The 113,688-nt window shown below is 64.4% G+C and carries 110 protein-coding genes, 1 other RNA gene and 2 pseudogenes (1 of these 113 only partly in view); 50 read left to right on the plus strand and 63 right to left on the minus strand.

The annotated features are described in order from the left end of the window. The 3 genes and pseudogenes from IVB12_RS30275 to IVB12_RS30285 form a co-directional block, all read right to left on the minus strand. A pseudogene (locus IVB12_RS30275) lies at positions 1-285 on the minus strand (IS110 family transposase); the annotation flags it as partial. A gap of 196 nt (positions 286-481) precedes the next feature. After that, entirely contained in the window at positions 482-826 is a 345-nt protein-coding gene (locus IVB12_RS30280; protein WP_247304636.1) for a hypothetical protein, read from the minus strand. Beyond that, positions 826-1,098 carry a hypothetical protein gene (locus IVB12_RS30285; RefSeq protein WP_247304638.1) on the minus strand — a complete coding sequence of 91 codons (273 nt, stop codon included), beginning with the start codon at positions 1,096-1,098 and terminating at the stop codon, positions 826-828. The genes IVB12_RS30280 and IVB12_RS30285 overlap by 1 nt, the downstream gene beginning before the upstream one ends. 1,129 nt (positions 1,099-2,227) lie before the next feature. Between IVB12_RS30285 and IVB12_RS30290 the strand changes: the two genes are divergently transcribed. Beyond that, positions 2,228-3,931 carry a recombinase family protein gene (locus IVB12_RS30290; RefSeq protein WP_247278108.1) on the plus strand — a complete coding sequence of 568 codons (1,704 nt, stop codon included), beginning with the start codon at positions 2,228-2,230 and terminating at the stop codon, positions 3,929-3,931. Here the strand turns inward: IVB12_RS30290 and IVB12_RS38495 are convergent. The 6 genes and pseudogenes from IVB12_RS38495 to IVB12_RS30320 form a co-directional block, all read right to left on the minus strand. Further along, positions 3,913-3,993: pseudogene (locus IVB12_RS38495) on the minus strand (acyl-CoA thioester hydrolase); the annotation flags it as partial. The gene IVB12_RS30290 and the pseudogene IVB12_RS38495 sit on opposite strands and share 19 nt — an antisense overlap. 69 nt (positions 3,994-4,062) lie before the next feature. Continuing rightward, positions 4,063-4,986 (minus strand): metallophosphoesterase, encoded by a 924-nt coding sequence (locus IVB12_RS30300; protein ID WP_247304641.1) that lies wholly within the window; start codon positions 4,984-4,986, stop codon positions 4,063-4,065. A gap of 149 nt (positions 4,987-5,135) precedes the next feature. Then, positions 5,136-6,167 (minus strand): Holliday junction branch migration DNA helicase RuvB, encoded by a 1,032-nt coding sequence (gene ruvB, locus IVB12_RS30305; protein ID WP_247278114.1) that lies wholly within the window; start codon positions 6,165-6,167, stop codon positions 5,136-5,138. Positions 6,168-6,316: 149 nt separating this feature from the next. Further along, positions 6,317-6,934, minus strand: coding sequence for a Holliday junction branch migration protein RuvA (ruvA, locus tag IVB12_RS30310; protein WP_028182470.1), 618 nt, complete (start codon positions 6,932-6,934; stop codon positions 6,317-6,319). Beyond that, on the minus strand, positions 6,931-7,458 hold the full coding sequence (ruvC, locus tag IVB12_RS30315; protein ID WP_247304644.1) for a crossover junction endodeoxyribonuclease RuvC: 528 nt from the start codon (positions 7,456-7,458) through the stop codon (positions 6,931-6,933). The genes ruvA and ruvC overlap by 4 nt, the downstream gene beginning before the upstream one ends. Before the next feature lie 222 nt (positions 7,459-7,680). Next, on the minus strand, positions 7,681-8,427 hold the full coding sequence (locus IVB12_RS30320) for a YebC/PmpR family DNA-binding transcriptional regulator (RefSeq protein WP_247304647.1): 747 nt from the start codon (positions 8,425-8,427) through the stop codon (positions 7,681-7,683). Between the two features lie 221 nt (positions 8,428-8,648). Here IVB12_RS30320 and IVB12_RS30325 point away from each other — a divergent pair, with 221 nt between their 5' ends. Further along, positions 8,649-10,397 (plus strand): methyl-accepting chemotaxis protein, encoded by a 1,749-nt coding sequence (locus tag IVB12_RS30325; RefSeq protein ID WP_247304650.1) that lies wholly within the window; start codon positions 8,649-8,651, stop codon positions 10,395-10,397. Between the two features lie 107 nt (positions 10,398-10,504). Continuing rightward, entirely contained in the window at positions 10,505-11,929 is a 1,425-nt protein-coding gene (locus IVB12_RS30330) for a methyl-accepting chemotaxis protein (protein WP_247304654.1), read from the plus strand. A 349-nt stretch (positions 11,930-12,278) separates the two neighbouring features. On the opposite strand, the gene IVB12_RS30335 is transcribed toward IVB12_RS30330, so the two are convergent. The 7 genes from IVB12_RS30335 to IVB12_RS30365 form a co-directional block, all read right to left on the minus strand. Next, positions 12,279-12,842: a hypothetical protein gene (locus tag IVB12_RS30335; RefSeq protein ID WP_247304657.1), complete on the minus strand. Its 564-nt coding sequence runs from the start codon at positions 12,840-12,842 to the stop codon at positions 12,279-12,281. A gap of 22 nt (positions 12,843-12,864) precedes the next feature. Then, complete coding sequence (locus tag IVB12_RS30340; protein WP_247304660.1) at positions 12,865-14,466, minus strand: hypothetical protein; 1,602 nt, start codon at positions 14,464-14,466, stop codon at positions 12,865-12,867. A 425-nt stretch (positions 14,467-14,891) separates the two neighbouring features. Further along, positions 14,892-15,716 (minus strand): TIGR00282 family metallophosphoesterase, encoded by an 825-nt coding sequence (locus tag IVB12_RS30345; RefSeq protein WP_247304663.1) that lies wholly within the window; start codon positions 15,714-15,716, stop codon positions 14,892-14,894. Next, on the minus strand, positions 15,694-16,290 hold the full coding sequence (locus tag IVB12_RS30350) for a 5-formyltetrahydrofolate cyclo-ligase (RefSeq protein ID WP_247304665.1): 597 nt from the start codon (positions 16,288-16,290) through the stop codon (positions 15,694-15,696). The genes IVB12_RS30345 and IVB12_RS30350 overlap by 23 nt, the downstream gene beginning before the upstream one ends. 224 nt (positions 16,291-16,514) lie before the next feature. Then, positions 16,515-16,675: non-coding RNA, 6S RNA (gene ssrS, locus IVB12_RS30355), on the minus strand. Between the two features lie 250 nt (positions 16,676-16,925). Further along, on the minus strand, positions 16,926-17,309 hold the full coding sequence (locus IVB12_RS30360) for a cell division protein ZapA (protein WP_247278097.1): 384 nt from the start codon (positions 17,307-17,309) through the stop codon (positions 16,926-16,928). Continuing rightward, positions 17,306-17,596 carry a DUF4164 domain-containing protein gene (locus IVB12_RS30365; RefSeq protein ID WP_008546526.1) on the minus strand — a complete coding sequence of 97 codons (291 nt, stop codon included), beginning with the start codon at positions 17,594-17,596 and terminating at the stop codon, positions 17,306-17,308. The genes IVB12_RS30360 and IVB12_RS30365 overlap by 4 nt, the downstream gene beginning before the upstream one ends. A 405-nt stretch (positions 17,597-18,001) precedes the next feature. On the opposite strand from IVB12_RS30365, the gene tkt reads away from it, so the two are divergent. From tkt to IVB12_RS30405, 8 genes are all read left to right on the plus strand, one after another. Continuing rightward, positions 18,002-19,987 carry a transketolase gene (tkt, locus tag IVB12_RS30370; RefSeq protein WP_247304668.1) on the plus strand — a complete coding sequence of 662 codons (1,986 nt, stop codon included), beginning with the start codon at positions 18,002-18,004 and terminating at the stop codon, positions 19,985-19,987. Positions 19,988-20,136: 149 nt separating this feature from the next. Next, a complete protein-coding gene (gene gap, locus IVB12_RS30375) occupies positions 20,137-21,144 on the plus strand; it encodes a type I glyceraldehyde-3-phosphate dehydrogenase (RefSeq protein ID WP_247304669.1) in 1,008 nt (335 codons plus the stop codon). A 152-nt stretch (positions 21,145-21,296) separates the two neighbouring features. After that, positions 21,297-22,493 carry a phosphoglycerate kinase gene (locus tag IVB12_RS30380; RefSeq protein ID WP_247304671.1) on the plus strand — a complete coding sequence of 399 codons (1,197 nt, stop codon included), beginning with the start codon at positions 21,297-21,299 and terminating at the stop codon, positions 22,491-22,493. 57 nt (positions 22,494-22,550) lie between these two features. Next, the gene (gene fba / locus IVB12_RS30385) at positions 22,551-23,618 is read left to right on the plus strand and encodes a class II fructose-bisphosphate aldolase (protein WP_247304673.1); all 1,068 of its coding nucleotides are present in this window, start codon (positions 22,551-22,553) and stop codon (positions 23,616-23,618) included. Between the two features lie 231 nt (positions 23,619-23,849). Beyond that, positions 23,850-24,875, plus strand: a complete 1,026-nt coding sequence (locus IVB12_RS30390; RefSeq protein ID WP_247304675.1) for a class I fructose-bisphosphate aldolase — start codon at positions 23,850-23,852, stop codon at positions 24,873-24,875. Between the two features lie 3 nt (positions 24,876-24,878). After that, on the plus strand, positions 24,879-25,553 hold the full coding sequence (locus IVB12_RS30395; RefSeq protein ID WP_247304679.1) for a thiamine phosphate synthase: 675 nt from the start codon (positions 24,879-24,881) through the stop codon (positions 25,551-25,553). Positions 25,554-25,561: 8 nt separating this feature from the next. After that, the gene (locus IVB12_RS30400; protein ID WP_247304682.1) at positions 25,562-26,644 is read left to right on the plus strand and encodes a tetratricopeptide repeat protein; all 1,083 of its coding nucleotides are present in this window, start codon (positions 25,562-25,564) and stop codon (positions 26,642-26,644) included. Positions 26,645-26,728: 84 nt separating this feature from the next. After that, on the plus strand, positions 26,729-27,520 hold the full coding sequence (locus IVB12_RS30405) for an inositol monophosphatase family protein (protein ID WP_247304685.1): 792 nt from the start codon (positions 26,729-26,731) through the stop codon (positions 27,518-27,520). A 71-nt stretch (positions 27,521-27,591) separates the two neighbouring features. On the opposite strand, the gene IVB12_RS30410 is transcribed toward IVB12_RS30405, so the two are convergent. The 3 genes from IVB12_RS30410 to IVB12_RS30420 form a co-directional block, all read right to left on the minus strand. Continuing rightward, positions 27,592-30,747 carry a multidrug efflux RND transporter permease subunit gene (locus tag IVB12_RS30410; RefSeq protein ID WP_247304688.1) on the minus strand — a complete coding sequence of 1,052 codons (3,156 nt, stop codon included), beginning with the start codon at positions 30,745-30,747 and terminating at the stop codon, positions 27,592-27,594. A gap of 6 nt (positions 30,748-30,753) precedes the next feature. Beyond that, complete coding sequence (locus IVB12_RS30415) at positions 30,754-31,947, minus strand: efflux RND transporter periplasmic adaptor subunit (protein ID WP_247304691.1); 1,194 nt, start codon at positions 31,945-31,947, stop codon at positions 30,754-30,756. 231 nt (positions 31,948-32,178) lie between these two features. Further along, complete coding sequence (locus IVB12_RS30420; protein ID WP_247304694.1) at positions 32,179-33,207, minus strand: cyclopropane-fatty-acyl-phospholipid synthase family protein; 1,029 nt, start codon at positions 33,205-33,207, stop codon at positions 32,179-32,181. A 175-nt stretch (positions 33,208-33,382) separates the two neighbouring features. Between IVB12_RS30420 and IVB12_RS30425 the strand changes: the two genes are divergently transcribed. The 4 genes from IVB12_RS30425 (at position 33,383) to IVB12_RS30440 (ending at position 36,198) form a co-directional block, all read left to right on the plus strand. Then, positions 33,383-34,399 (plus strand): flagellar motor protein MotA, encoded by a 1,017-nt coding sequence (locus IVB12_RS30425; RefSeq protein ID WP_247278086.1) that lies wholly within the window; start codon positions 33,383-33,385, stop codon positions 34,397-34,399. 23 nt (positions 34,400-34,422) lie between these two features. Further along, a complete protein-coding gene (locus tag IVB12_RS30430) occupies positions 34,423-35,451 on the plus strand; it encodes a peptidoglycan -binding protein (RefSeq protein ID WP_247304698.1) in 1,029 nt (342 codons plus the stop codon). Further along, positions 35,451-35,897: a GNAT family N-acetyltransferase gene (locus tag IVB12_RS30435; protein WP_247304701.1), complete on the plus strand. Its 447-nt coding sequence runs from the start codon at positions 35,451-35,453 to the stop codon at positions 35,895-35,897. The genes IVB12_RS30430 and IVB12_RS30435 overlap by 1 nt, the downstream gene beginning before the upstream one ends. A 79-nt stretch (positions 35,898-35,976) precedes the next feature. Further along, positions 35,977-36,198, plus strand: a complete 222-nt coding sequence (locus tag IVB12_RS30440; protein ID WP_247304704.1) for a hypothetical protein — start codon at positions 35,977-35,979, stop codon at positions 36,196-36,198. A gap of 174 nt (positions 36,199-36,372) precedes the next feature. On the opposite strand, the gene IVB12_RS30445 is transcribed toward IVB12_RS30440, so the two are convergent. Further along, on the minus strand, positions 36,373-38,211 hold the full coding sequence (locus IVB12_RS30445; protein WP_247304912.1) for an ABC transporter ATP-binding protein/permease: 1,839 nt from the start codon (positions 38,209-38,211) through the stop codon (positions 36,373-36,375). Between the two features lie 242 nt (positions 38,212-38,453). On the opposite strand from IVB12_RS30445, the gene rpmE reads away from it, so the two are divergent. Beyond that, entirely contained in the window at positions 38,454-38,681 is a 228-nt protein-coding gene (gene rpmE / locus IVB12_RS30450) for a 50S ribosomal protein L31 (RefSeq protein WP_007599895.1), read from the plus strand. A gap of 161 nt (positions 38,682-38,842) precedes the next feature. Here the strand turns inward: rpmE and IVB12_RS30455 are convergent, their stop codons facing one another. Together IVB12_RS30455 and IVB12_RS30460 are read right to left on the minus strand one after the other, a co-directional pair. After that, entirely contained in the window at positions 38,843-39,352 is a 510-nt protein-coding gene (locus IVB12_RS30455) for a DUF1465 family protein (protein WP_008569199.1), read from the minus strand. 549 nt (positions 39,353-39,901) lie between these two features. Next, positions 39,902-40,093 carry a DUF1192 domain-containing protein gene (locus IVB12_RS30460; protein ID WP_247304707.1) on the minus strand — a complete coding sequence of 64 codons (192 nt, stop codon included), beginning with the start codon at positions 40,091-40,093 and terminating at the stop codon, positions 39,902-39,904. Between the two features lie 104 nt (positions 40,094-40,197). Between IVB12_RS30460 and IVB12_RS30465 the strand changes: the two genes are divergently transcribed. Both IVB12_RS30465 and IVB12_RS30470 read left to right on the plus strand, forming a co-directional pair. Continuing rightward, the gene (locus IVB12_RS30465) at positions 40,198-41,196 is read left to right on the plus strand and encodes an NAD(P)H-quinone oxidoreductase (protein ID WP_247304710.1); all 999 of its coding nucleotides are present in this window, start codon (positions 40,198-40,200) and stop codon (positions 41,194-41,196) included. 139 nt (positions 41,197-41,335) lie between these two features. Further along, on the plus strand, positions 41,336-44,212 hold the full coding sequence (locus tag IVB12_RS30470) for an EAL domain-containing protein (RefSeq protein ID WP_247304713.1): 2,877 nt from the start codon (positions 41,336-41,338) through the stop codon (positions 44,210-44,212). Positions 44,213-44,248: 36 nt separating this feature from the next. Here IVB12_RS30470 and IVB12_RS30475 read toward each other — a convergent pair whose 3' ends face one another. Beyond that, positions 44,249-44,512 (minus strand): hypothetical protein, encoded by a 264-nt coding sequence (locus IVB12_RS30475; protein ID WP_247304715.1) that lies wholly within the window; start codon positions 44,510-44,512, stop codon positions 44,249-44,251. Between the two features lie 142 nt (positions 44,513-44,654). Here IVB12_RS30475 and IVB12_RS30480 point away from each other — a divergent pair, with 142 nt between their 5' ends. Then, entirely contained in the window at positions 44,655-46,151 is a 1,497-nt protein-coding gene (locus IVB12_RS30480; protein ID WP_247304719.1) for a diguanylate cyclase, read from the plus strand. Between the two features lie 108 nt (positions 46,152-46,259). On the opposite strand, the gene galU is transcribed toward IVB12_RS30480, so the two are convergent. Continuing rightward, on the minus strand, positions 46,260-47,135 hold the full coding sequence (galU, locus tag IVB12_RS30485; RefSeq protein WP_247304721.1) for a UTP--glucose-1-phosphate uridylyltransferase GalU: 876 nt from the start codon (positions 47,133-47,135) through the stop codon (positions 46,260-46,262). A 200-nt stretch (positions 47,136-47,335) separates the two neighbouring features. Between galU and IVB12_RS30490 the strand changes: the two genes are divergently transcribed. Both IVB12_RS30490 and IVB12_RS30495 read left to right on the plus strand, forming a co-directional pair. Beyond that, positions 47,336-48,733, plus strand: a complete 1,398-nt coding sequence (locus IVB12_RS30490) for a lytic murein transglycosylase (protein WP_247304917.1) — start codon at positions 47,336-47,338, stop codon at positions 48,731-48,733. Between the two features lie 169 nt (positions 48,734-48,902). Beyond that, positions 48,903-50,603: an SGNH family hydrolase gene (locus IVB12_RS30495; protein WP_247304723.1), complete on the plus strand. Its 1,701-nt coding sequence runs from the start codon at positions 48,903-48,905 to the stop codon at positions 50,601-50,603. Positions 50,604-50,678: 75 nt separating this feature from the next. Here IVB12_RS30495 and IVB12_RS30500 read toward each other — a convergent pair whose 3' ends face one another. Together IVB12_RS30500 and IVB12_RS30505 are read right to left on the minus strand one after the other, a co-directional pair. Next, positions 50,679-51,047, minus strand: coding sequence for a CsbD family protein (locus IVB12_RS30500; protein WP_247277787.1), 369 nt, complete (start codon positions 51,045-51,047; stop codon positions 50,679-50,681). Positions 51,048-51,111: 64 nt separating this feature from the next. Continuing rightward, positions 51,112-51,849 carry an SDR family oxidoreductase gene (locus IVB12_RS30505; RefSeq protein WP_247304726.1) on the minus strand — a complete coding sequence of 246 codons (738 nt, stop codon included), beginning with the start codon at positions 51,847-51,849 and terminating at the stop codon, positions 51,112-51,114. Positions 51,850-51,946: 97 nt separating this feature from the next. Between IVB12_RS30505 and IVB12_RS30510 the strand changes: the two genes are divergently transcribed. Next, positions 51,947-52,726: an SDR family NAD(P)-dependent oxidoreductase gene (locus IVB12_RS30510; protein ID WP_247304729.1), complete on the plus strand. Its 780-nt coding sequence runs from the start codon at positions 51,947-51,949 to the stop codon at positions 52,724-52,726. A 98-nt stretch (positions 52,727-52,824) separates the two neighbouring features. Continuing rightward, positions 52,825-53,712: a TauD/TfdA family dioxygenase gene (locus tag IVB12_RS30515; RefSeq protein ID WP_247304732.1), complete on the plus strand. Its 888-nt coding sequence runs from the start codon at positions 52,825-52,827 to the stop codon at positions 53,710-53,712. 161 nt (positions 53,713-53,873) lie between these two features. Here IVB12_RS30515 and IVB12_RS30520 read toward each other — a convergent pair whose 3' ends face one another. Continuing rightward, positions 53,874-54,518 carry a YqgE/AlgH family protein gene (locus IVB12_RS30520; protein WP_247304735.1) on the minus strand — a complete coding sequence of 215 codons (645 nt, stop codon included), beginning with the start codon at positions 54,516-54,518 and terminating at the stop codon, positions 53,874-53,876. Positions 54,519-54,659: 141 nt separating this feature from the next. Here IVB12_RS30520 and IVB12_RS30525 point away from each other — a divergent pair, with 141 nt between their 5' ends. The 3 genes from IVB12_RS30525 to IVB12_RS30535 all read left to right on the plus strand — a co-directional run bounded on the left by IVB12_RS30525 (position 54,660) and on the right by IVB12_RS30535 (position 58,133). After that, positions 54,660-55,499, plus strand: coding sequence for a protein-disulfide reductase DsbD domain-containing protein (locus IVB12_RS30525; protein ID WP_247304738.1), 840 nt, complete (start codon positions 54,660-54,662; stop codon positions 55,497-55,499). 255 nt (positions 55,500-55,754) lie between these two features. Continuing rightward, entirely contained in the window at positions 55,755-57,122 is a 1,368-nt protein-coding gene (locus IVB12_RS30530) for a flippase (protein WP_247304741.1), read from the plus strand. Positions 57,123-57,308: 186 nt separating this feature from the next. Beyond that, positions 57,309-58,133, plus strand: coding sequence for a sulfite exporter TauE/SafE family protein (locus IVB12_RS30535; protein WP_247304743.1), 825 nt, complete (start codon positions 57,309-57,311; stop codon positions 58,131-58,133). Between the two features lie 153 nt (positions 58,134-58,286). Here the strand turns inward: IVB12_RS30535 and IVB12_RS30540 are convergent, their stop codons facing one another. The 12 genes from IVB12_RS30540 to cysG all read right to left on the minus strand — a co-directional run bounded on the left by IVB12_RS30540 (position 58,287) and on the right by cysG (position 69,502). Beyond that, positions 58,287-59,075: a 3-hydroxybutyrate dehydrogenase gene (locus tag IVB12_RS30540; protein ID WP_247304747.1), complete on the minus strand. Its 789-nt coding sequence runs from the start codon at positions 59,073-59,075 to the stop codon at positions 58,287-58,289. A 1-nt stretch (position 59,076) separates the two neighbouring features. After that, complete coding sequence (locus IVB12_RS30545) at positions 59,077-60,252, minus strand: DUF3734 domain-containing protein (RefSeq protein ID WP_247304748.1); 1,176 nt, start codon at positions 60,250-60,252, stop codon at positions 59,077-59,079. A gap of 77 nt (positions 60,253-60,329) precedes the next feature. Beyond that, the gene (locus IVB12_RS30550) at positions 60,330-60,833 is read right to left on the minus strand and encodes a CAP domain-containing protein (RefSeq protein ID WP_247304750.1); all 504 of its coding nucleotides are present in this window, start codon (positions 60,831-60,833) and stop codon (positions 60,330-60,332) included. Between the two features lie 89 nt (positions 60,834-60,922). Further along, entirely contained in the window at positions 60,923-61,960 is a 1,038-nt protein-coding gene (locus IVB12_RS30555; protein WP_247304753.1) for a sulfate ABC transporter ATP-binding protein, read from the minus strand. Further along, a complete protein-coding gene (cysW, locus tag IVB12_RS30560; protein ID WP_247304756.1) occupies positions 61,950-62,861 on the minus strand; it encodes a sulfate ABC transporter permease subunit CysW in 912 nt (303 codons plus the stop codon). The genes IVB12_RS30555 and cysW overlap by 11 nt, the downstream gene beginning before the upstream one ends. 9 nt (positions 62,862-62,870) lie before the next feature. Then, a complete protein-coding gene (cysT, locus tag IVB12_RS30565) occupies positions 62,871-63,707 on the minus strand; it encodes a sulfate ABC transporter permease subunit CysT (protein ID WP_346658530.1) in 837 nt (278 codons plus the stop codon). Positions 63,708-63,746: 39 nt separating this feature from the next. Beyond that, positions 63,747-64,736 (minus strand): sulfate ABC transporter substrate-binding protein, encoded by a 990-nt coding sequence (locus IVB12_RS30570; RefSeq protein ID WP_247304759.1) that lies wholly within the window; start codon positions 64,734-64,736, stop codon positions 63,747-63,749. Between the two features lie 124 nt (positions 64,737-64,860). Next, positions 64,861-65,586 carry a phosphoadenylyl-sulfate reductase gene (locus IVB12_RS30575; protein WP_247304762.1) on the minus strand — a complete coding sequence of 242 codons (726 nt, stop codon included), beginning with the start codon at positions 65,584-65,586 and terminating at the stop codon, positions 64,861-64,863. Continuing rightward, complete coding sequence (locus tag IVB12_RS30580) at positions 65,583-66,098, minus strand: DUF934 domain-containing protein (protein WP_247304764.1); 516 nt, start codon at positions 66,096-66,098, stop codon at positions 65,583-65,585. The genes IVB12_RS30575 and IVB12_RS30580 overlap by 4 nt, the downstream gene beginning before the upstream one ends. Next, complete coding sequence (locus tag IVB12_RS30585; protein WP_247304767.1) at positions 66,085-67,740, minus strand: nitrite/sulfite reductase; 1,656 nt, start codon at positions 67,738-67,740, stop codon at positions 66,085-66,087. Before IVB12_RS30585 ends, IVB12_RS30580 begins: the two co-directional genes overlap by 14 nt. An 11-nt stretch (positions 67,741-67,751) precedes the next feature. Beyond that, positions 67,752-68,069: a DUF2849 domain-containing protein gene (locus tag IVB12_RS30590; protein WP_247304770.1), complete on the minus strand. Its 318-nt coding sequence runs from the start codon at positions 68,067-68,069 to the stop codon at positions 67,752-67,754. Continuing rightward, on the minus strand, positions 68,066-69,502 hold the full coding sequence (gene cysG, locus IVB12_RS30595; RefSeq protein WP_247304774.1) for a siroheme synthase CysG: 1,437 nt from the start codon (positions 69,500-69,502) through the stop codon (positions 68,066-68,068). The genes IVB12_RS30590 and cysG overlap by 4 nt, the downstream gene beginning before the upstream one ends. A gap of 244 nt (positions 69,503-69,746) precedes the next feature. Between cysG and cysD the strand changes: the two genes are divergently transcribed. The 4 genes from cysD to IVB12_RS30615 all read left to right on the plus strand — a co-directional run bounded on the left by cysD (position 69,747) and on the right by IVB12_RS30615 (position 75,211). Further along, positions 69,747-70,541, plus strand: coding sequence for a sulfate adenylyltransferase subunit CysD (gene cysD, locus IVB12_RS30600; protein WP_131872081.1), 795 nt, complete (start codon positions 69,747-69,749; stop codon positions 70,539-70,541). Between the two features lie 22 nt (positions 70,542-70,563). Further along, on the plus strand, positions 70,564-72,480 hold the full coding sequence (cysC, locus tag IVB12_RS30605) for an adenylyl-sulfate kinase (protein ID WP_247304777.1): 1,917 nt from the start codon (positions 70,564-70,566) through the stop codon (positions 72,478-72,480). A gap of 269 nt (positions 72,481-72,749) precedes the next feature. Continuing rightward, positions 72,750-74,915, plus strand: a complete 2,166-nt coding sequence (locus IVB12_RS30610; RefSeq protein ID WP_247304781.1) for a malate synthase G — start codon at positions 72,750-72,752, stop codon at positions 74,913-74,915. Positions 74,916-75,010: 95 nt separating this feature from the next. Then, positions 75,011-75,211, plus strand: coding sequence for a CsbD family protein (locus tag IVB12_RS30615; protein WP_247277808.1), 201 nt, complete (start codon positions 75,011-75,013; stop codon positions 75,209-75,211). A gap of 61 nt (positions 75,212-75,272) precedes the next feature. On the opposite strand, the gene IVB12_RS30620 is transcribed toward IVB12_RS30615, so the two are convergent. From IVB12_RS30620 to IVB12_RS30630, 3 genes are all read right to left on the minus strand, one after another. Further along, complete coding sequence (locus IVB12_RS30620; RefSeq protein ID WP_008546817.1) at positions 75,273-75,428, minus strand: Thivi_2564 family membrane protein; 156 nt, start codon at positions 75,426-75,428, stop codon at positions 75,273-75,275. Between the two features lie 249 nt (positions 75,429-75,677). Continuing rightward, positions 75,678-76,328: a DUF2865 domain-containing protein gene (locus tag IVB12_RS30625; RefSeq protein ID WP_247304784.1), complete on the minus strand. Its 651-nt coding sequence runs from the start codon at positions 76,326-76,328 to the stop codon at positions 75,678-75,680. Positions 76,329-76,344: 16 nt separating this feature from the next. Next, positions 76,345-77,118: a L,D-transpeptidase gene (locus tag IVB12_RS30630; protein WP_247304788.1), complete on the minus strand. Its 774-nt coding sequence runs from the start codon at positions 77,116-77,118 to the stop codon at positions 76,345-76,347. Positions 77,119-77,327: 209 nt separating this feature from the next. Between IVB12_RS30630 and IVB12_RS30635 the strand changes: the two genes are divergently transcribed. The 5 genes from IVB12_RS30635 (at position 77,328) to IVB12_RS30655 (ending at position 81,472) form a co-directional block, all read left to right on the plus strand. Continuing rightward, positions 77,328-78,440, plus strand: a complete 1,113-nt coding sequence (locus tag IVB12_RS30635; RefSeq protein ID WP_247304790.1) for an AI-2E family transporter — start codon at positions 77,328-77,330, stop codon at positions 78,438-78,440. 79 nt (positions 78,441-78,519) lie between these two features. Beyond that, the gene (locus IVB12_RS30640; RefSeq protein WP_247304793.1) at positions 78,520-78,891 is read left to right on the plus strand and encodes a DUF883 family protein; all 372 of its coding nucleotides are present in this window, start codon (positions 78,520-78,522) and stop codon (positions 78,889-78,891) included. 92 nt (positions 78,892-78,983) lie between these two features. After that, a complete protein-coding gene (locus tag IVB12_RS30645; protein ID WP_247277813.1) occupies positions 78,984-79,439 on the plus strand; it encodes a hypothetical protein in 456 nt (151 codons plus the stop codon). Between the two features lie 187 nt (positions 79,440-79,626). Then, positions 79,627-80,769, plus strand: coding sequence for an OpgC domain-containing protein (locus tag IVB12_RS30650; RefSeq protein ID WP_247304796.1), 1,143 nt, complete (start codon positions 79,627-79,629; stop codon positions 80,767-80,769). Positions 80,770-80,860: 91 nt separating this feature from the next. Continuing rightward, the gene (locus IVB12_RS30655; protein WP_247304799.1) at positions 80,861-81,472 is read left to right on the plus strand and encodes a TetR/AcrR family transcriptional regulator; all 612 of its coding nucleotides are present in this window, start codon (positions 80,861-80,863) and stop codon (positions 81,470-81,472) included. A 9-nt stretch (positions 81,473-81,481) separates the two neighbouring features. Here the strand turns inward: IVB12_RS30655 and IVB12_RS30660 are convergent, their stop codons facing one another. From IVB12_RS30660 to urtA, 15 genes are all read right to left on the minus strand, one after another. Then, entirely contained in the window at positions 81,482-83,131 is a 1,650-nt protein-coding gene (locus tag IVB12_RS30660; protein WP_247304801.1) for an HWE histidine kinase domain-containing protein, read from the minus strand. A 295-nt stretch (positions 83,132-83,426) separates the two neighbouring features. Beyond that, entirely contained in the window at positions 83,427-84,050 is a 624-nt protein-coding gene (gene ureG, locus IVB12_RS30665) for an urease accessory protein UreG (protein ID WP_247304803.1), read from the minus strand. A 45-nt stretch (positions 84,051-84,095) separates the two neighbouring features. Continuing rightward, positions 84,096-84,824: an urease accessory protein UreF gene (locus IVB12_RS30670; protein ID WP_247304921.1), complete on the minus strand. Its 729-nt coding sequence runs from the start codon at positions 84,822-84,824 to the stop codon at positions 84,096-84,098. Further along, positions 84,805-85,401, minus strand: a complete 597-nt coding sequence (locus IVB12_RS30675) for an urease accessory protein UreE (protein ID WP_247304805.1) — start codon at positions 85,399-85,401, stop codon at positions 84,805-84,807. Before IVB12_RS30675 ends, IVB12_RS30670 begins: the two co-directional genes overlap by 20 nt. Positions 85,402-85,414: 13 nt before the next feature. Next, positions 85,415-85,714: a putative quinol monooxygenase gene (locus IVB12_RS30680; protein ID WP_007599815.1), complete on the minus strand. Its 300-nt coding sequence runs from the start codon at positions 85,712-85,714 to the stop codon at positions 85,415-85,417. Positions 85,715-85,826: 112 nt separating this feature from the next. Then, the gene (ureC, locus tag IVB12_RS30685; RefSeq protein WP_247304808.1) at positions 85,827-87,542 is read right to left on the minus strand and encodes an urease subunit alpha; all 1,716 of its coding nucleotides are present in this window, start codon (positions 87,540-87,542) and stop codon (positions 85,827-85,829) included. Between the two features lie 34 nt (positions 87,543-87,576). Continuing rightward, the gene (locus IVB12_RS30690) at positions 87,577-88,116 is read right to left on the minus strand and encodes an HD domain-containing protein (RefSeq protein ID WP_247304810.1); all 540 of its coding nucleotides are present in this window, start codon (positions 88,114-88,116) and stop codon (positions 87,577-87,579) included. Positions 88,117-88,173: 57 nt separating this feature from the next. Then, complete coding sequence (locus IVB12_RS30695) at positions 88,174-88,479, minus strand: urease subunit beta (protein ID WP_247304813.1); 306 nt, start codon at positions 88,477-88,479, stop codon at positions 88,174-88,176. A gap of 9 nt (positions 88,480-88,488) precedes the next feature. Continuing rightward, positions 88,489-88,791, minus strand: a complete 303-nt coding sequence (locus tag IVB12_RS30700) for an urease subunit gamma (RefSeq protein WP_006612146.1) — start codon at positions 88,789-88,791, stop codon at positions 88,489-88,491. A 24-nt stretch (positions 88,792-88,815) separates the two neighbouring features. Further along, entirely contained in the window at positions 88,816-89,646 is an 831-nt protein-coding gene (locus IVB12_RS30705) for an urease accessory protein UreD (RefSeq protein ID WP_247304816.1), read from the minus strand. Between the two features lie 31 nt (positions 89,647-89,677). Further along, complete coding sequence (gene urtE, locus IVB12_RS30710; RefSeq protein WP_247277824.1) at positions 89,678-90,373, minus strand: urea ABC transporter ATP-binding subunit UrtE; 696 nt, start codon at positions 90,371-90,373, stop codon at positions 89,678-89,680. An 88-nt stretch (positions 90,374-90,461) separates the two neighbouring features. Further along, positions 90,462-91,223, minus strand: a complete 762-nt coding sequence (urtD, locus tag IVB12_RS30715) for an urea ABC transporter ATP-binding protein UrtD (RefSeq protein WP_247304818.1) — start codon at positions 91,221-91,223, stop codon at positions 90,462-90,464. Between the two features lie 4 nt (positions 91,224-91,227). Further along, a complete protein-coding gene (urtC, locus tag IVB12_RS30720; RefSeq protein WP_247304820.1) occupies positions 91,228-92,397 on the minus strand; it encodes an urea ABC transporter permease subunit UrtC in 1,170 nt (389 codons plus the stop codon). Beyond that, on the minus strand, positions 92,394-94,001 hold the full coding sequence (gene urtB, locus IVB12_RS30725) for an urea ABC transporter permease subunit UrtB (RefSeq protein WP_247304822.1): 1,608 nt from the start codon (positions 93,999-94,001) through the stop codon (positions 92,394-92,396). The genes urtC and urtB overlap by 4 nt, the downstream gene beginning before the upstream one ends. A 79-nt stretch (positions 94,002-94,080) precedes the next feature. Further along, entirely contained in the window at positions 94,081-95,409 is a 1,329-nt protein-coding gene (gene urtA, locus IVB12_RS30730; protein ID WP_247304824.1) for an urea ABC transporter substrate-binding protein, read from the minus strand. Between the two features lie 480 nt (positions 95,410-95,889). On the opposite strand from urtA, the gene IVB12_RS30735 reads away from it, so the two are divergent. The 3 genes from IVB12_RS30735 to IVB12_RS30745 all read left to right on the plus strand — a co-directional run bounded on the left by IVB12_RS30735 (position 95,890) and on the right by IVB12_RS30745 (position 98,250). Then, positions 95,890-97,461 carry a DEAD/DEAH box helicase gene (locus IVB12_RS30735; RefSeq protein ID WP_247304826.1) on the plus strand — a complete coding sequence of 524 codons (1,572 nt, stop codon included), beginning with the start codon at positions 95,890-95,892 and terminating at the stop codon, positions 97,459-97,461. A 23-nt stretch (positions 97,462-97,484) separates the two neighbouring features. Further along, positions 97,485-97,772, plus strand: coding sequence for a translation initiation factor IF-1 (infA, locus tag IVB12_RS30740; RefSeq protein WP_247304828.1), 288 nt, complete (start codon positions 97,485-97,487; stop codon positions 97,770-97,772). Positions 97,773-98,037: 265 nt separating this feature from the next. Further along, a complete protein-coding gene (locus IVB12_RS30745) occupies positions 98,038-98,250 on the plus strand; it encodes a cold-shock protein (RefSeq protein WP_247277830.1) in 213 nt (70 codons plus the stop codon). 113 nt (positions 98,251-98,363) lie between these two features. Here IVB12_RS30745 and IVB12_RS30750 read toward each other — a convergent pair whose 3' ends face one another. The 4 genes from IVB12_RS30750 to IVB12_RS30765 form a co-directional block, all read right to left on the minus strand. Continuing rightward, entirely contained in the window at positions 98,364-98,933 is a 570-nt protein-coding gene (locus tag IVB12_RS30750) for a TadE/TadG family type IV pilus assembly protein (protein WP_247304830.1), read from the minus strand. A 32-nt stretch (positions 98,934-98,965) separates the two neighbouring features. Continuing rightward, positions 98,966-99,544, minus strand: a complete 579-nt coding sequence (locus IVB12_RS30755) for a TadE/TadG family type IV pilus assembly protein (protein WP_247304833.1) — start codon at positions 99,542-99,544, stop codon at positions 98,966-98,968. A gap of 249 nt (positions 99,545-99,793) precedes the next feature. Continuing rightward, entirely contained in the window at positions 99,794-100,291 is a 498-nt protein-coding gene (locus tag IVB12_RS30760) for a pilus assembly protein N-terminal domain-containing protein (RefSeq protein WP_247304836.1), read from the minus strand. Between the two features lie 148 nt (positions 100,292-100,439). Beyond that, entirely contained in the window at positions 100,440-101,267 is an 828-nt protein-coding gene (locus tag IVB12_RS30765) for a sterol desaturase family protein (protein WP_247304839.1), read from the minus strand. A 265-nt stretch (positions 101,268-101,532) separates the two neighbouring features. On the opposite strand from IVB12_RS30765, the gene IVB12_RS30770 reads away from it, so the two are divergent. The 10 genes from IVB12_RS30770 (at position 101,533) to IVB12_RS30815 (ending at position 110,455) form a co-directional block, all read left to right on the plus strand. Then, positions 101,533-101,697: a Flp family type IVb pilin gene (locus tag IVB12_RS30770; RefSeq protein ID WP_247304840.1), complete on the plus strand. Its 165-nt coding sequence runs from the start codon at positions 101,533-101,535 to the stop codon at positions 101,695-101,697. Between the two features lie 77 nt (positions 101,698-101,774). Next, positions 101,775-101,912, plus strand: a complete 138-nt coding sequence (locus tag IVB12_RS30775) for a hypothetical protein (RefSeq protein ID WP_247277941.1) — start codon at positions 101,775-101,777, stop codon at positions 101,910-101,912. Between the two features lie 119 nt (positions 101,913-102,031). Continuing rightward, positions 102,032-102,556, plus strand: a complete 525-nt coding sequence (locus IVB12_RS30780) for a prepilin peptidase (RefSeq protein ID WP_247304842.1) — start codon at positions 102,032-102,034, stop codon at positions 102,554-102,556. A gap of 129 nt (positions 102,557-102,685) precedes the next feature. After that, a complete protein-coding gene (gene cpaB, locus IVB12_RS30785; RefSeq protein WP_247304844.1) occupies positions 102,686-103,483 on the plus strand; it encodes a Flp pilus assembly protein CpaB in 798 nt (265 codons plus the stop codon). Between the two features lie 11 nt (positions 103,484-103,494). Then, a complete protein-coding gene (locus IVB12_RS30790; RefSeq protein WP_247304923.1) occupies positions 103,495-104,970 on the plus strand; it encodes a type II and III secretion system protein family protein in 1,476 nt (491 codons plus the stop codon). Between the two features lie 20 nt (positions 104,971-104,990). Next, entirely contained in the window at positions 104,991-105,725 is a 735-nt protein-coding gene (locus IVB12_RS30795) for a CpaD family pilus assembly protein (RefSeq protein WP_247304846.1), read from the plus strand. Next, positions 105,722-106,990 carry an AAA family ATPase gene (locus IVB12_RS30800; RefSeq protein ID WP_247304848.1) on the plus strand — a complete coding sequence of 423 codons (1,269 nt, stop codon included), beginning with the start codon at positions 105,722-105,724 and terminating at the stop codon, positions 106,988-106,990. Before IVB12_RS30795 ends, IVB12_RS30800 begins: the two co-directional genes overlap by 4 nt. Positions 106,991-107,010: 20 nt before the next feature. Then, a complete protein-coding gene (locus IVB12_RS30805; RefSeq protein ID WP_247304850.1) occupies positions 107,011-108,480 on the plus strand; it encodes a CpaF family protein in 1,470 nt (489 codons plus the stop codon). Between the two features lie 13 nt (positions 108,481-108,493). Further along, complete coding sequence (locus IVB12_RS30810; RefSeq protein ID WP_247304852.1) at positions 108,494-109,471, plus strand: type II secretion system F family protein; 978 nt, start codon at positions 108,494-108,496, stop codon at positions 109,469-109,471. Positions 109,472-109,480: 9 nt separating this feature from the next. After that, positions 109,481-110,455 (plus strand): type II secretion system F family protein, encoded by a 975-nt coding sequence (locus IVB12_RS30815; protein WP_247277841.1) that lies wholly within the window; start codon positions 109,481-109,483, stop codon positions 110,453-110,455. 37 nt (positions 110,456-110,492) lie between these two features. Here the strand turns inward: IVB12_RS30815 and IVB12_RS30820 are convergent, their stop codons facing one another. Both IVB12_RS30820 and IVB12_RS38500 read right to left on the minus strand, forming a co-directional pair. Beyond that, positions 110,493-111,305, minus strand: coding sequence for a tetratricopeptide repeat protein (locus IVB12_RS30820; protein WP_247304854.1), 813 nt, complete (start codon positions 111,303-111,305; stop codon positions 110,493-110,495). A gap of 128 nt (positions 111,306-111,433) precedes the next feature. Further along, positions 111,434-111,637 (minus strand): hypothetical protein, encoded by a 204-nt coding sequence (locus IVB12_RS38500; protein WP_346657762.1) that lies wholly within the window; start codon positions 111,635-111,637, stop codon positions 111,434-111,436. A 196-nt stretch (positions 111,638-111,833) separates the two neighbouring features. On the opposite strand from IVB12_RS38500, the gene IVB12_RS30830 reads away from it, so the two are divergent. Beyond that, positions 111,834-113,207, plus strand: a complete 1,374-nt coding sequence (locus IVB12_RS30830) for a leucyl aminopeptidase family protein (RefSeq protein WP_247304858.1) — start codon at positions 111,834-111,836, stop codon at positions 113,205-113,207. Then, positions 113,200-113,688: the 5' portion of a C40 family peptidase gene (locus IVB12_RS30835; RefSeq protein WP_247304860.1), read on the plus strand. 357 nt of this gene lie beyond the right edge of the window; 489 of the gene's 846 nt are visible here — the first part of the coding sequence; it begins with the start codon at positions 113,200-113,202; its stop codon lies beyond the right edge, outside the window. The genes IVB12_RS30830 and IVB12_RS30835 overlap by 8 nt, the downstream gene beginning before the upstream one ends.

The following is a 113,688-nucleotide window of genomic DNA, read 5'->3' on the forward strand; positions in this document are numbered from 1 at the left end:
CTCGGCGTCACGACCGTCGTTCTTGTTGCGCTTGACATAGGGCTTCACATACGCCGGCGGCATCAGCCGCACCTCATGGCCATAGCGGCTGATGACGCGCGCCCAATGATGAGCGCTGCCGCAAGCCTCCATGCCCACCAGGCAAGGCGGCAACTGCGCGAAAAACTTCTCGACCGCGGCTCGCTTAAGCTGGCGCCTCACCACCACAGCTCCCGACGCATCAACCCCATGAATCTGAAAAACGTTCTTCGCCAGATCCAAACCAATTGTGTTAATCTTCGACATGGACGGCTCCCTTTGTCTGGTTCGACTCAATCACCAGTCTGGCACATTGATGCCGTTCGGGGGCCGTCCACCCCATCATTGCGAGGAGCCACCCGGTTCGGCCTTCGGCCGGCCGGACCTAAACTCCGCGACCAAGCAATCCAGACTGTCTCCGCGGAGGCATTCTGGATTGCTTCGCTTCGCTCGCAATGACGGCTCAACAGACATCGACACTTGTGCAATAGACCCCAGGCCTTGATCGGGGCGACGTCGATCCAGCGCCGCTCTTACCAGCTCTTGAGTGCGGATTCGGCGAGCTGCACACGTTTGACGCTTCGAGCAGCGTGAACTTGTAGGGCTCATCCTCGTAGACGTGATGATCCTTGCGCGCGATGTCACGCTCGCGCAGCAGGATCAGCGTCTCACGCGCCGACAGGTTCGCGCGCGCCGCCTCCTCGAGCAGGTTGTCGAGCTGGTCGCGGATGCCGGAGAGCTGCAATCGCACCAGCATGGCCTCGAGCCGATCGATTGGCGCTTCAGTAGCTTTTTTTGTACGCGCCATCAGAAGCTCCCTCCGATCGCTGCTTCGTATTCGGCAAGAGGACGCAACAACGAGGGCAGTGGAGAAGGCGCCGGCACTGTCGGTGTCGCGATTGCCGGTCGGCAGAAGGCGCCAGTGCGACCGGCAACCCCGTCGAGGTGGGCGGAACCGATGATCCGCAGCCGGCGACCTTCCGATTGCTTATGGACCGCAACCTCGCGCATGCCGTGGCGGATGCGCACGTCGCCGGCCGCAACCGTCACCGCCACGCGCTCGCCGATCGATCTTTTCAAGCGAGGTCTGATGCTTTGGCATCGCGGTCTCCGTTCCCGCAAAACATGGACGCTAAGCCCGACAACATTCATTAAAATAGGAAGAAACATAATTTACACCACTCCGACGCACCGGGGCGGCTATGCTAACGCCTGGACGGAGCGAGGTTCCCGTTGCGGGCTGGCTGATTCCTCGTGGAAACGGCGAACCGTATCTGCCCAACCCGATCTTAGCCGAGACGGCAGACTCGGCGTGCACCTCCCACCACAGGCCAACGGTTCGCGTATCTCGCCAGCGCTGGTGAGGCGCCACGGGGCATCATCCGACGGTGTCTCGCCAGCCGACATGGAGGAACTCCATGAGGATCCAGACGCCGGACGGACCTGGGCAGCGAGTTCAATTTTGAACTCCTTGGATATCGGAGCGGGAGCACTCTATCAGAACTATGCGTTTCTCTGACTGTGCTTTCGACGCGCGATTACGGAGCTCACGCAGACGCGAATGCTTGCTCTGGGAGGCTCGACGCAAGGGGGTGATCGAACCAGCGGAATAAGAAAGACCCAATCAGCGACGGCTCCTTGGGGGCGGACCACCGCGTTTGGGCTGTGCGCTACAATTCGCCGCCACCGGCCAAATTTTATTGATGGACAAGCCGGCGCTCCGCGGCAGCCACTACACATCTGCACGAGAAGCCGCGTGAACCGAGAACGGGTCCGCTATGCACCGGCCTCAGCAACAGACTTACGCCGCCGTCAGTATTTTTACTCCGCTTTGCTTAGCACATCTGCTCTCGACTACGCGCCTCATCGCCAGGAATGCCCTCACGCGCGCCGCGGCACTTCAAGAAATTCATTTTCATTCAACGCTGCCGAGGTCAGCATGAGCGAAGCGTTGCGTGTAATCGCTGCGGCTTGGCTGTAGCGCGGCGCAGAAATTTACGCTAGCTTCTGCTTGCGAGTTTGCAAATGCGTGCCCGCATCCGATCTCTCCGAAGACAACGAGCGACCATTCGACCGCTTGCCCCCTCCCATCGTCAGAGCTGGGATAATCCGGACAATGACGAAATCTGGTTTGAGTTGGCGCGTGCTATCGGACGTCAGCTCGCACGGGATGAACATCACGGTTCGGGGCAGCCGATAGAGGACCGGCATGACGACAGCGTCATCGAAGAAAACGGCCGTACTATACGCCCGTTATTCCAGCGACATGCAAAAGGCGACCTCGATTGACGGTCAGCTATTGCTCTGCCGGAAGGTCGCATTGCGCAACAACCTCGATGTCATCGGCGAGTTTGTGGATGCCGCAAAATCTGGTCTTACCGAAGGTGCGAGGGACGGCTATCAACGTTTGCTCAACGGGGTGCGAAACCAGGACTTTGACGTGGTCGTGGTTGAACATTTCGACCGCTTGTCGCGTGATCCCGCAACCATCCAGCGTCTCAAGCAGGTTTTCGAGTTCAATGGCGTCGAGCTGATGGATCAGAAAGGGGTCTATGCGACCGCCACTGACATCAGCATTGCAAGTCTCTACAACACGATTTACAAGCCGCAGCTCGCCGAAAAGGTTCGGCGCGGCCATGACAACGCTGTTGCCAACGGAAGAATTCCTGGCTCATACGCCTATGGTTATCGACCGAGGCCGGGCGCGCCGGGCGAACGCGTGATCGATGAGAACGAAGCAAAGATTGTGCTCCGCATCTTCACCGAATATGCAGCGGGCCGCTCGACCCGAACTATCGCCGCTGATCTCACCCGCGAAGGCGTGCCCTCACCCGGTGCAACTCGTCACAAGAACAAGGCTGGTCGTACCACCTGGAATCATCAGTGCATCACAGGCGGTCGGCATGGTCGCGGCATTATCGGCAACGATCTATATATCGGCGAGATACATTGGAACGTTCGCTCGACAATTCTCAACCCGGAGACCCAGAAGAAGCAGAAGCGCCGCAATCCAGAAGAGCGCCACATCATAGTCAAAAAGCCGGAGCTACGGATCGTTCCGCAAGTGCTCTGGAATCGAGCGCAGGAGGTTCGTAGCGCGCGCGCCGTATCTATGTTCGGACCGACTGGCAAGCCGCGGCGTCGCGCCGTGATCCCGCGCAACAATGAGCACCCGCTTGCCGGTGTGCTCCGGTGCGGCGTCTGCAATGGCCACATGCGAATCGCTCAATCCTCGCGTAACGGTGCACCGCGCGCGGCATGCGCGAGCGCGCATCAGCGGGGCACCTGCGAGCACACCCGCAGCTTCGACATGGACGTTCTGCTCGAGGATGCCTCCGACAAAATCCAATTGAAATTGCTTTCGCCGAAAGCCATTGAAGAGGCGATGTGTGCCTGGAAGGAGGAGCGCAAAAACGATCGGAACAAGGGCAGCGAACACGCTAAGCTAGAGCGTCGACGCCGCGTGTTGACTACCGAGATCGAACGCCTGTCATATGCCATCGCAAATAGCCGTCGGAAGCCGGACGAGTTGCTCAAGCGGATCGATGAGTGCGACGTGGAGCGGGAAAGCGTTGAAGAGCGCTTGCGGCTGCTGGGCGGTGGCGGCGAAAATGTCATCGGCTTCGATCACTCGAAATTCAGTGACGGATACCGTTCGGAGGTTAGAAGGCTGGTCACCGCGCTCAAGACAAATCCCAAGGCGATCGAAACTCGCGTCGCTTTCCGCAACTTGATTGAATGCATAGTAGTGCATCCGGTTCCCAAGCGGATGCCCTACGAATATACCCCCTACCTGAACAGCTCCGCGCTTTACGGCAAGAAGCTTTTCCCTGAAAACCGTAGCAAGGAGCGAGAAATCAGCACGTTTGCTTACTACGACAATGGCAAGTCAGGGAAATCCGTGTCCTCGTAATAGACGCGGACCTGCATGTGGTGGCGGCCGTCGCGGATCTCGCCGTCGAGATGAGCTGTCACGTCGCGAGCCTCTTGGCTTGTCGATAACCAGCCCGTTTTGCGCAAAAACCGCCGGCCGCGCAAGCCGAGCTAGGATACAACCGGCCGCCTCGTCGCACCCAGCGTCACCTCGACGATCTCAGGCGGCACGCCGACGCGGAGCGGCATGATGCTGCAACCGAGGCCGCCAGAGATGATGACGTCGCATTTCAGCCGGACATGGCCGTAGGCGAGCCGGATGCCATGCTGCGGCGGGACCGCCGGCGACCAGCCAAGCAGGCGCACCTGACCGCCATGGGTATGGCCGGACAGTTGCAGCGCGACGCGCGCCGGGACGCGCGGCGCGATGTTGGGCTCATGCGCGAGCAGGATGATCGGCGCGTCATCCGTGACCTTGGCGAGCGTGGCGTTGAGATCGTCGGCACCGAAGTGCACCATGCTGCGGAAGCGTCGCGCCGGTAGGAAGGCGAGCTGATCGCCGAGACCCGCAAGCCAGAACGGGCGGCCGTCCTTGGTGAGACGCACGACATCGTTCTCGTAGACGGGTATACCGGCCGCTTCCAGTGCCCGATGCGCCATGGTCGGGCCATTCCCGGCCCGTTGCACGGTCTTGTCGTCCCAATAATCGTGGTTGCCCATGACGGCGTGAACGCCGAGCGGCGCCCTGAGGCCGCCGAGCACTCTGGCCCATTCGCTCGACGGGATGATGCGGGTGACCTGATGCAGGCCGGCGACATAGTCGCCGAGCAGCACGATGAGGTCGGCATTCAGCGCGTTGGTGCGGTCGACGATGGCCTCGATCCGCTCCAGCGGCATCCAGGGATCGCAGGCATGGATGTCGGCGATGACAGCGATCTTCAGCGGAAGATCCGCCGGCCATTGCCGCGGCGCCGGATGATAGCGGGTGACGCGGAGCCGCAGCATCGGCTCGACGCCGACACCGTAGGCCGCGGTCGAGGCGCCGAGGGCGGACAGGGCGCCGATGGAACGGATGAAATGACGGCGAGTGATCATGGACGCTCGATGGTGATGCTGGTTCTCGATGCGACTCGATTGGAGCGGAATTGGGGTGCGCTCGTGCAGACCGCCTGCATCTCCGTGCAGAGACCTGCACAAGATTACCGGAAATTCACGAGCACCGGAGCACTCTGCACTTGCGTAAATCAGTCGTCGCTCTCGTCCGAGCCGAACAGGCCGAACTGGGCCGCATCGCGCGAGGGCTCGGCGAGACCGAGGTGACGGAAGGCGTGCGAGGTGAGCAGGCGGCCGCGCGGGGTGCGCTGGAGATAGCCGCACTGGATCAGATAGGGCTCGATGATGTCCTCGATGGCATCGCGCGGCTCGGACAAAGCGGCGGCCATGGTCTCGACGCCGACCGGGCCGCCGCCATAATTCTGCGCGATGGTCGTGAGGTAGCGGCGGTCCATGGCATCGAGGCCTGCGGCATCGACCTCGAGCGCGCTGAGTGCGTGGTCGGCGATCTTGCGGTCGATCTTGTCGGCATCGGCCGCCGAGGCGAAGTCGCGGACCCGGCGGAGCAGACGGCCCGCGATGCGCGGTGTGCCGCGGGCGCGGCGCGCGATCTCGTTGGCGCCATCGGCGGTCATGCCGACATTGAGCACGCGCGCGCCGCGGCTGACGATGCTTTCGAGTTCTTCAATGGTGTAGAAATTGAGCCGCACCGGAATGCCGAAGCGGTCGCGCAGCGGATTGGTCAGCAGGCCAGCCCGCGTGGTGGCGCCGACGAGGGTGAATTTCGACAGCTCGATCTTCACCGAGCGCGCCGCCGGGCCTTCGCCGATGATGAGGTCGAGCTGAAAGTCCTCCATCGCGGGATAAAGCACCTCTTCCACCGCCGGACTGAGGCGATGGATCTCGTCGATGAAGAGCACGTCGCGCTCTTCGAGGTTGGTGAGGAGGGCGGCGAGATCGCCGGCCTTGGCAATGACAGGCCCCGAGGTGGCACGAAAGCCGACGCCCAGCTCCTTCGCCACGATCTGCGCCAGCGTGGTCTTGCCGAGGCCCGGGGGACCCACGAACAGCACGTGATCCAGCGCCTCGCCGCGCTTGCGCGCCGCCTCGATGAAGATCGAGAGATTCTTGCGCGCCTGCTGCTGGCCGACGAAGTCGGACAGCGATTGCGGACGCAGCGCGGTGTCGCCGACGTCGTCGCTGCGGCGCTCGGGCGAGACCATGCGATTGGCCTTGGGATCGCTCACTCAGCGAACTCCTCGTAGGGTGGGCAAAGGCGCCCTTCGCGCCGTGCCCACCACGTCACCGGTCGCTCCAAAGGTGGTGGGCACGTTGCGCTTTGCCCACCCTACGAGACCGAGCATTGACGCGCTCACTTCGCGAGCTCCTTCAGGCCGAGGCGGATGAGCTGCGCGGTCTCGGCATTCTCGCCCGCACTACGCGAAGCCGACGCAATCGCCGCGGCGGCCTGCGGTTGGCCGTAGCCGAGATTGACCAGTGCGGAGATCGCATCCGCCACGGGGCGCGGCGCGCGCTGGTCGTCGACGGCGCCGGCGAGATGCACCACTGCCGGATCGACATTGGCAAAGGCCGGCGCCTTGTCCTTCAGTTCGGTGACGATGCGCTCGGCGACCTTGGGGCCGACGCCGGGCGTGCGCGCCACCGCCGCCTTGTCGCGGAGCGCGATGGCATTGGCGAGGTCAGCCGGCGATAAGGTGCCGAGCACGGCGAGCGCGACCTTGGCGCCGACGCCCTGCACGGTCTGGAGCAGGCGAAACCATTCACGCTCCTGGTCAGTGCGAAAGCCGAACAGTTTGATCTGGTCCTCGCGGACATAAGTCTCGATCGACAGCACGGCCGCTTCGCCCGGAGACGGCAGATGCTGCAACGTGCGTGACGAGCAATGCACCTGATAGCCAACGCCGCCGACGTCGAGGATGACGAAATCCTCACCGTAGGAATCGATCAGGCCCTTGAGCTTGCCGATCATATCCCCACGACCTTCAGCCTGAGCGCGGTGCTCTGGCGGTGATGAGCGTGGGTGATGGCGATGGCGAGCGCGTCGGCGGCATCCGCCGACGGCGGCTCGGCCTTGGGCAGCAAAATCTTGAGCATCATCGCGATCTGTTGCTTGTCGGCGTGACCGGCGCCGACCACCGTCTTCTTGACTTGGTTCGGCGCATATTCGGCGACGACGATGCCGAACATTGCGGGCGCCAGCATGGCAACGCCGCGGGCTTGGCCGAGCTTCAGTGTCGCAACGCCGTCCTTGTTGACGAAAGTCTGCTCGACCGCGGCTTCCATCGGCTGGTGATCGGACAGAACGGCCGCGAGCCCCTCATGGATCGCAAGCAGCCGGCTCGCCAACGGCAAGTCGTCCGGCGGTTCCACCGAACCACAGGCGACGTAGATCAGACGGTTGCCCTCAGCCTCGATCACGCCCCAGCCGGTGCGGCGCAGGCCGGGGTCGATGCCGATGATGCGAACGGGGCCGCGAATCGGGAGCGCAGTCATGGGCCAGTGATAGCGGCTGGCCGCCCGAAGCGAAACAGAAACAGAACGGAAGTAACAGGGGAAGTGGGATACCGCGGGGCGCACCGCCGCTCAGCACACATCCGGTGTCATACCCGCGAAGGCGGTTATCCAGTACGCCGCGGCTTATCGGTATTGTTCGAATGTTTCTGGAATACTGGGTCGCCCGGTCCAGCCGAGCGACGACAGCGGAGGGTTGAGGCCCTAGCCGCCCATCTTCGCCATCAGCGCGTCCGACACCTCGAAATTGGCGTAGACGTTCTGGACGTCGTCGTGCTCATTCAGCATGTCCATCAACTTGAGCAGCTTCTCGCCGGTCTCGTCGTCGACCGACACCGTGTTCTGCGGCTTCCAGATCAGCGCGGCCTTGCGCGGCTCGCCGAACTTGGCTTCCAGCGCCTTGGCGACGTCGCGATAGCCTTCGGTCGAGGCGTAGATCTCGTGTCCGCCCTCGCCGGAGATCACGTCGTCGGCGCCGGCCTCGATCGCCGCGTCCAGCACAGCATCGTCAGAGGCGACGCTGCGATCGTATTCGATGACGCCGGTGCGGTCGAACATGAAGGAGACCGAGCCGGTTTCGCCGAGATTGCCGCCGGACTTCGTGAAGAAGGAGCGGATGTCGGACGCGGCGCGGTTGCGATTGTCGGTCAGCGCCTCGACGATGACGGCGACGCCGCCGGGGCCGTAGCCCTCGTAGCGGATCTCGTCATAATTCTCGCCCTCGCTGCCGAGCGCCTTCTTGATGGCGCGCTCGATATTGTCCTTCGGCATGTTCTCCTGGCGTGCTGCGATCACGGCGGCGCGCAGGCGCGGGTTCATGGCGGGGTCGGGTGTACCCAGCTTGGCCGCGACGGTGATTTCCCGCGCCAGCTTGCCGAACAGCTTCGACTTCTGGGCATCCTGCCGCCCCTTGCGGTGCATGATGTTCTTGAATTGGGAATGTCCGGCCATGCGTGGTCTCTTGAAGGGTCTCGGGATCGTTCGCCGATGGGTGGGAGGCGCGGCCTTATAGGCCGCCAACCCACCGGAATCAAAGGGATCTGCTGCTCTAAGGTAGCACTGTAAAGGTAGCCGCCGTAATGGCCTCTGCCTAGGTGTCAGGCATCGTTAACCCTGACTTCATTTCAGCCTGCGAAAATAGCGTCCGACCGTCCCCCGACCAGAGAGACCCGATGGCGTTCGGACTATTTCGGAAGCGTCTGCCGGACATGGCTGCGCCTGCGGCAGCCTCGCAGGCTGCGCAACCGGTGGCTCATTCCGAGCCCGCCGGGATCGCCGATGGCGACTCGGCCCGCGAGATCCTGGAGCTGCTGGAACTCGAGCTCGGCGCGATGATCCGGCAGCTCGAGCGCGCCGCCAATTCGGTGGCCGGCGGAGCCGAGGCGACCGCCGCAACCCTTGCCGCCATTCGCGACCGCACCGACGCCCTGACCGGCCGCACCAACGCGGCGCAATCGACCGCCTCGACGTTCGCCCATGCCGCCGACAAGTTCACGCAGTCCGCACTGGGAATCGGAGCGCAGGTTCGCGAGGCAGGCAAGCTCGCCGACGAGGCCAGCGCCGCTGCGCAGGAAGCCCGCGCCAATGTCGATCGCCTGCGCGAGTCCTCCGCCGCCATCGGCAATGTCGTCAATCTGATCGCGCAGATCGCACGGCAGACGACGCTGCTCGCGCTCAACTCCACCATCGAGGCCGCGCGCGCCGGCGCGGCCGGCAAAGGCTTTGCAGTCGTCGCGACGGAAGTGAAGGCGCTCGCAGTGCAGACCCAGGGCGCGACCGAAGAGATCACCAAAAAGATCGACGCACTCCAGCGCGACGCCGCCGGCTCTGCGGATGCCGTGCACCGCATCTCGCAGGCGATCGAGGCGATCCGCCCGGTGTTCGAGACCGTCAACGGCGCCGTCGCCGAGCAGAACGCCACCACCAGCGAAGTCTCCGGCAACGCTGCCAGCGCCTCGGACTTCATCGTCTCGGTCGGCGAGAGCGCGGCCGAGATCGACGCAGCGACCAAAGCGGCCGAGACCCATGGCGAGAACGTCGCCAGCGCCGGCCGCGCCGTCACCACCTTCGCGCAAAAGCTGAAGTCGCGTTGCGCCGTGCTGCTCCGCCAGAGCGAGCACGATGACCGCCGCAAGACCGAGCGCTTGCCCTGCCATCTCAAGTTCGAAACCGCGCGCGGCGTGATGCCAGTCTACGAGATCGCGATGGACGGCGTGCTGATCGGCGGGGCGGACGCAGGCCGGCTTGCGCCGCAAGCGCTGGTCGAAGGCACCCTCGAGAACGTCGGCGCCTGCCGCCTGCGCGTGGTCGAGCAATCCAAAGCCGGCGCCCGCGCGCATTTCGTCGGCCCCCATGCCGAGCTCCGCGAGAAGATCGAGGACAGTCTGTGGTCGATCCATGAGGAGAACATGGAATTTGTCACCCGTGCCATGGAAGCCGGCAACGCCCTGACCAAGATATTCGAGCAGGCGGTCGCGCGCGGCGAGGTCAAGATCGACGACCTCTTCGACACCGACTACGTGGAAATTGCGGGCACCGATCCGCAGCAATATCGCACAAAGTATCTGGACTGGGCCGACCGCGCGCTACCGCCTTTCCAGGAGGCATTCCTGGCAAAGGATCAGCGCATGGCGTTCTGCGCCATGGTCGATCGCAACGGCTTCCTGCCGGTGCACAACAAGATCTATTCGCATCCGCAGCGGCCGGGCGACGTGGCCTGGAACACCGCCAACAGCCGTAACCGGCGGATCTTCAACGATCCGGCGGGGCTCGCCGCCGCGCGCAACCTGCGCTCGTACCTGGTCCAGAGCTATGCGCGCGACATGGGCAACGGGAACACCGTGATGATGCGGGAGATCGACGTCCCCATCCGCGTGCAGGGCCGGCACTGGGGCGGATTCAGGACGGCCTACAAATTGTAGTGCACGCTCAGGCAAGACGGCAGGCGCGAATCATCCTTTAAAGCTGAAGCTGGAATGGGAATGCTGCCGTGAGCCGGCGAACGGCTCTCCTTGAGGACTCATCGCACATGTCCGCCGTACAACTTGCAGTCATGGACACCGGCTCCAACCGGGCGCTGGCCGAACGGCTGATCGACCAGCTCGCCGACCGCATCGGCGGCCTCGGCGTGGAACTCGCCGACATCGCCGGCAATGTCCAGGAAGTCGCAAGCCGCGTCGCCAATCAATCGGAACGGTTTCACCACCTCCAGAAGACGGCCGAGACGATGGTCTCGGCAAACCACGACATCGCCAACGCATCTCAGGCGGTGCAAACGACGTCGTCCGCCGCGGCCGACGAGATCGCGCAGTCGCGCAGCACAGTCGATACCGCCGTCAGCCACATCTCCGAGCTCGTCGCCGCGGTGGAGCGGATCGAGGCGCGATTGAGCGCCGTCGGCTCGGCGCTGGCCCAGGTGGCAAAGGTCTCCGGCTCGATCGAGGCGATCGCCAAGCAGACCAATCTGCTGGCGCTGAACGCAACCATCGAAGCGGCACGCGCCGGCAATGCCGGTCGCGGCTTCGCCGTGGTCGCGAGCGAGGTGAAGAACCTCGCCGAGGCCACTCGCCAGGCCACGCATCAGATCTCCGACACCATGCGCGATCTCGACGGCCAGATCGAAGGCCTGATCGGCGAGAGCAGCGACGCTTCGCAGCGTGCCAAGACTGCCGGTGAAGGCGCCCAACAGATCTCCAGCATCATCTCGCGCGTCCAGCAGGGTTTCGCCTCAGTAGAGGCGGAGATCGGCAGCGTCACGCGAGCTGCGACCTCCAACCTCGGGCATTGCGACACCGTGATCGGCGAGCTCAACGAGCTTGCCAAGGGCGTCGATCTGTCCTCGCGCGATCTCAGGAGTGCCGACCAACGGATCGCAAAACTGCTCGACACCTCGGAAGGCCTGATCGCGCTGATCGCCGACAGCGGCGTGGCGACGTCGGACGCGCCGCTGATCCGCGTCGTCGTCGAAACCGCCAAGCGAATCTCCGCCGAGTTCGAAGCCGCGATCGATCGCGGCGATATCACGCTCGACCAGCTCATGGACGAGAAGTACCGCGAAATTCCCGGCACCGATCCGAGACAATTCCTCACCAATTACGTCGAGTTCACCGACCGCGTCCTGCCCGCGATCCAGGATCCGATTCAGAAATCCGATCCCCGCATCGTGTTCTGCGTCGCATGGGCCAAGGGCGGCTATCTGCCGACCCACAATCCGAACTATCGTCTGCCGCAGGGCAAGGACCCGGTCTGGAATAACGCCAATTGCCGCAACCGCCGCCTGTTCACCGATCGCGCGGTGAAGAAGGTCGCGGCCAACACAAAACCGTTCCTGCTGCAGACCTATCGCCGCGACATGGGCGGCGGGCAGTTCGTGCTGATGAAGGATCTGTCCTCGCCGATCCTGGTCCGCGGCAAGCACTGGGGCGCCTTCCGAATGGGTTTTCGGCAAAGTTGACGGCCGCAGCGAGGCGCCTCGCAACGGCGCTTCGGCGCCCTCAAATCAAAAACTGAAAAACAACCCCATGCACAGTAGCCGGGGCCAACGAAATCAAAGACTTACGCGGGCAGGCCCAAAGAAGCCGCGACGAAGTTGACGCGTCGGGCAAAACAGGGGCATAATGCGATTATTCCGAAACCGCGCATTTGCACTTTTGCTGCCTCGTGGGCGAGGGCCGCGTAGCCGGCTGCGCCCCCATTCATCTCGCGCGGAGAGCCCTCACACGCTCGCACATGACCCTGATGCTAGCGTTGCGTAGGGCAAGCGAGAAGATCCTGCAGTCAGACGGAAGCCGAATTGCTCTGAGTTACAAGCCAAGCGCGATCTCGGCCCATTTCAACATGCGGTCGCTATTGAGGAACGCCAGCACCGCCGGTTCCAGTGACGCGGGCGCGGCCGATCCAACCAAAGCCGTGGCGGCCACCATGTCGCAGCGCTGATTGAAGGCGAGTGAGAGCGCGTTGCGATTTCCCTCGACGCGATAGGGCCGGCTGCGGCCGCGCATCGGACCGACGATGATCTCTCGACCAGCACCGATCGGCGTTGCCTTGCCAATCAGCGCCAGGTCGCCCATTTTTTCGAGGTCGTCATCGTCGGCGACGCCGGTGGCGCAATTGCAAAACCCGAGCTTGGCGCGAACGTAGAGCTGGACCTCGCCGCCGCAATCCTCCGCTTTGCAGCGGAACGCCTTTCCTTTCCCCCAGGGATCTGCGCCGAAAGGCCAGTCGGTTTCTGACCACACCGGGCGGACCTCGCCGAGTGCCGCTGTAGCGCGCGCCGGTTCGCCGGATCGCAATGTCCAGACCGCAGCGACTGCGCAGAGCAGTGCGGCGGCTGCGCCGATCGCCACGAATTTGCTTGTCAGGCGCATGGAAGCTGCCACGGCACGTTTGCTAGTTCTGAGCCATGAACCTTCGCGCGGCCGCGAGGTCCTCCCGCGAGGAATCGCCATTGCGCGCCATGGCGACGACTTTCGCGTAGTACTGACGTGCCTTCACGGCGTCGCCCGCTTTCTCGGCGGCGTGAGCGGCGCCGATCGTCGCGCCAAAGCGGTTCGGCTCCTTGCGCATGGTGCTTTCGAACGCGGCCAATGCCTCCGTCGCCATGCCGCGTTCGAGCAGCATGGTCCCGTAAAGTTCGCGGGCCGGGGCAAGCGGTCCCGGCGTCACGATGGACTTTTCGGTCTTGTCTTCGGCGTCGGCGGCAAGGCGCATCGCCTCCAACGCGTCCGCCTGTTTTCCCTGGGCATTGAGCTGCCAGGCTGTGGCGACCTGCCGCTGAATGTCGACGATCTCGGCCCAATACGCATCCTTGTCCTGCTGCAGCTTGTCCCGCAGCTCCGCCAGCTTGGCGATGTCCGCCGTTGCTGCGTCTGCATTGCCGGAGCGCGCGGCGCCAAGGGCGCGGGCGAAATAGGTGATCGCATCGACATAGGCAAACCGGCTCGGCTCAACCTTCAGCGCGGCGGCGCCCTGCCAATCGCCGCGCTCGACCATATAGCGCGCCTGGCTGGCCGCTATCGCGTAGGGACCGGCGCGGACGGCCGGCGCATAGCCCGTGGTCGCAACCATGTCCGCAATGACGTCGCGAGCTCGGCTGTCCTGCGCAAGCTGGAGCAGGGCGTAGACCATATAGTCGTCGGCATGCAGCTGCTCGCTGGGGTCCTTGCCCTCCTTGGCAGCCTTGGCGGAACGGCTGTTGGCCTCGATGGATTCGTTCCAGTAGCCGACGCGTGTGAAGATGTGCGACGGCATATGCAAAGCGTGCGGCGCCGCCGGCGCGATCTCGGAATAGCGTTTGGCAGCGTCGAGACCTTGCTCGGCGATCGCCGGATAGTCGTAGAGGTGGATCAGGTAATGCGCGACGCCGGGATGCCGCGGTTGCCGCTTGAAGATCGGCTCCAGGATGGCCGCGCCCTTGAGCTGGTTAGCATAGGTCTTGTCGTTTGGTGACGCCGTCACATTCAGCGTAATGGCGTAGGCGATCTGCGCCTCGTCATCATCGGGATAGCGCGCGGCGACGGCTTCGGTTGCCTTGAGATAGGCCTGCGCGCGTTGACCAAACGTTGTCTTTTCGTCGCCCGAATAGAAGGCCAGCAGCGCATCGATATAGTCGCGCTCGCGTTCGCTCTTGGCGCCGAGTGCCTTGGCCTTCTGCAGCGCGGCGAGGCCCTCGGTGAGGTTTTCCTTTGGCGCGGGAAAATGCGGATTATACAGCAGGCTGAGGGCAATGCCCCAATAGGCGATCGCGCATTCCGGATCGGCCTGCAACGTCTCCTCGAAAATCTCTTTCGCAGGCCGGTACCAGAACGAGTGCTGATAGCGCATCCCGCGGTCAAAGCGGCGCTGCGCCAATTCGTTGCAGGATGTCTGGAAGTGAACCTTGCCAAACTGCTCGTCGGTCCCGTCCTCCGCGCGTGCGTCAGGCGTGGCAGAGATCGAGCCCAGAATAGTGAGGGTAAGAAGAGAGACGGTTCTCAAGGCGAGCGCGCGCATCGGCCCCTCCGTTTCTATTCAGAAAATTGAGTCGGATAGCGCCGATAAAGTCCGAGGCGCCGAAGTTCGCAGTGCTGAAATTGGCAATTGTAATTGCGTTGTTGGAAGGATTTGCCCATTCGCAAGGGGAGTCAATAGGAGCGGACAAATTTGCATTAGGGAAGCACGCCTGTCAGGCTCCGTGAACGCGCTGAGGCTTGGTCACTGCGGAGGTACGCTGCGGCTGAGCAAACTCCTCAACCGCTTCCCGGGCGATCTGCCAATCTGCAGCCCACCAGGTTCGAGTTCGTGATCAACCTCAAAGTAGCGACGTCACTTGATCTTGAAGTCCCACCGGCGGACCTAGGGCGAGGTGCGCCAACGCGCCACCATCACGAGCAGAGCAGGCTCATACGAAATGGAGCGCAAGTTTAAATGTACACGCCCTAGCTCAACCAGAACTTCGGCGTCGTCGGCTCCAGCCTGCCTCCTAGCCGCACCGGCGCGATCCGCAGCGCGAGCCCCGTTGCATCATCGGTCTCCACTGCTACGCCGCTGAGCGTCGCCGTCCCAGCGGCGGGCTCGAACCGGCCCGACGGAATCCCCGAGGTGAACCGGCGCAGCGGCTCTTCCTTCTGCATGCCGATGATCGAATCGTAATCGCCGGTCATGCCGGCATCGGTCATGTAGGCGGTGCCGCCTGACAGGATCTGATGGTCGGCGGTCGGCACATGCGTATGCGTGCCGACGACGAGGCTGGCGCGGCCGTCGCAGAAAAAGCCGATGCCCTGCTTCTCGCTGCTCGCCTCGCAATGGAAGTCGACGATGATGGCATCGGCTGCGACGCCGAGCGGGCAGGCGCCGAGCTCGCGCTCCAGCGCCGCGAACGGATCGTCGAACGGGGTCATGAAGACGCGCCCCAAAGCGTTGACGACGAGCGCATGCTTGCCGTTCTTGGCCTCGACCAGCGCGGCGCCGCGGCCCGGCGTGCCGCGCGGATAGTTCGCCGGCCGCACCAGGCGCTCGGCGCGCTCGATGAAAACCAAGGCTTCACGCTGGTCCCAGGAATGATTGCCGAGCGTTACCGCGTCGGCGCCGGCATCGAGGAATTCCTGGTAGATCGCTTCCGTGATGCCGAAGCCGCCGGCGGCATTCTCGCCGTTGACCACGACCAAGTCGAGCGACCAGTCCTTGACCATGCCAGGCAGATGATCAGCAATCGCCGTGCGTCCGGCGCGGCCAACGACGTCACCCACGAAGAGAATGCGCAACTTCAGAACTCCGGAAATCGAACACGTCCGATTCCGTTAGCACATAATCCAGCGCGACGTCGTGCGATAGTGCAGGAACCGCCTCGATCTCCTGCGCCGCAAAGGCAAGCCCGATCCCGACGATATTCTTGGCTTTCCGCAAATGCGCGAAGGTGAAATCGTAATGTCCCGCACCATAGCCGATGCGATGGCCGAGACGGTCGAAGGCGGCGAGCGGCGTCAGCATGATATCGGGGATGACTTCGCTGGCCGCCGGCGACGGCTCGGGAATGCCGAGCGGACCGAGCATGAGGCGATCGCTCGGATGAAAGAGACGGAAGATCAACGACTGGCCGCGCGCGGTGACGCAAGGCAGCGCCAGCTTCGCGCCTTGCTCGGCGAGCTTTCGCATCAGCGGCATCGGATCGATCTCGCTGCGGATCGGCGAATAGCCGGAGACGATGCTGCCGGGCAGCAGCTTGAACGGCAGTCCGCGCTCCGCGAGCTTCGCGGCGGCAATGGTGCGCTTCTTCTCGCTCAGCGCGTCACGCCTGCCGAGCGCTTTGGCGCGGAGTTCGGCTTTGGAGTTGGACATGCGCGTTTTCCCCCGAGGGCGAAGTCTTGCTCCGCCGTCATCGCCCGCCTTGTGCGCAATTGCGCACTGGAGCGGGCGATCCAGTATTCCAGAGCCGCCAGTGCTTGAACCTCAACGCCGCGGCGTACTGGATGCCCCGCCTGCGCGGGGCATGACACCGAGATTGACTGAACCGCAAGCGTGTCGGGGACGCAATTCGACAAACACGAACCAGAAGCAAACAGTGCGAAGCCGCGGACGCCGTTGAAGCACTCGATCCCGGAGTTCCCTACGAAAGTAGGTGGGCACCATATGTCCGGGCCCACGGGCCCGGCCAGGGACAGTTCCCTAAAGGATCGATAAGGCCCCGGGGATATATGGCTCCTGACGCACGTCGCAGCCTCGCTTGCGCAATGTAACAACGATATTGACGAACCGCCAGCCCGGCGCGGGTGCGGAGCTTCGGTGCAGCCACGGCGGAAGTGCGCTCCCTCCCCGCTTGCGGGGGAGGGCTGGGGAGAGGGTATCTCCACAGGCGAGACTCCCCAAGAGGTGAGAGCCCTCACCCGCGCCTCCGGCGCGACCTCTCCCGCAAGCGGGAGAGGTTGAGCCCGCCGCCACATCGAGAACGACAGCTCAGCGCGTCTATCGCGGCTCTAACCGATTGCGATGCCGTTGCCGACGGTCCGGTTCAGGACCTGGGTCGACTTCTCGATGCGTTCGGCGGCGGCGTTCAGCGCATTCACCACCGCGGTCTGCGTCATCCGGGCGCGCTCGACGGCGGCGTTGCGGAAATCCCTGAGCTCGATCAGCTCCTGCTCCATCGTGCGGATCCGATTGCCGGCGTCGACCAGCTCGTCGCACACGGTCAGCGCTGCCATCACCGTGAGGCGCGCATCGCCGATTTCGCCGAACTTTCCGCGCAGCGACTGGATGCGGGTCTCCAGGCTTTCGGCGAGCTTCAGCAGCCGCACCTCCTGGCCCTCCTCGCAAGCCATGCGGTATTGCCGGCCATTGATGGTGACATTGATGTGGCTCATCCGTCCTCTCCGGTATCGAGCACCGAACGTATCGTGACGATCGCGGAATCCAGCCGGTCGGAGATCTCGCGATTTGTGCGCTCAAGCTTGCGTGCCTTCACCAGCGCACCATCGAGCTCGTCGGCGAGCCGCGAGCGGTCGGCGCCGAGCGCCTGGATTCTCGCCGCGAGCTCGTTCTCGTCGCGATCGGCATCGCGCCGCCGCTCCACCGCGCTTTCGAGTGCGTCGAGCGCCGCCGTGAGCCTGCGGGTCGCGATCTCGATCTCGACGGCGGATGATTCCGTCATGGCAGAGCTGTTGGATACGCGATCGTTCATGCAGTCAGCGGCGGAACCTACCGGCCTTTGCCCAGTGGCCTTGTTACTGGGGCTCGCCGTCCGGCAAAAGACTCGGTTCGGCAAGCGGTTAGAAGCAGAAATTTACGTGGCAAGCTAGCCAAGCGCAACGTCGCCGCGAAACTATGCACCGATAGATCGGGAGAAGGTCGTGCTGATCCGTCAGTTCTCCTGGGCCCGATCCCGGCGGAAAACCGATTTCCACACAGGCAACTTTTGCGGCCAAACCGGCGTTTGATTGCCTTGGACTCCCGGAACCGAGGTGCTATCCCAGCCCCGACCTTCAGTGGCCGCCAGGCTCCTTCCCGCGCGGGCGTACATCGCCTCCAAGCGCTTCATTTCAGACGGATTTCAGACATGACGCAGGTCGATCACACCCGTATGGCCAACGCGATCCGCGGCCTCTCGATGGACGCCGTCGAGAAGGCCAAATCGGGCCATCCGGGCCTGCCGATGGGCGCTGCCGACATCGCAACCGTGCTGTTCACCCAGTTCCTGAAATTCGACGCCTCCGCGCCGGCCTGGCCGGATCGCGACCGCTTCGTGCTCTCGGCCGGTCACGGCTCGATGCTGCTCTATTCGCTGCTGTACCTGACCGGCAATTCAGAGATGACGCTGGACCAGATCAAGCAGTTCCGCCAGGTTGATTCGCTCACCCCAGGACACCCCGAGAATTTCCGCACCAGGGGTATCGAGACCACCACCGGCCCGCTCGGCCAGGGCATCTCCACCGCGGTCGGCATGGCGCTCGCCGAGAAGATGCTGGCAGCCGAGTTCGGCAAGAAGATCGTCGACCACCACACCTACGTGCTCGCCTCCGACGGCGACCTCATGGAGGGCGTGTCGCAGGAAGCGATCGCGATGGCCGGGCACTGGAAGCTCAACAAGCTGATCGTGCTCTACGACGACAACGGCATCTCGATCGACGGCCCGACCACGCTCTCCGATTCCGTCGACCAGGTGAAGCGCTTCAAGTCGGCGGGCTGGGCGGCCGAGAAGATCGACGGCCAGGACCAGGCCGCGATCACCGACGCGATCACGCGCGCCAGGAAATCGAACAGGCCGACGCTGATCGCCTGCCGCACCACCATTGGCTTCGGCGCGCCGCACAAGGCCGGCACGTCGAAAGTGCATGGCGAGGCGCTCGGCGCCGACGAGCTCAAGGCCGCTAAGGAAAATCTCGGCATCTCGCTCGAGCCATTCGCGGTCGCCGAGGATGTGCTGAAGGCGTGGCGTGAGGCCGGCCGTCGCGGCGCAGCAGCGCGCCAGGAATGGGAAGCACGGCTCGGTGAGCTCGGCAGCCGCAAGCGCGCCGAGTTCGAGCGCCGCCTGCGCCATGAGCGTCCGGCCTCGCTGGCAAAGGCGCTGCGGGCGCACAAGAAGGAGCTGTTGGAAAAGCCGCTGACGGCGGCGACCCGCAAATCGTCGGAGGCGGCGATCGAGGCGATCGCGGCCGCGATGCCGATGGAATTCCTGGCGGGCTCCGCCGACCTCACCGGCTCCAACAACAACAAGGCCAAGTCGGCGACCGCCTTCTCCGCCAAGACGCCGAAGGGCCGCTTCATCCATTACGGCATTCGCGAGCACGGCATGGCCGCCGCGATGAACGGCATCTTCCTGCACGGCGGCTTCGCGCCGAACGGCGCGACGTTCCTGGTGTTCACCGACTACGCACGTCCCGCGATGCGCCTTGCCGCGCTGATGGGCGCCGGCGTCGTCTATGTGATGACGCACGATTCCATCGGCCTCGGCGAAGACGGTCCGACCCATCAACCGGTCGAGCATCTCGCCGCATTGCGCGCCATTCCCAATATGCGCGTGTTCCGTCCTTGCGATTCCATCGAGGTCGCCGAGTGCTGGGAGCTCGCGCTCAACCGCGTGGACGGCCCAACCGTGCTGGCGCTGACGCGCCAGAACCTGCCGCAGCTCCGTACCAGCGCACCGAACGACAATCCCTGCGCGGCCGGCGCCTATGAGCTGGTCGCAGCTCAGGGCGACGCCAAGGTGACGCTGTTCGCCTCCGGCTCAGAGGTGGAGATCGCGGTCGCCGCCCAGAAGCAGCTCGCCGAACGCGGCATCGCGTCACGGGTGGTCTCTGTTCCTTCGCTCGAGCTGTTGTTAGCGCAACCAGAGGCGAAACGCGCCGCGATCATCGGGAACGCGCCGGTCAAGATTGCGATCGAGGCCGCCGTGCGCTGGGGCTGGGACGCCGTGATCGGCCAGGACGGCGAATTCATCGGCATGCATTCCTTCGGCGAAAGCGGACCTGCCAAGGAGCTCTACAAGCATTTCGGCATCACCGCCGAGGCCGCGGTTAACGCTGTGCTGAAGCGCGTTTCCTGAGAGTTGAGCTTGCCGCAAAAAAGGACTACCTAATCTCCCATATGATCAAGCACCGCCCGGCCGAACCGGGCGCCCGCCCCTAAAAAACCCTCGCAGGCGCACGAAAGCGCGTTGTGCGGGATGACAACGGTCATTGAAGGAGACGAAACATGGCAGTCCGCGTCGGAATTAACGGTTTTGGCCGCATCGGCCGCAACGTCCTGCGGGCTATCGCGGAGTCAGGCCGCAAGGACATCGAGGTGGTCGGTATCAACGACCTCGGCCCGGTCGAGACCAACGCCCATCTGCTTCGTTTCGATAGCGTCCATGGCCGTTTCCCCGGCACCGTCACGGTCGACGGTGACTCGATCAACCTGGGCAACGGCAAGATCAAGGTGACCGCCGAGCGCGATCCCTTGAAGCTGCCGTGGAAGGATCTCGGCGTCGATGTCGCGCTGGAGTGCACCGGCATCTTCACCTCGAAGGACAAGGCGTCTGCGCATCTGACCGCCGGCGCCAAGCGCGTGCTGGTCTCCGCGCCCGCCGACGGCGCCGATGCCACCATCGTCTACGGCGTCAACCACGACACGCTGACCAGGGATCATCTGGTCGTCTCCAACGGCTCCTGCACCACGAACTGCCTCGCGCCGGTCGCCAAGGTGCTGAACGATCTCGTGGGCATCGAGACCGGCTTCATGACCACGATCCACGCCTATACCGGCGACCAACCGACGCTGGACACGCTGCACAAGGATCTCTACCGCGGCCGCGCCGCCGCGATGTCGATGATCCCGACCTCGACCGGCGCCGCCAAGGCGATCGGCCTCGTGCTGCCCGAGCTGAAGGGCAAGCTCGACGGCGTCGCGATCCGCGTGCCGACCCCGAACGTCTCGGTCGTCGACCTCAAGATCGTCGCCAAGCGTGCCACCGACGCCAAGGAGGTCAACGCGGCGATGAAGCGCGCCTCCGAGCAGCAGCTCAAGGGCATCCTCGGCTACACCACCGCGCCGAACGTCTCGATCGACTTCAACCACGACCCGCACTCCTCGACCTTCCACGAGGACCAGACCAAGGTGCAGAACGGCACGCTGGTGCGCGTGATGTCCTGGTATGACAACGAGTGGGGCTTCTCGAACCGCATGGCGGACACCGCCGTTGCGATCGCGAAGGTGATCTAAGGCCGCTCTCGTGTCCCGGACGCGATGCAGCGTGAAACGCTGCTTCGCAGATCCGGGACCCATTCAACCGCGGGACTCGCCGCAACGTGCGGTCCCGGTTCTGCACAGCGGCACTACGCGCCGCTAGTAGCGCCCGGGACAAGGGGCCTCCAATGACGAAATCATTCCGCACCCTCGACGACGTCGACGTGAAGGGCAAACGCGTATTGCTGCGCGTCGACCTCAACGTACCCATGGAGAATGGGCGCGTCAGCGACGCAACGCGGCTCGAGCGCGTTGCCCCGACCATCAGCGAGATCTCCGACAAGGGCGGCAAGGTCATCCTCCTCGCGCATTTCGGCCGGCCGAAGGGCCGCGATGCCAAGGAATCGCTCAAGCCCGTTGCCGAAGCGCTGTCCAAGGTCGTGAAGAAGCCCGTTGCCTTCGCCGACGACTGCATCGGCGAGCCGGCGGCCAAGGCCGTCGCCAGCTTGAAGGACGGCGACATTCTCTGCCTGGAGAACACCCGCTTCCACAAGGAAGAGGAAAAGAACGATCCCGCCTTCGTCGCGGAACTGGCAAAGCTCGGCGACATCTGGGTCAATGACGCGTTCTCGGCGGCGCACCGCGCCCACGCCTCGACCGAGGGCCTCGGCCACAAGCTGCCGGCCTATGCCGGCCGCACCATGCAGGCCGAGCTCGACGCGCTGGAGAAGGCGCTGGGCTCGCCGACCAAGCCGGTCATCGCGATCATCGGCGGCGCGAAAGTCTCGACCAAGATCGACCTGCTCGAAAATCTCGTCACCAAGGTCGATGCGCTCGTGATTGGCGGCGGCATGGCCAACACCTTCCTGCACGCCCAGGGCGTCGCGGTCGGCAAGTCGCTGGCCGAGAAGGATCTCGCCGCTACTGCGCTGCGCATCATGGAGAAGGCGGAAGCCGCCAATTGCGCCATCATCCTGCCCGTGGACGCCACCGTGGCCTACCATTTCGCCGCCAACGCACCGTCGCATGCCTATGGGCTCGATGCGATCCCCGCCGACGGCATGATCCTCGACGTCGGCCCGCAATCCATCGTGCGCGTTCACGCCGCGATCGACGATGCGGCGACGCTGGTCTGGAACGGACCGCTCGGCGCCTTCGAGATGCAGCCGTTCGACCGCGGCACGGTCGCGGCCGCCAGGCACGCCGCCGAACGCACCAAGGCGAAGAAGCTGATCTCGATCGCGGGCGGCGGCGACACCGTTGCCGCGCTCAACCAGGCCGGCGTCGCCGGCAGTTTCACCTATGTCTCGACCGCCGGTGGCGCGTTCCTTGAATGGATGGAAGGCAAGCCCCTGCCCGGCGTCGAGGTGCTGCGCATCAAGTAAGCTTTAAGTCGGCAAACATTGAGCGGCCTTGCAGGCCCAAACGGGAGAAAAAGACAGATGGCTCGGATCACGTTACGTCAACTGCTCGACCATGCGGCGGAAAACGATTACGGCGTACCGGCCTTCAACATCAACAACATGGAGCAGGCGCTGGCGATCATGGACGCGGCCAACCAGGTCGACGCGCCCGTCATCATCCAGGCCTCGCGCGGCGCGCGCTCCTACGCCAATGACGTCATGCTCAAGCACATGATGGACGCGGTGACCGAGATCTATCCGCACATTCCGGTCTGCGTGCATCTCGACCACGGCAACGAGCCGGCGACCTGCATGACCGCGATCCAGGCCGGCTTCACCTCGGTGATGATGGACGGCTCGCTCAAGGCCGACGGCAAGACCCCCGGCGACTGGGGCTACAATGTCGGCGTCACCAAGACCGTGACCGACATGGCCCATCTCGGCGGCATCTCGGTCGAAGGCGAACTCGGCGTGCTCGGCTCGCTCGAGACAGGCATGGGCGACAAGGAGGACGGCCACGGCGCCGAAGGCAAGCTCAGCCACGACCAGCTCCTGACCAATCCGGACGAGGCCGTGAAGTTCGTGAAGGAGACCAAGGTCGACGCGCTCGCGATCGCGATGGGCACCTCCCACGGTGCCTACAAGTTCACCCGCAAGCCGGACGGCGACATCCTCGCCATGAACGTGATCGAGGAGATCCACCGCAAGCTGCCGAATACGCATCTGGTGATGCACGGCTCCTCGTCGGTGCCGCAGGACCTCCAGGACATCATCAACGCCTATGGCGGCAAGATGAAGCCGACCTGGGGCGTGCCGGTGGCCGAGATCCAGCGCGGCATCAAGAACGGCGTGCGCAAGATCAACATCGACACCGACAACCGCATGGCGATGACCGGCCAGATCCGGAAAGTGCTCAAGGACAATCCGGAGGAGTTCGATCCGCGCAAGTACCTGAAGCCGGCAATGGAGGCGATGACCAAGCTGTGCAAGCAGCGCCTCCAGGAGTTCAATACCGCCGGCCAGGCCTCGAAGATCAAGAAGGTGCTGACCACCGCCGAGATGGCCAAGCGCTACGCCAAGGGCGAGCTCGATCCCCGCGTCGCATAGCGATCGGGGTCGCATAACGCCCTTAGGCATACCTCCCGTCATTCCGGGACACGCGAAGCTGGGCCGGGAATCCATAACCACAGCCGGGGGTTATGGATTCCGGGCCTGCCTTTCGGCGCATCCCGGAGTGACAGAAGGCCCTTTACCCTGCGACGAACGTTAACTCGGCAATTGCCCGAGAACGGTCTATTTTCACGGGCAAGGGCAGAATCGTTTTGGGAGGACCTCTCGATGAATCTGACTGAGCTCAACAGGATTGCGACCGCCATGGTCGCGCCCGGCAAGGGCATCCTTGCCGCCGACGAATCCTCCGGCACCATCAAGAAGCGTTTTGACGCAATCGGCGTGGAATCCACGGAAACCAACCGCCGCGACTATCGCGAGATGCTGTTCCGCTCCAAGGAGGCCATGAGCCAGTACATCTCCGGCGTGATCCTCTATGACGAGACGATCTGGCAGGACGCCAAGGATGGCACGCCGCTGATCAGGCTGATCGAAGAGACCGGCGCCATCCCCGGCATCAAGGTCGACGAAGGTACGCAAGCCTTGCCGATGTGCCCGGGCGAGCTCGTTACCGTCGGCCTCGATAAGCTCGCCGAGCGCCTGAGGAAATATTACGAGCGCGGCGCGCGCTTCGCCAAATGGCGCGCGGTGATCGACATCGGCAGCGGCATTCCCTCGATGACCGCGATCAGCGTCAACGCCCATGCGCTGGCGCGCTATGCCGCGCTGTGCCAAGCCGCGCAGATCGTGCCGATCGTCGAGCCGGAGGTGCTGATGGACGGCGATCACGACATCGATCAGTGCTATGAGGTGACGCAACGCGTGCTCAACACGACATTTCAGGAGTTGCGCGTGCAACGCGTCGCGCTCGAAGGCATGGTGCTGAAACCGAACATGGCGATCTCAGGCAAGAAGTGCGCGAAGCAGGCTTCCGTCGAGGAAGTCGCGGAGAAGACAGTGCGGCTGCTGAAGGCCTGCGTGCCGGCGGCGGTGCCGGGCATCGCCTTCCTCTCCGGCGGCCAGTCCGACGAGGAGGCGACCGCGCATCTGAACGCCATGCACAAGCTCGGCCCGCTGCCCTGGAGCCTGACCTTCTCCTACGGCCGCGCGCTCCAGGCCGCGCCGCAGAAGGCCTGGTCCGGCAAGGCCGAGAACGTCGCGGCCGGACAGCGTGCCTTCAGCCACCGCGCGCGGATGAACGGCCTTGCGTCCAAGGGCGAATGGCAAAGCAGCCTGGAACAGAAGGCAGCCTAGATCTTGTCGAACAAGCCGCCTCCGCCGCGCCCGGCGCCGCGTCTCTATCTCGCGACGCCTGTTGTCGATAATCCGGCATCGCTCGTCGCCGAGCTGCCTGCCCTGCTCGCCTCTGCCGATGTCGCCGCCGTGCTGCTGCGGCTGAAGGAGACCGACCAGCGCACCATGATCTCGCGCATCAAGGCCTTCGCGCCCCCGGTGCAGAAGGCAGGGGCCGCGTTGCTGATCGACGGCCATGCCGAGCTGGTCGCGCGCGGCGGCGCCGATGGTGCGCACCTCACCGGCCTTGCCGCGCTGGAAGAGGCGGCGCCCTCGCTCAAGCCGGATCGCATCGCCGGCGTCGGCGGGCTTGCCACGCGCCATGATTCCATGAGCGCGGGCGAGATGGGCGCCGATTACGTGCTGTTCGGCGAGCCTGACGCCAAGGGGCAGCGTCCGTCGTCACAGGCGATCGCCAAGCGGCTGGACTGGTGGGCCGAGCTGTTCGAGCCGCCTTGCGTCGGCTTTGCCACCTCGCTGGAAGAGGCTTACGACTTCGCCGCCAGCGGCGCCGATTTCGTGCTGGCCGGCGAGTTCATCTGGGCCGATCCGCGCGGGCCCAAGGCCGCGCTGATCGAGGCCGATGCTGCCATCAAGAAGGCCCATGCGACGGCGCCGGCTCGCCAGGAGCACGGCTAGCACCGGACATGAAGCTCCCGCGCATCACCATTCTGGCCACGCTGCTGCTCACAGGGCCTGCGGCGGCGCAGCTCCAGATCACCCCGCCGGCCACAACGCCGAGCGCGGCACCTGAGAAACCGAAGCCGAAGCCGCACGCGCTCACCAACAAGAAGGAGGCTGCACCGGCGCCGAAACCTTCAGCCTCCCCGAAGCCGGGCCCCTCCTCCAAGCCGGCCCCGGCCGCGACGGTGATCCCCGCGCCGCCGACCGACAATTCCAATGTCGATCTGGTGTTCGGCGCCTACCAGCGCGGGCAGTACAAGACGGCATTCGAGCTCGCCACCGCCCGCGCGCAAGGAGGCGATCCCAAGGCGATGACCATGCTCGGCGAGCTCTATTCCAACGCCATGGGCATCCGCCGCGACTACGCCAAGGCGCAGGAATGGTACAAGCGCGCTGCGGACGCCGGCGACCGCGAGGCGATGTTCGCGCTTGCCATGCTGCGCATCTCCGGCCGCGGCGGCCCGGTCGACAAGGGCGAAGCGGTCAAGCTGATGGCGTCCGCCGCCAAGCTCGGCGAGCCGAAGGCGGCCTATAACCTCGCTTTGCTGTATCTCGACGGCCAGACCTTGCCGCAGGACGTCAAGCGGTCCGCCGAGCTGCTGCGCCAAGCCGCCGACGCCGGCCTTCCCGAGGCGCAATACGCGCTCGCGACCTTCTATAAGGAAGGCACCGGTGTGCCGAAGGACCCCGAACGGGCGGTGCGGCTGCTCCAAGCCGCTTCGCTCGCCGACAATATCGATGCCGAAGTCGAATATGCCATCGCCATGTTCAACGGCACCGGCACGCCGCAGAACCAACCGGCGGCTGTCGCGTTGCTCCGCAAGGCATCCCGCCAGGGCAGCGCGATCGCGCAGAACCGGCTGGCCTGGGTGCTGATCAACGGCATGGGCACGCCCGTGGACAAGATCGAAGGCTTCAAATGGCACCTGGTGGCCAAGACCGCCGGCAAGGGTGACCCGGAGCTCGACAAGCAATTGTCCGATCTGCCGGCCGAAGACCGGGCCAAGGCCGAGGCCGCGGCCAGGAAATGGCTTGGGACCAAATGACTTGACCTTGGCGCCCTCGCAGGGCACCCCATCCCTTAACAGGCGCGATTTCGCGCCATTTCCCCCCGATCAAGACCAGAGCTCATGCTGTACTCCGCAACGATCAATGTCATGGTGAAGGCTGCGCGTCGCGCCGGCCGCAGCCTCAAGCGCGATCTCGGCGAGATCGAGCATCTCCAGGTCTCGCTGAAGGGCCCGGCGAATTTCGTCTCGCTCGCCGACAAGCGGGCCGAGGAGATCGTCTACCAGGAGCTCGCCAAGGCCCGGCCCGGCTACGGTTTCATCGGCGAAGAGGGCGGCACCCGCGAAGGCAGCGACAAGAGCCATACCTGGATCGTCGATCCCTTGGACGGCACCACCAACTTCCTGCACGGCATCCCGCAATTCGCGATCTCGATCGGCCTCGCGCGCGAGGGCACTGTCATCGCCGGCGTGATCTACAATCCCGCTAACGACGAGCTCTACATCGCCGAGCGCGGCAAGGGCGCCTTCCTCAATGACCAGCGGCTGCGCGTGGCCGGCCGCCGCCAGCTCAACGAATGCGTGGTGGCCTGCGGCCTGCCCCATATCGGCCGCGGTGACCACGAGGAATTCCGCCGCGAGATGACCGCGATCCAGGACCGCGTCGCTGGCCTGCGCCGCTTCGGCGCCGCCTCGCTCGACCTCGCCTTCGTCGCCGCCGGCCGTCTCGACGGCTATTGGGAACGGAATCTGTCACCCTGGGACATCGCGGCCGGCCAGATCATGGTGCGCGAAGCCGGCGGCACGGTGAGCGATATCGACACGCCCGGCGATGCGCTGGTGACCGGGCACGTCGTGTGCGGGAACGAGTTCGTGCACGGGGAGCTTGTGAAGATCTTGCGGAAGTCGGCGTAAGGCGCCGCCACAGCGACGCTGCGCTCCCTCGCCCTGCAACCGGGCGAGGCAAGGGATGTGACGCGACCTGCTTAGTGTCGAACCGGCGCCGGTGGTCCGTAGGCCTCGCCTTCCTTCACCGCCGCCGGCTCCCGATCCCCGCCCAGCACGCGCTGCACCGAGACGAAGAACACCGGTACCATCAAGAGCGCCAGGATCACCACCGCGATCATGCCGCCCATCACGACGGAGCCGAGCGCTTGCTGGCTGGCGCCGCCGGCGCCGTGGGCGATCGCCATCGGCAGCACGCCGCAGATGAAGGCGAGGCCGGTCATCAGGATCGGGCGGAAGCGCAGGCGGCAAGCCTCGATGGTGGCCTCCACCAGCGGCTTGCCCTCCTTGCGCAGATCTTTCGCGAACTCGATGATCAGGATCGCGTCCTTTGCGGCAAGGCCGATGATGGTGATCAGGCCGACGGTGAAGTAGACGTCGTTGGGCAAGCTCCGCAGAGTCGCTGCGACGACCGCGCCGACGATGCCCAGCGGCACGGTGAGCAGCACCGCGAGCGGAATGGTCCAGCTTTCATAGAGTGCGGCAAGGCACAGGAACACCACGAACACAGACAGCGCCAGCAGGAACGGCGCCTGCGAGCCCGAGAGCTTCTCCTGGAGCGACTGCCCCGTCCATTCATAACCAAAGCCGCGCGGCAACCTGCCGGCGAGCCGTTCCATCTCGGCGATCGCATCGCCCGAGGTGAAGCCGGGTTTCGCCTCGCCGGAGATGCGCACAGCCGGGTAGTAGTTGAAGCCGGCGATCTGCGTCGGCCCGCGCGCCCATTCCACCGTGGCGAACGAGGAGAACGGCACCAGCTGGCCGCGGCTGTTCTTGACGTTGTAGTTGAGGATGTCCTCGGTCCGCATGCGGTCGCGGGCGTCGGCCTGCACCACGACGCGCTGCATGCGGCCGCGGTTCGGGAAGTCGTTGATGTAGTTCGAGCCGAGATTGGTCGAGATCGTGTTGTTGATGTCCTCGAAGGTGACGCCGAAGGCGCCGGCCTTCTCGCGGTCGATCACGAGATTGACCACGCCGGCCTCGGGCAGGCCTTCGATATAGACCTTCTGCAGCACGGAGCTCGCATTGGCCTCAGCGATCAGTTGATCAGCGGCGCGCATCAATTGCTGATAGCCCTTCTGGCCGCGGTCCTGGAGGCGGAACGAGAAGCCCGAGGAATTGCCGAGATTGTCGATCGGCGGCGGCTGGAGCGCTGAGATCTTTGCATCGCGAACGGAAGACGACAGGTCGCGGTTGATGTCGTTGACGATCGCGGCGGCGGAGTCCTTTGGCCCGCGTTCCGACCAGTCCTTCAAGGTGATGAACGCCTGCGCGGTGTTCATGCCCTGGCCGGAGAAGCTGAAGCCGGTGAGGAAGGTGACGTTATCGACGCCCGGCCGCTGTGCGAGATATTTTTCCACCTTTTCGATCACGGCTTCGGTGCGTGCGTAGGACGAATCGGACGGCGTCTGCACGTCGGTGGTGACGAAGCCCTGATCGTCGACGGGCAGGAAGCCGCCGGGCAGGTTGACGAAGGCCCAGGACAAGCCGACCAGCAGCGCGGCATAGACCAGCATCAGGCGGCCGGTCCGCTTCAGCGAGAATCCGACGGTTCGGGAATAGCGCTCCTTGCCGCCTTCGAGCATGCGGTTGAACCAGCCGAACACGCCCCTCTTCGCGTGACCGTGACCGGCCTCGACGGGCTTGAGCAGGGTCGCGCACAGCGCCGGCGTCAGCGACAGCGCCAGGAAGGCGGAGAAGCCGATCGCTGCGACCATGGTCACCGAGAACTGGCGATAGATGATGCCGACCGAGCCGGGGAAGAATGCCATCGGCACGAACACCGCCATCAACACCAACGTGATGCCGATGATGGCGCCGGTGATCTGCGACATGGCTTTTCGCGTCGCTTCCTTCGGCGGCAGACCTTCCTCGGCCATGATGCGCTCGACGTTCTCGACCACGACGATGGCGTCGTCGACGAGGATGCCGACCGCGAGCACCATGCCGAACATCGAGAGCATGTTGATGGAGTAGCCGGCAAGCAGCAGCGTGGAGCAGGCCCCGAGCAGTGCCACCGGCACCACGATGGTCGGAATGATGGTGTAGCGGATGTTCTGGAGAAACAAGAACATCACCACGAAGACCAGCACCACGGCCTCGACCAGCGTCGACAGCACCTTTTTGATCGAGGCTTCGACCACCGGCGTGATGTTGTAGGGAATCTCGTAGGTGATGTTCGCCGGAAAGAAGCGCGACAGCTCCTTCATCTTCGCTTCGACCGCGCTCGCGGTTGCCAGCGCGTTGCCGGTCGGCGACATCAGCACCGACAGGCCGGCGGTCGGCTTGCCGTCGAGGCGCGTGTTGAACTGGTAGCTGAGGCCGCCGACCTCGATACGTGCGACGTCGCGCAGGCGCACGGTCGAACCGTCGGCATTGGCGCGCAGGATGATGGCGCCGAACTCGTCAGGGGACGAGAGCTGGCCTTTGACCAGCACCAGCGCGGAGGTGCGCTGGCTCGACGTCGACGGCTCCGCGCCGATGCTGCCCGAGGCGACCTGCGCGTTCTGCGCGGCGATGGCCTTGTTGACGTCGTCGGCGGTCAGCCCATAACCGACGAGCTTGGCCGGATCGACCCAGACGCGCAAGCTGCGCTCGGTCGAGTAGAGCGTGGCGCGGCCGACGCCGGGAATGCGGCGGATCTCACCGAGCACGTTGCGGATCATGAAGTCGCCGAGGCCGACCTCATCGAGGCTGCCGTCGGTCGAGTTCAGCGTGATGATCTGAAGCACCGCGCTGGAGGCTTCCTCGATCAAGATGCCCTGCTGCATCACGGCGCGCGGCAGGCGTGCCTCGACGCGCTTGATGCGGTTCTGCACCTCGACCGAGGCTGCGCTGGTATCAGTGCCCGGCTGGAAATTGGCGATGATCTCGACCTGGCCGAGCGAGTCGCTGGTCGATTCGAAGTTGAGGATGTTGGCCGCGCCGTTGAGCTCCTCCTCGATCAGCCGCGTGACGCTGTTGTAGAGGTTCTCCGGCGAGGCGCCGGGATAGCTGGTCGAAACCGAGATCGAGGGCGGCGCGATGATCGGATATTGCGCGATCGGCAGCAGCGGAACCGCAATCGCGCCGATCAAGCAGATGAATAGCGCAACCACCCAGGCGAAAATCGGCCTGTCGATGAAGAAACTCGGCATGGCGCGTTACCGCGTGAGCTTCTGGGCGTGCCGGTTATCCGCAGTCGCGTCCGCCTCCGACCAGGATTGCGGTTTGACCTTGTCGCCGGCCGCGAATTTCTGGAAGCCTTCGACCACGACCTTGTCTCCGGCCTTCAGGCCCTCGGTGACGAACCAGAGTCCGTCCTGCACCGAGCCGGTGCGCACCGCCTGCACCGCGATGTGGTTGTCGTCCTTGACGACGAAGACCTCGCTGCCGCCGCCGCCATTGCGCTGGATCGCCTGCTGCGGCACCGCGATCGCGTCGCTATCGAGACCCTGATCGATGCGAACGCGGACATACATGCCCGGCAGGAGCTCGCGCTTGGGATTGGGGAACTCGCCGCGCAGCGTCACCTGGCCGGTATGGGCATCGACCTTGGCGTCGGAAAACAGCAGCTTGCCGTCGAGCGAATAGATGGTGTTGTCATCGAGCACGAGGCGCACCTTGGCGGCGTCGGCCGCAATACGCTCGAGATCGCCGCTTTCGAAGGCGCGCCGGAGCTGGTTGAGCTCGGTCACCGACTGGGTGAAATCGGCATAAATCGGATCGAGCAGCTGGATGCTGGCGAGATTGGTCTCGTTCTGGACCACGAGCGCGCCCTCGCTGACCAGCGCCGCACCGACGACGCCGTCGATCGGCGCGCGCACGGTGGCGTAATCGAGGTTGAGTTTTGCGCGCGCGAGTTCGGCCTTGCGGCCTTCGACCTCGGCCTGGGCCTGCCGCTCGGCGGCGATTGCCTTTTCGTTCTCGGCCTCTGGCGCGGCGCGATCCTTGGTGAGCGCAGCGACGCGGCGTGCCTGCTGGTGCGCTTGCATTGCAGCAGCCTCGGCCTTGGCGACTGCGGCCTCGTTGGCCATCACCTCGACCTCGAATGGGCGCGGATCGATGCGGTAGAGCGGATCGCCCGCCTTCACTTCGCTGCCTTGCCGGAACAGGCGCTCGACCACGATGCCGGAGACGCGCGGCCGCACGTCGGAGACGCGGGTCGGCGCGATGCGGCCCGGCAGCTCACGCACCACCGCACGGGGCTGCGGCTTGACGACGACGATGCTGACGTCAGGATCGGCCGGCGGGGCGGCGGACACGGCGGAGCTGGACTCCTCGCAGCCCGCCAGCAGCGGCGCTAAGGCCGCGAGCATCATTGCAACGCATGCCGATCGCGCACGAAGTCCTGACATGAAGTGGGGTGCCCCGATGTTGTTGAAACTGATCATGCGCGCGCGAGGCCCGTTCTGGGCCTTTTACACGCGGCTGATGCCGCCAAAATAGAATGCATCTGCTGCGATGCAACGCATGGCGCGGGCGGCTCATTGTCACACAGCGTATGATATTGAGTTTAGGCGGTTTTTGCCCTGTCACTTGATTGTGAGTCGGGGTCCACCGCCGCGTGCTGCGACGGAACATCGCAATTACTCGGCGGCCTTCATCCGGTAGTGGCTGACGCCCCATTCGGTTCCATCAGCGTAGCCGAACAGGCCCGACGTCGCGAGGAGAAACCAACGCCAGCGCCGCATCCAGAGTGCGGTCTCCTCGCCATAGACCTTGCGCAACGCGGCCTCGATGGTGTCGCGATGCGCATCGAAATTGGCGAGCCAATCATTCGCGGTGTGTTGGTAATGCGTGCCGCTCCAGCACCATTCCTTCTCGATTGCGAAGATGTCGTCGAATTGCCTGACAAGATGATGGCTCGGCATCAATCCGCCCGTGAAGGCGCGCTGCGCGATCCAATCCTCGGGCTTCGCCGGGTTGAACAGATGTGAGCCGGAGCGATGAGTGACCACATGCATGAAGAAGCGTCCGTCGGGCGCGAGCCATGCGCGCAGGCGTGTCATCAGCTTGCGCCAGTTCATCATGTGCTCGAACGTCTCGACCGAGACGATGCGGTCGAACTGCCCCTCGGGCGCGAACACGTTCATGTCGGCGGTCACGACCCACAGGTTCGACAGCCCGCGCCGCCGCGCCTCATCCTCGACGTAAGTGCGCTGTGCCTGCGAGGCCGACACGGCCGTCACCTTCGCGTGCGGAAACTGCCGCGCGATCCACAGCGACAGCGAGCCCCAGCCGCAGCCGAGCTCGAGGATGGTCTGCCCGTCGGCAAGACCGGCATGCTCGACGGTCTGGCGTAGAGCCTCCTCCTCCGCCTCCTGCAAGGAGGTCGCGTCGTTTTTGTAGAAGCAGCAGGAATGTTTGCGGCTGGGGCCGAGCACTTGCGCGAAGAACGAAGCAGGCACCTGGTGCTGCCGGCCGCCGGCAGCATCGGCGTCCTCGGCGATCGGCCGCAGCATCATCCGCCCGGCGAAGGCGGCATCGTCGGCCGCCCCCAGCGTGGACAGGCGCGTCGCCGTGCGCGAGCACAGGCGCTGGATCGCGGCACGAATCACCACGTCCGGTAACGGCACACGTTCGGCAGTGCCGATGATCGCGGAAACGACGCTCATGCGGCCCCCGAATGGCGAGCTCTTGCAGACACCTGCCTATCAAACTATCAAAGCGCGGCTTCCGGCCCAGGTTCCCCAAGCTCTCCCCGAAATCGGCGCATCCGGCGCTTTTTTTGGGCTGGCGCTGTGCCATAGTGCGCGCCGCAAGCAAGCTTCGTAACGGATGACACCGGCCATGCCGTCTGGCACTTCCCGCTCCACCATGGATATCGAGTACACAAAACTGTCCTCGCCCAGCGTCTTCCTGGTGCGGATGCTGGTCTTCCTGGTTCTGTGTACGCTGGTCGGCGTCGTGCTCTACAAGCAGATCATCCAAGCTTTCTTCGCCAATCCCGGCCTCAACGCCCTGATCGGGGCGGTGCTGTTCATCGGCATCGTGCTGGCCTTCCGTCAGGTCATCCGGCTTTATCCCGAAGTCTCCTGGGTCAACAATTTCCGCATCGCCGATCCCGGCCTGGCCCCGGCCCGGCACCCGAAGCTGCTGGCGCCGATGGCGGCGATCCTCGGCGGCGAGCGCTCGGGGCGGATGACGATCACCCAGACCACGATGCGGCATCTGCTCGATTCGATCGCGACCCGCCTGGACGAAGCCCGGGACATTTCCCGCTACATGACCGGTCTGCTCGTCTTCCTCGGCCTGCTCGGCACCTTCTGGGGCCTGATCGAGACGGTCGGCTCGGTCGGCAAGGTGATCGACGGCCTCAAGGTCGGCGGCGATGCCGGCGCGCTGTTCGACACCTTGAAGGAAGGCCTCGCCGCCCCGCTCGGCGGCATGGGCATCTCGTTCTCCAGTTCGCTGTTCGGCCTCGCCGGCTCGCTGATCCTCGGCTTCCTCGACCTGCAATCGAGCCAGGCGCAGAACCGCTTCTACACCGACCTGGAAGACTGGCTCGCCAGCACCGTGCGCGAATATGGCAATGGCGAAGTGGCGGTCGCTTCCGGCGGCGGTGGCGTCGCCAGCGGCGAACTCCAGGCCGCGGTCGAGCGGCTGCGCTCCGTGTTCGAGGAAGGCAGCGCCAGCCGCGGCACCACCGCGGCGATGGCGAGCCTTGCCGAAGCGATCCAGGCGCTGGTCTCGCACATGCGCACCGAGCAGCAGATGATCCGCGAATGGGCCGACGGCCAGGGCGAGCAGAACCGCGAGATCCGGCGCCTGCTGGAGCGCCTCGCCCGCCAGCCCGAGAAGAGTTGAGCAGCTAATACGGAAAGGCGATCATGGCTCTTGCCCGCGCGCGCCGCAGCGAAGGCACCTTCAACTACTGGCCCGGCTTCGTCGACGCCTTATCGACGCTGGTGCTGTCGATCGTGTTCCTGCTGTCGGTCTTCCTGGTCGTGCAGTTCTTCCTGTCGCAGGAGGTCACCGGCAAGGACAAGGCGCTGGAGCAGCTCAATGCCAAGATCGCCCAGCTCAACGAGCTCCTGTCGCTGGAGAAGCTCGGCAAGCTCACGCTCGACGACCAGGTCTCGCAACTGAAGGCGGGACTTGCCTCGGCCGAATCCGAGCGCGACCGCATCAAGGGCCTGTATGAGGGGCTCGCCAATGCCGGCAACGACGCGCAAGGCAAGACCGCCGAGCTCGGCAAGGCACTGGACTCGGAGAAAGCAGTCTCGGCGCGGGCGCTGGCGCAGATCGAGGTGCTGAACCAGCAGATCAGCGCGCTCAGGCGGCAATTGGCGGCGCTGGAAGAGGCGCTGGATGCCTCCGAGAAGCGCGACAAGGAATCGCAGAACCGGATCGCTGACCTCGGTTCTCGCTTGAACGTTGCTTTGGCGCAGCGCGTGCAGGAATTGTCGCGCTACCGCTCGGAATTCTTCGGCCGCCTGCGCACCATCCTCGGCAACCGCCCCGACATCCGGATCGTCGGCGACCGCTTCGTGTTCCAGTCCGAAGTGTTCTTCGACACCGGACAGGCGACCTTGCTGCCCGAAGGCCGCGCCGAGCTCGACACCTTGGCGGCAGCGCTGATCGAGCTCGACAAGAAGATCCCGAGCGAGATCCCCTGGGTGCTGCGCGTCGACGGCCACACCGATGTGCGTCCGGTCAATGGCCCGAACTTCAAGTCGAACTGGGACCTGTCCGCGGCCCGCTCCATCTCGGTGGTGCAGTACCTGGTCTCGCTCGGCGTGCCGGCCCAGCGCCTCGTTGCCGCCGGCTTCGGCGAATTCCAGCCGCTCGATCCCGGCAACACCGAGGAGGCCTACAAGCGCAACCGCCGCATCGAGCTGAAGCTGACGGAGCGGTAGTGAGCGCCCTCCACCTCCGCCCCTACCGACCCGAGGACGAGGCGGCCGCGATCGACCTCTGGCATCGCACCTGGCAGCAGGCGTATCCGCAGATCGATTTTGTGGCGCGGCTGGACTGGTGGCGCGAGCGCTGGCGCAAGGACCTGGTGCCGAAGGCCTCTATCGTCGTCGCCGAGCAGGATGGCGCGCTCACCGGCTTCGTCACCATCGACGACGACGGCTATCTCGACCAGCTCGTGGTCGATCCCGCGCATTGGGGCTCGGATGCAGCCAGGCTGCTGGTGGAAGAAGCCAAGCGGCTGTCGCCCTCAGGCGTTACGCTGCTCGTCAACAAGGACAACGCCCGCGCCATCCGCTTCTACGAGCGCAACGGCTTTTCCCATGCCGGCGACGATGTGAACCCGACCTCGGGCCGGCCGGTGCTGAAGATGGCGTGGCGGGCGTGAGGCCTGTCACGCCGGGATCCCGCGACGTTCGTTAGTCGTTGTAGTCAGAGCAGCGATGACAAGCGGATGGAGACGATCGATGAAGCTGCGCGATCTGGCCAAGGGTTGCTCGGTCTTTCTGGGTGTCATCGTCGCCGGATATGTGTCGACGACCTATGTCGACCAGCGCTTTGCGACGCAGGTCAACACAACGAGTTCTCCGTCGAGCAGCCCTGCGCCATCGGCCTGCGTCGATAGGGACGGCAGCTGGAAGAACTGGCCGTGGCCGAACGTGCCGGCGCTCTCGCCGAAGTGCCGGTAAACACGGCTCCTTTACAGACCGCTGTCATTACCCGCGCAGGCGGGTGATCCAGTATTCCAGAGACAACATTGATTGAACCGAGACGCCGCGGCGTACTGGATCGCCCGCTTTCGCGAGCGATGACACTGTGCGTGGGGCAGCGATCGCAGCGCCTCACGTCGATCGCTCAGGCTCTCACGCCCCCTCGAACTGCAACCGCGCCAGTCTCGCGTAAAGCCCGTTCGCTGCCACGAGTTCGGCATGCGTGCCCTGCTCGACGATCCTGCCCTGGTCCATCACCAGGATGCGGTCGCAGGACAAGACGGTGGCGAGGCGATGGGCGATCACCAGCGTGGTGCGGTGGCGCATCAGCTCTTCCAGCGCGGTCTGCACCAGCGTTTCGCTTTCAGCATCGAGGGCGGAGGTGGCTTCATCCAGCAGCAGCAGCGGCGCATCGCGCAGGATGGCGCGCGCGATGGCGATGCGCTGGCGCTGGCCGCCGGAGAGCGTCACGCCGCGCTCGCCGAGCGCCGTCTCGAAGCCTTCGGGCAGCCGGCGGATGAACTCGGCGGCATGCGCGAGCTCGGCGGCCCGCTCGACCTCGGCATCGGTCGCATCCGGCCGGCCGAAGCGGATGTTCTCGCGAGCGCTTGCCGCAAACACCACCGAGTCTTGCGGCACCAGCGCGATGCGGGCGCGGACATCGCGCGGGTCGGCGGACCTGACCGGCACGCCATCGAGCGAGATCGCGCCGCTGCGCGGATCGTAGAAGCGCAGCAGCAGATGAAAGATCGTGCTCTTGCCGGCGCCGGACGGACCGACGATCGCGACCTTCTCGCCCGGATGCACGGTGAACGACACCGCATCGAGCACGTTGACGTCGTGCCGCGCAGGATAGGCGAAGCTGACCCGATCGAAGCCGACCTCGCCGCGCGCCGGCATCGGCAGAGCGCGTGGCGCGGCGGGCGCGGTGATCTCAGGCCTTACATGCAAGATCTCGAACAGGCGCTCGGCAGCACCGGATGCCGCCGACACCTCGCCCCAGACCTCGCTGAGCTGGCCGAGTCCCGCCGCGGCGAACACGGCATAGAGCACGAACTGGCCGAGCCGGCCCGGCGTGATCGCACCGGTGAGCACATCATGCGAGCCGATCCAGAGGATCGCGACAATGCTTGCGAACACGATGAAAATGATGATGGCGGTGAGCACGGCGCGGGCCTGAGTCGAGGTGCGCGCCGCCTCATAAGCCTGCTCGACATTTCCGCCGAAGCGCTTCTCGGCGAACTGCTCGCTGGTGTAGGCCTGCACGGTGCGGATCGCCCCGATCAGCTCGCCGGCATAGGCCGAGGCGTCGGCGAGCGTATCCTGCGCATTGCGCGACAGCCGCCGTACCCAGCGCCCGAAAGCCACCAGCGGCAGCACGATCAAAGGTATGGCCAACAGCACGAAGCCCGACAATTTCGGGCTGGTGATCACCATCATGGCGGCGGCGCCGAGAAACATCATCAGATTGCGCAGCGCGATCGACACCGAGGCGCCGACGGCGGATTTGATCTGGGTGGTGTCGGCGGTGAGCCGCGAGATCAGCTCGCCGCTACGCGCGGAGTCGAAGAAGGTCGGCGAAAGCGAGAGCAGATGCCCGAACACGTCGCGCCTGAGGTCGGCGACGATGCGCTCGCCGATCGTCATCACGAGGTAGTAGCGCGCAGCGCTCGCCAGCGCGAGCACGGCGACCACCGCGAGCATCACCGAGAAGTAGCTGTTGATCAGCTCGATGCCCTCGGGCGTCAGGCCGAAATCGATCATCCGGCGCACCGCAACCGGCACCAGCAGCGTGGTCAGTGCGGCGACCGTCAGCGCGAGGAAGGCCAGTGCCGCGCGGCCGCGATAGCGGCTGATATAGGGCGCGAGCGCGAGCAGCGGCCGCAGCTTGGCGCGGCCCTTGGCCGGCTGCTCGATCAGATCGGCCTCGATCGATGGCGTGTCGGCGGAATTCACCTGGGAATTCACTTGGGAATTCACCTGGGAATTCATTTCAGGCTGATCGACATATTGGTCATCAAGCCGTTCCACTGCGCTCATGAGATCCGACCCATTGCATTCGTTTGCTCCCAATAGGCCGGAGCAAGGGTACTGGCAAATCCGGGGCGTCCCTTAGGGAAGCCCGGTTGACCGCCTGCGATGGCTTGTTTTGCAGGGGATGGTGAGGTATAGAGCCGGCCAAATCCGTCATTCGCGAGCCACCCAAGAAGGCGCCGGGGCGCCGAGGAATTGCCATGAAAGCCGAAATTCACCCGAACTATCATACGATTAAGGTCGTTATGACCGACGGAACCGAGTACCTGACCCGCTCGACCTGGGGCAAGGAAGGCGACACGCTGAACCTCGACATCGACCCGAAATCGCACCCGGCCTGGACCGGCGGCAACGCCCAGCTCATGGACCGCGGCGGCCGCGTCTCGCGCTTCCAGAAGAAGTTTTCGGGCTTTCTCAAAAAGGATTGATCCGGCCACGGGCTGGAGACGAAAAAACGCCCCTGGCAGAGCCGGGGGCGTTTTTGTTTTCTATCACGCTGTCGTTCCGGGGCGGCTCGGAGAGCCGAACCCGGAATCTCGAGATTCCGGGCGCGATGCTCACGCATCGCCCCGGAATGACAGTGAGACCTCTACCGCTCGAACGCAGCCTTCAGCGCGTTGAGGTGCGGCACCAGCGGGTTGCCGATCGCAACGTGTTCGGCGGGCGGGGTGTGGATGGTGGTGTCGAGGCGGCGCACGCGGGTCTGCAGGCTCATCGAACGGTGGATCAGGTCCTGGAGCTGCGCGGGCAGCTTCTCGATGGTGTCGGCGGGACCCGGATCGGCGGCGGTCAGCTTCACCTTGGTCTTCTCGCGATTGGCCTGGCTCAGCGTCATCTCGCCTTCTTTCACCGCGCGGTGCAGCAGCAGCCACGAGGCGAGCTGCATCAGGCGGGTGGTGAGACGCATGCTCTCGGTTGCATAAGTCAGGCTGACGGCACGGTCGAGCGCCTTGGCTTCCGTGCGCCCGGCGCCGTCGAGATAGGCGGCGGTTTCCTCGACGAGGTCCATGCCCTCGCGGAACAGGACGCCGAACGCCGCAGAATTGGTGAACCGCTCGCTGAGTTGAACGAGAGCGCCGTCGGCTTGCAAACGTTCCATGGTTAACGCCCCTTACGCAACTGTCTGACTGTCCGGCTTGGCGCCGGCTTATGATGAACAAATCATTGCCCGGGCAGGACGCCGAGTCCAGCCACAAGCGCGGATATGGTTTCCGCGGGTCTTTCCCAGGGACTCAAGCGCAACGAGACGCAAAAAAGCGGCGTGGAGGCAAAAAAAGAGCCGCCGGAGACCGGCGGCTTTGAAAGTTGATAACAGGGAGGCGTCAAACAGAGTGGACAGGAGCCACTCGGTGTCCAAACGAGGACAGTTCCAGTCATAAACCCGAAAGCTTAATCTGGAGTAAACGAGCTAATTTTTTGAGAGTTCGTTAGCCATGTCGGCCAATGGCTGAGTGGGGGTGTCGTGTCCCGGACGCTGTGCCGCACGAACGCCCTCACCGTCGTCCCGGGGCGCCACGAGGGTCGCGAGAATCCATAAGCACGGACGGATGGAGCGGCCCGCCTCTATCAGCGTGCCCGTTTCGATTTCCCGGGGTTATGGATTCCGGGCTCGGCGCTGACGCGCCGCCCCGGAATGACGGCGAAGAGATTACGACTTGAAAACACTGTTCGCCGCATCGCGCGAGGCGCGCTTCTTGGTGGCGGCTTCTTCCAACCTTGCGATCTCGGTCTTGAGCAGGACGACGCGCTCGGTCAGTTCCTCGACCGACAAGAGTGAGAGATCCTGTCCGATTTCATGGCTGATCTTCTTGCGCGGCCGGTCGTCGTCTTCCATCGGCATCGTCGTTCCTCCTGCGTTCGCGGCTGGGGCGGTTGCCAGCTTGGAGCGCGCTGGCTAAGCAATGGCCTCGTTCCCATTTCCGCACCTTTGCTCAAGGACACATCATGGACAAGCTGCCCGCGCAAATGACCGTGGTCGCCATCTCCAAGCACGGCGGACCCGAGGTGCTCGTGCCGGAACAACGGGCCGTGCCGCAGCCCGGTCCTGACGAGATCCTGGTCAAGGTCGAGGCCGCCGGCGTCAACCGGCCCGACGTCGCCCAGCGCTCCGGCGCCTATCCCCCGCCGCCCGGCGCCAGCGACTTGCCGGGCCTGGAGATCGCGGGCGAAGTGGTGGCGGTCGGCAGCAATGCCAAGCGGCACAAGGTTGGTGACAAGGTGATGTCGCTCGTCGCCGGCGGCGGCTATGCGCAGTACTGCATCGCGCAGGACGCCCAGGCCATGAGCGTGCCGCCGTCGCTGTCGATCAAGGAGGCCGGCGCACTGCCGGAAACTCTGATGACGGTCTGGCACAACGTGTTCGAACGCGGCGGCCTCAAGTCCGGCGAGACGCTGCTGATCCATGGCGGCTCCTCCGGCATCGGCACCATGGCGATCCAGCTCGCCAAAGCGTTCGGCGCAAAAGTGTTCGTCACCGTGGGCTCGCAGGACAAGATCGATGCCTGCGTCAAGCTGGGTGCCGACCGCGCCATCAATTACAAGACTGAAGACTTCGTCGCCGTGATCAAGGAAGAGACCAACAAAGCCGGCGTCAACCTGATCCTCGACATGGTCGCCGGCGACTATGTCGATCGCAACTATGACGCCGCCGCAGTTGAGGGCCGCATCGTCCAGATCGCGACCCTCAACGGCCCCAAGGTCAACGTCAACATTGCCAAGGTGATGGTGAAGCGCCTCACCCATACCGGCTCGACGCTGCGCCCCCGTAGTAATGCGGACAAGGCGGCGATGGTGGCCGCGATCGAGGCGAAAGTGATGCCGCTTTTGCGTGAAGGTCGCATCAAGCCGCTGATGGACAGCACTTTCCCGCTGGAAAAGGCAGCCGATGCGCACCGGCGCATGGAGACGAGCGCACATATTGGCAAAATTGTGTTGGAGGTGTAGGCCGCCGGCCCACAGGGCAAGGCGGAAACCCTTTGATTTTCCTCGCTTTCATGGCATCTATCGCGACGCACCGAACCAAGTCTGTCCGGTCTGAAATCGCCTTGCACTCGAAGTTTGCGTCGAACGCGGAGAACTGACCTTGCGTCTGATCAGGTGCCTCGCGCCCATCGCGCTGGGCCTCATGATGCTCGTTGCCGCGTCCCCTGCACGCGCGCTCGACGCTGTCAGCGTTCGCAGTGACGCGCCCGCGATCGATCTCACCGGTGTGCTCGAGCATCAGCGCAGCGATGCCGATCGCATCCAGGTCTCGACCGCGCCCGGCACCGACGGCATCGTCCGCCGCATCGAGGTGCGCGCCCGCGAAGGCGGCCAGAACTGGGTGGTGTTCGCGCTTGCCAACAACACCGACGACCAGCTCGACCGCCTGATCGTCGCCCCGCATTACCGCATCGTCTCGTCAGGGCTGCTCTGGCCCGACCTCGGTCTGTCGCGCATCGCCACCATCACGCCTTCGACCGGTGACCGGCCCGAGCGGCAGGAAAGCCCGACCGCCGATGTCTTCCGCATCACGCTCGACCCCGGCGCCGTCATCACCTTCGTTGCCGAGCTGCGTACCGACAAGCTGCCGCAGCTCTATCTGTGGGAGCCGGAAGCCTACAAGGACAAGGTCAACTCGTTCACGCTCTACCAGGGCATCGTGATCGGCATCTCCGGCTTGCTCGCCTTGGTGCTGACCATCCTGTTCGTGGTGAAGGGCAGCATCATGTTCCCAGCCGCCGCGGCGCTGGCCTGGGCGGTGCTGGTCTATATCGGCGTCGATTTCGGCTTCTGGGGCAAGGTCCTCGACATGTCGAACAACGCCGAGCGCATCTGGCGCGCGGCGGGCGAAGCGATCCTGGCGGCGACGCTGCTGGTGTTCCTGTTTGCCTATCTCAACCTCAGTCGCTGGCATGTGCGCTATTCGCACATCACGGTGGGCTGGCTCGCCTTCCTGGGATCGCTGGTGGCGCTTGCGCTATTCGATCCGGCGGTCGCCTCCGGCATCGCGCGTATCTCGCTGGTGCTGATCGCCTTCGCCGGCTTCGCGCTGATCGTCTATCTCTCCACCCACGGCTTCGACCGCGCGGTGCTGCTGATCCCGACCTGGTTCCTCCTGGTGGTCTGGGTCGTGGCGGCGGGAATGACGGTCGCCGGCTCCGTTACCAACGACATCGTCGGCCCGGCCCTGCTCGGCGGCCTCGTGCTGATCGTGATGCTGATCGGCTTCACGGTGATGCAGCACGCCTTCGCCGGCGGCGGCGCTTCGACCGGTGTCGTCTCCGACATCGAACGGAGGGCGCTGGCGCTGGCCGGCTCCGGCGATCTGATCTGGGACTGGGACGTCTCCGCCGACAAGGTCTTCACCAGTCCCGAGACCGAGGCCTTGCTCGGCCTCAAGCGCGGCACGCTGGAAGGCCCCGCTGCCTCGTGGCTCGAAGTGCTGCACCCGCTCGATCAGGATCGCTTCCGCGCCGCGCTGGACAGCGTGTTCGACCAGCGCCGCGGCCGCCTGGTGCAGGATTTCCGCCTGCGTACGCCGGACGGTCACTTCATGTGGTTCGCGCTGAAGGCGCGCCCGGTGGTCGGCTCCGACGGCGAGGTCTCGCGCGTGGTCGGCACGCTCACCGACGTCACCGAGCTGCGCAACGCCGAAGAGCGCCTGCTGCACGATTCCGTGCATGACAACCTCACCGGCCTGCCCAACCGAAAACTGTTCATGGACCGGCTGGGTGCGGTGGCGCATTTCGCCAAGACCATGCCGACGCTGCGACCGACGCTGATGGTGATCGACCTCGACCGCTTCAAGCAGGTCAACGATTCCGTCGGCATCGCGGTCGGCGATTCCATCCTGCTGACGCTCGCCCGCCGCCTCACCCGCATCCTGAAGCCGCAAGACACGCTGGCACGAATGGCCGGCGACCAGTTCGGCCTGATCCTGCTCTCGGAGCAGGACCCCGCCCGCATCACCGCCTTCGCCGAGACCATCCGCAAGACCATCCGCGCCCCGATCGCCTTCAACGATCGCGAGATCTTCCTCACGGCCTCGATCGGCCTCGCTTTGTCTGATCCGCAGACCCAATTGACGGACGAGATCATCAAGGACGCCGAGCTCGCGATGTATCACTCCAAGCGCATCGGCGGCGATCGCATCGACGTCTACAAGCCGGCGATGCGTGCGCGGAAGACCGACCGGCTGACGCTGGAGAGCGAATTGCGCCGCGCCATCGAGCGGCAGGAGATCACGATCCTGTACCAGCCGATCGTGCGGCTGGAGGATCGTTCGATCGCGGGCTTCGAGGCGTTGGCGCGCTGGGACCATCCGAAGCTCGGGCGCATGGCGCCGTCGGAATTCATCACCATCGCGGAAGAGACCGGGCTGATCGTCGACCTCGGCATGTTCGTGCTCGACCAGACCGCAAAACAGCTCGCGGTGTGGCAGCGCGCGATGCGCTCGCGCGAGCCGATCTTCGCCTCCGTCAACGTGTCGTCGCGGCAGCTGCTGCGCCACGATCTGATCCACGACATCCGCACCGTGCTGTCGCGCTCCTCGGTCGCCCGCGGCACGCTGAAGCTGGAATTGACGGAATCGCTGGTGATGGAGAATCCGGAGCATGCGGCGCAGATGCTGACGCGCATCCGCGAGCTCGGCACCGGGCTGTCGCTCGACGATTTCGGCACCGGCCATTCCTCGCTGGCCTATCTCCAGCGCTTCCCGTTCGACACCATCAAGATCGACCAGTCCTTCGTGCGCACCACCAACCGCGGCACGCGCCCGGTGATCCTGAAGTCGATCATCGCGCTCGCGCACGACCTCGGCATGGACGTGGTCGCCGAAGGCGCCGAGACCGATTCAGACGCGGTCGAGCTTTACCAGATGGGCTGCGAATATGCGCAGGGCTTTGCCTTCGGCGAGCCGATGGATGCCGATGCCGCGATGCGGCTGCTGACGGAAGTGCGGCTGGAAGCGGCGAGCTAGGTTACCTCCCCTGGAGGGTGGCAGCGCGCCGGTGCGCTACCGCCGCCGCTCCTTCTTCTGCTTCCTGAACCGCACGCTCGCACCGTCAGGCATGCGCGTCGCCACAAAGCCGGCGGCGAGGCAGGCTTCGCGTTGCGGCATCTGGATGTCGGGGCTGCGCAGGCTGTCCCACCAGGAGGCACGATGCGCCGCGCGCGGCAGGGCCGCGCCGATGATCTCCTCGATCTGCTCGAAGCTCAGCACCAACTCATCCTGCTTCTGCCGCATCAGATAGGCGCGCAACGCGTCGTAGTCGTTCACAATGGTCCTCTCGTCCCGCTCGCATGAGACTGCCCAAAACCCTGCGCCTCATAAACCGATTCTTAACTCATTGCGGCAAGGCCGTCCTGCCTTAAACACTACTCAAGCTTTCGGGCGCATCCACTAGGATCGGGAGCAAGCGATGCTGTCTGGATGGCGCGAAGTCACGGCCCGCCGGCCGTGGCGGATTTCGGCGAAGCTGCTGATCATCTCGTCGGTGGTGACGGTGATCGGCTTCTCCGCCATTTGCGTCAACGTGATGCTGGACATGCGCCGCGGCGAGGAGGCGCTCGCCCGCCAGACGCTGGAGAATTTGGCGACGACCATCGAGTCCGACGTCAGCCGCAACATCGAGATTTATGACCTGTCGCTGAAGGCGGTCGCCGCCAACATGCTGCTGCCCGAGCTTGCGACGGTCTCGAAGCCGATCCGTCATCTGATCCTGTTCGACCATGCGACCACCGCGAGGCATTTCGGCGCCATCCGGGTGTTCAATGCCGAGGGCCGGCTGACCATCGACGCCTCCACCCTCGACCCGCTGCCGGAGGTCAAGAGCGAGGAAGATTACTTCAGGGTTCATCGCGACAGTCCGGACATCGGGCTCTTCATCAGCCGTCCCATGCTGTTTCGCGGCGCCTATTCCATCGTGCTGAGCCGGCGGGTCAGCGATACCGACGGCGGCTTCATGGGCGTCGTCGCCGGCTCGATCCGATTCAGCTATTTCCACGAATTGTTCGAGCGGCTGAACCTCGACCCCGACGACAGCATCACCGTGCTGAAGCGCGACCGCACCATCATGATGCGGCGGCCGTTCGATCTCGACGTCATCGGCAAGAATCTCGCATCGCAGGGGAGCTGGAAGGCCGACAATCTCAAGGCCGGCGGGTCCTATGCCGGCCAGGGTCCGGTAGACGCGACGCCGCGGCTCTATTCCCGGAGCGGCGACAGCGGGCCGCTGTTCGTGGTGGCGGGCAAGCCGCTGACCGCCGTGTTCGAGCTCTGGCAGAGGGAAGCCTATCGCATCGGCGCCGTGGTCCTGGCGCTGATCCTGTTCATGCTGGCCTCGACGCTGGTTCTCGCGCGCGAGATCGGCCGACGCGCCGAGGCCGAGCACAAGCTCGAGGAGATGGCGACGACGGACGCGCTCACCGGCCTGAAGAACCGCCGCAAGTTCGATTCCGTCATCGACGTCGAATGGCGCCGCGCGATGCGCCAGAAGGCGCCGGTCGCGCTGTTGATGATCGATGCCGATCACTTCAAGGCTTACAATGATACGTTCGGCCACCAGGCCGGCGACCAGGTGCTGGTCGGCATCGCCATCTGCATTTCCGACTCGGTGAGCCGCGCCGGCGACTGCGCGGCGCGCTATGGCGGCGAAGAATTCGCCGTACTGCTGCCGAACATTTCGGCCACGGATGCCTTCAAGATCGCCGAGACGATCCGGCTCAAGGTGCAGGGCTGGTCCGACGATCAGGCGAGCACAACGGTCTCCTGCGGCATCGCCAGCCTCGTTCCCAGTGCCGGCATGGACTGGCCCGTCCTGGTCGCCGCCGCCGACAAGGCGCTCTATGCCGCCAAGGCCGGTGGGCGCAACCAGTCGGTGGTCGCGAGCTTGCCGCAGTTGTCGCTGGTGGCGTGAGGGATTCGTCTGGATGTCATTCCGGGGCGGCTCGAAGAGCCGAGCCCGGAATCTCGAGCTTCCGGGTTCGATGCTACGCATCGCCCCGGAATGACGTCAAAGGTGAGGTCAGGTCCCCAGATACTTCTTCATCTCCGCGATCAGCCCATCGCGCAGCTCCGGGCGCGTCATGCCGTAGGCGATGTTGGCGCGGAGGAAGCCGGGCTTGGAGCCGCAATCGTGACGCTCGCCCTCGAACTCGACGCCATAGAATTTCTGGGCCTTGGCAAGACCGATCATGGCGTCGGTGAGCTGGATCTCGCCGCCGGCACCGCGCTCCTGGGTTTCCAGGATCTTGAAGATCTCGGGCTGGAGGATATAGCGACCGGTGATCGAGAGATTTGATGGCGCGGTGCCCTTGGCCGGCTTTTCGACCATGCCGTCGACCTCGAACATCTTGCCGTTGCGCTTTCCGACCCCGCAGATGCCGTATTGATGCGTCAGGTGATCGGGCACCGCCTCGACCGCGACCAGATTGGATTTCTCGCCGAGCGACGATGCCATATCGATCATCTGCTTCAGGCAACCGGGCGTGTTGAGCACGAGCTCGTCCGGCAGCACGACTGCAAACGGCTCGTTGCCGACGATGTCGCGCGCGCACCAGACCGCGTGACCGAGGCCGAGCGGCGCCTGCTGGCGCGTGAAGCTCACGGCGCCAGCGTCCGGCTGGTTCTGCGCCAGGATCTCCTGCTCGGCCGTCTTGCCGCGCGCCTGCAGCGTCGCGTCGAGCTCGAACATCCGGTCGAAATGATCTTCGATGACGTTCTTGTTGCGGCCTGTGACGAAGATGAAGTGCTCGATGCCGGCCTCCTTCGCCTCGTCATAGACGTACTGGATCAGCGGCTTGTCGACGATGGTCAGCATTTCCTTCGGCATCGCCTTGGTGGCGGGCAGGACGCGGGTGCCGAGACCGGCGACGGGGAATACGGCTTTGCGAATTTTCATGGGATCGATCGAATACCTGAGGACGTGAACACAGCAATGGCAACTTGCTAGCCTGTTTGCAGCCGCCAACAAAGGCGGATGTGGGGCCTCGCCCCGACAGAGTTAAGAAAAAGGCCGTCACCAAAATTTCACCTTTGTTAAGCTATTGGCAACGCCTACCAGGCCTCCTGATGGCGGAATTTCAGGCCGATGGGTGGGACATGATGCAATCAGTGGCACGACTGGCAGGACGGACTGGGTCCGTGACCGGCGCGACGATGATTGCGGCGGCTTTGCTGCTGCCTGCATGCGCGCACGCCCAGGCGCAGAACGGCCTATCGAACCTGTTCGGCGGCATCTTCTCCGGCCCGAACGCGGCGCCGTCGCAAGCCTCACCCGTCCCCGGCAGCGCACAAACTGGAGCTCAACCTTGGAGCGGCGAGGACGGCGCCTCCGGCCATCCGCTGATGACGGCCGCTGCGATCCGCGAGGCCGCGGGCAATTTCAACAATTGTGTCGCCGCGATGTGGCCGGATGCCGCACGGCGCAGCATCACGCAGGAGAACTTCCAGCGCTTCACCGCAGGCCTCAGCCCCGATTTGCGCATCATGGATCTGATGGACTCGCAGCCGGAGTTCACCAAATCGATCTGGGACTACCTCGACATTCTCGTGAACGACAACCGCCTCGCCAAGGGCCGCGAGATCCTCGCCACATACAAGGCGCAGTTCGACGCCACTGAAAAGGCCACTGGCGTCGACCGCTACATCATCGCCGCGATCTGGGGCATCGAGTCCAATTACTCGACGCAGATGGGCGACCGCAGCGTGCTGCAATCGACCGCGACGCTCGCCTGCATCGGCCGCCGCCAAACCTATTTCAAGGACGAATTCCTCTCCGCGCTGGAGATCCTCAACCGCGGCGATCTCAGGCCTGAGCAGCTGCGCGGCTCCTGGGCTGGCGCCTTCGGCCCGACCCAGTTCATGCCGACCGCATTCAAGCGCTTTGCCGTCGACGGCGACGGCGACGGGCGGCGCGACGTCGTCGACAATCCGTCCGACCTGATCGCGTCGACCGCCAACAATCTGAAGAAGGACGGCTGGCAGGCCGGCCAGACCTGGGGCTACGAGGTCGTGGTGCCGCAAGGCTTCAACTACATGCTGGCCGACCGCGCCAAGGCGATGACGATCGCCCAATGGGAGAAGCTCGGGCTGAAGCGCCCGAACAACCAGCCCTTCCCGCATCCGGCCGAGAAGGCTTATCTGCTCGCGCCGGCCGGCGCGCAAGGACCAGGCTTCCTGATGCTGCAGAATTACCGCGTCATCATGAAGTACAATCCGGCTGAGGCCTATGCGCTGGCGATCGGGCATTTCGCCGACCGCTTGCGCGGCGGGGGCCCCTTCGTGCAGCCCTGGCCGCGGCAGGAACGGGAGCTGTCGCGCACCGAGCGGCTGGAACTGCAGCAGCTGCTGGCCCAGCGCGGCTTCTACAAGGGCACCCCGGATGGCCAGTTCGGCGGCCAGACCCGGGAAGCCCTGCGCAATTTCCAGGCCTCGATCGGCGTGCCCGCCGATGGTTTTGCCTCCTCCGACGTGCTCGACCGGCTGCGCGGCAGGTAAAATCGCGCCGAAAGTAACCCTGAACAGGGATTTTGGCAGGCAGCCTTGACCGGGGCGGCTGTTCCCCGGTGTATGGCAGAAGATTCTGCGACAGAATCTGCCCGTTTGGCGCCTGATTCCGTTATTATATTCGAGCCACTTCCAATCCCGTTGCGCTGCCCGAGATCGCATGTCGAAGAAGTCCCTGTTCAAGGCGCTGACCGAGACCGGCCCGCTGATCGCGCTGGGGACGGCGCTTGCGATCCTGGTGTCGGTCGCGGCCCCGGCCTCGGCGCAATTCTTCAACTTCCCCGGCTTCGGCGGCCCGCCACAGCGCGCGGCGCCACCGCCACCACGTGGTGGAGGTGGCGGCGGCTGGTTCGGCGGCGACTTCTTCGCACCATTCCAGCAACAACAGCCGCAGGCGCCGCGCCAGGATTTTTCGCGCGCGCCGGCGCCGGCCAAGCGCGACACCATCCCCGACAAGAACGTGCTGGTGATCGGTGACGCCATGGCCGACTGGCTCGCCTATGGCCTCGAGGACGCCTACGCCGAGCAGCCCGACATGGGCGTGATCCGCAAGCACAAGACCACCTCGGGCCTGATCAAGTACCAGCCGAAGGGCGAGCCCGCGGATTGGGCGGCTGCGGCGAAGGGGATCCTGGAGACCGAGAAGCCCGAAATCATCGTGGTCATGCTTGGTCTCAACGACCGCATCGCGATCCGCGAGCCTGTGGCCGACAAGTCGGACAAGGCCTCTGACAAGGACAAGAAGAACGACAAGGGCGCGCGCGGCAAGCCACCGGGCAAGCCCGGCGAGGCCAAGCCCGACACCGCTGCCAAGCCTGAGGACAAACCCGCCGCGGATACTGACCTGCCGCAGGATGACGCCGACAACGCCGATACGCCGGCAGCCGCTGCGCCGGAGAAGACGGCGCGCAACCCGAATGGTCTCTACGAATTCCGCGACGAGCGCTGGGTCGAGCTCTACGGCAAGAAAATCGAGGAACTGGCCAACGTGCTCAAGGCCAAGGGCGTGCCGGTGCTCTGGGTCGGTCTTCCCGCCATCCGCGGGCAAAAGGGTACGGCGGACATGCTGTTCCTGGACTCGCTCTACCGTGAAGGCGCGGCCAAGGCCGGCATCACCTATGTCGACGTCTGGGACGGCTTTGTCGACGAGGCCGGCCGCTTCCTTCAGAAGGGCCCGGACTTCGAAGGCCAGATTCGTCAGCTCCGCAGTTCTGACGGCGTCTATTTCACAAAACCCGGCGCGCGCAAGCTCGCGCACTATGTCGAGCGCGAGATCACGCGCCTGCTTGCGGGCCGCTCCGGTCCGATCGCACTGCCGAGCGAGCCGGCGACGCCCGACACCAGCGCCGAGCCGGGCAAGCCCGCGCCGCGGCCGCTGGCCGGACCGATCGTGCCGCTGGTCGCGGCCTCGATCTCGACCGATCAATTGCTGGGCGGGCCAGGCTCGCGTCCAGCCGCGGTCGATGCACTCGCTGCGAAGACGATGGTGAAAGGCGAGCCGCTGAGCGCCCCCGCCGGGCGCGCCGACGACTATGCCTGGCCGCGCCGCGAAGTCGGACGCGAGCAGGCCAAGGGCGATACGCCGATGGCGACGACGACGCCTGACGGCAGCGCTGCTCAGGGTTCACCGGGTGCGGCCGCCGCGATCGCGCCGCCAAAGCTCGCGCCGAAGAAGCCGCAACAGCTTCAGCTTCCGCCGCAGCAGCCGGCACAGGCAGCGCCGTCATTCCGGGATTTCTTCGGCTTTGGCTCTCCGCAGCCACCGCGTCAACTGGCGCCAGCCCCAGGCCCCCGCAATCCGAATCCGGCGATCCCGCGGCCGCCGGGTAATGTCGGGCGCGCGGCGGAAGCGATCCGGTAAATCGTATCTCTGATTTGACTCGTCATTCCGGGCGTGCAAAGCGCGCGCCCCGGATGACGGGTCTAGCTGTTAGCCCTAATAGCGCCAGCGCGGCGGCGGACGGCGGGCGGGGCGCGACATCAGAAGCGCGAGTGCGAAGCCGATGCCGGCCGCGGTCAGCAGCGCGCCGAGCGGGTTGTCCTGCACCTTGCGGGCGATGGCTTGCGTGCCGTCGCGGAACGTATCGCCGCTGGCCTCATAGGCATCCTTGGCGTAGCTGGAGGCGGTATCCGCAGCTTCGCGCGCCGCGTCCTTCGCCTGGCCGTACAGGTTCTGCACCGTGCCTGCGGCTTCCCGTGCCTTGCCTGAGGCCTGCGTTTTTGCATCGCCCGCCATCTCGCCCACGGTGCCTTCCACGCCGCCTGCCATTTCCTTGGCTGATCCAATGATCCGATCCGCGTCCATGATAATCCTCCTCGGTGATCAGCCGAAGTAACCGATCAGAAGCAGCGCGGTTCCTTGCCATGGCCTACAGAATGAGGCCGCCATCGACGACCAGCGTCTGGCCCACGATGTAGGACGACAGCGGCGAAGCCAGGAACAGCGCCGCGCCCGCCATGTCGGCCGGCGTGCCCAATCGCCGCAGCGGGATGCGCGCGAGCGCGCCTTCGAGTCGCTTGGGATTGTCGGTGGTCACCTTCGTCATCTTGGTGTCGACCAGACCGGGCGCGATGCCGTTGACGCGGATGCCGTCCTCAGCCCAGGCTTCGCCCAGCGTACGTGTCAATCCGACAGCGCCCGTCTTCGAGGCGTTGTAGGCGGGATTGCCCATAGTGGAATGATAGGCCGCGGTCGAGGACACCACGATCAGCGCGCCCTTCGCATCCCGCAGCATGGAATGAAACCGCGTGGCGCAGGCCATCAGGCTCATCAGGTTGACCTCCACGACCTTGCGGAAGCCGGCCATCTCGAATTCGCCGCGGCGATAGAGCACCGCGCCTTGCGCGAGCACCAGGATGTCGAGCCGCTCGAAGCATGGCTTGAACGCCTCGATCGCGCCGGCATTGCTGACGTCGAGCTGCGCGTAGGCGAGGCCGGTGAGATCAGAGCCTTCCTCAATCGAATAATCCTCGGGCCGAGCACGCGTGCCGCAGACGGCGACATGCGCACCCCTGGCGCGAAAAGCTTGCGCAATGCCGTTGCCGATGCCGCTGGAACCGCCGACCACCAGCACCTGCCTGCTTGAGAAATCGAGCTCGTTTGCCATCGCGGCCTCCCGTTTGTTTTTGCTTGTTTGACCTGTCTGCGGATCGATGCCAGCCTTGTCAATCATAACAAGAACAAGCAGGGCGCGAGGAAGCAGCATGTCCGAATTCAAACAGCTCAGCCGGTCTGTAAAGGGCCTGACCGTCCTCGTCACCGGCGCGGCCAGCGGCATGGGACGTGCCACCGCGCGCGTGTTCGCCACCGAAGGTGCGAACGTTGCCGTGACCGATTATGATGAGCAAGGCGCACATGCGGTTGCCAAGGAAATCGCGGCAAGCGGCGGAGCAGCGAGGGCGTGGAAGCTCGACGTTGCCGATGGCGGCGAGATCAAGCGCGTGGTCGGCGATGTCGCGGCGCATTTCGGTGGGCTCGACATCGTCGTCAACAATGCCGGCATCTCAGTGCGGGTTGCGATCGACGACGAGGCCTATGAGGACGCATGGGCCAAGGGCCTCGCCGTGATGCTGACGGCGCATCCGCGCGTGATCCGCGCCGCGCTGCCGCATTTGCGCAAGTCGAAGTGCCCGCGCATCCTCAACATCGCCTCGACCGAGGCGCTCGGCGCCACTGCCCTGCACAGCCCCTATTCGGCGGCAAAGGGCGGCGTTGCGAGCCTCACCCGTTCTCTGGCGGTGGAGCTCGGCCGCGAGGGCATCACCGTCAACTGCATCTGTCCCGGCCCGATCCGCACGGCCATCACCGATCGCATCTCGGAGGAGCACAAGACCATCTATGCCAAGCGCCGCACTGCACTCGGCCGTTATGGCGAGCCTGAAGAGGTCGCGCATGTGACGCTCAGCCTGTGCCTGCCGGCCGCCTCCTTCATCACCGGCGCGGTGATCCCGGTCGACGGCGGCCTGATGGCCCGGAACGCGTAAGAGCCATGCGCGCGGCGCGTTGACATCGCCGGGCGCGGGAGGCATTTTTTTCCACAAACAGAGCGGGAAAACTGCTCAGAGATGCGGGAGAAATCGCCATGACGATCGCCATCCGGCAGCTTCAGAAGCATTTTGTCGGCGAGGTTTCGGGCCTCGATTTGCGCAAGCCACTCACGGCGGATGAGGCGCGCGAAGTCGAGGCCGCGATGGACAAATATGCGGTGCTGGTGTTCCACGATCAGGACATCACCGACGAGCAGCAGATGGCGTTCGCGCTGAATTTCGGCCAGCGCGAGGATGCGCGCGGCGGCACCGTCACCAAGGAGAAGGACTATCGGCTGCAATCCGGCCTGAACGATGTCAGCAATCTCGGCAAGGACGGCAAGCCGCTGGCGAAAGACAGCCGCGCGCATCTGTTCAATCTCGGCAACTGCCTCTGGCATTCCGACAGCTCGTTCCGTCCCATCCCCGCAAAATTCTCGCTGCTGTCCGCGCGCGTGGTGAACCCGAAGGGTGGCAACACCGAATTCGCCGATATGCGCGCGGCCTATGACGCACTCGACGACGAGACCAAGGTTGAGATCGAGGACCTCGTCTGCGAGCACTCGCTGATGTATTCGCGCGGCTCGCTCGGCTTCACCGAATATACCGACGAAGAGAAGGAGATGTTCAAGCCGGTGCTGCAACGTCTGGTGCGCACGCACCCGGTGCATCGCCGCAAGTCGCTGTATCTGTCATCGCATGCCGGCAAGGTCGTCGGCATGAGCGTGCCGGAGGGCCGTCTATTGCTGCGCGATCTCACCGAGCACGCGACGCAAGCAGAGTTCGTCTATGTCCACAAATGGAGGCTGCATGACCTCGTGATGTGGGACAACCGCCAGACCATGCACCGCGTCCGCCGCTACGACCAGTCGCAACCGCGCGACATGCGCCGGGCAACGGTGGCGGGCACCGAGCCGACGGTGCAGCAGCAGGCGGCGGAGTAGCGCCTCATTCACGATACGTGGTCATCGCCCGGCTTGCTCCGGGCGATCCAGTACTCCGAGACGGTTGTATCGCGCCGATAGGCTGCCGCGTACTGCATGCCCCCGATCAAGCCGGGGCATGACAGCGAGGGTGACGTACGACACCGGACGACGGCCAACAACTACGCGTGCCCGGCCTCGTTGGAGAGCATGCCGGGATCAATGCCGATTTTCTGCAAAGCGCGGTTGTATTTGTCATCGACGTCGTCGCCGAAGATCAGATCCGCGTCCGCGTCGCAATGCAGCCAGCCGTTGCTCTGGATCTCGGTTTCGAGCTGGCCCGGCGCCCAGCCGGCATAGCCGAGCGCGAGGATGGCGTGCTTGGGGCCGGAGCCGTTGGCGATCGCACGCAGGATGTCGACGGTCGCGGTGAGGCAGACGCCGTCGTCGATCCGCAGCGTCGCGTTCTCGATGTAGAAGTCGCTGGAATGCAGCACGAAGCCACGGCCGGTGTCGACCGGCCCGCCGCGCAGCACCTTCATGCTTTCGGCATTTTCCGGCAGCTTGATGTGCTCGCCCTTTTTGACGATGCCGAGCTGCATCAGGAGCTCGGGGAAATCGATGGAGCCCGCGGGATGATTGACAATGATTCCCATCGCGCCCTCGGCGGAATGGGCGCAGAGATAGATCACGGAGCGCTCGAAACGGGGATCGCCCATCACGGGCATTGCAATCAGGAGCCGGCCGTCGAGATAACCGGCCGAATTGGGCAGCGCGGGGCCTGCGCTGCGGGTGCTGTCGCCCGTCCTCTTGCCTGTAGGAGCCATGGTGAAGCACTCCGGTTTCAATTCCTATCCTGATGTCGGGCCCGGCCGCTGTCAAATCAAGGCTTGCAGAGACCTGGTCCAGATGCATCCATCACAAGCAATTCAATGGTTTGCCCTAGGGCGCCCCTGTAAAGACGTGCCATGACCAGCATAGTTCCCCTGCGTGCGGCGATTGGCGTCGCGACAACCCTGATCGCAGCGTCGCTGGCATCCGCAGCCCGTGCCGACGACGCTTCGCCGTGGCAGCGCGACGGACATTCCGCAGTGCGGCTGGTTGCGGGCTCGCGCAGCGGCGCTGTCCTGCTTGGCGGTATCGCGTTCCAGCTCCAACCGGGATGGAAGACCTACTGGCGCGTGCCCGGCGACTCCGGCGTTCCGCCGCGGTTCGACTTCTCCAAGTCGGACAATGTCGAAGCGGTGACCGTGATGTGGCCGGCGCCGCTGAAGTTCGACGACGGCGCGGGCGGCCATTCGATCGGCTATCGCGACCAGATCGTGCTGCCCCTGCGCATCGTCGCCAAGGCCGCCGACAAGCCAGTGACCTTGCGCGCCGAGATTAACTATGCGGTGTGCGAGAAGCTCTGCATTCCCGTCGAAACCCGCGCCGAACTCGGCTTCAACAGCGTCGCCTCGACCGAGGACGCCAATCTGCGCGCGGCGCTCGACACCGTGCCCAAGCCGGCCAATATCGGCGATCCCAATCCGCTTACCATCCGCGACGTCAAGCGCGAGGGCAACAAAGTGGTCGTCGACGTGGTCGCGCCGGCGGACGCGCGCAACGTCAATCTGTTCGTGGAAGGGCCGACGCCCGATTGGGCGCTGCCGATTCCGAGCCCGGTCCATCACAGCCCGCCGGACGTGAAGCGATTTTCCTTCGAGCTCGACGGGCTGCCGCCGGGCGCCAAGCCCGACGGTGCGGCGCTGAAGTTCACGCTGGTGGGACCGGACAAGTCATACGAGTTCAATACGAACTTGGAGTAGCGTCGTCCCAATCCGAGCCGTGGTCCGGGACAAGCGCAGCGAATCGGAGCGCGGACCCACTACCTCAGGAGTAGTGGTGGCGCGAACTCGTTGCCCGAGCCTTCGCTCCAACTTCTCCCTGGGGCAACGGATCCTGGCCTTCGCCTGGCCTTCCGGGACGACGTTGCGGTTTCTACAGCACGCCCACCCAACCGAATCTTAACGAGTGGTTGCTAATTCCCGGGCCTGCCGCAGTATGCGGGCGGGGAACTCGAATTGGCCGTGATGGATGCACAACCCGCAACGACCGGACCAGCCGGGTTGATCGCGCGGCTGCGCGGCAGGCTGACGGGCGGCTCGAGCGAGGCCTCGCTGACGCGGCGGCTGGCCGCGACCATCTTCGTCATCCGCGTCATCAGTGCAGGCCTCGCCTATGTCTCGCAGATCCTGCTCGCGCGTTGGATGGGCACGTCCGACTACGGCATCTATGTCTATGTCTGGACCTGGGTGCTGCTGCTCGGCAGCATGATGGATTTCGGCATTTCCGCTTCCGCGCAAAAGATCATTCCGGAGTACCGCGCCAGCGGCGCGCATGCGTTGCTGCGCGGCTTTCTCTCCGGCAGCCGCTGGCTCACCTTTGCCGTCTCCGCTCTGGTGTCGCTCGGCCTTGCCGGCATCGTCAGGCTGCTGTCACCCTGGATCGATCCGGCCGAGGTGCTGCCGCTCTATATCGGCTGCATGACGCTGCCGGCCTTCGTCGTCGCCAACACCCAGGACGGCATCGCGCGCTCGCACGACTGGATGCAGCTCGGCCTGATGCCGCAATTCATCATCCGCCAGGCGCTGATCATCGGCATCACGGCATGCGCTTTCCTGCTCGGCTATCATCTCGGCGCAGTCGCGGCGATGGTCGCGAGCCTAGGTGCGGTGTGGATCGCGATGGCCGGGCAGATGCTGGTGCTGAACCGCAAGCTCGCCGATCACATCGAACCGGGCCCCAAGGCCTACGACATCGGCGGCTGGCTGGCGGTCTCGCTGCCGATCCTGCTGGTCGAGAGCTTCTACCTGCTGCTGTCCTACACCGACGTGCTGGTGCTGCAGCAGTTCCGCCCCTCCGACGAGGTCGGCGTCTATTTCGCGGTGGTGAAGACGCTGGCGCTGGTTTCCTTCATCCACTACGCGATGTCGGCAACGACCGCGCATCGCTTCGCCGAGTTCAACGCAAGCGGCGACAAGGCGCGGCTGTCTGCCTATGTGGCGCACGCCATCAGCTGGACATTCTGGCCGTCGCTGGCGGCGACCATCCTGCTGCTTGCGTTCGGCAAGCCGCTGCTCTGGCTGTTCGGGCCGCAATTCACCGTTGGCTACGATCTCATGTTCGTCGCCGCGATCGGGCTGGTGGTGCGCTCTGCAATCGGGCCGGTGGAGCGGCTGCTCAACATGCTGGGCCAGCAGAAGATCTGCGCGCTCGCTTATGCGCTGGCTTTCGTCATGAACGTCGTGCTCTGCATCGCGCTGGTACCGCGCTACGGCAGCCACGGCGCCGCCGCAGCGACCTCGATCTCGCTCACCTTCGAGACGGTGCTCCTGTTCTGGATCGTGCGGCAGCGCCTCGGCCTGCACGTGCTGGCGTTTGGCAAATAGGGGACGCGCGACCCTACTCCTGGGGAACGGCACGTTCGCAGCATGCCTCGGAACGAAGCGAAATTCCTACCGATTTGCCGTCCGCAGCATGATTTTTCTTATTGGACCCAGGTAGTTGCATGCGGGAGGAATTTCATTCTACGTCATGTTGCTCAACCGACGAGATCGACCTAAGATTCCCCGGACATGTTTGATCCACTCTACGTCGCCTCTGGATTCGGCGTCGGCTTGCTCGTCGGCATGACCGGCGTTGGCGGCGGTTCGTTGATGACGCCGCTGCTGATCCTGCTGTTCGGCATTCATCCCTCCACGGCGGTCGGGACCGACCTGCTCTATGCCGCCGCCACCAAGACCGGCGGCAGCCTGGTGCATGGCTGGTCGCGTAGCGTGCACTGGCCGGCGGTGCTGCGACTCGCCTGCGGCAGCATTCCTGCGAGCGCCGTGACGCTGCTGGTGCTGTGGAAGCTCGACCTCAGAAGCGATTCCGAGCGTAGCCTCGTCAATCTCGTGCTGTGCTTCGCGCTGATCCTGACTGCGACGTCGCTGATCTTCCGCAAGGCCATCATGGATCGCTACCGCAAACGCCTCGAGCAGGTCGACGAGCGCACCACCGCGATCGCGACCGTGATCACCGGAATCGTACTCGGCGTGCTGGTCTCGATCTCGTCGGTCGGCGCCGGCGCAGTCGGCGTCACTGTGCTCCTGCTGCTCTATCCGCGCCTGCCGATGGCGAGCATCGTCGGCTCCGACATCGCCCATGCGGTGCCGCTGACGCTGGTTGCCGGCATCGGGCACTGGGCGCTCGGTGACGTCGACTGGGCGCTGATGGGCGTGCTGCTGCTGGGCTCGCTGCCCGGCATCATCGTCGGCAGTTTTAGCGCAACGCGCGTGCCCGAGACGGTGCTGCGCCTGACGCTGGCGAGCGTGCTGTTCGTGGTCGCCGGCAAGATCATGTTCGCGGAGCTGAACTTGTCATCGGCGATCGTGACGGCCCTAGCGTGGACGCATTAAACCAGAGACCGCGCCCCACTCTCACTGTCGTCGCCCGGCTTGAACGGGCGATCCAGTATTCCGAGAAAGCTGTGATTGAATGGATAAGCCGCGGCGTACTGGATGCCCCGGCCAAGCCGGGGCATGACAGCGAGCTAGCTGAACCGACGCGAACTACTCCGCGGTCCAGCCGCCGTCGATCGACAGATTGCTGCCGGTGATCTGCGCGGCATCGTCGCTGCACAGGAACAGGGCGAGCGCGGCAACCTGCTCGGAGGTGACGAACTCCTTGGTCGGCTGCGCATCGAGCAGCACGTCGTTGATGACCTGCTCGCGCGTCAGATTGCGCGCCTTCATCGTGTCGGGGATCTGCTTCTCCACCAGCGGCGTCCAGACATAGCCCGGGCTGATGCAGTTGCAGGTGATCTTGTGGGTCGCGAGCTCCAGCGCCACGGTTTTGGTGAGACCGGCGATGCCGTGCTTGGCCGACACGTAAGCCGATTTGAAGGGCGAGGCGACGAGTGAGTGTGCCGACGCCGTGTTGATGATGCGGCCCCAGCCCTTCTTCTTCATGCCGGGCACGGCGGCGCGAATGGCATGGAAGGCCGACGACAGGTTGATGGCGATGATCTGGTCCCACTTCTCGAGCGGAAACTCCTCGATCGGCGAGACGAACTGGATGCCGGCATTGTTGACGAGAATGTCGACCGAGCCAAACGTCTTCTCGCCGAGCGCGATCATCCCGGCGATCTCGGCGGGCTTGGTCATGTCGGCCGGCGAGTAGATCGCCTTGACCTTGAACTCGGACTCGATCTTGGTGCGCTCCTTCTCGATATCCTCGGGCGAGCCGAAGCCGTTGATGACCACGTTGGCGCCGGCGGCGGCGAAGGCGCGTGCGTAAGCGAGCCCGATGCCGCTGGTCGATCCGGTCACAACGGCGTTCTTGCCTGACAGACTACCCATTCTATTCGCTCCTTTTTGCCGGGGGTGCGGTGACGTCCCCCGTGAGATCGTAGGTCACCATGGTCTCGCCGGACTGCGGCTTCTCGAGCCAATCCTTGTGGCGCATCGACAGATGCACGTCGCGCACCCCGGCTTCCCAATGCTCGACCATGGCGACATGCGAGAAGTCGTAGTCCTTGGACGAGGATTCGTAGTTCTTGCTGCGATAGATCAGATGCACCACCGTGACGGTGCTTTCGCGCGACGCTTTCGCGAGGAATTCGACGGAAGGATCGTTCTTCAGGTAATCCGGCAACTTGCTGATGAGATCTCGCACCGCCCTGCGGGCGTTGTGCAGCTGCTTGTTCTTGTCGGTGTTCATCCGCGTGCGGCTGGAATAGCGGATGTCTTTCTCGCGCTCGGCGGCCTCGAGCAGCGAGGTGGGCAGATCGCCGCGCGCGGAAAACAGGTCGACCTGGAAGATCAGCATGTCGCGGTCGACCTCGGCATCGAGCACGTAGTCGAGCGGCGTGTTGGAGGCGATGCCGCCGTCCCAGTAATGCTCGCCGTCGATCACGACGGACGGAAAGCCCGGCGGCAGCGCACCGGAGGCCATGATGTGCTCGGGTCCGATGGTCTTGCCGAGCTTCTTGAACGCGTAATTGTCGAAATATTTGAAGTTGCCGGAGGTGACGCCGACCGCGCCGACGGACAAGCGCGTCTTCAGATCGTTGATGCGATCGAAATCGACCAGACGCTCCAGCGTCTTCTTGAGCGGCGCGGTGTCGTAATAGCTTTCCGCCTCGGGGTGCCCCGGTGGCCAGAGCGGCGCCGGCGGCACGCGGGGTACGAAGAAGCCGGGCACACCGAAGGTCGCGATCAGCGCTGCGCTCGTCGAGTTGAACAGCTCGCGGCTGCGATCGCTCTTGCCGATCGGCTTCCACGGCACCGGCGCCGACACCATCTCCCAGAATTCCTTCAACCGCTTGACGCGGGTGTGGCCCTCATTGCCGGCGATGATCGCTGCGTTGATAGCACCGATCGAGATGCCGGCAACCCATTCCGGCTCGAAGCCGTAGCCGCATAGCGCCTGGCAGGCGCCGGCCTGATACGAGCCGAGCGCGCCACCGCCCTGGAGAACCAGGACGCGTTGCGCATTCGCGGGGATGCTGGCGGTATCAGGACGATGATCTGTCATGAGGGAACATTAGCAAAAGGCAAGCCACCGTGGCGACACTCCGCCGCGGCGTCAATGCATCCAGGATCAAGTCTGGCTTATCGAGGGTCCGCCGAAGCCAAGATCATGGTCCAGAACACCTTGTACTTGGTGCCGGGAGCATAGCCCGCTGCGATGCCAAGTTTTGTGACACCGCTTTTGAGCATGTTGGCGCGGTGGGGTGGCGAGTCGCGCCAGCCGGAAAACGCTTCGGCCAGCGTATGATAACCGGCCGAGACGTTCTCGACGGCCACGGTCGCAGGATAGCCGCCGGCGGCGAGCCGTTTGGCGAGCGGCGCGCGAACGTCGTGGTCCATCTTGTTGGCGGCCGCCATAGCCTGGGACTGGGATTCGGCGAGCCGCATCAGATCGGAATCGATCACGACGGTGCCGAGCCCGTTGTTCTGGCGGTATTGCGAGATCATCACGGCGGCGGCCTGCGCATCGAGCTTGGCGCCCGGGACAGCCATGTCAGTATACATGGACGGCTGCTGGACCAGCGCTTCGTTGCCGGCGCAGCCGGCTAGAAGCAAAGTGATGGATATTGCGGCCGCAGCGCGCATGAATCAGGCCCCCAAATGAGGGGCCGTTGTTGCATATCAACCGTGGCTGAAAGGTGAATTTTGGGGAAAATTTGACCCGACGAGTCGGCTCAGGCGCCCGCAAATATGCGGTAGCGGCGCGGCTCCAGCCCAATCGTGTCGCCGGCGCGCAGTTCCTTGTCACGGGGGGCATCGATCTCGATGGTCTCGCCACCTGATAGCGCGACCTCGGCGCGCTGCACGGGACCGAAATTGCGGACATGCCGAACCGCGCCCTCGAAGGCGCCGCTGCCGGGCGGGCCGACCAGCATGTCGTGTCGCCGCACGAACAGTTTTGACGCGCCAGGCGCAAGCCCGTCCGCGGCAAGCCGCAGCGGCCGGTCGCCCAGCCTGATCAGGCCGCCCTCGACCTGGATCGGCAGCTCGATGGATTCGCCGATGAAGCCGTGGACGAAGGCGGTCGCCGGGCTTTCATAGACGTCGTCGGGCGAGCCGATCTGCTCGATTCTGCCCTTGTCCATCACAACGACGCGGTTGGCGACTTCCAGCGCCTCTTCCTGGTCATGGGTGACGAAGATCGAGGTGACGTTGATCTCATGATGCAGTGAGCGCAGCCATCGGCGCAGCTCCTTGCGCACCTTGGCATCGAGCGCGCCGAAGGGTTCATCGAGCAGCAGGATGCGCGGCTCGATCGCGAGCGCGCGGGCGAGCGCGATGCGCTGGCGCTGACCGCCGGAGAGTTGGCTCGGATAGCGGTCGGCAAGCCAGTCGAGCTGCACGAGATCGAGCAGCTCCTTCACCCGCGTACGGATCGCGGCCTCGTCCTTGCGAATCGCGCGCGGCTGCACGCGCAGGCCGAAGGCGACGTTCTCGAACACCGTCATGTGGCGGAACAGCGCATAGTGCTGGAACACGAAGCCGACATGCCGTTCGCGCGCGCCCTGCGCCAGCGCGTCCTCGCCGTTGAAGGAGACGTCGCCCGCATCGGGCCAGTCGAGGCCGGCGATGATCCGCAGCAGCGTGGTCTTGCCGGAGCCGGACGGGCCGAGCAGCGCCAGCAGCTCGCCGTTGTCGACCTTAAGATCGACGCCGTCGAGAGCTTTAAAGCTGCCGAACTTCTTGACGAGATTCTTGACTTCAATGGTCACGGGGCTCGTGTCCTTCGTCCAGGTGACGTTCGAGAACAGCTTTTGCGATCAGCGTGATCAGCGCCAGCATCGCCAGCAGCGAGGCGATCGCAAACGCGGCGACGAACTGGTACTCGTTGTAGAGGATCTCGACCAACAGCGGCATGGTGTTGGTCTCGCCGCGGATATGTCCGGACACGACCGAGACGGCGCCGAACTCGCCCATCGCGCGGGCGTTGCAGAGCAGGACGCCGTAGAGCACGCCCCATTTGATGTTGGGCAGCGTGACCCGGAAAAAGGCTTGCAGACCCGAGGCGCCGAGCGAGATCGCGGCCTCCTCCTCCTGCGTGCCCTGCTCCTGCATCAGGGGGATCAGTGCGCGCGCCACGAATGGGAAGGTCACGAAGGTGGTGGCGAGCGCAATGCCGGGCACCGCGAACAGGATCTGGATGTCGTGCTCACGCAGCCAGCTGCCGAAATAGCCCTGCGCGCCGAACAGCAGCACGAAGACGAGGCCCGAGATCACCGGGCTGACGGAGAACGGCAGGTCGATCAGCGTAATCAGAAAGGTCTTGGCCTTGAAGTCGAACTTGGCGATGGCCCAGGCGGCGACGAGGCCGAACACGAGATTGAGGCCCACTGAAATCGCGGCCACCAGCAGCGTCAGCCTGATCGCAGCCAGCGCTTCCGGTTCGGCGAGCGCAGTGAGATAGGCCATGACGCCCTTCGAGAGCGCCTGTGCGAACACCACGACCAACGGCAGCACGACGAAGACGGTGAGGAAGATCATCGCCAGCGCAATGATGGTGATGCGCACCGTCTGTGGCTCGGTGCGAAGGCTGTCGCGCGCGGCAGCCGCATGCGCACGTGCCTTGGCGTCGGGGGCCGGGAGAGAGACCGAATCTGCAATCTGCATCGTCATGGTCGGCCCTTAGCGCTCCGGAATCCGGCTCTGTGCCCAGCGCTGGAGCCGGTTCACAGCGAAGATGATGACGAAGGAGACGACGAGCATGACCACCGCGATCGCAGTCGCATCGGCGTAGCGGAATTCGGACAGCCGGATCACGATCAAGAGCGGCGCGATCTCGGAGATGTTAGGCAGATTGCCGGCGATGAAGATCACCGAGCCGTATTCGCCGACCGCACGCGCGAAGGCGAGCGCAAGGCCGGTGAGCAGCGCCGGTGCGAGTGACGGCAGGATCACGCGGATGATGGTCTGCCAGCGGCTTGCGCCCAGACTGCCCGCGGCCTCCTCGATCTCGGGGTCGAGATCCTGGAGCACCGGCTGCACCGTGCGCACCACGAAGGGAATGCCGATGAAGATCATGGCGACGAAGATGCCGACCGGCGTGAATGCGACCTTGATGCCGAGCGCCGCGAGCGGGCCACCGAGCCAGCTCTTCTCGGCGAACAGCGCGGTCAACGCGACGCCGGCGACCGCAGTCGGCAGCGCGAAGGGCACGTCGACAATCGCATCGAACAGCCGCCGGCCGGGAAAGCGGTAGCGCACCAGCGCCCAGACGATGATGCTGCCCATCACGAGATTGACGGAGGCAGCCGCGAAGGCGAGGCCGAAGGAGACGCGGAGCGCGTTCAGCGTGCGGCGACTGGAAAGGATATTCCAGAACTGTTCCGGGCTCAGCTCGAGCGACCTCAGGAACAGGCCGGCGAGCGGAATCAGGATGATGACGGAGAGCCAGGAAAGCGTCAGCCCCATGGTGAGACCGAAGCCCGGCAATGTCCGGCGTCTTGCTGCGAGTGCGCTCACCAGGCCCCCCTGCTAAAAGCCTCCTAAGACGGCGCTCGATCAGTTCTTGTAGATCTGATCAAAGACGCCGCCGTCGGCAAAATGTTCCCGCTGCGCCTTGGTCCAGCCGCCAAAGACGTCGTCGATCGTGAACAGCTCGACCTTGGCGAAGGCACTTTCGTGCTTCTTGGCGATCTCGGCATCGCGCGGGCGGTAGAAATTGCGCGCGGCGATCTCCTGCCCCTCTTTGGTATACCAATACTGGAGATAGGCGTCGGCGGCGTTGCGCGTGCCTTTTTTATCGGCAACTTTGTCGACGATGGCGACCGGCGGCTCGGCGAGGATCGATTGCGGCGGCGCCACGATCTCGAACTTGTTCGCGCCGAACTCCTTCAGCGCGAGAAACGCCTCGTTCTCCCAGGCGAGCAGCACGTCCCCGACGCCACGCTCGACGAACGTCACGGTGGCGCCGCGTGCGCCGGTATCGAGCACCGGCACCTGCTGATAGAGCTTTCCGATGAAGTCCTTGGCCTTGTCGGCCGAGCCGAACTTTTTCTGCGCAAAGCCCCACGCTGCGAGGTAATTCCAGCGCGCGCCCCCTGATGTCTTCGGGTTCGGCGTGATCACGGCGACGCCCGGTTTGATCAAATCGTCCCAGTCCTTGATGCCCTTGGGATTGCCCTTGCGCACCAGGAAGACGATGGTCGAGGTGTAGGGTGATGAATTTTGCGGCAGCCGCTTCTGCCAATCGGCTGCGGTGAGGCCTTTGGCGGCGATCGCGTCGATGTCATAGGCGAGCGCGAGCGTCACCACATCGGCTTGCAATCCGTCGATCACCGCGCGCGCCTGCGAACCGCTGCCGCCATGCGACTGCTTGATCTCGACGCTCTTGCCGGTTTCCTTCTGATAGGCGGTCGCGAACGCCTTGTTGAACTCGACATAGAGCTCACGCGTCGGATCGTATGACACGTTCAGCAGATTGATGTCAGCGGCGAGAGCCGAGCTTGCCCAGAAGAGTCCTGCAGCGAGCGGAACGATACGGCGCATCATCTCCATCTCCATTCACTTCGGCGACGTCGGTGTCAGCGAAGGCGTGCAGGCATAACTCGGGTCGAAACGCTCTTAAGTCAACGGAACCGGATTTTCTTGTTCACAGCGTGGCAGCGTAACCGTGCTACGAAGTCTCCATCGTGTGAATGCCGCATTCTGTCTTGGCCCGGCCGCGCCAGCGGCCGGCGCGTACATCCTCGCCTTCGGCCGTTCTGCTGGTGCAAGGCATACACCCAACCGACAGGAAACCGGAGGCGACGAGAGGGTGACGCGGCAATTTGGCGCGGACGAACATCGCCTCGAGTTCCTCGCGCGAGACGTTGGCAAAGGGATTGAACTTCAATCGGGCGCCATCGTTCTCGACGACCGGAATGTCGGCCCGCGCATTGCCCTGGAAACGCTTGCGGCCGTTGAGCCAGGCATCGAACGGTTTCAGCGCACGCGCCAGCGGCTCGACTTTACGGATGCGGCAGCACGCGTCGGGATCGGAGAACCAGAGGTCGCGGTCGGGATCCTCGCGCGACAGCGTCTCCTCGGCGGGCTGGACCGAACGGACGTCCTTCAGGCCCAGCGTCGCGATCAAGGTGTCGCGATAAGCGAGCGTCTCCTCGAACAACCAGCCGGTGTCGAGAAAGATCACCGGGATCGCCGGATCGACGTCCGCCATTACTTTCAGCAGCGTCGCCGATTCCGTACCGAAGGAAGATACCAGGGCGAGCTTGTTGCGCCCGACCGCCTTCAGCGCCGCAGCGATAACCTCTGCGGGCGAGGCATCGCGCAAGCTCCGATCGAGCTCGTCCGCCGAGGGCAGCGCAGAGATGGATGAAACCTGAGGCGCGATCGCGTTCACGTGCCGACACCTTCGGAATGGCGCAACTGCATGCGCCGATGCAGGGCCGTGATGCGGCCGTCGCCGGTCGGCTGGTAGAACACCGAATAGCGCTTGGCGGTCTGCATGAACGCTTCCGCGTCGGCCTGCTTCTTGACCTCGAAGGCGTCGAAACCGGCGCGCAGCATGAACACGAACTGATCGCGCAGCACCTGGCCGGTGGCGCGCAATTCGCCGCGGTAGTTGTAACGCTCGCGCAGCAACCGGGCCTGGCTGTAGGCGCGTCCGTCACGGAAAGTCGGAAACACCAGCGCGACCGTGGCGACCTTGCTGAGATAGGGCACGAGTTCGGCGATGTCGCGATTGTTCGGCCAGATCACGCCGACCTTGCCGGCGCGCTTGAGCAAGCCTTCCGCTTCACCGAGGAAACGCTCGGCCGGCACCAGGATATCGCCGCTCTCGGGCAGCGGGGTATCGACGGCGAGCTTGGCGAAGCCGTCGTCGACGATCTTTCCGCCGTTAACGAGTGGCATAGACGCGCTCCTTGAAGGGTTCGACGCCGAGGCGTCTCACCGTGTCCATGAATAGCTCTTCGGGCCGTTCGCGCAGCGCCAGGTAAGCTTCCACGATGTCCTCGACGACGTCGGCGACCTCGTCGAACTTCACCCCGGGGCCGATCAGGGTGCCCAGCGCTGCGTTCTCGTCGGCGCGGCCGCCGATGGTGATCTGATAGACCTCCTCGCCATTCTTCTCGACGCCGAGAATGCCGATGTGGCCGACATGGTGATGGCCGCAGGCATTGATGCAGCCGGAGATGTTGATGTGGAGACGGCCGATCAGGTTGGCGAGCTCGTGATTGGCAAACCGGCGCGTCAGCTCCTGCGCGATCGGGATCGAGCGCGCATTCGCCAGCGAGCAATAGTCGAGGCCCGGGCAAGCGATGATGTCGGTGATCAGATTGACGTTGGGCGTCGCAAGCCCGAGCTTGTCGAGCGCCTTCCAGAGTGCCGGCAGGTCGCGCTTGGCAACGTGCGGCAGCGCAAGGTTCTGCTCGTGGCCGACACGGATCTCGCCGAAGGAATATTTGTCGGCGAGGTCGGCCAGCGCGTCCATCTGCTCGGCGGTGGCATCACCCGGAGGCCCACCGATCGGCTTCAGCGAGATCGTGACGATCGAGTAACCCTGCACCTTGTGCGGGGCCACCGAGTTCTTGCGCCACGCCTCGAAATCCGGATCGGCCGCGGCCTGGCGCAGCTCGTCAGGCATGTGCGGCAGCTTCTCGTAAGCCGGGTAGGTGAAGCGCGAGCGGATGTCCTCGATCACCTCGTCGTCGATCTGGAGCGAGGAGTTGCGGATGTGCTGCCACTCGTCCTCGACCTCGCGGGAGAACTTTTCGATGCCGAGCTCGTGCACCAGGATCTTGATGCGCGCCTTGTAGATGTTGTCGCGGCGGCCGTACTGGTTGTAGACGCGTAGGATCGCCTCGATGTAGCTGAGGATGTCGCGGCCATGCACGAAGTGCTTGATGGTCTTGGCGATGAAAGGCGTGCGGCCGAGGCCACCGCCGACCAGAACCTCGAAGCCGGTCTCGCCCTTCTCGTTCTTGATCAGCCTCAGGCCGATGTCGTGAATCTTGATCGCCGCGCGGTCGTGGTCGGACGCGGTAATCGCGATCTTGAACTTGCGCGGCAGGAACGAGAATTCCGGATGCAGCGTGGTGTGCTGGCGGATCAGCTCCGACCAGATACGGGGATCCTCGATCTCACCGGGCGCGACGCCGGCCCACTGGTCCGAGGTGACGTTGCGCATGTTGTTGCCGGAAGTCTGCATCGCATGGATGCCGACCTTGGCGAGGTCGGCCAGCGCATCCGGCAGCTCGGCGAGCTTGATCCAGTTGAACTGGATGTTCTGCCGCGTGGTGAAATGGCCGTAGCCGCGATCGTATTTGCGCGCGACATGGGCGAGTGCCCGCAGCTGGTTCGTCGCCAGCGTGCCGTAGGGAATCGCGACCCGGAACATGTAGGCGTGCAGTTGCAGGTAGACGCCGTTCTGGAGCCGCAGGATCTTGAACTCGTCCTCAGTGAGCTCGCCGGACAGGCGCCGCTTCACCTGGTCGCGGAACTCCGAGACGCGCTCATTGACGAGCGTGCGATCGATTTCGTCGTAAGCATACATAAGAGAGCGCCTTAAACCTGGGCCGGCTGTCCGATGGTGACGCCGGTGCGGCGGATCTGTTCGCGCAGATTGCCGGGCTGGACCTTGCCGTCCGCACCGACCTGCACGGGCGCGATATAGGGACCGATCGCGCCGACGTCATCGGCAACGGACTCCGCAAGCAACGCCTTCGCCTCGTCGGAGTTGCGTACGATCGCGGCTTCCGAGAGGTCCGCGGACCAGCTCTTGGCGGCGGTGCGATAAACCACGATGCCATCCCAGGTGCGGTTGGCGGTCACGACCGAGGGGCCAGCGATTTTGATCTTCTTCTGTTCAAGCGGGGAGGTCATTCGGCTGCATCCAGGAGGTCAGAGATGATTTGGTTTGGGGTTTTCTTGGGAGTTTGCCGGCCAAGTGAGCCGGCATGCCGGACCACCTCGCCGATGATGAGAATGGCAGGACCGCCATTGGTCCGCCGCACGAGCTCGGGCAGATCGCGCAGCGTGCCGATCACGCCTTGCGCATCGGGGCGCGTGACGCGGGCGAACACGCCGACCGGGGTTTCCGGCGAACGGCCGGCGGCGAAGAGGCCGGCGCGTACGGCGGGCGCGGCGGTCGCGCCCATGTAGACCACAACAGTCATCTTGGCGTCGGTCAGCGTCGACCAGTCCACGACTTCCGCGTCGCGCGCCTTGTGTGCGGTAAGAAAGGTGATGCGGGTTGCTTCATGACGGTAGGTCAGCGGCACCTCGAAGTCGGCGGCACCGCCGAGACCTGCGGTGATACCGGGAATGATCGAATAGGCGACGCCGGCGGCGCGCAGGGCTTCCATCTCTTCGCCGCCACGGCCGAACACGAAGGGATCGCCGCCCTTCAGGCGCACCACGCGCTGACCGGATTGCGCGGCCTCGATCATGCGCTTGTTCATGGCGTCCTGGCCGATGCCGGGCTTGCCGATACGGCGGCCGACGGCAACACGCGTGGTATCGCGGCGGATGCGGTCGAGAATTTCGGGCGAGACCAGCTCGTCGTGGAAGACGATGTCGGCATCCTGCAGCGCGCGCAGCGCCTTGATGGTGAGAAGATCGGGATCGCCGGGGCCTGCCCCGACCAGCGCGACCGAGCCTTCCGGCTTGTCGGCGCGCGCGAAGGCGGAGGGATCGGCGATAGCCTTTAGCGCAGCGTCGGCCTCGGTCTTGCGGCCGGCGAGCACGGCGGCGCCGATCGGCCCGTCAATGACCCGCTCCCAAAAGCGGCGGCGCAGCGGAAATTCAGCGATGCGCTCGTTGATGGATTTGCGGAAGCCGCCGATGAATTCAGCGAGCTCGCCGATGCGGGCGGGCAGCAGCGCCTCGATCTTCTCGCGCAGGCGCCGCGCCACCACCGGCGAGGTGCCGCCGGTGCCAACCGCGACCACGACATCGCCGCGATCGACGATCGCGGGGAAAATGAAGCTGGAATGTTCAAGATCGTCCATCACGTTGACAGGCAAACCCAGCGCCTTGGCGCGAACCGACATCGCTAAACCAACATCACCCGCGCCTGCGCAGACGACCGCGATGATGCCTGAGAGATCGGCAGTAAGCGGATCCCCGGACATGATTTCGACACGCGCTGCGTCCTCGGAGCTGAGGCTCAGATCACGATCGCCGTCGATCGCATGCACGCGGATGCGCGCGCCGGCAGCGGCGAGCACGCGCAGCTTGGCGCGCAAAAGCTCGCCCGCGCCGATGAGGACCACCGGACCGGTCTTGAGATCGAGAAACACCGGCAAGAACCGCATGCGATACCCGCTTCCCCACAAACGGGGTTGACTGGAATTATTTTCTATATATGTCTCGTTTCGAGCGCGCAAAGAGAAAATTTTTTCTTCTCTTCCGCAGTGCGACTATAGAATTTTCGCCTCCAAACGCAAAGTGGCAGAGATGCATCTTCTCAAGGACGATTCCGCTGCTGATCGACTGAGCAATCCGGCGCTGGCCGAGCGCGTGCGCGCGCAAGAATTTTCTGGCGAGCTTGCCCCAAGCATGGATCATCTCGACCAGCTCGAGGCGCAGAGCATCTACATCTTCCGCGAGGCCTTCGCCCGTCTGAAGAAGATTGCCCTGCTGTGGTCGCTCGGCAAGGACTCCAATGTCATGATCTGGCTGGCGCGGAAAGCGTTCTTCGGCAAGATGCCGTTCCCCGCCCTTCATGTCGACACCGGCAAAAAGTTTCCCGAGATGTATCGCTTCCGCGATCACTACGGGAAGGAGTGGGATCTCGATTTGCGCGTCGAGCCCTGCCCGCCGATCGACGCCGTCGACCCAACGCTGCCGCCGGCCGCACGCTCCGCCGCGCGCAAGACCGAAGGCCTCAAGATGGCGCTCGCAAAGTACGGCTTTGACGGCCTGATCGCCGGCATTCGCCGCGACGAGGAGGCGACGCGCGCCAAGGAGCGCGTGTTCTCGCCGCGGGGATTGGAAGGCAATTGGGACGTGCGCGACCAGCCACCGGAGTTCTGGGATCATTTCAATGCCTCGCCGCCGCAAGGCGCGCATTTGCGCATCCACCCGATCCTGCATTGGACCGAGGCCGACATCTGGGCCTACACCAAGCGCGAGAACATCCCGATCATTCCGCTGTATCTCGCCAAGGACGGCAAGCGCTATCGCTCGCTCGGCGATCAGGACATCACCAATCCGGTCGCTTCGACCGCCTCGAGCATCGACGAGATCCTGATCGAGCTCGAACAGACCAAGGTGCCGGAGCGCGCGGGACGCGCGCTCGACCACGAGACCGAGGACGCTTTCGAGCGCCTGCGCGTCGCCGGCTATCTCTGATTCCCAAGGACGCGAGCGTCGCATGAACATGATCGTCACCACGGCTTCGCCGGCCACTCCGAACGGCACCACGCGTCCGCAAGTGCGCATCGTCATCGTCGGCCATGTCGACCACGGCAAGTCGACGCTGGTCGGCCGCCTCCTGCACGAGACCGGCAGCCTGCCCGAGGGCAAGCTCGAAATGCTGAAAGCCGTCAGCGCGCGGCGCGGCATGCCGTTTGAATGGTCGTTTCTGCTCGATGCGCTCCAGACCGAGCGCGATCAGGGCATCACCATCGACACCACGCAGATCCGCTTCCGCACCAATTCGCGTGACATCGTGCTGATCGACGCGCCCGGCCACGCCGAATTCCTGCGCAACATGATTACCGGCGCCTCGCAGGCCGACGGCGCGGTGCTGATCATCGACGCGCTCGAAGGCGTGCGCGACCAGACCCGGCGCCACGGCTATCTGCTGCATCTCTTGGGCGTGAAGCAGGTCGCGATCGTCGTCAACAAGATGGACCGCGTCGACTTCTCCGCCGAGCGCTTCAAGGACATCAGCGACGAGATCTCGGCACATCTGAGCGGCCTCGGCGTGACCCCGACGGCGGTGATCCCGATTTCCGCCCGCGACGGCGACGGCGTTGCGATGCGCACCGACCGGATCGGCTGGTACAAGGGCCCGACGGTGGTCGAGGCGCTCGACCGGCTCGAACCGGCGCGGCCGCTGGAAGCGCTGGCGCTGCGCCTGCCGGTGCAGGCGATCTACAAGTTCGACGACCGCCGCATCGTCGCGGGCCGGATCGAATCCGGCAGCCTCATTGCGGGCGACGAAATCGTGATCATGCCGGCCGGCAAGATCGCCAAGATCAAGACGGTCGAGAGCTGGCCGGTGACGCCGGTCGCGGGCCGACAGGGCGCCGGCCGCTCGGTCGGCATCACGCTCGACCGCGAATTGTTCCTCGAGCGCGGCGACATCATCGCGCATGCAGGCAGCGCACCGCGCGAGACGCGGCGGCTGCGCGCGCGCATCTTCTGGCTGCACGACAAGCCGCTCGCCAAGGGCGACCAGCTCCTGGTCCGCTGCGGGCCGAAGGAAAGCCGCGCCACCGTGGTTGCGATCGAAAAGGCGGTCGATCCCGGCGAATTGTCGAGCGTCGAGAACAAGGCGATCGGCCGCAACCACGTCGGCGAGATCGACATTTCGCTTTCGAATCCGATTGCAACGGATCCCTATACCGACAATCCGCGCACCGGCCGGCTCGTGATCGAGGTTTCCGGGCGCATCGCCGGCGGCGGCCTGGTGCTGTCGGTCGACGCCGGCCAGCGCGCCGTGCCGGTCGACATCGTGCCGGTGGAATCGGCGCTGCGCTCCGACGAGCGCTCCGCGCGCTACCGCCATAACGGCGCCGTGGTCTGGCTCACCGGCCTGCCGGCCTCCGGCAAATCGACCTTGGCGAAAGCGCTGGAGCGGCGCCTGTTCAGCAATGGCGGCTCGCCGGTCCTGCTCGATGGCGACACACTGCGCGCCGGGCTCAACAGCGATCTCGGCTTCTCCGCCGCTGATCGCAGCGAAAACATCCGCCGCCTTGCGGAAGTCGCCACCCACCTCGCCCGCAACGGCCATATCGCGATCGTCGCGGCGGTCTCACCGGCGCGCGAGGATCGCGCCACCGCGCGCCGGATCGCCGACACCGCGTTCCGCGAGATCCATGTCGCGACGCCGGCTGAAGTGTGCGAGGAGCGCGACCCCAAGGGTCACTACAAGAAGGCCCGCGCCGGCACGCTGGCCTCGTTCACCGGCATCGGCAACGACTACGAGACGCCGCAGGCGGCCGAGCTTGTGATCGATACATCGACACGGACGGTCGCCGAAGCGGCAGATGCGATCGAAGAGATGCTGAAGACCACCGGCGTGCTGTTCGACGAAGTCGTGGACCTCGCCGCGAATATTTGAATGCTGTCGTCGCCCGGCTCGACCGGGCGACCCAGCTTTCCAGAGACAGCGCTGGATACGGAGAAGCCGCGGCGTTCCCCGCTTTCGCGGGGAATGACAGCGGTGCGCTGAGCCCCACCTCACCTTGACATTTTGACAAAGGCCTGGGGGTCTTCTCACGGCCTTGATTTTGGGGCTAATAGGCCCCCGAAAGCTGCCCTATGGGCGCATTTTGCTGCTGACGGGTGAAAAGCAGCCAAAAACAGTCATTTCCAACAAGAAAGCCCATCATGAAACGCGTCGATGCCTACGGATTGAAGATCGCTCCCGTTCTGTTCGATTTCATCGCCAAGGAAGCGGCCCCGAAAACAGGGATCGCGCCGGATGCGTTCTGGGCCGGGCTTGCCGGCATCATCAAGGAGCTGGGGCCGAAAAACCGGTCGTTGCTCGCGTTCCGCGACACGTTGCAGGCCAAGATCGACGACTGGCACCGGGCCAACAAGGGCAAGGCGTTCGACCTCAACGCCTATACCGCCTTCCTGAAGGAGATCGGCTATCTCGTTCCGGAGCCGGCGACGCAGAAGGTCGAGACCGCCAATGTCGACGAGGAGATCGGCAAGATCTGCGGTCCGCAGCTCGTCGTGCCGCTCACCAATGCGCGCTATGCGTTGAACGCGGCGAATGCGCGCTGGGGCTCGCTCTATGATGCCTTCTACGGCACCGACGCGATTCCGCATGATCCATCCGAGAGCGGCAAGGGCTACAACAAGGCGCGCGGCGACAAGGTGATCGCCAAGGCCAAGGCGTTCCTCGATACCGCCGTGCCGCTCGCGACCGGCAGCCACACCGACGTCACCGCCTATAGCGTCGTCGCGGGCCAGCTCGCGGTGAAGCTGAAGAGCGGCAACGCCACCGCGCTGAAGAACGCGGCGCAGTTCGCAGGCTTCCAGGGCGATGCGGCCGCGCCGTCCGCCGTGCTGCTCGTCAACAACGGCCTGCATGTCGAGGTCAAGATCGACCGCAGCAGCGCGATCGGGAAAGACGATCCGGCCGGCGTCGCCGACATGATCATGGAGGCCGCGGTCTCCACCATCCTCGACATGGAGGACTCCGTCGCCGCGGTCGACGCCGAGGACAAGGTGCTGGTCTACCGCAACACGCTCGGCCTGATGAACGGCACGCTGTCGGCCGATTTTGAGAAGGGCGGCAAGACGCTGACGCGCTCGCTCAACGCGGACCGCAGCTACAGGACGCCCGATGGCAAGGGCGAGCTCAAGCTGCACGGCCGCAGCCTGCTCCTGATGCGCAATTGCGGTCACCACATGTTCACCGACGCGGTGCTGGACGAGAAGGGCGAGGAGATTCCGGAGGGCCTGCTCGATGCCGCCGTGTCGGGCCTGCTCGCCATTCACGACCTCAAAGGCAATTCCAAGGTCAGGAACAGCCGCACCGGCTCGGCCTATATCGTCAAGCCGAAGATGCACGGCCCCGACGAGGTGTCGCTGACCTGCGAGATTTTCGATCGTGTCGAGAAGATGCTGGGCCTGCCCGAGAACACGCTCAAGGTCGGCATCATGGACGAGGAGCGGCGCACCACCGTCAACCTCAAGGCCTGCATCCAGCGTGCGTCCAAGCGCATCATGTTCATCAACACCGGCTTCCTCGACCGTACCGGCGACGAGATCCACACCTCGATGGAAGCGGGCCCGATGATCCGTAAGAACGAGATGAAGGCGCAGGCCTGGATCAAGGCTTATGAGGACTGGAACGTCGATATGGGCCTGATCTGTGGCCTGCCCGGACATGCCCAGATCGGCAAGGGCATGTGGGCCGCGCCCGACAAGATGGCGGACATGCTGGCCCAGAAGCTTAGCCACCCGCAGGCCGGGGCCACCACCGCCTGGGTGCCCTCGCCGACGGCGGCGACGCTGCACGCGCTGCACTATCACCAAGTCAACGTCATTGCGCGCCAAGAAGAATTGGCCCAGGGCGGCCCGCGCGCAAAACTGTCGGACATCCTCACCATCCCGGTGTCGAAGTCGAACTGGGCGCCTGACGACGTCAAGCAGGAGATCGATAACAATTGCCAAGGTATTTTGGGCTATGTCGTGCGCTGGATCGACCAGGGCGTCGGCTGCTCGAAGGTGCCCGACATCCACGATGTCGGCCTGATGGAAGACCGCGCCACATTACGCATCTCCAGCCAGCATCTCGCCAATTGGCTGCACCAGGGCGTCATCACCGAAGCGCAGGTGATGGAATCCTTGAAGCGCATGGCCGTCGTCGTCGACAAGCAGAACGCGGGCGATCCGATCTACAAGCCGATGGCGCCCGCCTTCGACGGCGTCGCCTTCAAGGCAGCCTGCGACCTCATCTTCAAGGGCCGCGAGCAGCCGAACGGTTACACCGAGTACATCCTCACCGCGCGTCGCCGCGAGGCGAAGGCAGCGGGTTAAATAGCCTCAGTTCGAAGGGCGAAACCGTCCCGGCGCGCAGCGGAACGGCTGCGCGCCGCTTGCGTTGTAGGGCCATCAACTCGATGGAGATGGTCATGGACTGGAATCGCATCGAAGGAAACTGGAAGCAGTTCAAGGGATCGGCCAAGGAGAAATGGGGCAAGCTCACGGACGACGACCTCAGCTCGATCGAGGGACGCCGCGAGCAACTCGAGGGCCGGCTCCAGGAACGTTACGGCAAGGCCAAGGACCAGGTCCGTCAGGACGTCGACGACTGGCTCAAGTCGCTGCATTGAGGCAGCACGAAAAAGCCCCGGCCCAAGCCGGGGCTTTTTTGTTGGAATATCCGGAGGCCCGCTAAAACACCGCGAGATATTTCAAGAGCGACACGATACCGATGATGATGACGATCACGCGCGCGATCTGCTTGGCGCGGCCGTCCATCGGAAGCATGTTGATGAGATAAAGCACGAGAATGACGACGAGAAAGGTGACGAGTACGCCGACCAGCATCGTGAGGGCCCCCCTTCAGGCAAATTACCAATGAGGTCTTAACGCCGGTCGCTCGCGCTGGTTCCATTGCCGCAACCCGCTGCAATGTCTATAGATTACGTACTTCTACGATCGGGTCGCAGCCCGAAGTTTCACCCTTCGCTCTCAGATATCTGTGCGCTCGCGCCGCGAGCGGCGTGCGATTGCCGATGCCACCGCTCGACGGCGGAGATTGAGGCGCCAGCGGCGCCGCTCACTCAACGGCTCCCCCTACTCCTTCGCCACCACCGGTACCTGACGGAATCTGGCGCGCACCGATTCCGGCAGCGGCGAGAAATTCATCGCAACGCCGCGGCGGTCGTTGGCATTGCGGTTGGCAACCACCAGACCGTTGGCACCGGCGACGATGTCGCCCTTGCGTAAGGTGGGATCGTCCTCGATCTTGACCTGGGCCAGGCCGGCCGGATCCTTGCCGTTGCAGGTGCAGCCCGCGACGATCTCGTTGCGGTAACGGAAGGCGTTCGGCAGATCGGAATAGGACTTTCCGTTCTCCGTCGTGGCCTCGTCGATATTGCTGCCGTAGACCAGCGAGGTCTCGGACGCCGGGCAGAAGCTCTTGCAGGACTGCGCCTTGCTTTCGGCATCCGTTCCTTGTGCCGGAAAATAGCGGCCGTCGCATCCGCGCACGCAATAGGCGGTGCCGCCACCATAGGCGGCTCGCTGGCGCGGCACGTCATATCGCGGCATGTCATCGTTCGGGAACGGCGTCCGGATCTGCGGAGGCCGCGCGCCGAACGCACCGAACAACGCCGAGAAAAAGTCCTCCGCATGCGCCGGCGGCGTCAGTGCGAGGCCGAGAGAGATGATTGTGAGCACGGCCGCCGCACCGCCGGTCAGCTTGCCAATCGAGCGTTTACACATCTGACCTCGCTCAATCCTAGTTCAGCGCCGACGTCGTGATGTTCAGCGCCTGCCGCCCCGAAGGCAACGCGGTCACCGCCGGACGCTTGCGCACGGAATCGCCGCCGCCTTTCGCCATCAGAGGCGCGTTCTTCGGCAGCACCACGACCTTGGCGCCGACACTGACGCGGTTAAAGAGATCGATGACGTCCTCGTTGGTCATGCGGATGCAGCCGGACGAGACGAACTTGCCAATGGTGCTGGGATCGTTGGTGCCGTGGATGCGGTATTCGCTCGAGCCGAGATACATCGCGCGGGCCCCGAGCGGGTTACCCGGACCGCCCGCGACGAAACGCGGGAGATAGGGCTGGCGCGCGATCATTTGGGCCGGCGGATGCCAGTCCGGCCACTCCGCCTTACGGCTGACGCTCTGCACGCCCGACCAGGTAAAGCCTTCGCGGCCGACGCCAACGCCATAACGAATGGCGCGGCCATTGCCGAGCACGTAGTAGAGATAGGTGTTGTTGGTATCGATGACGATGGTGCCGGCCGGCTCGCTCCTGTCGAAGCTGACGATCTGCCTGCGCAGGCGGTCGGGCAGCTGGGCATCTTCGTCGGCGGCTTGCGGCGCCTCGCTTCCATAGCCCTGTGAATAGCTCTGATCCTGCGGATACAACTGCGGCCGGATCGGCGCAAAGCCGAGGGTTTGCGCACTCGCGCTGCCAAAGGGCACGGTGAACAGAACGGTCGCGAAGGCAAACGCAGTGACGGCACGCGGCGAGAAGCGGCGGACGAGAGAGAAGCTTGTCATGTGCTGCCCCATTGGATGTGTGCATCCGGGTGATGCGCCAGCCAAGCAACGCCATCGGGCTGATCTAAGTTCCGGCGCGGAGCGCGGCCGCGACGTCACAGTCAAGCGAGCGTTTCTTCACGAAGGCGCGATGGAACTGCTACCGCGATCACGCGTTCTCACCTCGTAAATGGGCGCGCGGATCGCGGCTTCCGTGCGGGAGAGGTATTGTGCGCGTCCTTCCCAGCGAACGTCTGCCTCCCGGCAAAAGCGAAGGTGAACCGCTTCCCGACAGCCATAGCGAGCTGCCGCCGGTCATCCGCCGCACCGAGTTCGTCGCTTTCGCACTCGCAGGCCTGCTGCTGATTGCGGTCGTCACCGTACTCTATGTCGGAAGAGCTTTTTTCCTGCCCGTGGTGATGGCCTTCGTGATCGGCACCATGCTGTCGCCGGCGGCGAGCTTCCTGGAGCGATGCAAGGTGCCACGCGCGCTCGCCGCCGTGCTGATCGTGGTCGCGGGGACCGCGGTGGTTGCCTTCGCCCTGGCGCTGATCGCCTCGCCGATTATGGAGTGGAGCACGCGCCTGCCGGAGCTCGGCGCGCAATTGAGGGACAAGCTGCACGTGTTCGACCGGCCGCTGGCGCTGTGGCGCGAGCTGCAAGGCATGGTCGGCGGCTCGGAGGCATTCCCGAGCTTCCAGATGCCGAAGGTCGAGTGGGTGCAACCGACGCTGGAATTCCTGTCGCCGACCTTTACTGAATTTCTGCTGTTCTTCGTCACCCTCATTCTGTTCATCGCAAGCTGGCGCGACCTGCGCCGGGCCATGATCATGACCTTCAGCGATCACGACGCGCGGCTGCGCACGCTGCGTATTCTCAACGAGATCGAGGTCCATCTCGGCAACTACCTGCTGACCGTCACTCTCATCAATGTCGGCGTCGGCGTCGCCACCGGCCTGATCTGCGCGCTCACCGGCATGCCCAATCCGGCCGGGCTCGGCGCGCTGGCGGCAACGCTCAATTTCATCCCGATCATCGGGCCAGTCGCGATGTTCGCCGTGCTGGTCGTGGTTGGGCTGGTCGCCTTCCCGACCATCAGCGGTGCCCTCATGGCGGCGCTCGCCTTCGGCGGCCTCACCTTCCTGGAAGGGCACTTCATCACCCCGACCATCATCGGCCGGCGGCTGGCGCTGAACGCACTTGCGGTCCTGCTTGCGCTCGCATTCTGGACCTGGATGTGGGGCCCGATGGGCGCGTTCCTGTCGTCGCCGCTCCTGATCGTCGGCCTGATCCTCAAGGAGCATCTGTTGCCGGCGGATTCGCCGCAGTTGCCGCAGGCCTGAGGCGGTTTCCGCAAACGGAACTTCCCCGACGACGAAACGTTCTCCGGCTATCTCAGCCGTCAACAGTTTGGAGCTCCCGATGTCCACGACCAATGCCGAAACCGGGATGAAAGACTGGACCGACAAAGCCACCAGAGAACGCCTCGAGAAGGATGTAGCAGCCGTGAAAAGCGATATCGCCGCCCTCACTGAACAAATCACCGACGCGCTCAATACCTTCGCCAATTCCAGCAGCAAGCAGGCTCGCCGCGGCTATCGCCAGGCGCGCGAGAACGTGGATTCCGCGATGGACGATATGTCCGAGCGCGGCAGCGCGATGATGGAGGCTGCGCAAGACGCCTACGGCTCGATCGAGGAGACGCTGGAAGAGGCCATCACGCAGCGGCCGCTCGCGACCGTCGGGCTCGCCCTCGGCATCGGCTTCCTGATCGGCGTCGCCTGGCGCCGGTAGGTTTGCGGAACGGATCTTGAGACGGCGACGCTGCCGCGCCGCCGATGTCGGCGTGTGGCGGTTCGGCTTGTGGGGATTTGAGGAGCAAGGCCATGTTTCAGCGCATCATCGACGGGATCAGTGCATCCACCGGGACCACTGTGCGACTGACCTCCCTTGCCGCAGGCGCGGCATTCGCGCTCTTCATCACCACGTGCTTCCTCTGCGCCGCGGCCTTCATCTTGGTGCTGGAGAAATATGGTCCGGTGCAAGCCTGCCTCGCGGGTGCCGGCGTTTTCTTTCTGCTTACCTTGGCCGCAGCAGTGAGCTACTGGGCCTATAAGCGGCAGTTGCGCAAGCAAGCCCAGATCGCGGCCGAGCGTGCCGCGAAGTCGGCGGCGCAGAGCATGCTCGCGGACCCCATGCTGCTCGCCACGGGACTCCAGATCGTCCGCGCCATCGGAATCAAGCGGCTGTTGCCGATCTTGGCGATCGGTGGCGTCGCTCTCGGAATCATGGCGAGCCGCGCCGGCGTTCCCGACGAGGCATCGGCCGAGCCCGCCGAGTGACGACCAGCGTGGGTTAGAAAATTTCGCCGCAACTGCTGCCATCTGATCTGGTGGAGCTCGGCAGGAAGGCGCTGCGCAATTTTGCGCCATCCGGCACGGATGTCCCCGCCATCACGCAAACGCTACTCGGATGGGCAGGCGGTTGCCGCTAAAAGCGGCGCCCCTGATTCCAAAAGTCTTTTTCGCAATGAAACCGTCCGTCAAGGCGAACCTCGCCGCATTCCAACCCGACGCCAGGCTGTATTTGACACTCGGCATCGCCAACTGGTCGGTTTTCGTCGACCACATCCCGAACAACGTCGTCAACCTGCTGACGCTGCGAAATTTCGGCTTCAGCGGCGCTGCGGATTTGTTCGTGTTCGTGGTGGGCTATGGCGTCGCCATCATCCACGGCCGGATGGCGCTGGAGCGCGGCTACGTCGTCGCGGCGACGCGCATCTTTCGACGTGTCTGGCGGCTCTACGCCGCCTACGTCGTCCTGTTCGTCATCTATATCGACACCATCGCCTATGTCGCCTCGCAATCGATGGCACCGGAGATCATTCACGAATACAACATCTCGGGGATTCTCGAGCACCCGCTGCGCATCCTGATCCGCGGCCTCGTGCTCCAGGAGGAGCCGCTGAACCTCGATCTCCTGCAATTGATGATCCCGCTGATGGCCTTCTTTCCGCTTGTGCTGTGGGGCCTGTTGCGGCGGCCGAATGTGACGCTCGCGGCATCGGTCGCGCTGTACCTTGCCGCACGCTGGTTCGACTGGAATTTCCGGGTCTACCCGGATCAGGAGTGGACCTTCAATCCGCTCTGCTGGCAGGTGCTGATGGTGCTGGGCGGCTGGTTCGCGGTGACAGGCGCACCCGGACGGACGTTGCGCAGCATGCCCTGGCTGCGGATCCTCGCAGGGACCTATCTCGTTTTGGCGATGGCGGTCACCTTGATGCGCCATTCACCGGCGCTCTCCGCTTATCTGCCGAACTTGCTCCTCGACGCCATTGCGCCGACGGAAAAGGAAAACCTCGCGCCTTATCGCGTGCTTCACTTCCTCGCCCTCGCCTTCGTCGCGACCCATCTCATTCCGGCCGGTCATCCCGGCCTGCAGTTGAAGCCGCTTCAGGCGGTCATCCGATGCGGCGAGGAATGGCTCGCCGTGTTCTGCGTCGGCGTGTTCCTGTCCTTTGCTGGGCATCTCGTCCTGATCACGGGGCCCAATCTGGTGGTGATGCAGGTCGTGGTGAGCCTCGCAGGCTTCGCCGCGATGACCGCGGTCGCCTACTACATCGCCTGGTCGAAGTGGCAGGACCTGCCCGCAGCCCTGCGGCACCAGGCCTAGCGGGGAGCCCATTTCCGATTCTCCTAGGCTCGCCGCCGCGGCTGCGCTATGCGAATCGAGCGCAGGTTGCGCGAGGAGACCGGGCCAGGTCATGGCGAGAAATGAGGGTGAAGAGTCTGACGGCGCGCCGCCCCGGCGCGGCCGGCCGCGGTCGATCGAGACCGCCAACGCCATTCTCGAAAGCGCGTACGCGCTGATGGCTGCGACCGGCCTTGCCGCCACCACCATCGACGCAGTCGCGCGCAATTCCGACGTCTCCAAGATGACGATCTACAAATGGTGGCCATCCCGGGAGGCGCTTTTGATCGACGCCTTTCTTCACCACGCCGCACAGATGCTGCCGCTGCCCCCGGAGAGCTCCGGCACGCCTGCGGCGCGTGCGCGCCGCCACGCCGCGGCCTATGCCGAGGCACTCCAGGGCGAGTTCGGCAAGGTGCAGCTTGCCGTGATCTCCGAATGCATTTCGAAGACCGGCTCCGCCGAACTGTTCTACGCCCGCTATCTGCAATTCCGCCGCGACGCTCTGGTGGAGATGATCGCAGCAGGCCAGAAGGACGGCAGCATCCTGGCCGAGGGACTGCCCGAGGATCTCTATGACGCGATCTACGGCGGCCTGTTCTACCGCTACGTCTTCGGCATCGCGCCGGTCACGCCGGCCTACGCGCGCAATCTGGTCGACCTGGTGTTGCAGCCGAAGGGCTGAGGTGCCGCTCTACCGCACCGGCTGCGAAAACTTCTCGGTGCGATCGCGCTCGGACATGTCGACCACCGTCTCCATCGGCGCGGTCAGCTCGTAGACGTAGGAGACGTCGGTGAAGTAGCGCTTGGCGGTGCCGCCGAGCGCCTCGGGCGCCACGCGGTCGAGCAGGATCAGGCCGAAATCGGAATCGGGGCGGCGCGTCGCCTCGCTGGTGTTGAACTCCTCCCAGCGGAAATTGAAAATCTCGTCGGGCTCCTCGCCCGTCACCGTCCAATTGGCGGTGATGTGCGGATGCTTTCCGACCAGCGACAGGCCTTCGTCGGAATGCGAGGCGAGCTCGAAGAACAGCAGAGACAGGCTCTGCGCCGCGCGCGCGCTGACCGCGATGTCGGGACCGGTGACGGCGATGCGTTCGGCATGCGGGATGGCGCGCGCTTCGAACAGGCCCTTCAGCTTGACACCCTGCCATTGGCTCTCGCTGAGCAGCGAGACCACGTTCGACATGGCGTGGATGCGGCCGATCAGGAGCTCGCGCGCGACGTCGATGTCCGAGCCGTGGCGCAGCGTGCGCGTCACGATCGACTGGATCACCGCCAGGATGTTCTTGACCCGGTGATTGAGCTCGTCGATGACAGCGGTCAGCCGCCGCTCGAAGCCAATCCGCACCTGGATTTCCCGGCTGAGCCGCAGGTTGTTGTAGGCGACATAGCCGAACAGGCCACACACCATCGCGGTGATCGCAAAGCCGATCGCCGCCACGATGATGGCAGTCTGTTCGGCGCGACGCGCCGAATTGGTCTTCGCGTAGTAGGCGAGCTGCCAATCACGGCCACCGAAGCTCACCGTGCGCATGGCCGACGGCGCCAGCCCGTCCGCCGCCGTCGCGCGCGTGGAGACCACGCCCTGGTCGTTGGCAACGAGCTCGCCGCCGTCCTTGCGCGGATCCCTGAGCGCGACCGAGAACAACGACATGTCGTCATTGGTCAGCATCAGCGAGGCAAGCTCATAAGAGAATGTGACGAACCCGGCCGGCTCCGTTGCTCCCTCGGGAATGACGGGCGCGGCCACGATGACGCCGATCGGCCCGTCGCCGCTGAGCAGCGGAATCGGATCCGAGGCAACCGACCGCTTCTCGGCGCGCGCACGCGTCAGCATGGCGCTGGAAACCGGATCCTTATCGTAGCTGCGGCCGGGCAGCGTCTTGGTCTCGTTGCTGCGCGGCTCGAGATCCATCAGCACGTCGATCGGCTGAGTAACCTCGGCGGGATTGATCGGCTTGTCGTCAAACGTGCGGATCCGCGGATTGGGGAAGCCGGCGCCGGCAATGGCAGCCTGCGCTGCGGCAAGCTCATTCGGCTTCAGGCGGGCGATCCAGCCGGCCACCACGAAATCGGTCTTGAAGGCGTAGATGGCCGAGCGCAGCGGCTCCAGCATGTTCGGCTTGATCACGGATGGCGCACGGAACAAGCCGGAGGCGACACGCGCGAGCAGCTCCCGCTCGGTGAGGCGGTCCTGGACCAGGCTTGCGTGAACGTCAATCGCACGCGCGAGCGCGATCCGGTCCAGCGCCAGCTCCTGATCGTGAACGCGATAGGCCGCAAGCCCGGAGAGCAGGGCTCCGAGCAGAGCGATGAAGCCGATGATGAAACCCAGCCGGACCACTTCGACTACTCAGGCGAAAGCAAGAGGTCGGCAATAATTGTGGACCATATGAACGCCGCTCGAACGGCCATCTGCCGAAACAGGGTGAACCCCAGTGGCGGAGATAATGGAGGAGGAGGCATCAGTACGCAACGTAGGTCGGCTGACAAGCTTAATCCGCCCGGCCGATGGTCAGGCCGGAATGGCTGCCCCGAGGCGGAGGTAGTTAATCTCCATGTCTAAAATTTGTTCCGCCGCTCTGAGCCTGCTTCACCCGTCAACCGCGAAAACCACCTGCGCCAAGTCGTCGCGTCGGTCAGCCTGCCCGCCTCAGGCCACCTTTGGCTTCGATGAACGCGACAATGCGGTCGAGCCCCTGGCTCTTCTTCAGGTTGGTCATGACGAAGGGACGCTGGCCGCGCATGCGCTTGGCGTCCGTCTCCATCTTTTCCAGGGAGGCCCCGACATGGGGCGCCAGGTCGATCTTGTTGATGACAAGAAGGTCTGACCGGGTGATGCCCGGGCCGCCCTTGGACGGAATCTTGTCGCCGGCGGCAACGTCGATGACGTAGATGGTGAGGTCGGCCAGCTCCGGGGAAAAAGTGGCAGCGAGATTGTCGCCGCCGGACTCGATCAGCACGAGATCGAGGCCCGGAAACTTCGCGCGCATGTCCGCCACCGCCGCGAGATTCATCGAGGCGTCCTCGCGAATCGCGGTGTGCGGGCAGCCGCCGGTCTCGACGCCGGCGATCCGATCCGGCGTCAGCGAACCCGAACGCACGAGGTATTCGGCATCCCATTTGGTGTAGATGTCGTTGGTGATCGCGGCAATGTCGTACTGCTCGCGCATGGTCTTGCAGAGCAGGTCCATCAGCGCGGTCTTGCCCGATCCGACCGGGCCGCCGACGCCGACACGTAAGGGGCCGTGAGACGTAGCCATTGATTCCTTCCTATCGTCGTCCTGGCGGAGTGTGACGCAACGTGCTCACGATCTGAACAGCCGCGTATATTGTGTCTCGTGCCGGAGGCTGGCGAGATCGGCACGGAAGGTCGCGCTGCCGAGATCGTCCAATGTCGCATTCAGCGCACGATTGGCGGTCGCGACGACGGCGGCTTCCAGCCTCACCAGCACACGCTGGCTGTCGGTCTGGCCGAGCGGAATGAGACGGCTGGCCGCGGAAATCCAGTTCGAGACCAGCGCATGCAGGAAAGCGTGCAGCGTCGGCGCCAGCGGCACACCATGCATCGCGGCGACCACGCCGACGGCGACGGGATAGACCAATGGCGTGCGGCATGCCGCGACCATCGCATCCAGCCCATCGGCATCCCACGCCGCGCGCGCGATGTCGATGAAGGCGCGGCCTTGGGAGGTCGTTTCCAGCTGTCGTTCGCGCGACGGCACGAAGGCGGCCGCGAGCTCGGCGATATCGCTCAAAGTGGTGGTCTCGTCGGCTTCCGCGGCGCGATAGGCATGGACCAGGAACGTTGCATCGCAAAGCCCGGAGCCGTCGCCGAGCATAGTGTCGAGCCAGTCGACCAGCGTCGCGGTATCCGTGATGTCGCCGGCCTCGACCGCCCATTCGATGCCGCTGGAGTAGGAGAAACCACCGACAGGAAACGCCGGCGACAACCAGGTCATCAACCGGTACAGCGCCGCCGCCTCGCGCTCGGCGAGATCAGCGGCGCCGACCGGCTCATTTGTGGTCATGAGCATGCTTATGGCCGTGGTGATGGTCGCGGTGGTCGCAATGCTCGTCGTGGTGATGGCGATGATCGTGACCATGATCATCATGGCCATGTTCGTGATGATGGTGGCCGTGATCGTGATGCGCATGGGCGTCGTGACCATGCGCATGACCGGCGTCGGCATAGGCGCCGCCTTCGGGATCGAACGGCGCCTCGATCTCGATCACGCGGGCGCCGAGACCTTTCACCATGGCTTCGATGACGTGGTCGCGGCGGATACGCAAGGCCTTGGCCATGATCTGCGTCGGCAGGTGGCGGTTGCCGAGGTGCCAGCCGACGCGGATGAGATGGTGCGGATCGTGGCCGCGGATTTCCAGCAGCGGTTCGGGCGCCGCCACCACCTCCACCAGCCGGCCGTCCTCCAGCACCAGCGCATCGCCGCCGCGCAGCGCGACAGCATGCTCCAGGTCGAGCAGGAATTCGAGCCCCCGCGTCCCCGTCATGGCCATGCGGCGACGGTGCCGATCGTCGAAATCGAGCACCACCGTATCCACGGGTGCTTCCGTGAAGCGGTGCTGCCCCCTGACCTGCGTCGCCCGGATCATGCATTTACCCCGTTTACCGTGTCTCGACCTTCTCGGGCGTGATCACCTCGATCTTCGGCGGCGCCGTGAAGCACTTCACCGCGACGCGGCCGAACGTCTTCATATGCTCCATGGCACGATGCGGCACCAGCGCCTCGGCGTTCTCCCACTGCTCGACGAACACCATTTTGGCAGGGTCGGTGACGCTCTCGTGCAGATCATAAGCGATATTGCCGGGCTCTTTGCGCGTCTCCTTGATGCAGGCGGTGGCGGCTGCAATGAATTCGGCGCGCGTTTCGGGCTTGATGGTCAAGGTGGCAACAACATAGATCACGAGAAATCCTCCCGGCTTTTCTTCTGGGTTCAAGATACCGGCGGGACATTAGACCAGGCAGGGTCGAACTCAAGACCGGAAAACAACCCCGAGGCATGCAGCACAGGCTATTTCAGTACATGAAATATCGCTGTGCCATCGGCAGCACCTCGGCGGGGGCGCAGGTGAGCAGCTCGCCGTCGGCGCGGACCTCATAGGTCTCCGGATCGACTTCGATCTTGGGCGTGGCGTCGTTGTGGACCATGCTCTTCTTCGAGATCTTGCCGCGGGTGTTCTGGACCGCATAGAGCTTCTTGTCGATGCCGAGTTTTCGCGCAAGACCTCCGGTGACGGCGGCCTTCGAGGTAAAGACAACGGAGGACGCCGTGCGCGCCTTCCCGAAGGCACCGAACATCGGTTGGTAGTGCACCGGTTGCGGCGTCGGGATCGAGGCGTTGGGATCGCCCATGGGCGCTGCGACGATGCTGCCGCCCTTGACGATGCAGTCCGGCTTGACGCCGAAGAAGGCCGGCGACCACAGCACGAGATCGGCGAGCTTGCCCTTCTCGACCGAGCCGATCAGTTTCGACACGCCGTGCGCGATTGCGGGATTGATCGTGTATTTGGCGATGTAGCGCTTGACGCGGAAATTGTCGTTGTCCTTGCCCTTGTCCTGCGGCAGCGATCCGCGCTGCTTCTTCATCTTGTCGGCGGTCTGCCAGGTCCGGATGATGACCTCGCCGAGACGGCCCATCGCCTGGGAGTCCGAGGACATCATCGAGAGCGCGCCGAGATCATGCAGGATGTCCTCGGCGGCGATGGTCTCCTTGCGGATGCGGCTCTCGGCGAAAGCCAGATCTTCCGCGATCGAGGGGTCGAGGTGGTGGCACACCATCAGCATATCGAGATGCTCGTCGATGGTGTTGCGCGTGAAGGGCCGCGTCGGATTGGTCGAGGACGGCAGCACATTCTTCAGGCTCGCGACCTTGATGATGTCAGGAGCGTGACCGCCGCCGGCGCCCTCGGTGTGGAAGGCGTGAATGGTGCGGCCCTTGAACGCCTTGATCGTATCCTCGACGAAACCGGATTCGTTGAGCGTGTCGGTGTGGATCATGACCTGGATGTCGTGATCGTCGGCGACCGACAGGCAGTTGTCGATCGCTGCTGGCGTCGTGCCCCAATCCTCGTGCAGCTTCAGCGCACAGGCGCCGGCTCTGATCATCTCGACCAGCGCGGCGGGCCGCGAGGCGTTCCCTTTGCCGGAAATGCCGAGATTAACCGGAAAGGCGTCGAACGACTGGATCATCCGGGCGATATGCCAGGGCCCCGGCGTGCAGGTCGTGGCGAAGGTGCCGTGCGACGGGCCGGTGCCGCCGCCCAGCATCGAGGTGACGCCGCTCATCAGCGCGTGCTCGATCTGTTGCGGGCAGATGAAATGGATGTGGCTGTCGAAACCGCCGGCCGTGAGAATCTTGCCTTCGCCCGCGATCACATCGGTGCCAGGACCGATGATGATGGTCACGCCCGGCTGGATGTCTGGGTTGCCGGCCTTGCCGATCGCGGAAATCATGCCATCCTTGATGGCGACGTCGGCTTTCACGATGCCCCAATGATCGACGATCAGCGCATTGGTGATGACCGTGTCGGCGGCGCCCTGCTTGTTGGTGACCTGCGACTGGCCCATGCCGTCGCGGATCACCTTTCCGCCGCCGAACTTCACCTCTTCGCCATAGGTTGTGAAATCCTTCTCGACTTCGATGATGAGGTCGGTATCAGCTAGACGCACCTTGTCGCCGGTGGTCGGGCCGAACATGTCGGAATAGACGGAACGCTTTATTTTGACGGACATCACAAGCCCCGTATGCGTTTGAATAACTGGTCGGTCACAGCACGGCCCTCGCTGCTTTCACGGCATCGTCGAACTTCTCGTCGAGCCACGCGTTGCCGCCGCGGCAGCCCGCAACGACTTGCGTGGCCCACTCAACGTAATCGACGAGTTCGTCGCGCTCCTCGGCACTCAAATCGGTTTGAATGCGCGCCCCTGTATTGCTGATCTTGTCGGCAATCTTGATCAGCTTCGCGCCGACGGATTTTTTTGGCGCGTCCATCACCTGCCGACGCCGTCGCTCGGCTTTCGGCAGACTCCTGTCGTCGGTGCATTCCGCGACGAGGGCGGCGACACGCTCGGAGAATCTCTGCGCGAGCTCCTCGCGCGTGGTGTCGGTGTCCTCGATGGAATCATGCAACCATCCGGCCGCCACCAGCTCGGCATCGGCTCCATCGGTCGCGGTCGCAAGCAGGTTCGCGACCTCGGCAAGATGATTGATATAGGGCTCGTTGCCGCGCCCCTTGCGCGCCATGCCGTTGTGGCGGCGCGCGGCGAATTCGGCAGCTTCGGAGACGAGGCGGATAGCAGGCAGCATGGCAGATCCCTCCACTTTGGCCTCAACCGTGCCGCATCGCGCTCGTTCCTCCTGATGTCACAGCTTCCCCATCACCTCGCCACGAAAACCGTAGATCGTCTTCTTGCCGGCCATGGCGACGAGCTGGACATCGCGGGTCTGGCCCGGCTCGAACCGGACGGCGGTGCCGGCGGCGATGTCGAGGCGCATGCCGCGGGCGCGTCTGCGGTCGAAATTCAACGCCGGGTTGGTCTCGAAAAAATGGTAGTGCGAGCCGACCTGGATCGGACGGTCGCCGGTGTTGGCGACTGTCAGCGTCACGGTCTTGCGGCCAGCATTGAGCTCGATTTCGCCGTCCTGGATGAAGAGTTCGCCGGGGATCATGCTCTGCTCCTACCTGATCGGCTCGTGGACGGTGACGAGCTTGGTGCCGTCCGGAAAGGTCGCTTCGACCTGGATGTCGTGGATCATCTCCGGAATTCCGGGCATCACCTGATCGCGGGTCAACACCTGCGCGCCAGATTGCATCAGTTCGGCGACGGTGCGGCCGTCACGGGCGCCTTCGAGGATAAAATCGGAGATGATCGCGACCGCCTCGGGATGGTTGAGCTTGACGCCACGCTCCAGCCGGCGGCGCGCCACGATGGCGGCCATCGAGATCAGAAGCTTGTCCTTTTCGCGGGGAGACAGGTTCATGCGAAATCTCTTCCGTTCAACACGTCAATTCAACCACAGCCGCGGCAGCACGGCGCCGGTGCGCGCCAGCACCGCCATCATGTCAGTGCGCAAACGCGCCGCATCTTGGGCACAGAACCGCGCCATTGCAAAGCCATTCCAGGCGGATATCCCGACCTCGCCGGCGAACGAGTCCGATGCTTCGCGCAGGCGCTCAACCAGGGCCTCGTCTCCAGGCAGGATCAGGGCCGTGCCGATCGCGGCGCCATCTTTGGCAACGGCAGATCGGCCGAGTTTTGCGCCGATATTGCCGTCGAGCCTGATAGTTTCGGCGAACACCAGCTTGCCGCCGCGAGAGAGCCGCCAGCGATCGACAAACTCGCCCTGCTCCATCCGCTCGCCCATGGCGGTGCGACCGAACACCACGATCTCGCAGAGCAGAAGCGAAGCCTTCTCATCGAGCGCGATGTCGAAGCGGCGATAGATACGGGCGCGATCGAACAGGATCATCTCCTGAGGCAGCCAGGACAGATGCGCGCCTGCGCCGACCTTCAGCGCGATATTGAGCTCGGCCGCCTGTCCCGGCGCACGATAGACCTTTTCTGCGGCCGCCGTAGTCAGCGTCAGCCGCGCAGCATCAGCGGCCGTGATCTCAATGTCGAAGCGATCGCCGCCAGCGACCCCGCCGGCCGTGTTGACGAACACGCCAGACAGCCCCTCGCCTTCCGGCGATGGAAAGCGCACGCGCAGCGAGCCGCTTTCATGCAACGTGCCACGCCGCGTCACGCCGTCGCGCGCCTGAACATCGAAGCGCACCTCGCCGCGGGCACGGTTCGCCTCGAAAACGGTTGATGTGACTGAAACGTCGCTGCGCATCCGCCTCCCCACCCGGTCGCGGCAGAATGGCCTAGAGCGCCATCTGGCGGCTGATTTCGCTCGCGTCGAGATTGGAGCGGTCGCAGGTGAACTTCACCGCGCCGCGATCCATCACCGCGAAACTGTCGCCGAGTTCGCAAGCAAAGTCGAGATATTGCTCGACCAGCACGATCGCAATGTTGCCGAGGTTGCGCAGGTAGGAGATGGCGCGGCCTATGTCCTTGATGATCGATGGCTGGATGCCCTCGGTCGGCTCGTCGAGCAGCAGCAGCTTTGGCCGCATCACCAGCGCGCGCCCGATCGCGAGCTGCTGCTGCTGACCGCCGGAGAGGTCGCCACCGCGCCGGCCGAGCATGGATTGCAGCACCGGAAATAGCGAGAACACGTCGTCCGGAATGTGCTTGTCCTCGCGCTTGAGCGGGCCGAAGCCGGTCTTGAGGTTCTCCTCGACCGTGAGCAACGGAAAGATCTCGCGGCCCTGTGGCACGAAGCCGATGCCCCTGCGCGCGCGCTCGTAGGGCTTCAGGCCCGTGATGTCTGTGCCGTCGAGCACGATCGCGCCCGAGGAGATCGGATATTGCCCGACCATGGCGCGCAAGAGCGAGGTCTTGCCGACGCCGTTGCGGCCGAGCACGCAAGTCACCTTGCCCGGCTCCGCCGAGATCGAGACGCCGCGCAGCGCCTGCGCCGCGCCGTAGAACAGGTTGATGTCTTTAACTTCAAGCATCGGAAACACCTTTATGGGCGAATAGCGAATGGCGAGTAGCTAGTAAGAGAAGCGGCCAATCCATTCGCCATTCCCTATTCGCCATTCGCTACCTGCCCAGATAGACTTCGATGACCCGCTCGTTGGACGAGACCTGGTCGATGGTGCCTTCCGCCAGCACGGTGCCTTCATGCAGGCAGGTCACCTTGACTCCGAGCTCGCGCACGAAGGTCATGTCGTGCTCGACCACCATCACGGTGTGGGTCTTGTTGATCTCTTTCAGCAGCTCGGCGGTGAGATACGTCTCGACGTCGGTCATCCCGGCGACCGGTTCGTCGACGAGGAGCAGCTTTGGGTCCTGCGCGAGCAGCATGCCGATCTCGAGCCACTGCTTCTGGCCATGGCTGAGGCTGCCGGCGAGACGGTTGCGGGCGTCGGTGAGCCGGATCGTCTCCAGCACCTTGTCGATGCGCTCGGACTCCGCTTTGCTGCCGCGCCAGAACAGCGTGCCGCGGACCGAGTGATCGACATTGAGCGCGAGCAGGAGATTGTCCTGCACGCTCTGACTCTCGAACACGGTCGGCTTCTGGAATTTGCGGCCGATGCCGAGCTCGGCGATGCGGGTCTCATCGAGCCGCGTCAGATCGGTGACCCCGTCGAACAGCACAGTGCCCTCGTCCGGCTTGGTCTTGCCCGTGATGATGTCCATCATCGTGGTCTTGCCGGCGCCGTTCGGACCGATGATGGCGCGCATCTCGCCGGGCTCGAGCGTCAGCGACAGGTTGTTGATGGCGTGGAAGCCGTCGAACGAGACGTGCACGCCGTCGAGATAGAGCATCGCGGAGGTCGCGCGGGTATCCATGACGTTCATCGCGCTACTCCGCCATCTTGGGTTCGGTGACGCCGTCTTCGGCCGCAGCGCTCGCAATGGCCGCGGCGGTGCGCTTCTCCTTCGATGAGTCCCACCAGGCGTTGAAGGTGCCGACGATGCCCTTCGGCAGCAGCAGCGTCACCAGGATGAACAACGCACCCAGCATGAACAGCCAGTACGGCGCGAGCACGCCGGAGGTGAAGAAGGTCTTGGCGTAATTGACGACGACGGCGCCGAGCGCCGCGCCGACCAGCGTGCCGCGGCCGCCGACCGCAACCCAGATCACCGCCTCGATCGAATTGCCCGGCGCAAATTCGGATGGATTGATGATGCCGACCTGCGGCACGTAGAGCGCGCCGGCGACGCCGGCCATGCATGCCGACACCGTGAACACGAACAGTTTGTAGGATTCGACGCGGTAGCCAAGAAAGCGCGTCCGCGATTCCGCGTCACGCACCGCAATCAGCACCTTGCCGAGCTTGGAGGAGACGATGGCGCGGCAGATCAGGAAGCCCAGAATCAGCGCCAGGCAGCTCAGCGCGAACAATGCGGCGCGCGTGCCCTCCGCCTGCACGTTGAAGCCGAGGATGTCCTTGAAATCGGTCAGGCCGTTGTTGCCGCCGAAGCCAAAATCATTGCGGAAGAAGGCGAGCAGCAGCGCATAGGTCATCGCCTGCGTGATGATCGACAGATATACGCCTGTGACGCGGGAGCGGAAAGCAAGCCAGCCGAAGCAAAAGGCGAGAAGGCCCGGCACGACCAGCACCATCAGCGCTGCAAACCAGAACATGTCGAAGCCGTACCAGTACCAGGGCAGCTTCTGCCAGTTCAGGAACACCATGAAGTCGGGCAGGATCGGATTGCCGTAGACGCCGCGGGTGCCGATCTGTCGCATCAGATACATGCCCATGGCGTAGCCGCCGAGTGCGAAGAAGGCGCCGTGGCCGAGCGAGAGGATGCCGCAATAGCCCCAGATCAAGTCGATCGCGAGCGCGAGGATGGCGTAGCAGACGTATTTGCCCCAGAGCGCGACGAGATAGGTCGGCACCTGAAGGAACGAGCTCGCAGGCAGCAGCAGGTTGGAGAGCGGGATGAGGATGCCGCAGGCCGCGACGACGGCAAGGAAAATCGTCGCGCTTCGGTCCAGCGATCGCGTCAGCATGTGAGGGGTCATGCTTCCACCGCACGGCCCTTGAGCGCGAACAAGCCGCGCGGCCGTTTTTGGATGAACAGGATGATCAGAACCAGGATGGCGATTTTGCCGAGCACGGCGCCTGCGACCGGCTCCAGGAATTTGTTGGCGATGCCGAGCGTGAAGGCGCCGACCAGGGTGCCCCAGAGATTGCCGACGCCGCCGAACACCACGACCATGAAACTATCGATGATGTAGCTCTGGCCGAGATTGGGGCTGACATTGTCGATCTGCGACAACGCCACGCCTGCAATGCCGGCAATGCCGGAGCCGAGCCCGAAGGTGAGCGCATCGACGCGCGAAGTGGCGATGCCCATCGAGGCCGCCATGCGGCGGTTCTGCGTCACCGCGCGCATCTCGAGGCCGAGCGCGGTGTAGCGCAGCATCGCGAGCAGGATCGCGAACACGGCCAGCGTGAAGCAGAGGATCCAGAGCCGGTTATACGTGATAGTGATCTGGCCGAGTTCGAACGCGCCGCTCATCCAGGAGGGGTTGCCGACCTCGCGGTTGGTCGGGCCGAACATGGTGCGCACCGCCTGCTGCAACACCAGCGACAGGCCCCAGGTCGCCAGCAGCGTCTCCAGCGGACGGCCGTAGAGGAAGCGGATGATGCTGCGCTCGATCAGGACGCCGATGGCGCCGGCGACGAGAAAGGCGAGCGGCACGGCAATCAGCAGCGAATAGTCGAACAGGGCGGGAGAGCGGGTACGGATCACCTCCTGCACCACGAAGGTGGTGTAGGCCCCGATCATCACCATCTCGCCATGCGCCATGTTGATGACCCCCATCACGCCAAAGGTGATGGCGAGCCCGATCGCAGCGAGCAGCAGCACCGAGCCGAGCGAGAGGCCGTACCAGGCGTTCTGCACCATTGACCAGACCGCAAGCGAGCTTTGGATCGAGCCGATCGCGCTCGCGGCAGCCTTGCTCACCGAGGCCGGCTGGTCGCCCATGCCGGTGAGCAGCGCCAGCGCCTCCTGGTCGCCGCGCGCCTTGAGCGTGGCGACGGCCTCCAGCTTCTCGACCTCGGTGGCGTCCGACTTGAACAGCAGGATGGCCGCACGGGCTTCGCCGAGCACCGTCTTCACGGCTCTGTTGGTTTCCTTGGCGAGCGCACCGTCGACTGCCTCTAGCGCCGATTCCTCATGCGACTTGAAGACGGATTGCGCGGCCTGAAGGCGCGTCGACAGATCTGGCGACTGAAGCGTCAGGCTGCCGACCGCGGCATCGACGCTGCGGCGCAGACGGTTGTTGAGCCGAACCGCGCTCGCGCTGTCGGGAATGCTGGTCACCGCCTGGCCGGACGCGGCGTCGATCGACTTGCCGTCGGCGCCGGTGACGTAGACCTTCTTGCTGTCTGGATCGGCCATGAGGCGGCCGTCTTGCAGCGCGCTGATGATCGGCAATGCCAGCGGGTTGCCGCTGCTTGCGACCGCGCCGATCGCCTCTTCCGTGTCGGAAAAATCGTCGTTGGCGAATTTTGCGACCGCATCCTCGAACGGACCGGCGAAGGCCGGCAGCGCGAACGCGATCAGGAACAACGAGAGCAGGAGCGAACGGAGACGGGCGGACAAATGGGCTAGCACTGTGAATGACCCCGGCGGAAATGGATGGAGAAGGCGGCGGGATCGCCGCCCTCTCCAATCTTGGAGCGTCAGATCGGGATCAGGAGCCCGAACCGAGGCACTTGTTGGTCTTGGTGTTGAAATTGCCGCACTTCTTGCCGACCCAGTCGCCGATCAGGTCCTTGGAGCCCTCGAGCTCCTTCGACCAGGCATCGCCAGCAACGAGACCCGGGGTCTTCCAGACCACGTCGAACTGGCCGTTGCCCTTGATCTCGCCAATGAACACCGGCTTGGTGATGTGGTGGTTCGGCAGCATCTTCGACACGCCGCCGGTCAAGTTCGGCGCCTCGATGCCGGGAAGCGCATCGATCACCTTGTCCGGATCAGTCGACTTCACCTTCTCGACCGCCTTCACCCACATGTTGAAGCCGATCACGTGCGCTTCCATCGGGTCGTTGGTCACGCGCTTCGGGTTCTTGGTGTAGGCCTGCCAATCCTTAATGAACTTCTCGTTCGACCCGTCCTTGGTCTTGATCGACTGGAAGTAGTTCCAGGCGGCGAGATGGCCGACCAGCGGCTTGGTGTCGATGCCGGCAAGCTCTTCCTCACCCACCGAGAACGCGACCACGGGGATGTCCTTGGCCTTGATACCCTGGTTGCCGAGTTCCTTGTAGAAGGGAACGTTGGCGTCGCCGTTGATGGTCGAGACCACCGCGGTCTTCTTGCCAGCCGAGCCGAACTTCTTGATGTCGGCAACGATCGTCTGCCAGTCGGAGTGGCCGAACGGCGTGTAGTTGATCATGATGTCTTCCTGAGCCACACCCTTCGACTTCAGATAGGCTTCCAGGATCTTGTTGGTGGTGCGCGGATAGACGTAGTCGGTGCCCGCGAGCACCCAGCGCTTCACCTTCTCTTCCTTCATCAGATAGTCGACGGCGGGAATCGCCTGCTGGTTCGGCGCAGCGCCGGTGTAGAATACGTTGCGCTCGCTCTCCTCGCCCTCGTACTGCACGGGGTAGAACAGGATGTTGTTCAGCTCCTTGAAGACCGGCAGCACGGACTTGCGCGACACCGAGGTCCAGCAGCCGAACACGACCGCGACCTTGTCCTTCGTGATCAGCTCGCGCGCCTTCTCGGCGAACAGCGGCCAATTGGAAGCGGGGTCGACGACGACGGCCTCGAGCTTCTTGCCGAGCACGCCGCCCTTCTTGTTCTGCTCGTCGATCAGGAAGAGGATGGTGTCCTTCAGCGTGGTCTCGCTGATGGCCATGGTGCCGGAAAGGGAGTGAAGCACGCCGACCTTGATCGTGTCGTCCGCGGCCTTGGCGCCGGTCAATGAAGCCAGACCGAGCATCAGCCCGGCCGTCGCGGCGAGGACGCCGCGGCGGCTAAATGACGCCGCTATATCGTGAGTGGATTTGCTAAGCATGAGTGTATCATCTCCCTGACGCAGACGTGAAAAACGCTGCGAAACGGCCCCACGGCCGCCTGCGATTAACGGATTCGCAAGAACCATGCCATGGACTGATCACCCCTCAAGCCATTGTTCTTGCTAGCAAAACAGCCAGAATTCCAAGTCTCGAGGCGATCTGTTCGCCCAAACCCTAGGCAGTGGGGATGTATGCGAAAGCGGCAGACGGCCTATTTTATATGCAAATCGTCCGCTCTGGCTAAATTTCCGGCACAACTATTTCTGCGCCGCAACCGTCGTTTGGGGCGAACCTGCCTTGAAAGCGCCCCCACGATGTTCCATATGAACGGTCGAGACTGCTTGCGAATCAAGCCGTCGTTGCGAGCTGCGTGTTCTTAAGCCCCTACGGGCCTCTGGCTTGCCCCATATCTCCCAAGCCCATCCGACACCCCAAACACGCAGGTGTCTTCTCGACACCCTATGCGCGCGCCGCGCCGAATGCGCCGGGCGCCCGCCTTTGACATGGAAAGAACCCCTCTTTTGACTTCGTTTCAGGATTTCGGCCTCGCCGAACCCATCGCACGCGCTCTTCGTGAAGAGAACTACGTCACCCCCACCCCGATCCAGGCTCAGACCGTCCCGCTGGCGCTGACCGGCCGCGACGTCGTCGGCATTGCCCAGACCGGCACCGGCAAGACCGCGTCTTTCGCGCTGCCGATCCTGCATCGCCTGCTCGAGAACCGCATCAAGCCGCAGCCCAAGACCGCCCGCGTCCTGGTGCTGTCGCCCACCCGCGAGCTGTCCGGCCAGATCCTCGACAGCTTCAATGCCTATGGCCGCCACATCCGCCTGTCCTCAACACTCGCCATCGGCGGCGTGCCGATGGGCCGCCAGGTCCGCTCGCTGATGCAGGGCGTCGAGGTTCTGGTCGCCACTCCCGGCCGTCTGCTCGATCTTGTCCAGAGCAACGGGCTGAAGCTTTCAAGCGTCGAATTCCTCGTGCTTGACGAGGCCGACCGCATGCTCGACATGGGCTTCATCAACGACATCCGCAAAATCGTTGCCAAGCTGCCGATCAAGCGGCAGACGCTGTTCTTCTCGGCCACCATGCCGAAGGACATCGCCGAGCTCGCCGACGCCATGCTGCGTGATCCCGCCCGCGTCGCGGTGACCCCGGTCTCCTCGACCGCCGAACGGATCAACCAGCGCATCCTCCAGGTCGACTTCTCGGCCAAGCCGGCCTTCCTCGCCAAGCTGCTGAAGGAAGAACCGGTCAACCGGGCGCTGGTCTTCACCCGCACCAAGCACGGCGCCGACAAGGTCGTAAAGACACTGGAGAAGGCGGGCATCCCCGCCAGCGCCATTCATGGGAACAAGTCACAGAACCATCGCGAACGAACGCTGGGCCAGTTCCGGTCGGGCGAGATCCGTACCCTGGTCGCCACCGACATCGCTGCCCGCGGCATCGACGTCGACGGCATCACCCACGTCATCAATTTCGATCTGCCCAACGTGCCTGAGACTTACGTCCACCGCATCGGCCGCACCGCGCGCGCCGGCGCCGACGGCACCGCGATCTCGCTGGTTGCCGGCGGTGACGAGCTCGGCTATCTCCGCGACATCGAGCGCCTGATCCGCGTGGCGTTGCCGCGCGAGGACCACCGCACCGACGCCGGTCGCCGGGATGCCGGTCCTCCCCCGCCGCAGCAACGACAAGGTCGGCCAGGCCGTCCGGGCCAGCGTCCGCAAGGCGCACGGCACGGGCAGGGTGACGGGCGGCGTTCCGACGAGAGGCATGCCGACGGGCGCCACCACAGCGCCGGCAAGCAGGGGGACGGACGCCCCGGCGAGGGACGGCATATTGACGGGCGGCCCGGCACTGGCCCGAAAGCTTCGAAGGCATCTCGTCGCCGCCGTTCCGGTGCTAAGATGCATTCGTCGCTAACCGACCGTCCGGAACAGCGTTCCGCGCATAGCGCCGGGACGCCTGATGGGATACAAGGCGTTGCCTTTTTGCGCCGCGAGAGTCGGCCGAACGGTCAACCGAATCGCAAACCCTTTTCGCACTAGCCGTCCACGACCTGGAGAAATTCATGGCTAAGGAAGAGCTGATCCAGTTCGAAGGACTGGTCACCGAAATCCTCCCCGACGCACGCTACCGCGTGCAGCTCGACGCCGGACACGAGATCGTTGCTTACACCGCCGGCAAGATGAAGAAGAACCGGATCAAGACGCTCGCGGGCGACCGCGTGACGGTGGAGATGTCACCGTATGACCTCGAGAAGGGCCGGCTGATTTTCCGCCACAAGGACGAACGTCCGAGCACGGGAGGCGGACCGCCTCGTCCCGGCCAGCGCGGCGGCCAGTTCCGCCGCCGTTAGTCCTTCGGGCGCGTCAGCGCGGAAGTAAAATTCTGGTCTGTATGCTGATCCGCCGCGCACCTCGCGGCGGATCAAAAAATCGTGCGCTCCGGATTGTTTTGAAGCCCTAATTCCGATAAACTGAATTAATCGATTTTCGGCCGGACGACATTAGCATCCACCGGTACAGCCGGTTCAGACACGCTGACGACCCTTCCAAAAATTCGATCTAACCTGCCTGCGCGAGCGGGCTCTTACATGGTGCTATCTAGAAGGGACTACCCCAGTGAGCATGGGAACCGTGAAGTGGTTTAACGCGACCAAGGGTTATGGCTTCATTCAGCCCGATGACGGTGGCAAGGACGTGTTCGTTCACATCAGCGCCGTCGAGCGCGCCGGCCTCGGCTCGCTGCACGAAGGCCAGAAGGTCTCCTACGAGATCGTGGCCGACCGCCGCTCCGGAAAGTCGGCAGCGGACAACCTCCGCGCCGCAGGCTGAGCCCGCCGGGCCCATAGTCCGGATATTGCCCCGGACCGGCTCAGGCGAGCCAAGGAATCGAAAAGGCCGTGCGCAACGCACGGCCTTATTCATGTCGGAAGGAGGCGCTGCGGTCAGTAGGCCGTGCAGGCCGTAGCCGGGCTGTAATAGACGCAGGTGGACTGGCGCGGGCGGGTATAGGCGACATCGCTCAGCGTGACCGCGTTCTTGAGCACGTAGCCGATCGTCGGCGTGTAGGTGTAGCTGACCTCACTGAAGATCAGGTAGGTGCCGCCGACCGCAAGCGTCGTGGGAATCGTGACCAGGGACTTCTCCGTGCGCGGCACGGATCCCTTGCTCCACTGCACATGCGCCTGCAGGGTCGATGGGTCGACATAGAGTTCGCTGATCGTCGCCGACACCGTCGTGGTGGGATACGGCGTCATGACGCCGGTCGAGGCCGCGAAGAAATTGGTCATGTCGGTATCGCCGACCGAAATCGATTGCGAGGTGAGGTCGGACAGCGTCCGCGCCATCAGCGTCACCTTGCGATCGATCGCCACCGCCGACGAGAACTCGACTGTGCCGAAGAACATCACCAGCATCAGCGGCACGATCACCGCGAATTCGGTCGCCGCGAGCGCCCTGCTGTCCGCGACGAACTCGCCCACGGCGCAATGGGCCACCCACCAGATTCTCGACATCGTCTGCATCGTTCCGTCCAGATCCATTGGTCCTAGTAAGGCTCGTTCTTGAACGCGGCCGTGGCAACCAGCAGCCGCTTGCTGCCGGCAAGATTGGAGGTGTTGTAGCCGAACCCGGTGACGAACAGCGGCCACTGATAGAACACCCGCACCACCACGATGTCGCCCGCACCGCCCGGGCTGTAGCTCGTGTTCGTGTCGAAATTTCCGCTGCCGTCGATATGGGTCGGCAGCGTCACCGCGGCGAAGGACGAGAAGCTGGTGACTTCGACATAGAGCTTGTTGCAATCGAACAGCGCCGGAATCTGGCTACAGACATAGGATTTGAACGTTGCTTGCGTGCAGGGCTTGCTCACGCCGGAGACGGCGCAGGCCGTCACTGAGCCGGATTGTGCCTGCCCGGTCAGAACCACGCGCGCGGAATTCTGGGTGATGGTCTCGAGCACCTGGCCCGCGAAGAACATCAGCGCCGTCTCGATAATGGCGAACAGCAACGCGAAGAACACCGGAGCGACCAGCGCAAACTCGACGACCGCGGAGCCGCGGCGGTTGCCGCGAAACCGGCGCAGCGCGGCGAGCGGCGTGAACCTCGTAGGCGCAGGCGATGGCATCGCGTCAAATTCCCCGGCAACGGCAATCATCTGCCCGCTTCAATAGCGAAAACTGATTGTTTAAGTGTTTCAGGCGATCCGCTCCGGTCAGACCGCCTCGTTAAGCATGCGTTAACCACGAACGCCCAAGCACAGGGGAGGCAGGAAGGCCACGCGGAAACAAGGCGCGCGGAGAGAAGAGCTCCTCGTGAGAGGCGCCAGCGCCCGGGCCGGTGAGGCGATCCTGCCCGAGCAACTTCGCCGGTTCTGCTAGTTGGTCTTGGCGCCGGCTCCGGCCGTGCCGCTGGCATTGCCGCTCAGTGTGCCCGCCTGGTTCATCGTGTTGTTGAAGTAGGCATCGCTGTCGCCGAGCGTGACGCGGCGCTGGCAAAGCGGCAGGCAGCTATAGGACTCGCGCTCGATCCCGCGATAGACGGTGACGAGCCGATCGCTCGGACCTTCGACCTGGATCTGGCGGTCGACCAGAATCTCGCCGCCCCGGTCGAGCGCGATAAAATTGGTGGCACCATAACCTTTCCCGGTCACGACGATCATGCCGCCAGGCTGGAGCGTGACGTCCGCGATCAGGGGATTGCCGACCACGATGGTCGCGACCTTGCCGGGGAGCCGTACCAGCTTGGCCTGGTCGACATTGACGGCGATGGTATCGGCGGTGGGCTCGGCAAGGCCGGCACCAGGCGACGCCAGCACCGCGGCCGCAACCAGAAGGCAGACGCGCGCCTGACGGCGCAGCAACTCTTTACGCATACTCTTACCCCCGGGACGTCACAAACCGGCAGAAACGATCAAACAGCGGAGCCGGTGCCCGACCCGGCTAACCTGCGCTTAATTCGTGAACGTTCCGCAAACTCGCCGACTATTGTTTGAAGGGAGCTTCCGAATCGTCGGCGCCGCGCTAACGGCGGAACGGATAGGCGAGTTGCCCGCCGATTTCCTTCGGCATGGTCGCTTCGTCCTTGCCATAATCCTGCGGCAGCCTGCCCTCCGGCATCCGGAAGGTGCCGAACAGCACGTCCCAGATCGGGAACGTCCCGGCAAAGTTGGTATCGCCGCCCTCTTCGAGCGAGGTGTGGTGCCAGCGGTGGAATACCGGCGTCGCCAGCACATATCTGAACGGTCCGAAGGTCCAGTTCAAATTGGCGTGCACGAAGGCCGAATGAAAGGTGGTGAACGGACCGACCCAGATCATGACGTTCGGGGAGATACCGGCCATCAGCAGCACGACGTCGACGCTGATCGTCCCGAGCATGAGGTTGACGGGATGGAAGCGCGCCGCGGAAATCCAGCCGATCTCCTCCGACGAATGATGAATCGCGTGGTACTTCCAGAAGCCACCGTCGTGGAAAAGCCGGTGCAGCCAGTACAGCATGAAATCGGACAGCACCAGGAACAGCACGGCCTGTAGCCACAGCGGCAGCTGTGACAGCGGGCCATGGCCGTTGTCGTAGAAAGCGATGAGGTCGTCGGCATCGTGGATGCTGAAGACCACGCCGGCGCCCACGATCAGCAGTCCGATCCGCATGGTGCGGGCGAACACCGGTACGAAGAACCAGTAGCAGATGTCGGTGAGGATCTCCCGCTTGCGCCACCACGGCGCGCCGGGATTGCAGGCCCAGAAATGCTCGAGCACGGTGAAGATTGCCGCGAGCACCAGGGTGACGGGGACCATCTTCTGGATCGTCTCGCCGAGCATCAGGGCGACTTGCATGGGCAGGCTCGACATCGTCGCCTCACTTCCGAATTGCTGGTCCCGCCTAGGCCTACTCCGCTAGATTTAAAGGAGGGTGAAGCCGGCGGTGCATGCGCTGCATTCGGAACAGACCGAATTCAACTGCCTTATTAAGACGAAATTCACTCTGGCCAAAAGCACCGCGCCACAAGCGGGTTTGCTCGAATGAATTAACGCTACCGAAAGAGCTCGACTCTCATGTTCGTCGCGTCAAAGACAGCGCCGAACGAGGCGATCCCATCCAGACGGAGTTTTGTTCATGAAGAACCTGATTGCGCGTTTCGCGAAGGACGAATCCGGTGCCACCGCCATCGAATATGGTCTGATCGCCGCCGGCATCGCGCTGGCCATCATCACCGTCGTCAACAATCTCGGCAGCACGTTGAACAGCAAGTTCGGCTCGATCAGCACGTCGCTGAAGTAAGCGGCTTGACGAGCGACCGCAAAAGCCCCGGACCTCCGGGGCCTTTGTTTTTCTGAAGACGGCGAGTTCCAGTGGCGTTGCGCGAGTACAGAACCGATGCCGCCGTCGCGGCGAACGAGGCGGTGTCGCAGACCAGCTCGCCGGCCTATTGGGTCTGCCTTGCGCTGCTGCTGGCGACGCTCGTCCTCGCCGTGCGCATCGCCAGCCTCTGGTGAGCACGCTTGCGGCGGTGCCACCCCCGCCGCCCGGCTGCCGTTGTCGGTTTGTTTAGCACTGCCGGCTAGCATCCGCGCCGCCAGCTTCGGCGACACAACCAGGCCTCAAGACGCAGCCCATGATCCTCGACCTTGCGCGCCTTCTGCTCTTCCCGGCCCTCATGGCGTTCGCCGCCGCGAGCGATCTCTTCACGATGACGATCTCGAACCGCGTCTCGCTGGCATTGGTCGCAGGCTTCTTCGCCCTCGCCCTCGCCGGTGGCATGGCGCCTTACGAGGTGCTGAGCCATCTCGGTGCCGGCGCACTTCTCCTGGTCGTGGCCTTCACCTGCTTTGCGATGGGCTGGGTCGGCGGCGGCGATGCCAAGGTCGCGGCCTCAGTCGCACTCTGGTTCGGCTTTGCACATCTGATCAACTTCCTACTCTACGCTTCGCTGTTCGGTGGCGCGCTGACGCTGCTCCTGCTCCAGTTCCGGCAATGGCCGCTGCCCTACGGACTGGCGGGCCAAGCCTGGCTCGCACGGCTGCACGCCAAGGAGAGCGGCATTCCCTACGGAATCGCGCTCGCACTGAGCGCGCTGATGGTCTACCCAGAGACCGAATGGGTGAAGGCGATCGACCTCGCTCACCTCGCACTGCGCTGAACGCACCGGGTAAACCGGGCGTTGAGGCGATTTAGATACGCCTCATTAACCATGCTTTGACGAATAGCTGGTCAACTGCCGATTACGGCGGCGGCAGCGTCGCGGCGTTTTTGTTGGAAAGTGAAGCGTATGAATAGGGCACGCATTGTCGTCCTGACGGTCGCTATCGGGGCCGGCGGCGTCGCCGCGTACCTGGCGAGCGGCACGGACAATTCTGCGCCGCCTCCGGCTCCGGTCGCGCAGCTTCCGACCGTCGACGTTCTGGTGGCCAAGAACGATATCGGTCTCGGCCAGACCGTGAAGCCGGACGACGTGCAATGGCAGACTTGGCCGGCCGCGACCGCCAGCGCCACCTTCATCCGCCGCAACGAGCGTCCCGAGGGCGCGACCCAGGTGACCGGCTCGATCGCGCGCGCTCCCTTCATCCAGGGTGAGCCGATCCGCGACCAGAAGCTGGTCAAGGCCGAGGGCTCCGGCTTCATGGCGGCAATCCTGCCTTCCGGCATGCGGGCGATCTCGACCGAGATCTCGCCGGAGACCGGCGCAGGCGGCTTCATCCTGCCCAACGACCGCGTCGATGTGATCCTCACGCGCCGCCTCAAGAACCCGGACCAGAGCAGCGGCGCCCCGGACATCGTCACCTCCGAAATCATCCTCGCCAACATCCGCGTCCTGGCCATCGACCAAGCGCCGAAGGAGAAGGACGGCCAGAACACGGTGGTCGGCAAAACCGTGACCTTGGAGCTCAATGCGGCGCAGACCCAGGCGCTTTCGTCGGCCCGCCAGGCCGGAACGCTGTCGCTGGCGTTGCGCAGCATAGCCGACGTCAAGCTCAGCGAGATCACGCTCGACGAATCCGCGCAGAAGCGCGACGGCGTTTCGATCATTCGCTACGGCATTCCAAGTCAGACGGCGAAAGCACGATGAAGACAGTCGATATGAAATGCAGGGCAAATCTGGCGACGATGCGAACCTCACTGGTTCGCGCCCTGTCGTTTTCGGCCGTCCTCGCGCTGACGCTGAACCCGGCCCTTAGCCCGGTGGTCGCCGCCGACTACCGCGCCGTGGTGCCGGTCGCGGCCGACGGCCAGATGAACGCGCGTTTCCTCTCGCTCGGCATCGGCAAATCTGTCGTGGTCGATCTGCCGCGGGACATCAAGGATGTGCTGGTCGCAGACCCCAAGATCGCCAATGCGGTGGTCCGCTCGGCGCAGCGGGCCTACATCATCGGCGCCTCGGTCGGCCAGACCAATATCGTGTTCTTTGATTCCGCCGGCCAGCAGATTGCGGCCTATGACATCGCGGTCAAGCGCGACCTCAACGGCGCGCGGGCCGCACTGAAACAGATCCTGCCCAACTCCGACATCCAGATCGACGGCCTCGGCGACGGCATCGTCCTGACCGGCACGGCTGCGAACCCGCTCGAAGCGCAGCAGGCCAATGATCTCGCCGCGCGCCTCGCCGGCGGCGCCGACAAGGTGGTGAACTCGATCGTGGTCCGCGGCCGCGATCAGGTCATGCTGAAGGTGACGGTGGCTGAAGTTCAGCGCAACATTGTTAAGCAGCTCGGCATCGACCTCTCCGCGAACCTGAACTACGGCACCTCCGTGGTGAGCTTCTCCAATTCCAACCCGTTCACGGCCCTTGGCCACAATCTCGTGGACGGTAACAACCTGACTACGAAATTCGGCGCGACGCCGTCCGTGCAGGCCACCCTGCGCGCGATGGAGACCGCGGGCGTGATCCGTACGCTGGCCGAGCCGAATCTGACCGCGATCTCCGGCGAGTCGGCGACCTTCATTGCCGGCGGTGAATTCCCCGTGCCGGCAGGCTATGCGTGCGATCCGACCACGCATGTCTGTACCACCCAGATCAGCTTCAAGAAGTTCGGCATCTCGCTCAACTTCACTCCGGTGGTCCTGAGCGAGGGCAAGATCAGCCTGCGCGTGATGACCGAAGTCTCGGAACTGTCGAACGAGAATGCGATCACGCTGTCCCAGGCGGTGACCTCGACGTCGGTGAACTCGCTGACGGTGCCCTCGATTAGGACCCGTCGCGCCGAGACTTCGCTGGAAATTCCCTCGGGCGGCGCGATGGCGATGGCCGGCCTGATCCAGCAGCAGACCAAGCAGGCGGTCAGCGGACTGCCGGGGCTGATGCAGCTCCCGATCCTCGGCACGCTGTTCCGCAGCCGCGACTTCGTCAACAACGCGACCGAACTGGTCGTGATCGTGACGCCTTATGTCGTTCGCGCGGTTGCGCAAAAGGATCTGTCGCGGCCGGATGACGGCTTTGCCGCGCCTTCCGATCCGCAGGCCGAGCTGATCGGCAACATCAACCGCATCTACGGCGTGCCCGGACGGACCGAACCGGCCAGAAATTACCGCGGCACCTACGGCTTCATCACCGACTGAGGCGGAACGGGGACTTCACGATGATCATAAGACCACCCCAGCTTCGCAAACGCGCCATCCGCCTCGGTGGCGCGCTCGTCGGCATGGCGCTCGCCCTCGGCGGCTGCCAGCACGACGAAGCGGTCACCGCCTCCATTCCCGACGATTACAAGCAGCGCCATCCGATCGCGATCGAAGAGCAGAACCGCTCGATCGTCGTCTTCGTCGGCCACGCCCGCGGCGGCTTGACCGCCGCCCAGCGCGCCGACGTGATGGGCGTCGCCTCGGCCTGGCTGCACGAGGGCACCGGCGCGATCCGGATCGACGTGCCATCCGGCACGCCCAACGCACGTCCGGTCGCGGACACCATGCGTGAGATCCAGGCGATACTGGCGGCGGCCGGCGTTCCGCCGCGCGGCGTCAACGTTCGCCCTTATCAGCCGGACGACAAGCGCTTCCTGCCGCCGATCCGGCTCACTTACTCCAAGATCGCCGCGGTCGCGGGTCCCTGCGGCCTGTGGCCGGAGGACATCGGCCCCTCGATGAAGAATAAGAGCTGGTTCGAGAACAAGGACTATTACAATTACGGCTGCGCCTATCAGCGCAACCTCGCTGCGATGGTCAGCAATCCGTCGGACCTCGAGCAGCCGAGGGCCGAAACGCCGTCCTACATGGCGCGTCGCACCACGCTCCTCGAGAAATATCGCAAAGGAACGCCGACGGCGGTCTCCTATCCTGAAGCCGACAAGGCCAAACTCAGCGACACCGGCAAATGATCAGCTACGCTCGCCAGCCTCAAGAAGAGCAGCCGGAGGCCCCACCCCCGCCGCTTGATGAGCATATTGCGCCCTCGCCGCGTGTCTCGGTCCAGGCCTTCTGCGAGACCGTAGAGACCGCTGCCGCGGTGCAGTCGGCCGGCGAGGATCGCCGTCTCGGCAAAGCCCATCTGAAGATCCAGATGGGCGGCATGGCGGCGGCGATCGAAGCCTATCGCTCCGCCCCGACACCAAACGTGATCGTGCTCGAAAGCGACGGCCGCAACGATCTCCTGGGCGGGCTCGACCAGCTTGCCACCGTCTGCGACGCCGGCACCCGCGTGGTCGTGATCGGCCGCATCAATGACGTCATGCTCTACCGCGAGCTGGTGCGCCGCGGTGTCAGCGACTACGTGCTCGCGCCGGTCTCCGCGATCGACGTGGTGCGCTCGATCTGCAACCTGTTCTCGGCGCCCGAAGCCAAGGCGGTCGGCCGCATCATCGCCGTCGTCGGCGCCAAGGGCGGCGTCGGCGCTTCCACCATTTCCCACAACGTTGCCTGGGCGATCGCGCGCGATCTCGCGATGGATGCGGTGGTCGCCGATCTCGACCTCGCCTTCGGCACGGCCGGGCTGGACTACAACCAGGACCCGCCACAGGGCATCGCCGACGCCGTGTTCTCACCCGATCGCGTCGATACGGCCTTCATCGACCGCCTGCTGTCGAAATGCACCGACCATCTCAGCCTGCTGGCGGCGCCCGCGACGCTCGACCGCGTCTATGACTTCGGCTCGGACGCTTTCGATGCCGTATTCGACACGCTGCGCTCCACCATGCCCTGCATCGTGCTCGACGTGCCGCACCAATGGTCGGGCTGGACCAAGCGCGCCTTGATCGGAGCGGACGATATCCTGATCGTGGCCGCGCCGGATCTGGCCAATTTGCGCAACACGAAGAACCTGTTCGACCTTTTGAAGGCCTCGCGCCCCAACGACCGGCCGCCGCTCTACTGCCTGAACCAGGTCGGTGTTCCGAAACGTCCCGAAATCGCCGCCACGGAATTCGCCAAAGCGATCGAGAGCCAGCCGGTCGCCTCGATTCCGTTCGAGCCGCAGATCTTCGGCTCGGCGGCCAATAACGGGCAGATGATTGCGGAGATCTCGGCCAATCACAAGTCGATCGAGATGTTCCTTCAGATCGCCCAGCGCCTGACCGGCCGGAGCGAGACCAAGAAACAAAAGTCGTCCTTGTTTTCACCCCTGATTGAGAAGTTGCGGGGAAAATAGCCGCCGCATGGAGTTGTTAAGTGTTCGGTAAGCGTAGCGGAACAGACACCGACCTTCGGGCTCCCAAGCCCGGCGCCGTGTTGCCCGAGCCTTCCCAGGCTCCGGCGGCGACGGTGTCGCGCGGCCCGCTCCCGCCGGCCGTCGCCTCGCCGCCGCTTGCCCCTGCCAAGGCCCCGCCGCCTCCCGCCATGGAGAGCCGGCGGTCGGACAATTATTACGAGGTCAAGGCCACCATCTTCGGCGCGCTGATCGAGGCCATCGACCTCGCCCAGCTCGCCAAGCTCGATTCCGAGTCCGCCCGCGAGGAAATCCGCGACATCGTCAACGAGATCATCGCGATCAAGAACATCGTGATGTCGATCGCCGAGCAGGAGGAACTGCTCGACGATATCTGCAACGACGTGCTCGGCTATGGCCCCCTCGAGCCCCTGCTCGCGCGCGACGACATCGCCGACATCATGGTGAACGGCGCCGGCACCGTCTTCATCGAAGTCGGCGGCAAGATCCAGCGCACCGGAATCCGGTTTCGCGACAACCAGCAGCTCCTCAATATCTGTCAGCGCATCGTCAGCCAGGTCGGCCGGCGCGTCGACGAATCCTCACCGATCTGCGACGCGCGCCTCGCCGACGGCTCCCGCGTCAACGCTATCGTGCCGCCGCTCGCGATCGACGGCCCCGCCCTCACCATCCGCAAATTCAAGAAGGACAAGCTGACGCTCGATCAGCTCGTCAAGTTCGGCGCGATTTCGCCGGAAGGCGCAGAGATCCTCCAGATCATCGGACGGGTCCGCTGCAACGTGCTGATCTCCGGCGGTACCGGCTCGGGCAAGACGACGCTGCTCAATTGCCTGACCAACTACATCGAGCACGACGAGCGGGTCATCACCTGCGAGGACGCGGCCGAGCTCCAGCTCCAGCAACCTCATGTGGTCCGGCTCGAAACCCGCCCACCCAACATCGAAGGCGAAGGCCAGGTCACCATGCGCGAGCTGGTGCGCAACTGCCTCCGTATGCGCCCCGAACGCATCATCGTCGGCGAAGTCCGCGGCCCCGAGGCGTTCGACCTGCTTCAGGCCATGAACACCGGCCATGACGGCTCGATGGGAACGCTGCACGCCAACAATCCGCGCGAAGCGCTGTCGCGCTGCGAATCCATGATTACTATGGGCGGCTTCTCTCTGCCCTCGCGCACCATCCGCGAGATGATCTGCGCATCCATCGATGTCATCGTTCAGGCCGCACGCCTGCGCGACGGCTCGCGGCGGATCACCCACATCACCGAAGTGATGGGCATGGAAGGTGACACCATCATCACCCAGGATATCTTCCTCTACGACCTGATCGGCGAAGACGCCAACGGCAAGATCATCGGCCGGCACCGCTCGACCGGCATCGGCCGCCCGAAATTCTGGGAACGCGCCCGCTATTACGGCGAAGAGAAGCGCCTTGCCGCCGCGCTCGACGCCGCGGAAGTGGCGCCGACAACGTGAGCAGGTCAGCGTCATGAACATGCAGGTCCTCGCGCTCGCGTTTCTCGCCACGGCCGCCGTCGGAGGCATCGCCTGGGTCTTCCTCTATCCACTCCTGTCAGGGGAGCGGAAAGCCGAAAACCGCCGCGCGGCTATCGCGCGCGCCGACGCGCCCGCGGCCAAGCAGACCGACAAGAGCCAACGATCGCGCCGTGAGCAGGTCGAGACTTCGCTCAAGGATCTCGAGGCGCGGCGCCAGCAGGAGAAGAGGATTCCGCTCAGTGTCCGCCTCTCGCAAGCAGGGCTCGACTGGACGGCGCAGAAATTCTGGGTCGTGTCCGCCGTTGTGGCGGGCGTGCTGTTCGCGGCCGCTCTGTTCGTCGGGGGCGGCCTGCTCGGTGCCGCCGGCCTGGCTTTTGCTGGCGGCTTGGGCCTGCCGCGCTGGGCACTGGGTTTCCTCAAGAAGCGCCGCGAGTCCAAGTTCCTGGCGGCGCTGCCTGATGCGGTCGACGTGATCGTGCGTGGCATCAAGGCGGGTCTGCCGCTGTTCGAATCGATCAAGGTCGTCGCTGCCGATGCACCGGAGCCGCTGCGCACCGAGTTCCTCCAGATCATCGAGACGCAGGCGATCGGCATGCCGCTCGGTGAGGCCTGCTTGCGTCTCTATGAGCGCATGCCGCTCCCAGAGGCGAACTTCTTCGGCATCGTGATCTCGATCCAGCAGAAATCGGGCGGCAACCTCTCCGAAGCGCTCGGCAACCTCTCCAAGGTGCTGCGCGACCGCAAGAAGATGAAGGAAAAGATTCAGGCGATGTCGATGGAGGCCAAGGCCTCGGCAGGCATCATCGGCTCGCTGCCGCCGATCGTGATGTTCCTGGTCTATCTCACGACGCCGCACTACATCTCGCTGCTTTGGACCCACCCGACCGGCCAGCTGATGCTGGTCGGCTGCGTCGTCTGGATGTCGATCGGCATCATGGTGATGAAGAAGATGATCAACTTCGATTTCTGACGGTGCCGTATGGTCGAGTTTCTCGTTTCGAAGCTACATGACGTCCGCTTCATGACCATGCTGCTGGCGGCCATTGCCGCCAGCGCCACCGTCTATACGCTGGTGATGCCGCTGTTTGCCGGCGAGGGACTCTCCAAGCGCATGAAGGCGGTGGCGAGCGAGCGTGAGCGCCTCCGGCAGCGCGAGCGCGAGCGCCTCAACAAGAACGAGAAGGTCTCGCTGCGCCAGTCGCCGAAGCAGCTCGTCTCCAAGGTGGTCGAGGACTTCAACCTCACCAAATGGCTGGCGCAGGAGGCCGCCCGCGACAAGCTCATCATGGCGGGCTACCGCGGCCAGGCGCCCTACATCACCTTCCTGTTTGCCCGCATGGTCGCTCCGATCGCGCTCTTCATCGGTACCGCCATCTACGTCTTCTTGATCGCGCATTTGGAGCAGGCGCTGCCGGTCAAGATCGGCATCTGCGTCGGCGCGGCCTATCTCGGCCTCCAGGCGCCGATGCTGTTCCTCAAGAACGCGATCTCCAAACGCCAGCTCTCGATCAAGCGCGCCTTTCCGGACGCGCTCGACCTGCTGCTGATCTGCATCGAATCCGGCATGTCGGTCGAAATGGCGTTCCGCAAGGTCGCCACCGAGATCGTCGGCCAATCGATCGCGCTGTCGGAGGAGTTCGCGCTGACCACGGCCGAGCTGTCCTACTTGCAGGACCGGAAGATGGCCTATGAGAACCTGGCGCGGCGCACCGGGCTCGAAGGCGTCAAGTCGGTCTGTCTGGCGCTTCAGCAGGCAGAGCGCTACGGTACGCCGCTCGGGCATTCCCTGCGTGTCATGGCGCAGGAAAACCGCGACATGCGCATGAATGAGGCCGAGAAGAAGGCCGCTGCGCTACCGCCGAAATTGACGGTGCCGATGATCCTGTTCTTTCTTCCGGTCCTGTTCGTCGTCATTCTCGGACCGACCGGCATCAAGATCACCGAGCTGCACTGACGCGAGAGGCCCTGCGCGCGGTCCAAGATCAGGCCGATCAATCGGGCTGGCCGAGCGAGGCGACCGGCGTCCGCTTCGGTGCCCCGCGCGGAGCGTCGTTGCGGTTCAGCATCTCTTTGAGATAGGCGACATTGGCCGCGGCTTGGTCCGGCGGCAGGTCCGCCTTCACGATGGTCTCGGCTTCGGCGAAGCGCCCTTGCAGGCCGACGACCAGACCGAGATTCTGCCGCACCCGGGCGCTCGCGCGCGGCGAAGCGTAAGCTTGTCGCAGCGCCTCTTCGGCCTTCGGCAGGTTCCTCGTCAACATGTAGGACAGGCCGAGATTGGAGAGGACGCCGGGATCACCTGGTGCGATCTTCAGGGCGCTCGCATAATAGGAGCGCGCCTCGTCGTGCCGGCCCATCTGATCGAGCGCAGTACCTTGCACCGAGAGCAGGCGCCAGTCCGGATTGTCGGGCGAATGCGCCTTCGACAGCACGTCGAAGGCCTGCTGGAAATTGCCGTTGTCGGCGAGCGCGCGGCCGTACTGGGCGAGCAGCGCCTTGTTGCCGGGATTGGCGATGGTCGCCTGCTCGAGCACGGCGGCGGCCTGGGCGCGCTGGCCATTGGCGCGCAAGGCCTGGCCATAGGCGAGCGCGGCGTCAGCATCCTTGGGATTGGCCCGATAGCGCTCGCCATAGACTTCGGCAGCGCGCGCGGGATCGGCCGGAGCGGCTTCCGCCCGCGGCCCGACCGAGCCGGTGATCTCGGAGAGCTTCGACATGCCCGTGCAGCCGCCGAGGCCCATGGCCAACGCCGCGGCCAGCGAGGTGGACGCAAGAAGCCGGGCAAGACTGAATCGTTGACGCATGACGCTTTGAATCTCGAGCCGATTGATCGAGCCGAACGCGCCAGCAATAGACTGTTAACCCTAACGGCCAGTTAACACCGACGAGTGGGAGATACGAGAGCTTCCCGACGGCGGTTGCGCCCCGCCGGTCAATATTCGATGGCAAGTCGCTTGCGGATTTCATCGACGCGCTTGTCCAGCGCATCGAACCGCGCATGGACCGAGCGGTCGTGCAGATAGAAGACGTAGCCGCCGGCAAGGAACGCGAAGATCCAGTGATGATGCTCGACATAGCCGAAAATCGCCTCGACGGCCTGGCCGATGAATGTGACTGCGCTCCACACAATTTCCATTGCATCCTCCCGGCAGGCGTCGTCGGCCGCCGGCGATTTCCATATGTGGCGGCCGTGCTCGGAACCTAGCATGGCCTCCTCGCTGCGAGTAGCGGCTCGCTGAACGGTGACAGCAAAGCCGATTGCGGCGGCGCCGAAACTCTGCGAAGTCTCGTCCGTTCGCACGACTGCTTGATCTGACGATCCGGACCCGCCAATGCCTTCTGTCTTCGAGACGTCGCCCACTGCCATACCGATCACCTTCGTCACCAAATCGAGCTGGGATCAGGTCGCCGAAACGCTACCCGCGGCGCAGCGCCAGTTCGCGGCCGCGAGCGCCTTTGCCGCCAAGCCTGGCGGCTATCTCGCGCTGCCCGCGCCGGACGGCGCAATTGCACAGGTGCTGTTCGGCCTCGAGGACGAAGGCGCCAGATCGCGCGACCTGTTCCGGCCGGGCGCCCTGCCTGGCCTGCTGCCGCCGGGCACCTATCGCTTTGCCAATTCACCGCACGATGCACGGCTGGCGGCGCTGGCCTTCGCGCTCGGCAGCTACCGCTTCGCCCGCTACCGCAAGGCTGACCGGCCCGGCGTCCGGCTGGTGCCGCCTGATGGCGTCGACGCGACCGAGATCAATCGCATGGCCGATGCGGCGATGCTGGCACGCGATCTCATCAACACGCCGGCCAACGACATGGGACCGGAGCAGCTCGCCGCAGCCGCGCAGGCGCTCGCCGCCGACTTCGGCGCAAGCTTCGCCTGCACCATCGGTGAAGATCTGAAGACGAATTTTCCGCTGATCCATGCCGTCGGCATGGCCTCGAGCCGTGCGCCGCGACTGATCGACATTGGCTGGGGCGATCCGGCTCATCCCAAGGTGACGCTGGTCGGCAAGGGCGTCTGCTTCGACACCGGCGGACTCGACCTGAAGCCGTCGAGCGGCATGCTGATCATGAAGAAGGACATGGGTGGCGCCGCCAACGTGCTGGCGCTCGCAGGCATGGTGATGGATGCGAAGCTGAAGGTCCGATTGCGCGTGCTGATTCCGGCCGTGGAGAACGCGGTCGCCGGCAACGCGTTCCGCCCCCTCGACATCTTCACCTCGCGCAAGGGCATCACGGTCGAGATCGGGAATACCGACGCGGAAGGCCGCCTCGTCCTCGCCGACGCGCTGGCGCTGGCCGATGAGGAAAAGCCGGAGCTGCTGATCGATTTGGGCACGCTGACCGGCGCGGCACGCGTTGCGCTGGGGCCGGATCTGCCGCCTTTTTACACCAATGATGAGACGGTGGCGGCCGACGTCGCACGTTGCGCGGTGAGGGAGAACGATCCGTTGTGGCGCATGCCGCTGTGGCCGCCTTACGATGCCTGGCTGGACTCCAAGACGGCGACCATCACCAATGCCCCGTCGGGCGGCTTTGCCGGCTCGATCACCTGCGCGCTGTTCCTGCAACGCTTCGTCGAGCATGCCAGGAGCTGGCTGCATGTCGACATCTACGGCTGGACGCCGTCGGCGAAGCCGGCGCGGCCGGAGGGCGGCGAGTGCCAGGCTGCGCGCGCTCTCTATTCATTGCTGAGTGAGCGCTATGCATGATCCACGGCTGACGCCGGTGCGGGGCGACATCGCCGCGAAATATCTCGAAGGCAAGGTGGAGGCGAATCGCTTCGTCACTGGCGAGGAATTCGAGGTGGTCGAGGCCATCGCAGCCGTGCGTGAGCAGCCATCCTCGAATGCGACCTTGATGACCGAGGCGCTGCGCGGTGAGCGCGTCACCATTTACGACCGCAACGGCGAAGGCTGGGCCTGGGGCCAGCTCAATGCCGACGGGTATGTCGGCTGGTTGCCGGATGCAGGCCTGGCTCGCCCCGCGGCAACGCCAACCCACGTCGTCAGTGTACTCCGGACGTTTGCGTTTCCCGGCCCTTCAATCAAGCTACCGCCGGCCGACACGCTGGTGCTTGGATCAAAGCTCACGATCGTGCGCGAGCATGGGGCCTTCGCGGTGACGCGCGCCGGAACGTTCTTGCCGAAGACCCATCTCGTCCCGCTCGATCATCGCGAGCCGGACTTCGTC

This window comes from Bradyrhizobium sp. 179, assembly GCF_023073535.1.
Classification (GTDB): domain Bacteria; phylum Pseudomonadota; class Alphaproteobacteria; order Rhizobiales; family Xanthobacteraceae; genus Bradyrhizobium.

Bases quoted from the DNA above. Each gene is read 5' to 3' on its own strand.
- IVB12_RS30760 (WP_247304836.1), bottom strand. From the start codon at position 100,291: ATGCGTAAAGAGTTGCTGCGCCGTCAGGCGCGCGTCTGCCTTCTGGTT.
- IVB12_RS30795 (WP_247304846.1), top strand. From the start codon at position 104,991: ATGATCATAAGACCACCCCAGCTTCGCAAACGCGCCATCCGCCTCGGT.
- IVB12_RS38500 (WP_346657762.1), bottom strand. From the start codon at position 111,637: ATGGAAATTGTGTGGAGCGCAGTCACATTCATCGGCCAGGCCGTCGAG.
- IVB12_RS30820 (WP_247304854.1), bottom strand. From the start codon at position 111,305: ATGCGTCAACGATTCAGTCTTGCCCGGCTTCTTGCGTCCACCTCGCTG.
- IVB12_RS30750 (WP_247304830.1), bottom strand. From the start codon at position 98,933: ATGTCGAGAATCTGGTGGGTGGCCCATTGCGCCGTGGGCGAGTTCGTC.
- IVB12_RS30510 (WP_247304729.1), top strand. From the start codon at position 51,947: ATGTCCGAATTCAAACAGCTCAGCCGGTCTGTAAAGGGCCTGACCGTC.
- rpmE (WP_007599895.1), top strand. From the start codon at position 38,454: ATGAAAGCCGAAATTCACCCGAACTATCATACGATTAAGGTCGTTATG.
- IVB12_RS30705 (WP_247304816.1), bottom strand. From the start codon at position 89,646: ATGCGCAGCGACGTTTCAGTCACATCAACCGTTTTCGAGGCGAACCGT.
- IVB12_RS30335 (WP_247304657.1), bottom strand. From the start codon at position 12,842: ATGCGCCTGACAAGCAAATTCGTGGCGATCGGCGCAGCCGCCGCACTG.
- IVB12_RS30815 (WP_247277841.1), top strand. From the start codon at position 109,481: ATGGTCGAGTTTCTCGTTTCGAAGCTACATGACGTCCGCTTCATGACC.
- IVB12_RS30690 (WP_247304810.1), bottom strand. From the start codon at position 88,116: ATGCTGCCTGCTATCCGCCTCGTCTCCGAAGCTGCCGAATTCGCCGCG.
- IVB12_RS30420 (WP_247304694.1), bottom strand. From the start codon at position 33,207: ATGAGCGTCGTTTCCGCGATCATCGGCACTGCCGAACGTGTGCCGTTA.
- IVB12_RS30360 (WP_247278097.1), bottom strand. From the start codon at position 17,309: ATGAGCCACATCAATGTCACCATCAATGGCCGGCAATACCGCATGGCT.
- IVB12_RS30495 (WP_247304723.1), top strand. From the start codon at position 48,903: ATGTCGAAGAAGTCCCTGTTCAAGGCGCTGACCGAGACCGGCCCGCTG.
- IVB12_RS30340 (WP_247304660.1), bottom strand. From the start codon at position 14,466: ATGCGCGCGCTCGCCTTGAGAACCGTCTCTCTTCTTACCCTCACTATT.
- cpaB (WP_247304844.1), top strand. From the start codon at position 102,686: ATGAATAGGGCACGCATTGTCGTCCTGACGGTCGCTATCGGGGCCGGC.
- IVB12_RS30655 (WP_247304799.1), top strand. From the start codon at position 80,861: ATGGCGAGAAATGAGGGTGAAGAGTCTGACGGCGCGCCGCCCCGGCGC.
- IVB12_RS30670 (WP_247304921.1), bottom strand. From the start codon at position 84,824: ATGCTCATGACCACAAATGAGCCGGTCGGCGCCGCTGATCTCGCCGAG.
- cysD (WP_131872081.1), top strand. From the start codon at position 69,747: ATGGATCATCTCGACCAGCTCGAGGCGCAGAGCATCTACATCTTCCGC.
- IVB12_RS30545 (WP_247304748.1), bottom strand. From the start codon at position 60,252: ATGACAGATCATCGTCCTGATACCGCCAGCATCCCCGCGAATGCGCAA.
- IVB12_RS30650 (WP_247304796.1), top strand. From the start codon at position 79,627: ATGAAACCGTCCGTCAAGGCGAACCTCGCCGCATTCCAACCCGACGCC.
- cysC (WP_247304777.1), top strand. From the start codon at position 70,564: ATGAACATGATCGTCACCACGGCTTCGCCGGCCACTCCGAACGGCACC.
- IVB12_RS30630 (WP_247304788.1), bottom strand. From the start codon at position 77,118: ATGACAAGCTTCTCTCTCGTCCGCCGCTTCTCGCCGCGTGCCGTCACT.
- IVB12_RS30460 (WP_247304707.1), bottom strand. From the start codon at position 40,093: ATGCCGATGGAAGACGACGACCGGCCGCGCAAGAAGATCAGCCATGAA.
- IVB12_RS30540 (WP_247304747.1), bottom strand. From the start codon at position 59,075: ATGGGTAGTCTGTCAGGCAAGAACGCCGTTGTGACCGGATCGACCAGC.
- IVB12_RS30490 (WP_247304917.1), top strand. From the start codon at position 47,336: ATGATGCAATCAGTGGCACGACTGGCAGGACGGACTGGGTCCGTGACC.
- IVB12_RS30735 (WP_247304826.1), top strand. From the start codon at position 95,890: ATGCGCCGGGCGCCCGCCTTTGACATGGAAAGAACCCCTCTTTTGACT.
- ureG (WP_247304803.1), bottom strand. From the start codon at position 84,050: ATGGCTACGTCTCACGGCCCCTTACGTGTCGGCGTCGGCGGCCCGGTC.
- IVB12_RS30700 (WP_006612146.1), bottom strand. From the start codon at position 88,791: ATGAACCTGTCTCCCCGCGAAAAGGACAAGCTTCTGATCTCGATGGCC.
- fba (WP_247304673.1), top strand. From the start codon at position 22,551: ATGGCTCGGATCACGTTACGTCAACTGCTCGACCATGCGGCGGAAAAC.
- IVB12_RS30430 (WP_247304698.1), top strand. From the start codon at position 34,423: ATGGCTCTTGCCCGCGCGCGCCGCAGCGAAGGCACCTTCAACTACTGG.
- IVB12_RS30615 (WP_247277808.1), top strand. From the start codon at position 75,011: ATGGACTGGAATCGCATCGAAGGAAACTGGAAGCAGTTCAAGGGATCG.
- IVB12_RS30455 (WP_008569199.1), bottom strand. From the start codon at position 39,352: ATGGAACGTTTGCAAGCCGACGGCGCTCTCGTTCAACTCAGCGAGCGG.
- urtA (WP_247304824.1), bottom strand. From the start codon at position 95,409: ATGCTTAGCAAATCCACTCACGATATAGCGGCGTCATTTAGCCGCCGC.
- galU (WP_247304721.1), bottom strand. From the start codon at position 47,135: ATGAAAATTCGCAAAGCCGTATTCCCCGTCGCCGGTCTCGGCACCCGC.
- IVB12_RS30645 (WP_247277813.1), top strand. From the start codon at position 78,984: ATGTTTCAGCGCATCATCGACGGGATCAGTGCATCCACCGGGACCACT.
- ruvB (WP_247278114.1), bottom strand. From the start codon at position 6,167: ATGGTCTCGCCCGAGCGCCGCAGCGACGACGTCGGCGACACCGCGCTG.
- IVB12_RS30445 (WP_247304912.1), bottom strand. From the start codon at position 38,211: ATGAATTCCCAGGTGAATTCCCAAGTGAATTCCCAGGTGAATTCCGCC.
- IVB12_RS30390 (WP_247304675.1), top strand. From the start codon at position 23,850: ATGAATCTGACTGAGCTCAACAGGATTGCGACCGCCATGGTCGCGCCC.
- IVB12_RS30480 (WP_247304719.1), top strand. From the start codon at position 44,655: ATGCTGTCTGGATGGCGCGAAGTCACGGCCCGCCGGCCGTGGCGGATT.
- urtE (WP_247277824.1), bottom strand. From the start codon at position 90,373: ATGCTTGAAGTTAAAGACATCAACCTGTTCTACGGCGCGGCGCAGGCG.
- IVB12_RS30770 (WP_247304840.1), top strand. From the start codon at position 101,533: ATGAAGAACCTGATTGCGCGTTTCGCGAAGGACGAATCCGGTGCCACC.
- cysW (WP_247304756.1), bottom strand. From the start codon at position 62,861: ATGACGATGCAGATTGCAGATTCGGTCTCTCTCCCGGCCCCCGACGCC.
- IVB12_RS30640 (WP_247304793.1), top strand. From the start codon at position 78,520: ATGTCCACGACCAATGCCGAAACCGGGATGAAAGACTGGACCGACAAA.
- IVB12_RS30765 (WP_247304839.1), bottom strand. From the start codon at position 101,267: ATGTCGAGCCTGCCCATGCAAGTCGCCCTGATGCTCGGCGAGACGATC.
- IVB12_RS30405 (WP_247304685.1), top strand. From the start codon at position 26,729: ATGCTGTACTCCGCAACGATCAATGTCATGGTGAAGGCTGCGCGTCGC.
- IVB12_RS30625 (WP_247304784.1), bottom strand. From the start codon at position 76,328: ATGTGTAAACGCTCGATTGGCAAGCTGACCGGCGGTGCGGCGGCCGTG.
- ruvC (WP_247304644.1), bottom strand. From the start codon at position 7,458: ATGACTGCGCTCCCGATTCGCGGCCCCGTTCGCATCATCGGCATCGAC.
- IVB12_RS30365 (WP_008546526.1), bottom strand. From the start codon at position 17,596: ATGACGGAATCATCCGCCGTCGAGATCGAGATCGCGACCCGCAGGCTC.
- IVB12_RS30830 (WP_247304858.1), top strand. From the start codon at position 111,834: ATGCCTTCTGTCTTCGAGACGTCGCCCACTGCCATACCGATCACCTTC.
- IVB12_RS30400 (WP_247304682.1), top strand. From the start codon at position 25,562: ATGAAGCTCCCGCGCATCACCATTCTGGCCACGCTGCTGCTCACAGGG.
- infA (WP_247304828.1), top strand. From the start codon at position 97,485: ATGGCTAAGGAAGAGCTGATCCAGTTCGAAGGACTGGTCACCGAAATC.
- IVB12_RS30525 (WP_247304738.1), top strand. From the start codon at position 54,660: ATGACCAGCATAGTTCCCCTGCGTGCGGCGATTGGCGTCGCGACAACC.
- IVB12_RS30620 (WP_008546817.1), bottom strand. From the start codon at position 75,428: ATGCTGGTCGGCGTACTCGTCACCTTTCTCGTCGTCATTCTCGTGCTT.
- IVB12_RS30590 (WP_247304770.1), bottom strand. From the start codon at position 68,069: ATGACCTCCCCGCTTGAACAGAAGAAGATCAAAATCGCTGGCCCCTCG.
- IVB12_RS30320 (WP_247304647.1), bottom strand. From the start codon at position 8,427: ATGGCCGGACATTCCCAATTCAAGAACATCATGCACCGCAAGGGGCGG.
- IVB12_RS30610 (WP_247304781.1), top strand. From the start codon at position 72,750: ATGAAACGCGTCGATGCCTACGGATTGAAGATCGCTCCCGTTCTGTTC.
- IVB12_RS30415 (WP_247304691.1), bottom strand. From the start codon at position 31,947: ATGTCAGGACTTCGTGCGCGATCGGCATGCGTTGCAATGATGCTCGCG.
- IVB12_RS30695 (WP_247304813.1), bottom strand. From the start codon at position 88,479: ATGATCCCCGGCGAACTCTTCATCCAGGACGGCGAAATCGAGCTCAAT.
- urtD (WP_247304818.1), bottom strand. From the start codon at position 91,223: ATGAACGTCATGGATACCCGCGCGACCTCCGCGATGCTCTATCTCGAC.
- IVB12_RS30585 (WP_247304767.1), bottom strand. From the start codon at position 67,740: ATGTATGCTTACGACGAAATCGATCGCACGCTCGTCAATGAGCGCGTC.
- IVB12_RS30520 (WP_247304735.1), bottom strand. From the start codon at position 54,518: ATGGCTCCTACAGGCAAGAGGACGGGCGACAGCACCCGCAGCGCAGGC.
- IVB12_RS30505 (WP_247304726.1), bottom strand. From the start codon at position 51,849: ATGGCAAACGAGCTCGATTTCTCAAGCAGGCAGGTGCTGGTGGTCGGC.
- IVB12_RS30790 (WP_247304923.1), top strand. From the start codon at position 103,495: ATGAAATGCAGGGCAAATCTGGCGACGATGCGAACCTCACTGGTTCGC.
- tkt (WP_247304668.1), top strand. From the start codon at position 18,002: ATGACGCAGGTCGATCACACCCGTATGGCCAACGCGATCCGCGGCCTC.
- IVB12_RS30580 (WP_247304764.1), bottom strand. From the start codon at position 66,098: ATGCCACTCGTTAACGGCGGAAAGATCGTCGACGACGGCTTCGCCAAG.
- IVB12_RS30290 (WP_247278108.1), top strand. From the start codon at position 2,228: ATGACGACAGCGTCATCGAAGAAAACGGCCGTACTATACGCCCGTTAT.
- IVB12_RS30425 (WP_247278086.1), top strand. From the start codon at position 33,383: ATGCCGTCTGGCACTTCCCGCTCCACCATGGATATCGAGTACACAAAA.
- urtC (WP_247304820.1), bottom strand. From the start codon at position 92,397: ATGACCCCTCACATGCTGACGCGATCGCTGGACCGAAGCGCGACGATT.
- IVB12_RS30440 (WP_247304704.1), top strand. From the start codon at position 35,977: ATGAAGCTGCGCGATCTGGCCAAGGGTTGCTCGGTCTTTCTGGGTGTC.
- IVB12_RS30570 (WP_247304759.1), bottom strand. From the start codon at position 64,736: ATGATGCGCCGTATCGTTCCGCTCGCTGCAGGACTCTTCTGGGCAAGC.
- IVB12_RS30515 (WP_247304732.1), top strand. From the start codon at position 52,825: ATGACGATCGCCATCCGGCAGCTTCAGAAGCATTTTGTCGGCGAGGTT.
- IVB12_RS30410 (WP_247304688.1), bottom strand. From the start codon at position 30,747: ATGCCGAGTTTCTTCATCGACAGGCCGATTTTCGCCTGGGTGGTTGCG.
- IVB12_RS30380 (WP_247304671.1), top strand. From the start codon at position 21,297: ATGACGAAATCATTCCGCACCCTCGACGACGTCGACGTGAAGGGCAAA.
- cysG (WP_247304774.1), bottom strand. From the start codon at position 69,502: ATGCGGTTCTTGCCGGTGTTTCTCGATCTCAAGACCGGTCCGGTGGTC.
- IVB12_RS30465 (WP_247304710.1), top strand. From the start codon at position 40,198: ATGGACAAGCTGCCCGCGCAAATGACCGTGGTCGCCATCTCCAAGCAC.
- IVB12_RS30755 (WP_247304833.1), bottom strand. From the start codon at position 99,544: ATGCCATCGCCTGCGCCTACGAGGTTCACGCCGCTCGCCGCGCTGCGC.
- IVB12_RS30300 (WP_247304641.1), bottom strand. From the start codon at position 4,986: ATGATCACTCGCCGTCATTTCATCCGTTCCATCGGCGCCCTGTCCGCC.
- IVB12_RS30675 (WP_247304805.1), bottom strand. From the start codon at position 85,401: ATGATCCGGGCGACGCAGGTCAGGGGGCAGCACCGCTTCACGGAAGCA.
- IVB12_RS30550 (WP_247304750.1), bottom strand. From the start codon at position 60,833: ATGCGCGCTGCGGCCGCAATATCCATCACTTTGCTTCTAGCCGGCTGC.
- IVB12_RS30800 (WP_247304848.1), top strand. From the start codon at position 105,722: ATGATCAGCTACGCTCGCCAGCCTCAAGAAGAGCAGCCGGAGGCCCCA.
- IVB12_RS30280 (WP_247304636.1), bottom strand. From the start codon at position 826: ATGGCGCGTACAAAAAAAGCTACTGAAGCGCCAATCGATCGGCTCGAG.
- IVB12_RS30780 (WP_247304842.1), top strand. From the start codon at position 102,032: ATGATCCTCGACCTTGCGCGCCTTCTGCTCTTCCCGGCCCTCATGGCG.
- IVB12_RS30535 (WP_247304743.1), top strand. From the start codon at position 57,309: ATGTTTGATCCACTCTACGTCGCCTCTGGATTCGGCGTCGGCTTGCTC.
- ureC (WP_247304808.1), bottom strand. From the start codon at position 87,542: ATGTCCGTCAAAATAAAGCGTTCCGTCTATTCCGACATGTTCGGCCCG.
- IVB12_RS30810 (WP_247304852.1), top strand. From the start codon at position 108,494: ATGAACATGCAGGTCCTCGCGCTCGCGTTTCTCGCCACGGCCGCCGTC.
- IVB12_RS30350 (WP_247304665.1), bottom strand. From the start codon at position 16,290: ATGTCCAACTCCAAAGCCGAACTCCGCGCCAAAGCGCTCGGCAGGCGT.
- ruvA (WP_028182470.1), bottom strand. From the start codon at position 6,934: ATGATCGGCAAGCTCAAGGGCCTGATCGATTCCTACGGTGAGGATTTC.
- gap (WP_247304669.1), top strand. From the start codon at position 20,137: ATGGCAGTCCGCGTCGGAATTAACGGTTTTGGCCGCATCGGCCGCAAC.
- IVB12_RS30500 (WP_247277787.1), bottom strand. From the start codon at position 51,047: ATGGACGCGGATCGGATCATTGGATCAGCCAAGGAAATGGCAGGCGGC.
- IVB12_RS30330 (WP_247304654.1), top strand. From the start codon at position 10,505: ATGTCCGCCGTACAACTTGCAGTCATGGACACCGGCTCCAACCGGGCG.
- IVB12_RS30325 (WP_247304650.1), top strand. From the start codon at position 8,649: ATGGCGTTCGGACTATTTCGGAAGCGTCTGCCGGACATGGCTGCGCCT.